Below are 115343 nucleotides of genomic sequence, written 5' to 3' on the forward strand. Positions count from 1 at the left end.
TGCTTTTATCTTGCGGAGAGACTATTTCCTCTGTCGTCTTTACAAGCATGCTGCTTGATAACGGTGTGAAAGCAGCTGCGCTGACAGGGGCTCAGGCTGGCTTTTTAACGAATGATCAGCATACCAATGCAAAAATCATTGAAATGAAACCGGAGCGTTTATTCAGTGTGCTCGCCAATCATGATGCGGTAGTCGTCGCAGGCTTCCAGGGCGCAACTGAAAAGGGTGATACAACAACAATCGGCAGAGGGGGCAGCGATACGTCTGCAGCCGCACTCGGAGCAGCTGTTGATGCGGAATACATCGATATTTTCACCGATGTAGAAGGCGTGATGACTGCTGACCCAAGAGTGGTGGAAAATGCAAAACCGCTTCCTGTTGTGACGTATACAGAAATCTGCAACCTGGCGTATCAGGGGGCCAAGGTCATTCATCCGCGTGCTGTGGAAATCGCAATGCAGGCCAAGGTTCCGATCCGCGTCCGTTCGACTTATTCGAATGATAAAGGTACATTGGTGACATCACATCACTCTTCCAAGGTCGGCAGTGATGTTTTTGAAAGGCTGATTACGGGAATCGCCCATGTCAAAGATGTCACGCAGTTCAAAGTGCCTGCGAAAATCGGCCAGTATAACGTTCAGACTGAAGTGTTCAAGGCTATGGCAAACGCTGGAATCAGTGTCGATTTCTTTAACATTACACCTAGTGAAATCGTCTATACGGTAGCCGGAAATAAAACAGAAACAGCTCAGCGTATTTTAATGGATATGGGCTATGATCCAATGGTGACGAGAAACTGCGCGAAGGTATCGGCGGTCGGCGCGGGCATTATGGGTGTTCCCGGTGTTACGTCCAAAATTGTATCGGCTCTTTCAGAAAAAGAAATTCCGATCCTTCAGTCGGCTGACAGCCATACGACGATATGGGTGCTCGTCCATGAAGCGGATATGGTTCCTGCTGTAAACGCTTTGCATGAAGTGTTTGAACTTTCGAAGTAAATGTGATTGAATCATGATGAGGTGAATAAAATGAATTTCGGAAATGTGTCTACAGCGATGATTACACCCTTTGACAATAAAGGGAACGTAGACTTTCAAAAACTGTCTACACTGATTGATTACTTGTTGAAAAACGGAACGGATTCTTTAGTAGTAGCGGGAACAACTGGAGAATCTCCGACCCTTTCAACTGAAGAAAAAATTGCGCTTTTTGAATATACGGTAAAAGAAGTAAACGGACGGGTGCCCGTTATCGCTGGTACTGGAAGCAACAACACGAAAGATTCCATTAAGCTGACAAAAAAAGCTGAGGAAGCGGGCGTGGACGCTGTTATGCTTGTTACCCCGTATTACAATAAACCTTCTCAAGAAGGAATGTACCAGCATTTTAAAGCAATTGCGGCAGAGACATCTCTTCCGGTTATGCTCTATAATGTTCCTGGCCGTACGGTTGCTTCTCTTGCTCCTGAAACGACGATCCGTTTGGCGGCGGACATTCCGAATGTGGTTGCGATTAAAGAAGCGAGTGGAGACCTAGAAGCGATTACAAAAATTATTGCTGAAACACCGGAAGACTTCTATGTCTATTCAGGGGATGACGCTCTGACGCTTCCTATTCTTTCAGTTGGAGGAAGAGGAGTTGTATCAGTGGCGAGCCATATTGCAGGCTCTGATATGCAGCAAATGATCAAAAATTATACGAATGGGCAAACAGCTAATGCGGCACTGATCCATCAGAAACTGCTGCCGATTATGAAGGAACTGTTTAAAGCGCCTAATCCTGCTCCAGTCAAAACAGCGCTTCAGCTGAGAGGTCTTGATGTCGGTTCTGTGCGTCTGCCTCTAGTCCCGTTAACTGAGGATGAACGTCTGAGCTTAAGCAGCACGATCAGCGAACTGTAAGAAAATTTCATACAGTGAAACAAACGCGGTCATTCTCACATCCAGCTGAGTTTGACCGTTTCTTTTACATATTGGTTTTCCCTAAACCTTCTGCTTTATCTTGTTTTCTAAATTTACTTTCAGTTATAATAGGAACAAGTGATGATGGACGGGTATGAGACTAGGAGGATATAGATTTTGAAAAAGAAAAATACAGAAAACGTTAGAATTATCGCCCTTGGCGGTGTCGGAGAGATTGGGAAGAACCTTTATGTCATTGAAATTGACTCAGACATATTTGTCGTTGATGCCGGCCTTATGCATCCAGAAAACGAAATGCTCGGTATTGATGTAGTGATTCCTGACATATCATATTTGATTGAACGGGCTGACCGCGTCAAGGCAATCTTTTTAACGCACGGGCACGATGAAAATATCGGCGGCGTTTTTTACTTATTAAACAAGCTGTCCGTTCCAGTGTACGGAACAAAACTGACGCTTGCACTGTTAAGAGAGAAATTAAAACAATACGGACATAACCGAAAAACTGATTTAAGAGAAATTCACTCAAAATCTGTCATTACATTTGAATCAACAAAAGTATCGTTCTTTAGAACGATTCACAGCATTCCTGATTCTGTAGGTGTGAGCTTTAAAACATCACTTGGATCTATTGTATGCACGGGAGACTTCAAATTTGACCAAACACCTGCACTTAATCAGACGTGCGACATTGGCGAGATCGCCAAGATCGGTAATAGCGGCGTGCTCGCTCTGCTTTCTGACAGTGCAAATGCAGAACGGCCGGGTTACACCCCTTCGGAAGCGGCTGTCAGCGGAGAAATTTCGGATGCGCTGTATAATTCACAGAACCGGGTGATTATTGCAGTATTCGCATCCAATATTAACCGGATTCAGCAAGTCATTCATGCAGCGGCTCAAAATGGCAGAAAGATTGCCGTAGCCGGAAAAAATCTTCAATCTGTCCTGCAGCTGGCGAGAAAGTTAGGATACATTGAAGCAGATGATGAATTGTTTATTTCTGTACAGGATGTCAAAAAATATCCGAAGCGCGAAGTGGCCATTATTACAGCCGGAAGCCAAGGTGAACCATTAGCTGCTTTGACAAGAATGGCAAACAAAGCTCACAAACAGCTGAACATTGAAGAAGGGGATACGGTGGTCATTGCGTCAACTCCGATTCCCGGGCAGGAACTCATTTACTCTAAAACAGTAGATCTTCTTGCGAGAGCCGGTGCACAAGTCATCTTTGCCCAAAAGCGTGTTCATGTATCAGGCCACGGCTCACAAGAAGAGTTAAAGCTGATGATCAACCTGCTTAAACCAAAATATTTGATTCCTGTAAACGGCGAATACAGAATGCAAAAAGCTCATTCAAAAATCGCTGAAGAAACCGGCATGAAGCGCAGTGACATCTTCTTAATTGAAAAAGGAGACGTCGTTGAATTCCGCGGCCAAAACGTAAAAATTGGGGATAAAGTTCCTTACGGCAATATTTTAATTGATGGTTTAGGTGTCGGTGATATCGGCAATATCGTATTGAGAGACCGCCGCTTGCTTTCACAGGACGGAATTTTAATCGTTGTCATTACACTTGATAAACAAAAGAAACATCTTGTATCAGGACCAGAAATTATCACTCGCGGCTTTGTTTATGTAAGAGAGTCTGAAGGTCTAATCGTACAGGCTACTGAGCTCGTCCGGTCCATCGTGACAGAAGCGACTGAAACATCAAATGTCGAATGGTCAACGCTGAAGCAGGCAATGCGGGATGCTTTGAACCAATTCCTTTATGAAAAAACGAAACGTAAACCGATGATCATCCCAATTATTATGGAAGTATAATGACTGACTAAAGACCGGAGCTGCTCCGGTCTTTATTTTTTGTCCTTCAAGCCGGGATTGAATGAAGTATCTTTGTTCATAATACAAAGAGAAACTCGGAAAGGATGAAAGCGAGATGGATCATCGTATGGAAAACACAGAAGAAGAGCGTCCTGAAAAAAATGATGCGAAGGACAGCATTATGAATAAAATACAGCAGCTTGGTGAAACGACGCTTCCGCAGCTGCCCCAAGATACAAATATTCATTGTCTGACCATTATCGGACAAATTGAAGGCCATGTTCAGCTTCCTCCGCAAAACAAAACAACAAAATATGAACATGTCATCCCGCAGATTGTGGCAATTGAACAAAATCCCAAAATTGAAGGCTTGCTGATCATATTAAATACTGTCGGAGGAGATGTTGAAGCTGGTCTTGCAATAGCGGAAATGCTTGCATCTTTATCGAAACCGACCGTTTCTATCGTGCTTGGCGGGGGGCATTCCATCGGCGTTCCGATTGCTGTATCCTGTGATTACAGCTATATCGCCGAAACAGCAACGATGACGATTCATCCAGTTAGGCTCACCGGGCTGGTCATCGGGGTGCCGCAAACGTTTGAATACCTGGATAAGATGCAAGAAAGAGTTGTTAAATTTGTGACAAGCCATTCCAATATAACCGAAGAGAAATTTAAAGAGCTAATGTTTTCAAAAGGAAACTTAACACGCGATATCGGAACAAATGTAGTCGGTAAGGATGCAGTTAAATACGGATTGATCGATCACGCAGGCGGTGTCGGACAGGCAATCAATAAACTGAATGAGCTCATCGACGAAGCAAGGAAAGAAGAAGGACGGATGATTCAATGATTCTTTATACCGTGATGCCGCAGGAAATTGTGTTTGCAGAACAGAACCAAGAGACAAGCGCACATGAGCAAATTGAATATAAAGGTGTACCGCTTCTAGTCGAAATGAAAGGGAATGAAGCGGAAGTCATTCAAATCATGAGCACCAATCCAATGCATTTTCTGCATCCGGACATTTCACCCGGACAAAAGCTGAAATTAAACGTATAAGAATCCAACCCTTTTTTAAGGGCAAAATATGCTATAATAGGGGAATCCTACAGAAAAAACGCAGCCTGTAAACGGCTGCTTTCTTCATTATGTATGAACTTACATTTTTTAACGCAGTAAGGTGATGAGTGTGGCAAAGAAAAAACGAAAATCAAGAAAAAAACAGGCGAAACAGCTAAATATAAAATACGAGCTCAACGGATTGCTGTGTATAGCCATTTCAATTATCGCAATCTTGCAGCTGGGGGTAGTCGGGCAAACGTTTATCTATTTGTTCCGCTTTTTTGCTGGAGAGTGGTTTATTTTATGCTTGTTAGGTTTATTGGTGTTAGGAGTCTCACTGTTTTGGAAGAAAAAAACCCCAAGCCTTTTAACGAGACGAAAGGCCGGGTTGTACTGTATCATCGCAAGCATATTGCTGCTTTCTCACGTGCAGCTATTTAAAAATTTGACGCACAAAGGGTCTATTGAGTCTGCAAGCGTGGTGCGCAATACGTGGGAATTGTTTTTAATGGACATGAATGGCAGCTCTGCTTCACCTGATTTAGGCGGAGGGATGATCGGTGCGCTGCTGTTTGCGGCTTCACACTTTTTGTTTGCGTCGACTGGTTCTCAGATCATGGCGATTGTCATGATTTTGATCGGAATGATTTTAGTAACAGGACGCTCGCTACAAGAAACGCTAAAAAAGTGGATGAGCCCGATTGGACGTTTTATAAAAGAACAATGGTTAGCATTTATTGATGATATGAAATCCTTCAAATCAAATATGCAGTCATCGAAAAAAACGAAAGCGCCGAGCAAAAAACAAAAACCGGCCCGCAAAAAACAGCAAATGGAACCGGAGCCTCCTAATGAAGAGGGGGATTATGAAACAGTATCGCCTCTTATTCATTCAGAGCCGATTATCTCAAGCTTTTCTGATCGTAATGAAGAGGAAGAGTCTCCAGTTATAGAAAAGCGCGCCGAACCTGTGTCGAAGCCGCTTCAGGACATCCAACCGGAGACAGGTGATCAGGAAACTGTTTCTGCTCCTCCTATGACCTTTACAGAGCTCGAAAATAAGGATTACGAGATGCCGTCACTGGATTTGCTGGCAGATCCGAAGCATACCGGCCAGCAGGCTGATAAAAAGAATATTTATGAAAATGCCAGAAAGCTTGAACGCACATTCCAAAGCTTTGGCGTAAAGGCGAAAGTCACACAGGTTCATCTCGGACCGGCCGTAACAAAATATGAAGTATATCCTGATGTCGGAGTGAAGGTTAGCAAAATTGTCAATTTAAGCGATGATTTAGCGCTTGCGCTTGCTGCGAAGGATATCAGGATCGAAGCGCCTATACCAGGCAAATCAGCAATCGGAATTGAAGTTCCAAACGCAGAAGTGGCAATGGTTTCGCTGAAGGAAGTGCTGGAGTCTAAATTGAATGACAGACCGGATGCGAAGCTGTTAATTGGACTCGGCCGCAATATTTCAGGTGAAGCTGTATTGGCTGAGTTAAACAAGATGCCCCACCTTTTGGTCGCAGGCGCAACCGGTAGCGGGAAAAGTGTCTGTGTCAACGGCATTATTACAAGTATTTTAATGCGCGCGAAACCGCATGAAGTGAAAATGATGATGATCGATCCTAAAATGGTAGAGCTAAATGTCTACAACGGGATTCCGCATTTGCTTGCTCCGGTTGTAACCGATCCGAAAAAAGCGTCGCAGGCTTTGAAAAAGGTTGTCAATGAAATGGAGCGACGGTACGAATTATTTTCTCATACGGGTACACGAAATATTGAAGGATACAATGATTATATAAAACGCGCCAACAATGAAGAAGGAGCGAAACAGCCAGAGCTGCCCTATATTGTTGTCATTGTGGACGAGCTTGCCGATCTCATGATGGTCGCTTCATCTGATGTGGAAGATTCGATTACGAGATTGTCCCAAATGGCGCGGGCTGCTGGCATCCATCTTATTATTGCGACACAGCGGCCATCGGTGGATGTTATCACAGGGGTGATCAAAGCGAACATTCCGTCACGAATCGCGTTCAGCGTATCTTCACAGACGGATTCAAGGACCATTCTTGACATGGGTGGCGCTGAGAAGCTTCTTGGCCGCGGCGATATGCTGTTTTTACCTGTAGGGGCTAATAAACCTGTCCGTGTGCAGGGAGCATTTTTGTCGGATGACGAAGTGGAGAAGGTCGTCGACCATGTGATTACGCAGCAGAAAGCGCAATATCAAGAAGAAATGATTCCTGAGGAGACAACGGAAACTCATTCCGAGGTTACTGATGAACTTTATGATGAAGCTGTTGAATTAATCGTCGGCATGCAGACGGCATCTGTTTCAATGCTGCAAAGAAGATTCAGAATCGGCTATACGAGAGCGGCGCGCCTGATTGACGCAATGGAGGAACGCGGTGTTGTCGGACCGTATGAAGGCAGCAAACCTAGGGAAGTATTATTATCAAAAGAGAAATATGATGAGCTCTCTTCTTAATGAAGGGAGTTCCGCTTTCTATAGTTGTCAATAATAACATTATGTAAACTAATCACCTTTCTATTTATTTTTTCGACAAAACATGATATAGTTGTCCCAATTGTTCAATAATTTTTATCGAAAGTGGTTTACGGAGGGGAAACATGTCTACAAAAGCTGATAATCGGCACTTGTATTTGAAAGTAATTGAACGAATTAAAGAGGATATAAAAAATGGGATCTACACTGAGAAGGAAAAGCTGCCTTCTGAATTTGAGCTTTCCAAAAAGCTTGGTGTCAGCAGAGCAACGCTAAGAGAAGCCTTGCGGATACTGGAAGAAGAGCATGTGATTATCAGAAGGCATGGTGTAGGCACTTTTGTCCATTCTAAGCCGTTATTTCTTTCGGGCATTGAACAGCTGAACAGTGTAACCAAGATGATAGAACAGGCGAATATGACCCCTGGCACGATTTTTCTATCATCACAAGTACTTATGCCGTCTGAAGATGATACGAAGAGATTTCATTTGGCAGAAGGGCAAGAACTTTTTTACCTTGAACGAGTCAGGACAGCTGACGGACAGCCGATTGTATATTGTATAGACAAAATTCCGATGAATATTTTGCCGAATTCTTTTTCTCATCAGCAAGAATCTATGTTTGACCTGCTTGAGAAAAATTCAGGCTCCGTAATCAGCTATGCAGTAACTGATATAGAACCGATCGGCTATCACGATACCATTTCTCCAGTACTTGAATGCGATCCGGAAACAGCCCTTTTGCTGTTAAAACAAACCCATTACGATCAGCACGATAAACCGGTGCTTTATTCTTTAAATTATTTTAGAGCAGATAAATTCAGATTTCATGTTTTGCGTAAACGATTCTAAAAACGGACGCCTGTATGTGTCTGTTTTTTTATTTGCCCTGATTCATGTTTCTTTGTACATACTTTCATTCCGGTTAACGCAATATATAAGGGATGACAAGAAAGTGAATGGGTGAAAATGTTGAGAGAGAAAAATGGAATGAAAAATATTATTGCATTGTCTTCTGTCCCGCTTGTGATGACACTCGGGAACTCCATGCTGATTCCTGTTCTTCCGATGATGGAGAAAAAGCTGTCTGTGACTTCATTTCAAGTATCTTTAATCATTACTGTATATTCAGTAGTAGCAATTATTTGCATTCCGATTGCCGGATATTTGTCGGATCGTTTCGGGAGAAAAAAAATATTGCTTCCATGCCTCCTCATTGCAGGATTGGGGGGAGCCGTAGCTGCTTTTGCCTCGACCTATATGAAAAACCCTTATGCTATGATCTTGGCGGGGCGGGTTCTTCAGGGCATTGGTTCTGCAGGTGCCGCTCCAATTGTCATGCCGTTTATCGGCGACCTGTTTAAAGGAGACGATGAAAAGGTCAGCGCGGGTCTTGGCGATATTGAAACCGCCAACACGTCAGGGAAGGTACTGAGTCCCATACTTGGAGCCTTACTGGCTTCTTGGTATTGGTTTGTACCATTTTGGTTTATTCCGTTTTTCTGTTTGATCAGCTTTTTGCTCGTATTGTTTTTGGTGGCCAAGCCTGAAGAAGATGAAGATGCGCCTGCTGTTTCTGAGTTTATTAAGAGTGTGAAGAAAATCTTTAAACAGGATGGTCGCTGGCTTTATACGGTCTTCATTATCGGGTGTGTCATTATGTTTTTGTTATTTGGCGTATTATTTTATTTATCAGATACGCTGGAGAACAAGTATGCTATTGACGGAGTAGCTAAAGGCGGATTACTGGCAATCCCACTTTTGTTTTTGTCAACCAGTTCTTTTATAGCTGGCAAAAAGATCGGTAAAGATAAAGGCCGAATGAAATTTTGCGTTGTTACAGGAATGATTCTGTTAACCCTTTCGTTTATTGCCTTGTGGTGGAACCACAGTTTTTATTTTTTATTTGTCTTTTTAAGCTTTGGCGGGATTGGGATTGGAATGGCTCTTCCTGCTTTAGATGCATTGATAACCGAAGGGATTGAAAGTGAACAATGCGGAACCATTTCCTCCTTCTACAATAGCATGCGCTTTATAGGAGTAGCTCTCGGTCCACCTGTTTTTGCTGCATTAATGTCTAATGCAAACTGGATTATTTTCATACTCTCGGCGTTTTGCAGCATCGTTTCTTTATTTTTAGTGCTCTTTACTGTAGATGCTAAAAAAAGTGAAGAAGAAGAAAAAAACTTAGGGACGGTCTAGCCAGCCGTCTTTTTTTGCGCTTCCTTGCACAGTTTACAACTGTACCTATACAGCATGCGGAGGTTATTGTTTCCTTATAAATCCTACAGTTGCTATAATTACATGAAAGAGTGTTTCTGCGGATGCTGAAAATTGGTCATAATACATACTAATTAAGAAATGAACGAAGGAGGTTCCATATGTCATATGTTAATGAACTCAAATCAAAGCACGGCGGTTTAACCGCACACATTGTAAAAACAGAAAAATTCAAAACCGTCTCGCTTATTTTTAAGATGCTTGCGCCGCTGACAAAGGATCAAGTCACCAAAAGAGCGCTGCTTCCGCATGTGCTTCTTCGCGGAACGAAAAGCCATCCGAAAACCGCAGAATTGCGTTCATACCTGGATGAGCTGTACGGCACGTCAGTATCGGCTGACCTTACGAAAAAAGGAGAGCGGCACGTCATTACGTTCAGGCTTGAAATCCCGAATGAAAAATATTTAAAAGACCAAACGCCGCTACTTGAGAAAGGGCTCCAGCTTCTTGCAGAAATCGTCTTTTCACCTGCTTTAGAGGGAGACGCTTTTCAGTCACAATATGTGGCTCAAGAAAAACGGACGCTTAAGCAAAGAATCCAAGCCGTCTATGATGATAAAATGCGCTATTCGAATTTAAGGCTGATACAGGAAATGTGCAAAAATGAGCCTTACGCGCTTCATGTCAATGGTGAAATCGACGATGTTGATGACATTACGGCAGAGCAATTATACGAAACATACCAAAGCGCTATCCAAAAAGACCAGCTTGATCTATATGTTGTTGGCGACGTGGACAGTAACCAGGTACAATCGGCAATTGATAAGTATTTCAAAACAGAAGAGCGCACTCTTGGCACGATTGAAAACAATCACGCTGATGAAAAAGTTCAGCCAAAAGAAGTAATTGATGAAGAGGATGTCAAGCAAGGAAAACTGAATATCGGCTACCGCACCAGCATCACTTATACAGATCAGGATTATCCTGCTTTACAAGTGTTTAACGGATTGTTCGGCGGATTCTCTCATTCTAAACTTTTCATTAATGTTCGGGAAAAAGCCAGTCTTGCTTACTACGCGGCTTCCCGTATAGAAAGTTTTAAAGGCTTGTTAATGGTGATGTCAGGCATTGAAGTGAAAAATTTTGAACAGGCGGTTTCGATTATTGCTGAGCAATTCCAGGCAATGAAAAATGGCGATTTCAGTGAGCAGGATATAGCACAGACAAAGGCCGTCATTCGAAATCAAGTGCTGGAAACGATTGATACAGCATACGGTTTATCTGAATTTTTATATCAGCAGGCTGCTGCTCAAGTCGAGATTCCTATCGAAGACTTTCTTGCCAATATTGAGAATGTCACAAAAGAGGATATCATTAAAGCCGGCGAAAAGATTCAGCTTGATACGACTTATTTCTTAAAAGGGACGGAGGGTGCATCTTGATCAAACCAATCGAATATGAACAGCTTCAGGAGACGCTGTATCATGAAAAAATGTCCAACGGCCTTGATGTTTACGTTTTGCCGAAAAAAGGCTTCAACAAGACATATGCGGTCTTTACAACAAAGTACGGCTCGATAGATAACCGGTTTGTCCCTTTAGGTAAAAACGAGATGGTTCACGTGCCGGACGGGATTGCTCACTTTCTTGAGCACAAGCTGTTTGAGAAAGCGGACGGAGACGTTTTTCAAGATTTCAGCAAACAGGGGGCTTCTGCCAATGCGTTTACGTCATTTACAAGAACGGCTTACCTTTTCTCAAGCACATCAAATGTTGAACGCAATTTAGAGACGCTGATCGATTTTGTACAGGACCCATATTTTACTGAAAAAACGGTTGAAAAAGAAAAAGGGATTATCGGGCAGGAGATTAATATGTACGACGATAACCCTGATTGGAGGCTTTACTTCGGGGTCATTGAAAACATGTACAAAGAGCATCCTGTCAGAATTGACATAGCGGGAACAGTGGAAAGCATTTCACATATTACAAAAGACCTTCTTTATGAATGCTATGAAACGTTTTATCACCCGAGTAACATGCTCCTTTTCATTGTCGGACCTGTAGATCCTGAAGCGATTATTACTCAGGTAAGAGAAAACCAGGAGAAAAAGCCGTATACCGATCAGCCGGAGATCAAACGAGAAGAAGTGAAAGAGCAAGAAGCGGTTTTCCGAAAAGAAAAAGAGATCAAAATGAACGTGCAGGGACCGAAATGTCTTGTCGGGCTGAAATCCAAAAAGCCGTTTAAATTAGGCAAAGAGCTCTTAAAGCATGAACTTTCAATGAACTTATTGCTTGAAGCTCTTTTTGGCAAAAGCTCTGCCCAGTATGAATCACTTTATGAAAAAGGATATATTGACGAAACGTTCAGCTTTGACTTTACTGCTGAATATGGGTTTGGTTTTGCGGCGATCGGCGGAGATACGCCTGAGCCTGATCAATTGGCTGAAGACATTTCAAGCATGCTTTTGCGCGCCGGTGAACTGATTACTGCTGAAAAGATTGAACTTGCCAGAAAGAAAAAGATCGGTACATTCTTAAAAGCGCTGAATTCCCCTGAATACATCGCCAATCAATTTACCCGTTATGCGTTCTTGGATATGAGTCTGTTTGACGTTGTAACGGTACTCGAGCAGATTACCCTCGAGGATGTCCAGAACGTAATACAAGAGGAAATTGCTGCAGACAGACTGACTGTCTGCAAGGTTGTTCCTAAATCATAAACAAAACATCCCTCCAGTGTGAGGGGTGTTTTTCTGCAGAAAGAAGGAAAGAGGATGAACAAAACAGCACTAATCACCGGAGCAAGCGGCGGCATTGGCAAAAGCATCAGCGAAACCCTTGCAGCTAGAGGATACGATCTGCTGCTGCATTACAATACAAATCAAAATGCGGCAGCGGAGCTTGCTGAAAAACTAAGTCAGATGTTTGGCGTAAATGCGGAGATATTACAAGCTGATCTGTCCGCGCAAGATGGAGCAGATAAGCTGACAAGTTCAATTGTTCAGCCGATTGATGCGATTGTTTTAAACAGTGGAAGAAGCCATTTTGGGCTGATTACGGATGTAGATAACGCAACAGTCCAGGAAATGGTTCAGCTTCATGTGGCGAGTCCGTATATGCTGACGAGAAACCTTCTGCCAGGCATGATTCGGAATAAATCGGGAGCGATTGTGGCTGTCAGCTCGATTTGGGGAGAGACTGGAGCATCCTGTGAAGTGCTGTACAGCATGGCAAAAGGAGCTCAGCATTCGTTTGTAAAAGGATTGGCTAAGGAGCTGGCGCCAAGCGGGATCAGAGTAAACGCCGTAGCGCCGGGCGCAGTTGATACAAATATGATGAATCAATTTACCCCGGCTGAAAAAGAAGAGATCGCTGATGAGATTCCGATCGGCCGGCTGGCCCGGCCGCAAGAAATTGCGGATGCAACAGCTTTTCTCCTGTCTAAAAAAGCGTCATATATCACCGGCCAAATTCTGTCGGTGAATGGCGGCTGGCACTGCTGATCCGAAAATATTCGGTGTATAGTTTCTTTTGTGAAGGACACAATAATCTTGTAACTTCACATGAAATGGAGGAAACAAGCATGTCAGTATTAGAAAACTGGGATAGCTGGAAAAACTTCCTTGGCGACCGTCTAAACTATGCGCAAGATAAAGGTATGAGCCAGGATACGATTACAGATCTTGCGACAGAAATCGGCAGCTACTTGGCTAATGAAGTGGAATCTAAGAACGAGCAGGAAAAAGTGCTGGCAGATCTTTGGAGTGTAGCATCAAAAGATGAACAGCACGCCATTGCCAATATGATGGTTAAGCTTGTTGAAAATAACAGCACTCACTAGGAAGAGAGGGGATTTTTCCTCTCTTTTTTATGTTTTCCTCATCACAGCAACATTCTTCTTTCTAATTAGAGAAAAATGCTTTATGATAAAGGAAGGTAAAATTTTGCCACAATGAAGGGGGTATATCATTTGGCAAAGCTCGAATGGTATTTTGAATATGAAATTCAAGTGAACCGCCCCGGACTGCTCGGGGATATTTCATCTCTTCTTGGGATGCTTTCTATCAACATCGTAACGATAAACGGCGTCGATCTTTCCAGAAGGGGAATGCTCCTCAGGTGCCGCCATATAGATCAAATTAAACGATTAGAATCAATCTTAAAAACGATGGAAACAATTAAAGTAACGAAGCTTAGAGAACCGAGGCTTCGCGACCGTCTTGCCGTACGCCACGGCCGTTATATTCAACGGGATGCCGATGACAAGAAAACGTTCCGCTTTGAACGGGACGAGCTTGGCTTATTAGTCGATTTTATGGCCGAATTGTTCAAAAAAGAAGGCCATAAATTAATCGGAATCAGAGGTATGCCGCGAGTCGGGAAAACGGAATCGATTGTAGCCTCTAGTGTGTGTGCAAGCAAAAGGTGGCTGTTTGTGTCATCAACCTTGCTGAAGCAGACGATAAGAAGCCAGCTGATTGCCGATGAATACAGCACTGAAAATGTCTTTATCGTTGACGGAATTGTGTCAACACGAAGAGGATCAGAACGCCATCTCCAGCTGGTCCGAGAAATCATGCGGCTGCCTGCAACAAAAGTGGTGGAGCATCCGGACATATTCGTTCAAAATACAGAGTATACACTAGATGACTTTGATTATATTATTGAACTGAGAAATGACCCTGATGAGGTTATTACATATGAACATGCCGAGGAACCCCAAATGTTTGATCAATCCGGGTTTTCAAGCTTTGATTTTTAAAATTGGAAGGTGTTTGTTGTGACTGAACTAGGAATCCGGCTCAAAGAAGCCAGAGAGGAAAAAGCAATGTCATTGGATGATCTCCAAGCGGCAACAAAGATTCAAAAAAGGTATTTAACCGCCTTGGAGGAAGGAAACTATGACATTATTCCGGGGAAGTTTTATGTTCGGGCATTCATCAAGCAATATGCAGAAGCCGTTGGGCTTGATGCGGATCAGCTGTTTGAGGAGCATAAAAAAGATATCCCTAATACGTATCATGATGATGTGTCTGAAAAGATCTCCGGCATGAATCTTCAAAAGGAAATGCCAAAGCCAGCATCTAAGGCGCTCGAGCTGCTGCCAACGATACTTGTTATTCTCGGCGTGATTGTCGTGATTGCCATTGTGTACGCGATCATTCAGTTTGCCAATCACAAAAACAGTGATGATCACAATGCGGCATCAGAAAAAGCAATTACGCAAAGTGAGAGCAAGTACGAAATCCCTAAAGATTCAACGCTGAAAGAGAATCAAAATAACAGCTCTGAAAAAGAGACAGACACTAAAAAAGAAACGAAAGAAAACGAAGATAAGAAAAAAGAAAATGACAGTGATAAGCTGGAGATTAAAGCTGCTGGCACTGAAGGATCGTTAACGACTTATGAAGTGTCCGGCGCTGATAAAATCGAGCTGGAACTGAAGGCATCAGACAGCTCCTGGATTCGAGTGCGCGATGAAAACAGCAGCTCTTTAAAAGAAGGAACGCTGAAAAAAGACGAGACCTATAAAAAAGACATAACTGATCAGAAACAAGTTGATATCCGCACCGGATATGCACCTAATCTGAAAATAAAAATCAACGGTAAGGTTCTTTCATATGAACTTGATCCGAAAAAAGTGATGGCACAAACTATAAAGATTGTAAATAAAAAGGAAGAAAAGTCATCTTAATTACCAGATGACTTTTCTTCACGTCCGAGTATGAAATTGGAGGGGCTTTATGTTTAACTTACCAAATAAAATCACACTAGCTAGAATCGCATTAATCCCAATCTTCATGATTATCATGCTGGCGCCGTTTGACTGGGGCAGGCTCGAAGTTGGAGACGAATCGATCCCGGTCGCACATTTGGCGGGGGCCATTCTATTTATTATTGCATCTACAACAGACTGGGTGGACGGGTATTATGCCCGAAAATTGAATCTCGTAACAAACTTCGGGAAATTTCTTGATCCGCTTGCGGACAAACTGCTGGTATCCGCAGCGTTAATTATCCTTGTTCAATTTGATCTCGCTCCAGCTTGGATGGTCATTGTGATTATCAGCAGGGAGTTTGCCGTGACAGGTTTAAGGCTTGTCTTAGCCGGAACAGGAGAAGTCGTAGCTGCTAACATGCTTGGTAAAATCAAAACCTGGGCACAGATTATTGCGGTATCCGCATTGCTTCTTCATAATCTTCCATTTGAACTTGTGTCATTCCCGTTTGCAGACTTGGCACTGTGGGTAGCCGTCTTCTTTACTGTCGTCTCAGGATGGGAATATTTCTCTAAAAACTGGGAAGCGTTAAAAACATCTAACTAAGAAAGAAGGACTTCGTCATGGAATTTCCAAAAAAAGCAGAAATAATTGCAGTCGGTTCAGAGCTGCTGCTTGGCCAAATCGCCAATACAAATGCTCAATTTATCAGCAAACAGCTCGCTGAAATCGGGGTCAACGTATTTTATCATACAGCGGTCGGAGATAACCCGGAGCGGCTGAAGCAGGTCATCCGCATTGCTGAAGAACGCTCTGACTTCATTATTTTTTCAGGAGGGCTTGGACCCACAAAAGATGATCTGACGAAAGAAACGATTGCAAATACGCTGGGACGTCCGCTTGTGTTAAATGATGAGGCATTCCAATCCATTGAGGACTATTTCAAACGAACAAAACGCACGATGTCACCTAATAACCGAAAACAGGCGCTTGTGATCGAAGGTTCTGACGTGCTGGCGAATCACTTTGGAATGGCCCCGGGAATGCTCACAGAGCATGAATCGCGCTATTATATGCTTCTTCCTGGACCGCCGAGCGAATTGCGTCCAATGTTTGAAAACGAGGCAAAGCCTCTTCTGCTGAAAAAGATGGGTTCAAATGAAAAAATTGTGTCAACCGTTCTTCGCTTTTTCGGTATCGGTGAATCTCAGCTTGAAGCCGATTTGGAAGATATTATTGATGCGCAAACCAATCCGACAATTGCGCCTTTGGCGGCTGATGGAGAGGTGACGCTGCGTCTGACAGCCAAACACGCCGATGAAAAGGAAACAGAGCGTCTGTTAAAAGAAACAGAGGCCGTTATCTTAGAGCGTGTCGGTGAATTTTTCTATGGTTACGATGATACTTCTCTTGTAAAAGAGCTATCTATAGCGTGCAAGGAAAAAGGCATTACAATTTCTGCGGCAGAAAGTTTTACCGGAGGGCTGTTTTCTGAATGGCTGACGGATCATAGCGGTGCCTCAAAATTATTTGCCGGGGGCGTTGTTTGCTATACAAACGCCGTGAAGCAGAATGTGCTTGGTGTCAAGAAGGAAACATTAGATCGTTTTGGGGCGGTCAGCAAGGAGTGCGCATCCGAACTGGCTAAGGGTGTTCAAAAACTCACTGGCTGCGATATCGGCATTAGCTTTACTGGTGTAGCAGGACCTGATGCTCAAGAAGGGCATGAGCCTGGGCATGTGTTTATCGGCATTTCCGCAAATGGTAAAGAAGAGGTTCACGAGTTTCACTTTGCGGGCTCCAGAACGGGGATCAGAAAACGCGGCGCTAAATACGGCTGCCATTTAATCTTAAAGCTTTTAGAGCAAAAATAATATTTTCAGCACATTATCCTCCTAAGAAAACATGATTTCTCTGATACATTATGATATTTTGATAGGAATCACGCCAAGAAAAAATCCGAATATGCGTTCGCTTTTTTCTTGGCAAATCCCTTCAAACAGGGTATAGTATATGTAGTGGTAACATAAAGGAGGAAAAAATAGAATGAGTGATCGTCAGGCAGCCTTAGATATGGCTCTTAAACAAATAGAAAAACAGTTCGGCAAAGGTTCCATTATGAAACTGGGAGAAAAGACAGATACAAGAATTTCTACTGTACCAAGCGGCTCCCTCGCTCTTGATACAGCACTGGGAATTGGCGGATATCCTCGCGGACGGATTATTGAAGTATACGGTCCTGAAAGCTCAGGTAAAACAACTGTGGCGCTTCATGCGATTGCTGAAGTTCAGCAGCAGGGCGGACAAGCCGCGTTTATCGATGCGGAGCATGCGTTAGATCCGGTATACGCGCAAAAGCTCGGTGTTAACATCGAGGAGCTTTTACTGTCTCAGCCTGACACAGGCGAGCAGGCGCTTGAAATTGCGGAAGCATTGGTTCGAAGCGGGGCAGTTGACATTGTCGTTGTCGACTCTGTAGCCGCTCTCGTTCCGAAAGCGGAAATTGAAGGCGACATGGGAGATTCTCATGTCGGTTTACAAGCACGCTTAATGTCTCAAGCGCTTCGTAAGCTTTCAGGGGCCATTAACAAATCGAAGACAATCGCGATTTTCATTAACCAAATTCGTGAAAAAGTCGGCGTTATGTTCGGGAACCCAGAAACAACTCCTGGCGGCCGTGCGTTGAAATTCTACTCTTCCGTGCGTCTTGAAGTGCGCCGTGCTGAACAGCTGAAACAAGGCAACGACGTAATGGGGAACAAAACGAAAATCAAAGTCGTGAAAAACAAGGTGGCTCCGCCGTTCCGTACAGCCGAGGTTGACATTATGTACGGAGAAGGCATTTCAAAAGAAGGCGAAATCATTGATCTAGGAACTGAACTTGATATCGTGCAAAAAAGCGGTTCATGGTACTCTTATGAAGAAGAGCGTCTTGGCCAAGGCCGTGAAAATGCAAAACAATTCCTGAAAGAAAATAAAGATATCATGCTGATGATCCAGGAGCAAATTCGCGAACATTACGGCTTGGATAATAACGGAGTAGTGCAGCAGCAAGCTGAAGAGACACAAGAAGAACTCGAATTTGAAGAATAAAAATAAAATAAGTTTCAAATGATACAAAAGGCTGAGTGAAAAACTCAGCTTTTTTGTATTTTGCAAAAAAATGATAAAAATATTGCTTTTTTTGACAACTTTTTTATGGCTTTATTCGTCTAACAAAACGTGTGCAAAATGGAATTTATTTTGGGAGGAAAAAATGAATGACAAGCCCAACCCGCAGAAGAACTGCGAAACGCAGACGGAGAAAACTAAATAAAAGAGGAAAACTGTTGCTTGGTCTTTTAGCAGTGATGGTTTGCATTACGATTTGGAATGCTCTTCATCGGAATAGTGAAGAAAACGAACCATCTCAAGAAACTGCAGCGGTTTCAAATACCGATCAGAAAAAAGAGGTCAAAAAGAAAACTGCCAAAAAATCAGAGGAACAAATCAAAACAGTGGATCGAAATCAAAAAATCAGCAATTATTTAGAAGAAATCGGTTTCAGTGGAACAGCCATGATTGTCAGAAATGGAGAAATCGTAACAAATAAAGGTTTTGGCTATGCTGACCGTAAACACTACATTCAAAATAATCCATTGACATCTTTTTATGTCGGTTCATCACAAAAAGCGCTGATTGCAACTGCTATTTTGCAGCTAGAGGAAAAGGGGAAACTTCAGACAAGTGATCCGGTAAGTACGTATTTACCTCACTTTCCTAACGGACAAACGATTACTTTGAAGAATCTGCTTACACATACATCGGGGATAAACGGACATATTGAAGGAAACGGCGCCATTACGCCGGACGATTTAATAAAAGACATAGAACTGCAGGGAATCAAACGTCAGCCGGGCGTATGGGACTACAAGGATTCCAACTATTCTGTTCTCGCTTATATTATTGCTGAAGTAAGCGGTGAGTCCTATGAACAGTACATAAAGAATCATATTTTTAAACCTGCGGGAATGACGCATGCAGGCTTTTACAAAACATATGAAAAAGAACCTTATCCTGCTGTCGGGTATAAGATGAAGGGCGGCAAAACAGTTACACCGTATATACCTGATCTATCTCAGCTGTATGGAGCCGGTGATATTTATATGAGCGCTATAGATATGTACAAATTTGACCAAGCGCTGATAGACGGAAAACTGTATTCGCAAAATAGCTATGAAAAGATGTTTACGCCAGGGAGCAGCTCCACATACGGCATGGGATTTTATGTTGCTCCCGGAAGCTATTCAAACCATGGTGTTATGCCGGGCTTCAATATCTTGAACAGCTTTAGCAAATCTGGGCAAACCATTGTTATTTTGTTCTCAAACATTCAAAATAATGCTAAATTGGGCCAAGTGAACAATAAAATATACCAGCTTCTGAATCAAGAATGATTGGCGTTCTTCTTTTGGATGAATTGCATTCGGAACGTGAAAAGACGACTGGCCTGCAAACGTTAAGATGGCAAGCTTGACAAGTATTTCCGACACATTTACAATGAAGTTGTAACATTTGTTTTTTTAACATGATTGTTAAACCATTTAAACTTGACAAGGGCGATGAACACACTCATTCCCTGTGAAGGTTCTGTATGTTGAGAAAACTAGACAATGTACATGCCGACACTTTTTAAGCAACAACCAAGTTCATAGCAAGAGGAGGTGAAAGTATGACCCCAATTATGATGGTTCTCATCTCCATTTTGCTGATTCTACTCGGTTTAGTTGTTGGCTACTTTGTTCGTAAAACCATTGCCGAAGCGAAAATTGCGGGCGCACGCGGTGCAGCCGAGCAAATTCTTGAAGATGCGAAGCGTGATGCTGAAGCACTGAAAAAAGAAGCTCTGCTTGAAGCAAAGGATGAAATCCACAAACTTCGAATAGATGCTGAACAGGAAGTTCGTGAAAGACGAAATGAGCTTCAAAAACAAGAAAACCGTTTACTCCAAAAGGAGGAAAACCTTGATCGCAAACATGAGGGAATTGATAAACGGGAAGCGATGTTGGAGAAGAAAGATCATTCTCTGAATGAACGACAACAACATATTGAAGAGATGGAAAGCAAAGTGGATGAGATGATTCGTATGCAGCAGTCAGAGTTGGAACGAATTTCGAGTCTGACTCGTGATGAAGCAAAACAAATCATTCTTGAGCGGGTTGAAAACGAGCTTTCACATGACATCGCCATCATGACAAAAGAAACTGAAAACCGTGCGAAAGAAGAGGCGGATAAGAAAGCGAAAAACATTCTTTCACTCGCCTTACAGCGCTGCGCAGCGGACCACGTTGCCGAAACAACGGTATCAGTTGTCAATCTTCCAAATGATGAGATGAAAGGACGTATCATCGGACGGGAAGGGCGTAACATTCGTACGCTTGAAACGCTGACAGGAATTGACCTGATTATTGATGATACGCCTGAAGCTGTCATTCTTTCCGGATTTGATCCGATCAGACGTGAGACAGCCAGAATTGCTCTTGATAAACTCGTTCAGGATGGCCGTATTCATCCGGCACGGATTGAAGAAATGGTTGAAAAATCTCGCCGCGAGGTCGATGACTATATTCGTGAGATGGGTGAGCAAACGACATTTGAGGTTGGCGTTCACGGCCTCCACCCAGATCTCATCAAGATCCTCGGCCGCTTAAAGTTCCGTACAAGCTACGGTCAAAATGTGCTTAAGCATTCCATGGAAGTCGCATTCTTGGCCGGTCTAATGGCATCGGAGCTTGGTGAAGACGCAAAGCTTGCTAAACGTGCGGGTCTTCTTCACGACATCGGGAAAGCAATTGACCATGAAGTAGAAGGAAGCCACGTTGAAATCGGGGTAGAGCTTGCGACCAAATATAAAGAGCACCCAGTCGTGATTAACAGTATTGCATCACACCACGGGGATGAGGAGCCGACTTCCATTATCGCTGTGCTGGTAGCTGCAGCAGATGCGCTTTCCGCTGCAAGACCTGGCGCAAGAAGTGAGACGCTCGAGAATTATATTCGAAGACTTGAAAAACTTGAAGAAATTTCTGAGTCCTACGAAGGTGTTGAAAAATCATTTGCCATTCAGGCTGGACGCGAAGTGCGTATTATGGTGAAGCCGGATTCAATTAATGATCTTGAGGCTCATCGACTGGCGCGAGATATCCGCAAGCGAATTGAGGACGAGCTCGATTATCCAGGTCATATTAAGGTGACAGTAATCAGAGAGACTCGAGCCGTAGAGTATGCAAAATAAAGTGATGCGCTAAGCATCACTTTATTTTTTTGACGGCAAGGAATTTTCAAGAAGAAAGGATTTACAAAATGAGAATTTTATTTATCGGAGATGTTGTCGGTTCACCGGGCCGTGACATGGTCAAAGAATATGTACCAAAGCTAAAAACAAAATATAAGCCTCACTTTACCATTATTAATGGTGAAAACGCCGCACATGGAAAAGGCCTGACGGAAAAAATTTATCACAGCTTAATCCAGTCCGGCGCAGATGCAATCACAATGGGGAACCACACATGGGACAAAAAAGAAATATTTGATTTTATAGATGACGTTCCGAACTTGGTTCGCCCGGCAAACTTTCCTGAAGGAACACCGGGGAAAGGGATCACATATGTGAAAGCAAACGGCAAAGAACTAGCAGTCATTAATTTGCAGGGACGTACGTTTTTGCCGCCGCTTGATGACCCGTTTTTAAAAGCGGACGAATTGATCGCAGAAGCTGCGAAAAGAACACCGTACATTTTTATCGACTTTCATGCCGAAGCGACAAGTGAAAAGCTCGCACTTGGCTGGTACACGGATGGGAGGGCGTCGGCTGTAGTAGGAACTCATACACACGTGCAAACAGCGGATAACCGCATTTTGCCGAAGGGAACGGCATATATTACTGATGTGGGAATGACTGGCCCGTATGACGGTATACTGGGGATGGACAGAGAGACGATTATTAAGCGATTCAAAACGAACCTTCCAGTCCGGTTTACTGTCGCTGAAGGAAAAACAACGCTCAGCGGAGTTGTCATTGACATTGACGATCAAACGAAAAAAGCCGTGAAAATTGAGCGTATTTTAATCAACGATGATCACATGTTCTTTGAATAGTTGAACATATGGTTATTTTATAAAAATATTAAAAAGAAAAGCAGGAATATAGCAACTCCTTAGTGAATATAGTAAAAATGGAAGGTAGCCCGCTATTTTTGAAAAGCATTGTGGGGATGGCTTTTTGGATAGCAACATCTAATAATGATTGTTCTAATGAACACTCACTTATCCATTGTAAAACTAAGGGGGAGCAGAAATGGAAATCTTAAAAGTTTCAGCAAAATCGAGTCCAAATTCAGTGGCAGGTGCGCTTGCAGGCGTGTTGAGAGAGCGAGGAGCCGCCGAGATTCAAGCGATCGGAGCGGGTGCATTAAACCAGGCTGTAAAAGCTGTGGCGATTGCCAGGGGATTTGTGGCGCCTAGCGGCGTTGATTTGATTTGTATTCCGGCTTTTACAGATATTCAAATCGATGGGGAAGAAAGAACAGCGATTAAATTAATCGTGGAGCCTCGCTAAAAACAAATAAAGCATTCTCAACCTGTTTGCGTAATGCAAACAGGTTGTTTTTCATTTATTGTGATATTTTCTCCCAATAGTATTTTTAGCACATAAATGAGCGAATATACAAAATCAGAAATGAGCTAAAACGTTTCAAAAAAAATTCCGCTTATTTTTCAAGACAGATACTTTTGTCCTTATGGAGAAGACAGTGCTGTTTACGCTTATTCCATATCATGGTACAATCCGAATATAACAAGAATTTTTCAAGGAGGATTGTACATGCAGAGTGGAAAGATGAAAGCTCTAATGAAAAAGGACGGGGCGTTCGGTGCTGTGCTGACTGAAGTTCCCATTCCTGAGATTGATAAACATGAAGTCCTCATAAAAGTGAAAGCCGCTTCCATATGCGGCACGGATGTCCACATTTATAATTGGGATCAATGGGCACGTCAGAGAATCAAAACACCCTATGTTTTCGGCCATGAGTTCAGCGGCATCGTAGAGGACGTGGGAGAGAATGTCAGCAGTGTAAAAGTGGGAGAGTATGTGTCTGCGGAAACACACATTGTCTGTGGTGAATGTGTCCCTTGCCTAACAGGAAAATCTCATGTGTGTACCAATACTGCTATAATCGGAGTGGACACGGCAGGCTGTTTTGCGGAGTATGTAAAAGTTCCAGCTGATAACATTTGGAGAAATCCCGCTGATATGGACCCGACGATTGCTTCCATTCAAGAGCCTTTAGGAAATGCAGTTCATACCGTACTCGAGAGCCAGCCTGCAGGAGGAACGACTGCAGTCATTGGATGCGGACCGATTGGTCTTATGGCTGTTGCGGTTGCAAAAGCAGCAGGAGCTTCTCAGGTGATAGCGATTGATAAGAATGAATACAGGCTGAGGCTTGCAAAACAAATGGGAGCGACTTGTACTGTTTCTATTGAAAAAGAAGACCCGCTCAAAATTGTAAGCGCTTTAACGAGTGGGGAAGGAGCAGATCTTGTTTGTGAGATGTCGGGTCATCCCTCAGCGATTGCCCAAGGTCTTGCGATGGCTGCGAATGGCGGAAGATTTCATATTCTCAGCTTGCCGGAACATCCGGTGACAATTGATTTGACGAATAAAGTGGTATTTAAAGGGCTTACCATCCAAGGAATCACAGGAAGAAAAATGTTTTCAACATGGCGCCAGGTGTCTCAGTTGATCAGTTCAAACGTGATCGATCTTGAACCTGTTATTACCCATCAGTTTCCGTTAGAGGAGTTTGAAAAAGGTTTCGAACTGATGAGAAGCGGCCAGTGCGGAAAAGTAATTTTAATTCCATAAAGGGGGATAAACATGACGAAGGAATTTGATTTTTTAAAAGCAGAGCTTGATAGTATGAAAGAAAACCATACATGGCAAGACATAAAACAGCTTGAATCTATGCAGGGTCCATCTGTCACAGTGAATCACCAAAAAGTCATTCAGCTATCTTCTAATAATTACCTCGGATTCACTTCACATCCTAGACTCATCAATGCCGCACAGGAGGCCGTTCAGCAGTATGGAGCCGGCACCGGATCAGTGAGAACGATTGCCGGTACATTTACAATGCATCAAGAGCTTGAGAAAAAGCTGGCAGCCTTTAAAAAAACGGAGGCGGCACTTGTATTCCAATCAGGCTTCACAACAAACCAAGGCGTACTTTCAAGTATTCTATCAAAAGAGGACATTGTCATCTCAGATGAATTGAACCATGCCTCTATTATTGACGGAATACGACTGACAAAGGCGGATAAAAAGGTGTATCAGCACGTCAATATGAGTGATTTAGAGCGGGTGCTGAGAAAGTCAATGAATTATCGGATGCGTCTGATTGTGACAGACGGCGTATTTTCCATGGATGGCAACATAGCTCCTCTGCCTGATATTGTAGAGCTCGCTGAGAAATATGACGCATTTGTGATGGTGGATGACGCCCATGCATCCGGAGTACTTGGCGAAAACGGCAGGGGAACGGTGAATCACTTCGGCCTTGACGGCAGAGTTCATATTCAGGTCGGAACATTAAGCAAGGCAATCGGAGTGCTCGGCGGCTACGCTGCAGGTTCAAAGGTGCTGATCGATTATTTGCGCCATAAAGGTCGTCCATTTTTATTCAGCACATCTCATCCGCCGGCTGTCACTGCAGCTTGTATGGAAGCAATTGATGTCTTGCTTGAAGAGCCGGAGCATATGGAGCGCTTGTGGGAGAATACTGCCTATTTTAAAGCAATGCTTGTGAAAATGGGGCTGACTCTCACGAAGAGTGAAACGCCGATTCTTCCTATTTTAATAGGTGATGAAGGTGTGGCAAAGCAATTTTCAGATCAGCTCCTTTCTCACGGTGTTTTTGCCCAAAGTATCGTTTTCCCGACTGTAGCAAAGGGAAAAGCCAGAATTCGCACGATTATAACAGCAGAGCACACCAAAGATGAACTGGATCAGGCGCTTGATGTCATCGAAAAGACGGCAAAGGAGCTCCAGCTATTGTAACAAGAGGAAGAGTTTACTCTTCCTCTTTTGATTCCTTATTGATTATTATTCTCAATGAGTGTACAATGATAGGTTGCCAGTTGTGCAGAGCTTCAATAACCTTTATACTGAAGGGTGGAAGTTTGGTTTGAAAGGAGAAAATATGACATGAATGAAAAACAAAAATTAGAGAGCGGACAAGTTAATCCATCGGACAAAAAATCCGAGAAGGATTACAGCAAGTACTTTGAAGCTGTTTACATTCCGCCTTCTTTAAAAGACGCGAAAAAACGAGGCAAGGAAGCCGTTACTTATCATAATGACTTTAAAATTTCTGAACAATTTAAAGGATTGGGAGACGGAAGAAAGTTCTATATCCGTACGTACGGCTGCCAAATGAATGAACACGATACAGAGGTTATGGCAGGGATCTTTATGGCGCTCGGTTACGAAGCGACAAACTCTGTTGACGATGCCAATGTCATTTTGTTAAATACATGTGCAATCCGTGAAAATGCTGAAAATAAGGTGTTTGGTGAGCTCGGGCACTTAAAAGCACTGAAAAAAAACAATCCCGATCTAATTTTAGGCGTGTGCGGCTGTATGTCCCAAGAGGAATCAGTCGTGAACCGTATTTTGAAAAAACATCCGTTTGTCGATATGATTTTCGGAACGCATAACATTCATCGCCTGCCGGAGCTTTTGTCAGAAGCATACCTTTCAAAAGAAATGGTTGTAGAAGTTTGGTCTAAGGAAGGGGACGTTATTGAAAACCTTCCGAAAGTCCGAAATGGAAAAATTAAGGGCTGGGTCAATATCATGTACGGCTGTGACAAATTCTGTACGTATTGCATTGTGCCTTACACACGTGGAAAAGAAAGAAGCCGCCGCCCTGAGGATATCATTCAGGAAGTGAGAAGGCTTGCAAGTGAAGGCTATAAGGAAATTACTCTGTTAGGCCAAAACGTAAACGCGTATGGAAAAGACTTTGAAGATATGACGTACGGACTTGGTGATTTGATGGATGAACTGAGAAAAATCGATATCCCGAGAATCCGTTTTACAACGAGTCATCCGCGCGACTTTGACGACCGCCTCATTGAAGTGCTGGCAAAAGGCGGAAATCTGCTTGATCACATTCATCTTCCGGTTCAATCAGGAAGCTCAGAAGTTCTGAAGCTGATGGCCCGCAAATATGACAGAGAGCGTTACATGGAGCTGGTGCGAAAAATTAAAGAAGCAATGCCAAACGCTTCATTGACAACGGACATTATCGTCGGATTTCCAAATGAAACGGACGAACAGTTTGAAGAAACGCTTTCTCTATACCGTGAAGTGGAGTTTGACAGCGCCTATACGTTCATTTACTCTCCGCGTGAGGGCACTCCGGCTGCTAAGATGAAAGATAATGTACCGATGCGTGTGAAAAAAGAACGCCTGCAGCGTCTGAACGCGCTGGTGAATGAAATTTCTGCTAAAAAAATGAAGGAATACGAAGGCAAGGTTGTCGAAGTATTAGTTGAAGGTGAAAGCAAAAATAACCCTGATATTCTTGCCGGCTATACTGAAAAAAGCAAGCTTGTCAATTTTAAAGGGCCGAAGGAAGCCATCGGCAAAATCGTCCGCGTGAAAATCCAGCAAGCGAAAACATGGTCGCTTGACGGAGAAATGGTAGGAGAAGCAATCGAGGTGAAATAAGATGACGCTCTACTCAAAAAAAGACATTGTGCAGCAGGCACGAAACCTTGCAAAAATGATTTCTGAAACAGAAGAGGTTGATTTTTTCAAACGGGCTGAAGCGCAAATCAATGAGAATGACAAAGTGTCCACAATCGTTAATCAGATTAAAGCCCTGCAAAAGCAGGCTGTCAATCTGAAGCATTATGAAAAGCATGAAGCGCTCAAACAAGTAGAAGCAAAAATTGACGCGCTGCAAGAAGAGCTTGAAGAGATTCCTGTTATCCAGGAATTCAGAGACTCGCAGATGGAAGTAAATGACCTACTGCAGCTCGTTGCACACACCATTTCCAACCAAGTCACAAATGAAATCATCACATCAACCGGAGGCGACCTGCTGAAAGGGGAAACCGGTTCAAAGGTGAAGCATTCAAATAACAGTTGTTCTCTCTAAACACGGTGCCTTTACAGGCCCGTGTTTTTTTATCATTTGTGCGGTTAAAAATGAACTAAATAATCTATGTACCAAATGTTCAATTGGTTTTTCTGTGCTCAGCCGCGTATAAACTTTATCGCACTTATAAGTAAAGTTTCTAGGCACCCCTGCATACAATGGAACAGAAACTTTGTATTTTTATATTTTATTTATAAAAATGCACACTAGACAAATGCCCAGCATAAGATAACACGAAGAAGAACAAGGAGGCATGCCGGAATGTCTGAATACAGGGAAATTATTACGAAGGCAGTAGTAGCGAAAGGCCGAAAATTCACCCAATGCACCAACACCATCTCGCCTGAGAAAAAACCGAGCAGCATTTTGGGTGGTTGGATTATTAACCACAAGTATGACGCTGAAAAAATTGGAAAAACGGTAGAAATTGAAGGGTATTATGATATAAACGTATGGTACTCTTATGCGGACAACACAAAGACAGAGGTTGTCACAGAACGGGTAAAATATGTAGATGTCATTAAACTCAGATACAGAGACAATAATTACTTAGATGATGAGCATGAAGTGATTGCCAAAGTGCTTCAGCAGCCAAACTGCCTTGAAGTGACCATTTCGCCGAATGGAAATAAAATCGTTGTGCAGGCAGAAAGAGAATTTTTGGCGGAAGTGGTAGGGGAAACAAAGGTAGTTGTTGAGGTCAATCCTGACTGGGAAGAGGATGACGAGGAAGATTGGGAAGATGAGCTTGATGAAGAGCTTGAAGACATCAACCCGGAGTTTTTAGTGGGAGATCCTGAAGAATAAAAAAGGGACTAGGGGAGACAGTACCCCCAAGTCTCTTTTTTATATTGATATATCATTCTTTTATCACTTTTTGTTTATGTTATAATGAAGGTTGGAAAATAGAAACGTTGATACATAGTGAGGGATTAAACAATGGCCGGTTATACGCCTATGATACAGCAATATTTAAAAATAAAGGCAGAGCACCAGGATGCCTTTTTATTTTTTCGCCTGGGTGATTTTTATGAAATGTTTTTTGAGGACGCCAAAAAAGCGTCACAAGAGCTGGAAATTACGTTAACGAGCAGAGACGGCGGTGCGGCTGAAAAAATACCGATGTGCGGTGTGCCGTATCATTCTGCTTCCGCGTATATCGAACAGCTTATTAAAAAAGGATACAAAGTGGCGATCTGTGAACAGACGGAAGATCCGAAAGCCGCAAAGGGCGTTGTGAAAAGAGAAGTAGTTCAGCTGATTACGCCCGGAACTGTAATGGACGGCAAAGGCATCCATGAGTCGGAAAATAATTTTATCGCATCTGTTTCAGCCTGCTCGAACGGATACGGACTTGCGCTGTCTGATTTAACAACGGGAGAAAATTTGGCTGTTTTGATTGAACGGCTTGAAGACGTCATATCAGAAATTTATTCAGTCGGCGCACGGGAAATCGTGGTTTCAGGAAGCTTGGATGCCGATACAGTGGCACAGCTGAGAGAGCGGTGCGGTGCAACGATTTCAATTGAAGACGGAGAAACAGACGAACACGTAACGATCATTGAGCACTTAAATAATGAAGATATAACAAAAACATTTCTGCGCTTATATACGTATTTGAAAAGAACCCAAAAGCGCAGCCTTGATCATCTTCAGCCCGTGCAGGTGTATGAGCTTGAGGAAGCGATGAAAATTGACTTGTACTCAAAGCGTAATCTGGAGCTGACCGAAACGATTCGTTCGAAAAATAAAAAAGGCTCCCTTTTGTGGCTGCTGGATGAAACAAAAACGGCAATGGGAGGCCGGCTACTTAAACAGTGGATTGACCGGCCGCTTATCAGAGTCAATCAAATCGAAGAGCGCCAAGAAATGGTGGAAACATTAATGTCCCATTTCTTTGAACGGGAAGATCTGCGTGAACGTTTAAAAGAAGTATATGACTTAGAACGCCTTGCCGGCCGCGTTGCATTCGGAAATGTCAATGCCCGGGATTTGATTCAGCTGAAGGAATCGTTAAAGCAAGTGCCTGGCATCAAACAGCTGGTTGCTTCACTGGCTCATGACAAGGCCAAGGAACGTGCAAAGCGCATTGACCCTTGCGGGGATGTACTTGAACTGCTGGAAGAAGCGCTGTACGAAAACCCTCCTTTATCGGTAAAAGAAGGGAACCTGATTAAAGATGGTTATAATCAAAAGCTTGATGAATATCGTGATGCAAGCAGAAACGGAAAAGACTGGATTGCCCGCCTGGAACAGCAGGAGCGGGAATACACAGGCATTCGCTCTTTAAAGGTCGGCTTTAATAAAGTTTTCGGTTATTACATTGAAGTGACAAAAGCAAACTTGCATTTGCTTGAGGAAGGGCGTTATGAGCGGAAGCAGACGTTAACCAATGCAGAGCGCTACATTACACCTGAATTAAAAGAAAAAGAAGCGCTCATTTTAGAGGCGGAAAATAACATCTGTGAGCTGGAGTACGAGCTGTTTACCGAGCTGCGCGAGAAAGTGAAGCAGTATATTCCGCGGCTGCAGCAGCTTGCAAAACAGATGAGCGAGCTGGACGCACTGCAATGCTTTGCGACAATCAGTGAAAATCGCCACTACACGAAACCAGAGTTCTCTAAAGATGAAGTCGAAGTGATTGAAGGCAGACACCCGGTTGTTGAAAAAGTCATGGACAGCCAGGAATATGTCCCGAACAACTGTATGATGGGCGATAACAGACAAATGCTTCTCATTACAGGTCCAAACATGTCAGGGAAAAGCACGTATATGAGACAAATCGCGCTCATTTCCATTATGGCGCAAATCGGCTGCTTTGTACCCGCGAAAAAAGCGGTGCTTCCGATTTTTGATCAAATTTTTACGCGAATCGGCGCTGCAGATGATTTGATTTCCGGACAAAGTACATTTATGGTAGAAATGCTTGAAGCGAAAAATGCGATTGTCAATGCGACGAAAAACAGCCTCATTCTGTTTGATGAAATCGGGCGGGGAACGTCCACTTATGACGGCATGGCGCTGGCACAGGCGATTATTGAATATGTTCACGATCATATCGGCGCCAAGACGCTGTTCAGCACACACTATCACGAGCTGACCGTTCTTGAGGACAAGCTGCCCCAGCTGAAAAACGTTCATGTTCGCGCTGAAGAATATAACGGAACGGTTGTCTTTCTTCATCAAATTAAAGAAGGTGCCGCTGATAAAAGCTATGGTATCCATGTAGCTCAGCTTGCCGAACTGCCGGGAGATCTGATTGCGCGCGCTCAAGATATTTTAAAAGAGCTTGAGCATTCAGGAAACAAACCGGAAGTGCCGGTGCAGAAACCTCAGGTGAAAGAAGAGCCGGCACAGCTGTCCTTTTTTGACGAAGCGGAAAAGCCGGCTGAAACACCAAAGCTTTCAAAAAAAGAAAAGCAAGTGATCGATGCTTTCAAATCACTTAATATACTGGATATGACACCGCTTGAAGCGATGAATGAAATGTACAAGCTGCAAAAGAAATTACATTAAAACGGGGTGATGAATGTGGCAAAAGTCATCCAACTGTCAGATGAGCTTTCAAATAAAATAGCGGCGGGCGAGGTTGTGGAACGGCCCGCCTCAGTCGTCAAAGAATTGGTGGAAAATGCGATCGACGCTGACAGCACAGTCATTGAAATCGATATTGAGGAAGCAGGCCTTGCATCCATTCGGGTCTTGGATAACGGCGAAGGAATGGAGAATGAAGATTGCAAGCGAGCTTTCCGCCGCCACGCAACGAGTAAAATAAAAGATGAAAATGATTTATTCAGGGTGAGAACGCTCGGTTTCAGGGGAGAAGCCCTGCCGAGTATCGCGTCAGTCTCTCATCTGGAGATTACAACAAGCACTGGTGAAGGAGCTGGGACGAAGCTCGTCCTCCAAGGAGGAAACATCATTTCCGAATCGCGTTCCTCAAGCAGGAAGGGAACTGAAATTGTCGTTTCCAACCTGTTTTTTAACACACCGGCCCGTTTGAAATATATGAAAACCGTTCATACAGAGCTTGGAAACATTACGGATGTGGTTAACCGTATTGCTCTGGCGCATCCAGAGGTATCGATCCGCCTGCGCCATCATGGGAAAAACCTGCTTCAAACGAACGGAAACGGAGATGTGCGCCATGTACTGGCAGCGATTTACGGCACGGCTGTCGCCAAAAAAATGCTTCCGCTGCATGCGAGCTCCTTGGATTTTGAAGTAAAGGGATATATCGCCCTCCCAGAGATTACACGGGCGTCGAGAAACTATATGTCGTCTGTGGTCAATGGCCGTTACATTAAAAATTTCCCGCTCGTCAAAGCGGTTCATGAAGGCTATCATACGCTTCTGCCGATCGGACGCCATCCGATTACTTTTATAGAAATTACGATGGACCCGATTTTAGTCGATGTCAACGTGCATCCATCGAAGCTTGAGGTCCGGCTCAGCAAGGAAACAGAGCTTCATGACTTAATTCGTGACGGAATTAAAGATGTATTTAAACAGCAGCAGCTGATTCCGAGTGCCCAGCTCCCGAAAAAATCGGCACCTGTTATCAAAAATGAGCAGCAGTTCATAACCTTTGATGAAAAGCCTCCGGAAAAAAAAGTTCCGGAAAAATCGACTGCGCCATCTTATTCACCAATGAAGCTCAGCTCAGTCGTGAAAGAGCCGGTTGATGCGGAGGAAGAATTGCCACCTCTCCAATTTGATGCTCCTCCTATCGTTGATCAGAAACAAATCCTTGAGGTGTCCGATGTTTCAGCGAAAGAGCCAGATACATTTGAGCAGGAATGCCATGAGGGACAGCAGCAGCCAGCGTCTGAGCGGGTTCCGATTATGTACCCGATCGGCCAGATGCACGGGACTTATATATTGGCACAAAACGAAAACGGCCTGTATATTATCGACCAGCACGCCGCCCAAGAACGTATTAAATATGAGTACTTTCGTGAAAAGGTGGGGGAGGTTGAGCCTGAGGTGCAGGATATGATTGTACCGCTGACGTTCCACTACTCCACAAATGAGGCTTTGATTATTGAACAGCACAAACAAGAGCTCGAAAGCGTCGGTGTCTTTTTAGAGTCATTCGGCTCCAACAGTTACATCGTCCGCTGCCACCCGGCCTGGTTTCCAAAGGGAGAAGAAGCAGAGCTTATAGAAGAAATCATTCAGCAGGTGCTCGACTCCAAAAATATAGATATTAAAAAACTCCGCGAGGAAGCGGCGATTATGATGAGCTGCAAAGGCTCCATCAAAGCAAATCGCCACCTCAGAAACGATGAAATCAAAGCGCTTCTCGACGACCTCCGAAGCACATCAGACCCATTTACATGCCCGCACGGCCGCCCGATCATCATACACCATTCCACTTATGAGATGGAAAAGATGTTCAAACGCGTGATGTAGCGGGGGTGGTAGGCATTGATCCATTCTCTGAATGGATCAATGCTTTTTTTTGTACTCCTTCGAGTGTCAGATTATAAGAAACGGTTGTAAACGTGTGAGCAGTGTTAACGCATTATACTTCATGGTTCCTCCGTATAACAAAATATCCATTTACAGGCAATTGGGATTAATGTATATTTTGGGTGAGGAGGTGGAAACATATGGCATGTGGTCCGAAGATCATTATCTTTTTGGATGAACTTGATGATCCAAATGTGAGAATCATTTTAGAATGCAGAATTTAAATTACAACATTGTGTTTTGCTCCCTGTTCGTGTGAACAGGGAGATTTTTTCGTTTATATAACTGGTGATGTCCAAATATAGGGTGTTATGAATTTTCCATATCTGCCATCGGCTTTAAGCTGCTTCTCTATTAGGCTGGTTATCAAAAGCAAGTTCAATGATAGCCATGAAAGCTGATATCACAACAAGCAAGACATCTGGAATATAAATAGACTGCATAAAGTAATCTGCAAAACAGATCGTTATAAGATTGCTGATAAAATACAGTATAAAAGCAAAAAGTGCAGTCTTTTTCAATGAAAGTGATTTTGCCAAAATGATAGAGATAATCTTTGTGAGTGGGTCTATGATTAATCCTACAGCAAAGCAGGCTAAAATAAATAAAGCTAATGTTTGATTGGAAGCGTATGTGATGCCAAGTATGGAGAATAAGCCTTTCATCCCGAAGAAAAAGCCGCCGAAGATGACTGCAAGCGCAATGGCCGCGATAAAAGTGATAGATACAATTCCGATTAATTTTGATCTCAGGTTAAAATCTTTAGAGTGCTCGTTCTGTTCTTTTTGTTTCAAGTATGACACTCCCTTCACCTGCTTACTCATACAAACAGCACCCTTGAATCAGCCCAAAATATCTATAAGTCTATTTTCTAACGAAAATAGTATAGCATATTTTAACAAAACCAAAAAAGGCCCTTTCCACTAGGGAAAGGCCTTTTTCATCATGTTAACTCCTGAGATTCGCCGAAGCTTTCTCTTTTTTTGGCCAAATAAAATAGCTGGCTGTAATGAGAAAGTCAATGCCTATAATGACAGTCCACAGTTTAAGAATGCCGCTCAACGCCTCGGTTCGGGCAGAGTCATTGATAAAATAGATCATCCCTGCCAATAGTCCCGCACCAATTAAGTAGGCCAGCACATGTCTTAGCCAGCCTTTCGCACCGTGCTTGGCATGGTCCATTCCAAAACGTTTCAGCGGTTTTGCGCCTTTTTTTGTCACATAATATTGAAATTTTTCATCTGCCCATTGAATCATTTGTTTTCCATAAGCGATCGATATACCGATGTAAACAGCTGCAATCCCATGGGCTGCGGTCGCTGAGGCTCCGCGGTAAAGGTCCACACCAGTTGCCGCTAACAAGATCAAATCGATAACTGGAGTTAAGGCAAGGAATAGCAGTCCTAATGTATGTCGTTTGAATACGTAGCGTACAGCAAGCCCCAAAACAATGACAACCCAAAACGCAATTTCACAGAAAACAATCATCCATGCGATACCGTTCAATCCATTCCCCTCTTTTCAATACAGTTGTATTATTTAAATAATATGTTACCATCTTTGTTTTTGTAACACAACTGTATTATAAAAATTGCTCTCTCATTTTTTTCTTGTTACAATAAAGCTATGCCAAAACAAATTGACCATGAGAAAAGAAGAAAACAAATTGCAGAAGCAACGTGGCGTGTCATTTTAGAACGAGGGATGGAGGGAGCATCAGCCAGGAACATTGCAAAGGAAGCAGGATTGTCATTAGGTGCGCTGCGCCATTATTTCTCTACACAGGATGAATTGCTTGCTTTTGCAATGAAACTTGTCCAAGAAAAGGTGACGGACCGAATTAAGGACATTGCAGTGAGGGATTTGCTCCCTAAGAAAAAAGTGTTGCAAATTTTGCTTGAAATGGTCCCAACGAATGAAGAAACGATTAGAGAGATGGAGGTTTGGTTTGCTTTTACTGCTTACGCCAGACATAAAAAGGATATGTTTGATGCGAATCATGACGGGATTTTCAGCGGCATGCGGAATCTGATTGCCTATTTAGATGAATCCGATTTACTGAAGCAGAATGCTGATAAAGACATTGAAGCTGAGAGACTTTACGCGCTTGTTGACGGCTTGGCTTTACATGCCATGCTTGACCCTGTGCGCGTGAATAAAGACCGAATCAAGCGGGTCATTATGCAGCATGTAGAGTCAATTTGCGTGGAAGATACACGTGAGACACAAAAACGACATCCTTAAGGCACTAGTGCGAAAAGCGATTCTTGTTGGGCATCGTCCAAAAGAGTCGCTTTTTTATTTTCAAAGAACAAGGATCTCTGAAAAAAATGGAAAACAATCATGCTGTTTGGTAAAGTGGAATGAAAGACGGACTGAGGGGTGAACACTGGTCCATCGTTTAAGAACTTTACATGATAGGGATGGTATAAATGAATCTTACTTACAAGGTGCATCCAATTAAAACAAGGTATCAGGGCTGGACGAATTATTGCTATATCATTGAAGATATTGTAAGCAGATCTGCAATTGTTGTTGATCCCTCATGGGAATTGAGTAAGATAACCACTACACTTTCTGAACTCGAAGCGGAATTAAAGGCAGTCGCATTGACACACTCTCATTATGATCATGTAAATCTGGTAGACCCGCTGACGAAGATGTTTAACGCTCAAGTTTATATGTCAAAAAAAGAAATTGATTATTATCAATTCCGATGCAGGAATTTAATTAGCCTAGATGATCATCAGACAATCAGCATAGGAAACACAAGAGCACAATGCCTTCTCACACCGGGGCATACAGCCGGCGGAATGTGTTATTTGTTTTCTGAGAGTATTTTTACCGGAGATACGGTGTTTACAGAAGGGTGCGGCATATGTGAGGATGATGGCAGCTCTGCGGAAGAGATGTTTGATAGTATTCAAAGAATAAAGTCGGAGGTTTCACCCCATGTACGGGTGTATCCTGGTCACTCATTTGGCAAATTGCCCGGCCATTCGATAAAGGATCTTTATCAGCATAATATTTACTTTCAAATTGATAAGAAAGAATATTTTGTGAAATTTCGCACTCGTAAAAACCAAAAAGGTATTTTTGATTTTAAATAATCCTTCTGAATCTATTATCCTATTTTTCTTCGAATATCTAAATGATTTTTATTTTCGAAAATGATTACATAGATGGGTGTTATTTATTTTGAAAACTCATTTGAAAGAAAATGAAGCGCATTATCATGATATGGCGCCCTATACGTAATCCGGGTCTTTTTTCTTATGTTCTGTTATATCTCCTGATCCTTTATTCCTCAATGGAAAAAAGCAGAAAAACAATCGAGCAAACTGTAGGAAAAATTAACTTGACGGATAATATTTACAGAGGTTACCATCAACATGAACATGCTACTATTTATCCGGTCATCACTATTATAAAGTCATACAGAAGTGAAACACATCTACTAATCGGAAGGGTGGCTTTGAGAGAATGATCACATATGTTTTTCCAGGTCAGGGTTCACAGAAACAGGGAATGGGCAGCGGCCTATTCGATGAATTTAAAGAACTGACGGATCAGGCAGATGAGATCTTAGGATATTCAATCAAACGTCTTTGCCTGGAAAATCCTTATTCCAATTTAAACAAAACGCAATTTACTCAGCCGGCGTTATATGTGGTAAACGCACTAAGCTATCTGAAAAAAATCAAGGATGAAGAAGTTAAACCTGACTTTGTCGCCGGGCACAGCTTGGGTGAATACAATGCGTTATTTGCAGCTGAAGCCTTTGATTTTAAGACAGGTTTACAGCTTGTCAGAAAAAGAGGCGAACTGATGAGTCAGATAAGCAACGGCGGTATGGCAGCTGTTATGGGACTAAATGAAGAGCAGGTTGCAAAGGCTCTGAAAGAATATCATTTACATGATGTTGATATCGCTAATGTGAATGCCCCATATCAAATTGTAATTTCAGGAAAAAAAGATGAGATTGAAAAAGCCGCATCTCTTTTTAAAACGATGACTGAAGTTACAATGGTACTCCCCTTAAACGTAAGCGGCGCGTTTCATTCCAGATACATGAATAAAGCAAAAGAAGAATTCGAGGAATTCCTTCATGCCTTTTATTTTTCGCCTCCGTCTATCCCGGTTATTTCTAATGTGTATGCCAAACCGTATACATACGAATTCATGAAACAGACGCTGGCTGATCAAATTAATCACTCAGTGAAATGGACTGACAGCATAAGATACTTAATGAAAAAAGGCCATATGGAGTTTGAGGAGGTAGGGCCTGGAAATGTTTTAACTGGGTTAATTCATCGCATAAAGAAAGATGCGGAAGCAATGCCCCGCTAAAGCATTTGCCCCTATGGCCGTGTACCTCATCAATCAGGTCTAAACACAGATTTCCTTTCATTTAAGGTATAAAGTTTTAAAGATTCAATCGTTCGATTGACACTGTTTCTAATTGAATAACTTTATATACTGTTACATAAAGAGGCTGATAAATTAAGTTAGACATTTGAACTATGTCAGCCGGTCTGTCAAACCATCGCTCCCACATCTAGATGGTCCATTTTTTAACCTCACCCACCAATCATAGAGTCGATGTTCTTTGCTGATCCTGTTATCATGTTACATCAATTTTGAGATATCAACATACATCTACGATCACATCATAAATGAACCGCATCCAGAGCACCAATAGCAATCCTTCCAAGTTGAATCTCCTTTACTTTTTCACATATGTCTTTTCCATTTATTAATTTCATTTCAATCGCTGCTATGTGCTTTACAACATACATGGAAATAAGAAATCCAATAGCCGTCATAAATATAAAAAAAGAAGGTTATACACATGAATGAACCGCTTGTTTTTATGTTTTCCGGGCAAGGTTCCCAATACTATCACATGGGGAAAGAACTATTTAAGGAAAATACCGTGTTTCGCCAATCTATGCTTGAAATGGATGACATTGCAGCACGGCGAATTGGCACATCCATTGTTGAAGAAATCTACCATCCAGGTAAACGTATGTCAGATCCGTTTGACAGTATTTTTTTTTCCCACCCCGCCATTTTTATGATTGAGTATTCCTTATATAAGGTTTTGGAAGACAGGGGAATCTCTCCTGATTACGTATTGGGATCAAGTCTGGGAGAATTCGCAGCAGCGGCAGTTTCTGGTGTGTCAGACGCAGAGGATATACTGGATTGCATACTTGAACAGGCTATTATCATCCAGAATTCCTGCGATAAAGGAAAAATGGTGGCCATTCTTGACAAACCGCAATTGCTGAATGATCATCCGCAACTGTTTGGAAATAGTGAACTCATTTCTATCAATTATGATTCGCACTTCGTCATTTCTGGTGAAGAAGATCATATAAGGAAGATTATGGAGGATTTAAAGGAGAAGCAGATTCTTTGCCAGCTGCTTCCTGTGTCCTATGCCTTTCATTCTTCGCTTATTGATCCGGCAGAGAGTGCCTATGCAGAATTTTTAAGATCAAAATCTTTTAAAAAACCGTCAATACCGATTGTATCGAGCTTAACGGGAAGCTGCCTTCACGTAATGGACGAGAATTTCTTTTGGAATGCGGTCAGAAAGCCAATGATGTTTCGTGAAGCGATTCGATATTTGGAAAGCCAGCATACATGCAAGTTTATCGATTTAGGGCCATCCGGCACCTTAGCTGCTTTTGTGAAACAGCTGATTCCGGGTGATTCAGCTGACCGTTGCTGCTCAATCATAACACCATTTCATCAGGAGCTGAAAAATCTGAATACGGTTGAGTATTTCCGTACACCAGAAAGGAAGTTTACAAGATGATTACATATGTCTTTCCAGGGCAAGGCTCCCAGCAAAAGGGGATGGGACAAGGGCTATTTGAACAGTATCAGCATTTGACAGATCAAGCAGATCAAATATTGGGCTATTCAATAGAGAAGCTATGTACCGAAAAATCATATCTGGATGTAAATCATACTGAATACACGCAGCCGGCTTTGTATGTTGTTAATGCACTCAGTTACTTGAAGAGAGTGGAGGAGACCGGCAGAAAACCTGATTTTGCGGCAGGACACAGCTTAGGAGAATACAATGCGCTGATGGCAGCCGGTGCATTTGATTTTGAAACCGGATTAAGGCTCGTCAAAAAAAGAGGAGAATTGATGGGACGAATTACAGGGGGCGGAATGGCTGCTGTGATCGGCCTGAGTAAGGAACAAGTTACAGCCGTTTTAGAAGAGCACCGTCTTTATGACATTGATGTGGCAAATGAAAATACGCCCCGGCAAATTGTGATTTCTGGCCCGAAAAACGAGATTGAGAAAGCTCGGGCTGTTTTTGAAAACACCAAGGATGTAAAGCTGTTTCATCCATTAAATGTGAGCGGAGCTTTTCATTCCAGATATATGAATGAAGCCAAACAGGTATTTAAGCAATATATTGACTCATTCCAGTTTGCACCTTTGGCGATCCCGGTTATCTCCAATGTCTACGCAGAGCCATACCATCAAGACAGATTAAAAGATACATTATCTGAACAAATGGACAACACAGTGAAATGGACGGACAGCATTCGTTTTCTGATGGGAAGAGGAGAAATGGAGTTTGAAGAGATTGGGCCTGGAACTGTTTTAACTGGTCTCATTCATCGGATTAAAAATGAAGCTGAACCATTGACATATATACCGAAAAAAAACCCCGCGATCAGTGCGCATCTAAAGGAGCAACGCAATGTTCAAGCTGGGATTACGGCAGAATCTTTAGGAAGTGCTGAATTTAAACAAGATTATCATCTTACATATGCTTATCTTGCAGGGGGAATGTACCGCGGCATTGCTTCGAAAGAAATGGTAGTAAAGCTGTCAAGAGCGGGAATGATGGGGTTCTTTGGCACAGGAGGTCTGAGCCTGAAAGAGGTTGAAGATGCGATCCATGCTATACAAGGTGAATTAGGGAAAGGACAAGCCTATGGCATCAATCTGGTCCACAATATGAAACATACTGAATCAGAAGAAAAAATGATCGATCTTTTATTGAGGAATCAAGTGAGCATTGTGGAGGCTTCAGCATTTTTAAGTGTCACTCCTGCATTAGTAAGGTACCGCGCAAAAGGAGTGAAACGAAATCAAAATGGTGACGTTATATGCTCAAATCGTCTCATAGCAAAAATATCACGGCCGGAAGTTGCAGAATCATTTCTGAGTCCTGCGCCTGAGAATATGCTGCAAAAGCTTTTAGGAGAAAATAAAATCACTATGAACGAAGCTGAGTTGTTGCGGTGCATTCCGATGGCTGACGATATTTGTGTAGAAGCTGATTCAGGCGGTCATACAGATGGCGGTGTAGCATACAGCCTGATGCCGGCGATGACATCTTTAAGAGATGAAATGATGAAAAAATATCAATACCGGAAAAAAATAAGAGTTGGTGCAGCTGGAGGAATTGGAACACCTGAGGCAGCGATGGCGGCTTTTATGCTAGGAGCTGATTTTATTCTAACAGGCTCAATCAATCAATGTACGGTTGAGGCGGCAACAAGTGATAAAGTAAAGGATTTGCTTCAGCAGATGAATGTACAAGATACAGCCTATGCGCCTGCAGGTGATATGTTTGAATCGGGCAGTAAAGTGCAGGTGCTAAAGAAAGGCGTGTTCTTTCCCGCACGGGCAAACAAGTTATATGAACTGTATCAGCGGTATGGGTCTATACGTGAGCTGGATGCAAAGATGCTGGCCCAGCTTGAGGAGAAATACTTTAAACGCAGTATAGAAGACATATATAAAGATATTGCATTGCATTATCCCGCTGCAGACATTGAGAAGGCTGAACAAAATCCGAAGCATAAAATGGCTTTGATTTTTCGATGGTATTTCAGATACAGCTCAAAATTGGCAATCAGCGGAAGCGAACATTCGAAGGTCGATTATCAAATTCACTGCGGTCCCGCGCTGGGAGCCTTTAATCAATGGGTCAAAGGATCGCAATTAGAAAATTGGCGAAACCGCCATGTGGATGAAATCGGGAAAAAATTAATGACAGAAACGGCAGTATTGCTTCATGAACGGATGCAATCGATGTATCAGCCGTCACATGAAACAGACAACATAAAAATAAAAGTTTGAATATTATGAAAATATACCTATAAAAATCATTAAAATAATCCCTTGAAGGAGAGAGCGCATTATGGATAAACAGAGAATCTTTGAAGTACTAATCACCAATATTTGCGAGGTGCTTCCTGAATTAGACGGACACAGATTTGAGCCTGAAGATCAGTTAGTTGAGCTAGGAGCTGACTCTGTAGACAGAGCTGAAATTATCACGATGGTCCTAGAGGATTTATCGTTAAAAATCCCTCGCGTTGAGCTATCCGGGGTGAAAAACATCGGTGAATTAGCTGAGGTGCTTTATGACAAAGTGCAATCTGCCTGAGGTGGTGGTGACCGGTGTAGGCGTTACGGCCTCTATCGGTCAAGGGAAAGAGGACTTTGCTTCCTCGCTGCTGTCCGGCAGACATGCCTTTGATGTCATGAAGCGTTCAGGCAGACAAAAAGACAGCCGGTTTATCGGAGCCGAAATTGCGTCATTGTCTTATCCTGACCGACTCTCTAAAAAAATGTTGCGAAAAGCATCATTCTCCAGCCGCGCTGCATTGGTAACTCTCACAGAGGCTTGGGAGGAGGCTGAATTGGACGATGCAGATTCCTCACGTATCGGACTGGTTGTTGGCGGATCAAATTTTCAACAGAGAGAAAACTTTGAAGTTTATGAAAGGTATCAAGACCGCTCCGGTTTTATTTCTCCGGCGTATGGTCTGTCTTTCATGGACAGCGATCTTTGCGGGATATGTACAGATCAGTTTGGCATCACGGGATTAGCATATACGGTGGGAGGAGCTTCGGCCAGCGGCCAGTTAGCAGTCATTCATGCGATTCAGCAAGTCCTGTCAGGCGAAGTTGATACTTGCATAGCACTTGGTGCTTTAATGGATCTTTCTTATATGGAATGCGAGGCGCTAAGGGCTTTAGGCGCTATGGGGACGGACAAATATGCTGATGAACCTGAAAATGCGTGCCGTCCTTTCGATCAAAACAGAGACGGGTTTATCTATGGAGAATCGTGCGGTGCATTGGTAATAGAACGAAAGGAGACGGCTTTACGAAGAGGTCTAAAACCTTATGCAGCATTGTCTGGCTGGTCAATCAAACTGGACGGAAACCGGAATCCTGATCCTTCATTAGAAGGAGAGATTCATGTCATCCAGAAGGCACTGGAGCGTGCCAGGCTTTTACCAGAAGATATTGATTATATTAATCCTCATGGAACAGGCTCTTTTATTGGAGATGAAATAGAATTAAAGGCGCTCCGTGCATGCCGGCTTTCCCATGCTTATATCAATGCAACAAAATCGATAACCGGACACGGGCTTAGTGCGGCGGGCATCGTAGAGATTATTTCTGTTTTGCTGCAAATGAAAAAATCTGCCCTGCATCCGAGCAGGAATTTGGATCATCCAATCGATGATTCCTTTCATTGGGTAAATGAGAAATCGATTTCATACCGCATCAAAAATGCGCTGAGCTTAAGCATGGGGTTTAGCGGAATGAACACCGCGGTTTGTATACAAAACATTGAGAAATGTGGAGGCGAATCATAAATGGTTTCAGCCGGAATAGAAGCGATGAATGTCTTTGGCGGAACGGCATACCTTGATGTCATGGAGCTGGCCAAATACAGACACTTAGATACTGCGAGATTTGAAAATTTATTAATGAAAGAAAAAGCGGTAGCACTGCCTTATGAAGATCCCGTGACCTTCGGAGTCAATGCAGCTAAGCCGATTATTGATGCTTTATCTGAAGCAGAGAAGGACCGGATTGAATTGCTGATCACTTGCTCTGAATCCGGGATCGACTTTGGGAAATCGTTAAGTACATATATCCATGAATATTTAGGTCTCAACCGCAACTGCCGTTTGTTTGAGGTTAAACAGGCGTGTTATTCAGGGACAGCGGGATTTCAGATGGCGGTGAATTTTATATTATCCCAAACTTCTCCGGGTGCCAAAGCACTGGTTATCGCCAGTGATATTTCACGTTTTTTAATCGCTGAGGGCGGAGACGCTTTAAGCGAAGATTGGTCTTATGCGGAACCGAGCGCCGGAGCGGGAGCGGTGGCCGTTTTAGTTGGCGAAAATCCCGAGGTGTTTCAGATAGATCCCGGAGCAAATGGTTATTACGGCTATGAAGTGATGGACACGTGCCGCCCCATTCCCGACAGTGAAGCGGGAGATTCTGATCTGTCTTTAATGTCATATTTGGATTGCTGCGAACAGACCTTTCTGGAATATCAAAAGCGTGTACCGGGTGCCAATTATCAGGACACGTTTCAATATCTTGCTTACCATACGCCCTTTGGCGGGATGGTGAAAGGCGCGCACCGGACAATGATGCGTAGGGTAGCGAAGGTGAAAACATCCGGGATTGAGACGGATTTTTTAACTCGGGTAAAACCAGGGTTAAACTACTGTCAACGAGTTGGAAATATTATGGGGGCAGCCTTGTTTCTGGCATTGGCCAGCACGATAGACCAAGGGAGGTTTGATTCGCCTAAACGAATTGGCTGTTTTTCCTACGGATCCGGCTGCTGTTCTGAATTCTACAGCGGAATTACAACTCCGCAAGGCCAGGAGCGTCAGCGAACATTTGGTATTGAGAAGCATTTGGATCGCCGGTATCAGCTCTCCATGGAAGAGTATGAGCTATTGTTTAAGGGGAGCGGGATGGTGCGGTTTGGGACGCGCAATGTAAAGCTGGACTTTGAGATGATACCGGGTATCATGCAGTCCACTCAAGAGAAGCCGCGCTTGTTTTTAGAAGAAATTTCTGAGTTTCATCGGAAGTACAGGTGGATCTCGTGACCTATCAAACGATAAAGGTCCGCTTTCAAGCGTCGGTTTGCTATATTACCTTTCACCGTCCTGAAGCGAATAATACGATTAATGACACGCTGATAGAAGAGTGCTTGCAAGTGTTAAATCAATGTGAAACATCAACGGTGACGGTTGTCGTTTTAGAGGGGCTTCCCGAGGTGTTTTGTTTTGGAGCTGATTTTCAAGAAATCTATCAGGAAATGAAAAGGGGCAGAAAACAGGCAAGCTCCCAAGAGCCTCTCTATGATTTGTGGATGAAATTGCAGACCGGCCCTTATGTCACGATTTCGCATGTCAGGGGAAAAGTGAATGCCGGCGGTCTTGGATTTGTATCTGCCACAGATATTGCCATTGCTGATCAGACGGCGTCATTCAGTCTCTCTGAGCTGCTATTCGGCCTGTACCCTGCTTGTGTTTTACCGTTTCTGATCCGCCGTATCGGCCGGCAGAAAGCGCATTATATGACGCTTATGACAAAGCCGATTTCCGTTCAGGAAGCCAGTGAATGGGGGTTAATAGATGCTTTTGATGCTGAAAGTGACGTGCTGCTGAGAAAGCATTTATTGCGTTTGCGGAGGCTGAATAAAAAAGGAATCGCACATTATAAACAGTTTATGAGCTCACTTGATCATCAAGTCAGTCGTGCGAAAGCCACCGCTTTAACTGCAAATCAAAACATGTTTTCTGATCCTCAAAACCAAATGGGAATCATCAGGTATGTTGAAACAGGACAATTCCCATGGGAGGATCAGTAACCGTTTCAATCAGAACCATTAGGAGGACATCATGACGCATTCTGTTGTAGAGCTTATCGAAATTGAATCCGCTATTATTCAGGTAAAGATGCAAGATCGCACTCATAAAAACGCGTTTTCACAAGAACTTACAGATGGTTTAATTCAAGCGTTTGAATACATACGGCAGAATCCCAAATACAAAGCGGTTATTTTGACAGGATATGATAATTATTTTGCTTCAGGAGGAACGCAAGAAGGACTGCTTCGAATTCAACAGGGATTGACCAAGTTCACTGATGACAATCTTTATTCTCTGGCGCTGGATTGTGAGATTCCAGTTATTGCGGCAATGCAGGGCCATGGAATTGGAGGCGGCTTTGTCATGGGGCTCTTTGCTGACATAGTCATTCTGAGCAGGGAAAGCGTGTATACGGCTAATTTTATGAAATACGGATTTACTCCTGGAATGGGCGCTACCTTTATCGTTCCTAAAAAACTGGGTTTCAGCCTGGCCCAGGAAATATTATTGAATGCGGGCAGCTACCGCGGAGCTGATCTTGAAAAAAGAGGGGTTCCCTTTAAGGTGCTGCCCCGTGCAGAAGTGTTAGATTATGCAGTGGAGCTGGCGCAAGAATTGGCGGAAAAGCCGAGAAACTCACTGGTTACACTGAAAGATCATTTGGTTGCTTCGCTTCGCGATCAGCTGCCGCGCGTCATTGAACAGGAATTGGTGATGCATGAGAAAACATTTCATCATGAAGAAGTCAAAAGTAGAATCAAAGGTTTATATGGTAATTAACTGAAAACATATAAAAATTTTGCAGGTGAAATGGAGGCAGCGTGATGAGAAATAATGATAATATCCGCATATTAGCTAATCCTTCTGTCAGTCATGGTGAGCCTTTACATATATCTGAAAAGCAGCCGGCAACAATACCTGAAGTTTTATACAGAACGGCGGCGGAGTTTGGGGATACAAAGGGAATCATTTATTTGCAGCCGGATGGAACTGAGGTTTACCAATCATACAGACGATTATGGGATGATGGACTGCGTATTGCAAAGGGGCTTCGCCAATCAGGCCTGAAAGCAAAACAAAGCGTGATTTTGCAGCTTGGTGACAATTCACAGCTTCTCCCTGCGTTCTGGGGGTGTGTGTTAACAGGGGGTGTTCCGGCTCCATTAGCCGTTCCGCCAACGTATGCTGAATCGAGCAGCGGCACTCAAAAGCTGAAAGACGCATGGACGCTTCTTGACAAGCCAGCGGTGATTACGGACCGGGGGATGCACCAGGAAATGCTCGATTGGGCAAAAGAACAAGGGCTTGAAGGGTTCAGGGCAATTATTGTAGAGGATCTGCTCAGCGCTGAAGCGGACACAGATTGGCATCAATCCAGTCCTGAAGACTTAGCGCTTTTATTGCTGACTTCAGGCAGTACGGGAACGCCCAAAGCAGTTATGCTTAATCATCGTAACATTATGAGCATGGTGAAAGGGATTATTCAAATGCAAGGCTTCACCAGAGAGGATATTACGTTTAACTGGATGCCGTTTGACCATGTCGGAGGGATCGGAATGCTGCATTTGCGGGATGTTTATCTTGGCTGTCAGGAAATTAACGTCTCAAGCGAAACGATCTTAATGGAGCCGTTGAAATGGCTGGATTGGATTGATCATTACCGAGCTTCTGTTACGTGGGCGCCGAATTTTGCGTTTGGTCTGGTTACTGATTTTGCAGAAGAAATAAAAGATAAGAAATGGGATCTGTCTTCAATGCGATACATGCTCAATGGCGGTGAAGCAATGGTAGCCAAGGTAGGGCGTAGAATACTTGAGCTTTTAGAACCACATGGACTGCCTGCTGACGCCATCCGACCTGCCTGGGGAATGTCCGAAACTTCATCGGGCGTTATTTTTTCTCATGAATTTACCCGGGCTGGAACAAGTGATGATGATCATTTTGTTGAAATAGGCTCTCCAATCCCCGGCTTCTCTATGAGAATTGTGAATGACCATAATGAATTGGTTGAAGAGGGTGAGATCGGCCGTTTTCAAGTCTCGGGTCTTTCTGTTACTAGCGGTTATTACCAGCGGCCTGATTTGAATGAGAGTGTGTTTACAGAAGACGGCTGGTTTGAAACCGGAGATCTTGGCTTTTTGCGAAACGGGCGCTTAACCATAACAGGCCGTACGAAAGATGCAATTATCATTAACGGCATTAATTATTACAGTCATGCAATTGAGTCTGCAGTTGAAGAATTACCTGAAATTGAAACTTCTTATACTGCTGCTTGCGCTGTCCGTCTGGGCCAGAATTCAACAGATCAGCTGGCTATCTTCTTTGTTACTTCCGCAAAATTAAATGATGAGCAGATGTCTCAGCTTCTTAGAAACATACAATCCCATGTCTCACAGGTGATCGGAGTCACCCCGGAATATTTGCTGCCTGTACAAAAAGAAGAGATTCCAAAAACGGCTATCGGAAAGATCCAGCGCACCCAGCTAAAAACTTCATTTGAAAATGGAGAGTTCGACCACTTGCTACATAAACCCAATCGGATGAACGATGCAGTCCAGGATGAGGGGATACAGCAAGCAGACCAGGTGAAAAGAGTAAGGGAAGAAATACAGAAGCATCTGCTCACCTGTTTGACTGAGGAGCTGCACGTTTCCCACGATTGGGTGGAGCCAAATGCAAATATCCAAAGTCTTGGTGTGAATTCTATCAAGATGATGAAGCTCATTCGATCGATCGAGAAAAACTATCATATCAAACTAACAGCTAGAGAGATACATCAATATCCTACAATTGAACGCTTAGCCAGCTATCTATCAGAACATGAAGACCTCAGCAGCTTGTCTGCTGACAAAAAGGGCACGGACACATATAAAACCGAACCGGAAAGGAGTCAGGCAACTTTTCAGCCTCTCTCTGAGGTTCAAAAAGGATTATGGACATTGCAAAAAATGTCACCCGAAAAAAGTGCATATCACGTACCTCTCTGTTTTAAATTTTCGTCAGGGCTTCACCATGAAACATTCCAGCAGGCTTTCGGCCTTGTATTGAATCAGCACCCAATCTTAAAGCACGTCATCCAAGAGAAAGACGGAGTGCCATTTCTTAAAAATGAGCCAGCACTTTCAATTGAAATCAAGACAGAAAATATCTCAAGTTTGAAAGAGTCTGATATTCCTGCTTTTCTTAGAAAGAAAGTAAAGGAACCGTATGTAAAGGAAAACAGCCCGTTAGTGCGTGTCATGAGCTTTTCCAGATCTGAACAAGAGCATTTTTTATTAGTTGTCATTCACCATTTGATTTTTGACGGAGTTTCGTCTGTCACATTTATACGCAGTCTGTTTGATACCTATCAGCTTCTTTTAAAAGGACAGCAGCCGGAAAAAGCTGTTTCTCCTGCCATTTATCATGATTTTGCGGCATGGGAGAAAAACATGCTTGCCGGCAAAGACGGTGTGAAGCACCGTACATATTGGCAGAAACAGCTATCGGGAACTTTGCCGAATCTTCAGCTGCCTAATGTCAGCGCAAGTTCAGTCGATTCTCAGTTTAGAGAGGATACATACACCAGGCGGTTGTCCAGCGGCTTCATGAATCAGGTCAGAACGTTTGCGAAAGAGCATTCTGTAAATGTCACGACGGTATTCTTAAGCTGCTATATGATGCTGCTTGGCCGTTACACAGGCCAAAAAGAACAGATCGTCGGCATGCCGGCCATGGTGAGGCCGGAAGAAAGATTTGATGATGCCATTGGACATTTTCTCAATATGCTCCCGATTCGGAGTGAGCTGAACCCGGCAGACACTTTTTCTAGCTTTATATCAAAATTGCAATTAACGATATTGGATGGGCTTGATCATGCAGCATATCCTTTTCCAAAAATGGTGAGGGATCTGAATATTCCTCGCAGTCAAGCAGGTTCACCGGTATTTCAAACCGCTTTTTTCTATCAGAATTTTCTTCAATCCGGAAGCTATCAAAGCTTGCTGAGCCGCTATGCTGACTTCTTTTCTGTCGATTTCGTTGAGTATATTCACCAAGAGGGCGAATACGAATTAGTATTTGAACTGTGGGAAACAGAAGAAAAAATGGAGCTGAACATCAAGTACAATACTGGGCTGTTTGATGCGGCTTCTATATCCGCCATGTTCGACCATTTTGTTTATGTAACAGAGCAGGCGATGTTGAATCCTTCTCAGCCTTTAAAAGAGTATTCTTTATTACCTGAGGCAGAGAAGCAGATGATTCTCAAAACATGGAACGCCACAGGAAAAACGTATCCATATATAACTTTTCATGAGTTGTTTGAGCAGCAGGCGAAAAAGACGCCTGATAGAGCGGCTGTCAGCTATGAAGGTCAAACATTGACGTATCGGGAGCTTGATGAGAAAAGCACACAGCTGGCCATTTATTTGCAGGCGCATGGAGTGGGTCCTGACCGTCTGGCGGGGATCTATGTGGATCGATCGCTGGACATGCTAGTGGGTTTATTAGCGATCCTCAAGGCTGGGGGAGCGTATGTGCCGCTAGACCCGTCCTATCCGGCTGAACGATTAGAATACATGCTTGAGGACAGTGAAGTTTTCATTACACTGACGACATCGGAATTAGTAAATACGTTGAGTTGGAACGGTGTCACAACAGCCCTTTTAGATCAAGATTGGGATGAAATTGCTCAAACAGCCTCTGATCGAAAAGTGCTTACACGCACTGTCACGCCAGAGAACTTGGCATATGTCATTTATACATCCGGCAGCACAGGAAAGCCAAAAGGTGTCATGATACCACATAAAGCTTTGACAAACTTTCTCGTTTCGATGGGGGAAACACCAGGTCTTACGGCAGAGGATAAAATGCTTGCTGTCACAACCTACTGTTTTGATATTGCAGCTCTGGAATTATTTTTGCCTTTAATAAAGGGCGCACACTGCTATATTTGTCAAACGGAGCATACAAAAGACGTTGAAAAACTGAAACGGGACATCCGCGCGATCAAACCGACAGTGATGCAGGCAACCCCCGCTACGTGGAAGATGCTCTTTTATTCAGGCTGGGAAAATGAAGAGAGCGTGAAAATTTTATGCGGTGGCGAAGCATTGCCTGAGACATTAAAACGATATTTCTTAGATACGGGCAGCGAAGCCTGGAATATGTTCGGGCCAACCGAAACAACTATCTGGTCAGCGGTTCAGCGCATTAACGTTGAATGCTCTCATGCCACGATAGGAAGGCCAATCGCCAATACACAAATCTATATTACGGATTCTCAGCTCGCGCCAGTGCCGGCAGGTGTTCCGGGTGAGCTGTGCATTGCAGGAGACGGTGTGGCGAAGGGCTACTACAAAAAGGAAGAATTAACGGATTCGAGATTCATTGACAACCCTTTTGAGCCTGGGTCTAAGCTTTATAGAACGGGAGACATGGCCCGTTGGCTTACGGGAGGGCGAATTGAATATATAGGCCGCATCGATAATCAAGTAAAAATCCGCGGATTCCGTATTGAACTTGGTGATATTGAAAGCAGGCTTAGTGAGCATCCCGGCATTCTGGAATGCGTTGTGGTCGCAGATATGGATAACCTAGCTGCCTATTATACAGCTAAACATGCAAATGCTTCTCTCACAGCGAGAGAGCTGCGTCATTTTGTGAAAAACGCTTTGCCTGCCTATATGGTGCCTTCTTATTTTATTCAGCTTGATCATATGCCGTTAACTCCGAACGGAAAGATAGATAGAAACAGCCTTAAGAATATCGATTTATCAGGGGAGCAGCTAAAGCAAAGGCAGACCTCTCCTAAGAACATTCAGGATACTGTTTTTACCATTTGGCAGGAAGTGCTGAAAACGAGTGACATTGAATGGGATGACGGATTTTTCGATGTGGGCGGGGATTCGCTTCTCGCGGTCACTGTGGCTGATCGTATCAAACATGAACTATCCTGTGAGTTTTCTGTCACAGACCTGTTTGAGTATTCAACGATTAAAAATATCAGCCAGTACATCACTGAACAGCGAATGGGCGATGCAAGTGACCATATGCCGACAGACCCGGCAGCTCATATAGAAGATCAGTCTACCGAGATGAGTGATCTCCCGGACTATTATGACGATAGTGTGGCGATTATTGGCATATCGTGTGAATTTCCAGGGGCAAAAAATCATGATGAATTTTGGGAGAACCTCAGAGACGGCAAGGAAAGCATTGCGTTTTTCAATAAAGAAGAGCTTCAGCGCTTTGGCATTTCAAAGGAGATAGCGGAGAATGCCGACTATGTCCCTGCTAAAGCTTCAATTGATGGGAAAGACAGATTTGATCCAAGCTTCTTTCAAATCTCTCCTAAAGACGCTGAATTTATGGACCCTCAGCTTCGGATGCTGCTGACTCATTCATGGAAAGCAATAGAAGATGCCGGTTATGCTGCGAGGCAGATTCCGCAAACCAGTGTTTTTATGTCGGCAAGCAATAATTCTTATCGCGCGCTGCTGCCGTCAGATACAACAGAGAGCCTGGAGACGCCGGACGGCTATGTTTCGTGGGTGCTTGCACAGAGCGGGACGATTCCGACAATGATTTCTCATAAGCTCGGGCTGAGAGGGCCAAGCTATTTTGTCCATGCCAACTGCTCATCCTCTCTGATTGGATTGCATTCTGCCTATAAGAGCCTCCTGTCGGGTGAATCTGATTATGCTTTAGTTGGCGGTGCAACGCTGCATACCGAGTCAAATATCGGATATGTGCATCAGCCTGGGCTGAACTTTTCGAGTGATGGACATATTAAAGCTTTTGACGCTTCAGCTGACGGAATGATAGGCGGTGAGGGCGTTGCTGTTGTATTGCTGAAAAAAGCAGCTGATGCAGTAAAGGACGGGGATCATATCTATGCCTTGCTGAGAGGCATTGGTGTAAATAACGACGGCGCTGACAAAGTCGGCTTTTATGCTCCAAGCGTTAAAGGCCAGGCTGACGTGGTCCAACAGGTCATGAATCAAACGAAGGTACAGCCTGAATCCATCTGCTATGTAGAAGCACACGGGACCGGAACGAAGCTGGGGGACCCGATCGAGCTGGCGGCTTTAACAAACGTTTACAGGCAATATACAAATAAAACGCAATTTTGCGGCATTGGGTCGGTGAAAACCAATATCGGACATTTAGATACAGCCGCCGGTCTTGCGGGCTGCATTAAGGTTGTGATGAGTCTTTATCATCAAGAGCTTGCACCGAGTGTCAATTATAAGGAGCCGAATCCAAATACAGACTTAGCCAGCTCTCCTTTTTACGTCGTCGATCAAAAGAAAACGTTAAGCCGTGAGATCAAAACGCACAGGGCTGCACTTAGCTCGTTCGGGCTTGGCGGGACAAATACCCATGCCATTTTTGAACAATTCAAAAGGGATTCAGATAAGGGAAAGATAGACGGAACCTGCATCGTCCCGATCTCGGCGAAAAATAAAGAGAGGCTGCAAGAGTATGCAGAAGACATTCTGGCCTATTTAGAAAGAAGAGGGTTTGAGAACAGCCAGCTGCCTGATTTTGCGTATACCCTTCAGGTGGGGCGCGAAGCGATGGAGCATCGCGTTGTCTTTATTGCCGATCATGTAAATGAGTTAAAACAGAGGCTCACAGATTTTATCAATGGAAATACAGCGATTGAAGGCTGTTTTCAAGGAAGTAAGCACAATGCCAGAGAGGTTTCATGGCTGACGGAGGATGAGGACAGCGCTGAACTCATACGTAAGTGGATGGCCAAAGGAAAAGTAAACAAGCTTGCAGAAATGTGGAGCAAGGGAGCGCATATAGATTGGATGCAGCTTTACAAGGGAGAGCGCCCAAACAGAATGAGTCTGCCGACTTATCCATTTGCAAAGGAACGATACTGGCCGTCGCAGGATGACCGCAAACCGGTGGCGCAGATATCCGGAAATCAGACAGGGATCGGCTCTATTCATCCATTGCTTCATCAGAATACATCTGATTTTTCTGAACAGAAATTCAGTTCGGTTTTCACTGGTGACGAATTTTTCCTGAGAGACCATGTGGTAAGAGGAAAGCCTGTGCTTCCTGGTGTTGCGTACCTTGAAATGGCGTACGCGGCTATAAACCAGGCGGCAGGAAGTGAAATTGGCCAAGATGTCAGAATCAGATTGAATCATACAGTCTGGGTTCAGCCTGTTGTGGTTGACAGACATTCAGCTCAAGTGGATATCAGTCTCTTTCCTGAAGAAGATGGAAAAATCACCTTTGACATTTACAGTACACAGGAAGACGGGGACGACCCTGTTATTCATAGTCAAGGCAGTGCGGAGCTGGCATCTGCCGCCGAAACGCCAGTCGCAGATCTCACTGAAATGTCACGCCGTTGCGGCAAAGGAAAGATGTCGCCTGATCAATTTTACGAAGAAGGCAGAAGCAGAGGAATGTTCCATGGTCCGGCCTTTCAAGGAATTAAGAATGTGAATATAGGAAACAGAGAGGTTTTGGCGCAGCTGCAGCTTCCAGAAATCGTTTCTGGAACGAATGAACAGTTTGTGCTGCACCCAAGTATCATGGATTCCGCCTTGCAGACAGCAACAATATGCATCATGCAGGAATTGACGGATCAAAAGCTGATTTTGCCATTTGCGCTTGAGGAGCTTGAAGTGATCAAAGGGTGTTCTTCTTCTATGTGGGCTTATGCCCGCTTAAGTGACAGCGATCACTCCGGAGGGGTTGTTCAGAAAGCGGATATCGATGTCATTGACGAGAGTGGAACCGTATGTGTCAGGATCAAAGGATTTTCAACGAGAGTATTAGAAGGGGAGGTTCATACTTCAAAGCCTTCAACACGGCACGAACGCTTAATGCTTGAACCGGTGTGGGAAAAACAGAATGAAGAACGAGAGGACGAAGATCTTTCGTACACGGAGCATATCATTGTTCTCTTCGAAACTGAACGAAGTGTCACAGACAGCATTGCCTCCCACATGAAAGATGCCCGTGTGATTACTCTAAACGAAGCTGTAGGACATATTGCTGAACGTTATCAATGTTACATGCAGAACATTTTTGAACTCCTGCAAAGCAAGGTCCGTAAGCTTTCTGCAGGCCGTATCATCATTCAAGCGATTGTTCCGCTGGAAAAAGAGAAGCAATTGTTTGCCGGCGTTTCCGGTCTGTTTAAAACAGCAGAAATAGAGTTCAGCAAACTGACTGCTCAGGTCATCGAAATTGAGAAACCTGAAGAGATGATAGACCTTCACCTCAAGCTGAAAGACGACAGCCGGAGACCATTTGACAAACAGATTCGATATGAGGCTGGATACCGTTTTGTGAAAGGCTGGAGGGAAATGGTGCTTCCTTCAGCTGATACGCTTCACATGCCGTGGAGAGACGAGGGTGTTTATCTAATCACAGGCGGAGCAGGAAGCTTAGGCCTTCTGTTTGCAAAGGAAATTGCCAATCGAACTGGCCGGTCTACTATTGTGCTGACGGGACGATCTGTTTTAAGTGAGGATAAGGAAAACGAGCTGGAGGCTCTTCGAAGCATCGGAGCGGAGGTTGTCTATCGAGAGGCTGATGTAAGTGATCAGCATGCGGTTCGTCATCTTTTGGAGGAAATCAAAGAAAGATATGGCACTCTCAATGGAATTATTCACGGTGCAGGCAGCAGTAAAGATCGCTTCATCATTCATAAAACGAATGAAGAGTTTCAAGAAGTGTTGCAGCCAAAAGTGAGCGGGTTGTTACATGTAGACGAATGCAGCAAGGATTTCCCATTGGACTTTTTCATTTTCTTCTCTTCTGTTTCGGGATGTTTAGGAAACGCTGGACAAGCCGATTATGCGGCAGCCAATTCGTTTATGGATGCATTTGCTGAATACCGCCGTTCTCTTGCGGCATCAAAAAAGAGATTCGGCTCCACCATTTCCTTCAATTGGCCGTTATGGGAAGAAGGCGGTATGCAAGTCGGCGCTGAAGATGAAAAGAGAATGCTGAAAACGACGGGAATGGTCCCGATGCCGACAGATAGTGGCTTGAAAGCATTTTATCAAGGGATAGTATCTGATAAGCCGCAAGTTTTTGTGATGGAAGGACAGCTTCAGAAAATGAAGCAAAAACTGCTTTCCGCAGGATCGAAAGCCAAGCGGAACGATCAGAGAAAGGCGGATCAGGATCAAGGACAAACTAGAAAATTGGAAGCAGCCTTAATCCAAATGGTTGGCGCAATTTTGAAAGTAAACACTGACGATATCGATGTCAACACAGAGCTGAGTGAGTACGGATTCGACTCAGTTACATTCACTGTCTTTACAAACAAGATCAACGAAAAATTTCAATTGGAGCTAACACCGACCATATTCTTTGAATATGGCAGCGTCCAAAGCCTGGCTGAATATGTAGTTGCTGCGTATCAGGGCGAATGGAATCAAGATGCTACTGCTAAAGGCAAAGATGAAAGAACAAACTTAGTGCACAGTTTAAGCAGCCTGGAGGCATCATTAAGCAACATGGTCAGTGCAATTTTAAAAGTAAATAGTGAAGATATTGATGTCAATACAGAGCTGAGTGAATACGGATTTGATTCAGTTACATTTACGGTCTTTACAAACAAGATCAACGAAGAATTTCAGTTGGAGCTAACGCCGACCATTTTCTTTGAATATGGAAGCCTCCACAGCCTGGCTGAGTATTTGACCGTTGAACATGGTGACACCCTGGTTCAGGAGCGAGAAAAACCAGAGGGGCAGGAAGAGTTACAGACAAAATCTTCTGAAGCGCCGAAAATCACATCACGTAGAAAGCGCCGCTTTACACAGCCTATTATTGCAAAAGCAGAAAGAAACAAAAAGCAGGCTGCCGATTTTGAGCCGGTTGCAATTGTCGGCATCAGCGGCCGGTTCCCTGGCGCTATGGATATAGACGAATTTTGGAAAAACCTAGAAGAAGGAAAAGACAGCATCACAGAAGTTCCAAAAGATCGATGGGATTGGCGGGAGCATTATGGAAACCCAGACACTGACGGCAATAAAAACGACATCAAATGGGGTGGGTTTATTGATGGTGTCGCAGAGTTTGATCCGTTGTTTTTTGGTATTTCGCCGCGAGAAGCTGATTATGTAGACCCTCAGCAGCGCTTGTTAATGACATACGTGTGGAAGGCATTGGAAGATGCGGGTTGCTCGCCGCAAAGCCTTTCGGGTACAGGGACCGGTATCTTTATCGGTACGGGAAACACCGGTTATAAAGATCTATTCCATAGAGCGAATCTTCCAATTGAAGGCCATGCTGCTACAGGTCATATGATTCCTTCGGTAGGCCCGAATAGAATGAGTTATTTTTTAAATATTCATGGTCCGAGCGAGCCAGTAGAGACGGCTTGTTCCAGTTCTCTTGTAGCCATTCACCGTGCTGTGACTGCGATGCAAAACGGTGATTGTGAGATGGCGATCGCTGGAGGCGTGAATACGATCTTAACCGAGGAGGCGCATATTAGCTACAGCAAGGCGGGGATGCTCAGCACAGACGGCAGGTGTAAAACCTTCTCCGCCGATGCGAATGGCTATGTCAGAGGCGAAGGGGTCGGAATGGTCATGTTGAAAAAGCTGGAAGATGCCGAGCGCGACGGAAATCATATTTACGGCGTTATTCGGGGCACGGCGGAAAATCACGGCGGAAGAGCCAATACCCTGACATCGCCTAATCCGAAAGCACAAGCTGATTTGTTGGTGCGTGCATATCGCCAAGCAGACATAGATCCAAGCACTGTCACATATATCGAAGCACATGGAACAGGGACGGAATTGGGCGATCCGATTGAAATAAATGGGCTGAAAGCCGCGTTTAAGGAACTATCCAATATGAGAGGCGAGAGCCAGCCGGATGTTCCGGATCACCGTTGCGGCATCGGCTCAGTTAAAAGCAATATCGGTCATTTAGAGCTAGCAGCCGGTATTTCCGGTTTGATCAAGGTGCTTTTGCAAATGAAGCATAAAACGTTAGTGAAAAGCCTGCATTGCGAGACGCTTAATCCTTATCTTCAGCTGACTGACAGTCCGTTTTACATCGTTCAGGAAAAACAGGAATGGAAGTCTGTCACAGATCGTGACGGAAACGAGCTTCCGCGCCGTGCCGGAATCAGTTCGTTTGGGATTGGCGGAGTAAACGCGCATATTGTGATTGAAGAATATATGCCAAAAGCCAATTCAGAACACACGGCTACAGAACAGCCAAACGTAATTGTGCTGTCGGCTAAAAATAAAAGCAGGCTGATAGATCGTGCTTCGCAATTGCTTGAGGTGATTCGCAATAAAAAATATACTGATCAGGATTTGCACCGCATCGCTTACACCCTGCAGGTCGGGCGCGAAGAAATGGATGAGCGTCTGGCGTGTGTTGCGGGGACAATGCAGGAGCTTGAAGAGAAACTGCAGGCGTTTGTTGACGGTAAGGAAGAAACAGACGAATTTTTCCGGGGACAGTCTCATCGAAATAAAGAGACCCAGACTATTTTTACAGCAGATGAAGATATGGCGTTGGCACTTGATGCTTGGATCAGAAAAAGAAAATACGCCAAACTTGCTGATTTATGGGTCAAAGGGGTCTCAATCCAGTGGAACACATTATACGGAGAGACCAAACCGCGCCTGATCAGCCTCCCTTCATATCCGTTTGCGAAGGATCACTATTGGGTGCCGGCAAAGGAACATTCAGAAAGAGACAAAAAAGAACTGGTTAATGCGATTGAAGATCGCGCCGCATGCTTTTTGACGAAACAATGGAGTTTGAGTCCAATTGGATCAGCAGTGCCGGGGACAAGAACTGTTGCCATCCTGTGCTGTCAAGAGACAGCAGATTTAGCAGCAGAAGTGTCTTCGTATTTTCCGAATCATCTCTTAATAGATGTGAGCCGGATAGAAAATGATCAGTCAGACATTGATTGGAAAGAGTTTGACGGCCTAGTGGATGTCATCGGATGCGGTTGGGATGATGAGGGCCGGCTGGATTGGATTGAATGGGTGCAAAGACTGGTTGAATTCGGGCATAAAGAGGGGCTCAGGCTGCTTTGTGTGACGAAGGGGCTCGAATCGTTTCAAAACACATCTGTCCGGATGGCTGGCGCCTCACGGGCTGGGTTGTATCGAATGCTCCAATGCGAGTACAGCCATCTTATATCAAGGCATATGGATGCTGAGGAGGTTACTGATCATCGCCGTCTCGCGAAGTTGATCGCTGATGAGTTTTATTCCGATTCTTATGATGCGGAGGTTTGCTACAGGGATGGTTTACGGTATCAAGCTTTTCTAAAAGCTCATCCGGAAACAGGTAAGGCCACGGAACAGAGCGCGGTCTTCCCGAAAGATCATGTACTTCTCATTACAGGCGGCACACGAGGCATCGGACTATTATGCGCCCGTCATTTTGCAGAGTGCTATGGAGTGAAAAAACTGGTGCTGACCGGACGAGAACAGCTTCCTCCGCGAGAGGAGTGGGCTCGTTTTAAGACATCAAACACATCATTGGCAGAGAAAATCCAGGCAGTGCGGGAGCTGGAAGCGAAGGGTGTACAGGTGGAGATGCTGTCGCTGACGTTATCTGATGATGCTCAGGTTGAGCAAACGCTGCAACATATCAAGCGAACATTAGGACCGATTGGCGGTGTCATTCATTGTGCAGGTCTGACGGATATGGATACGCTGGCATTTATCCGAAAAACTTCGGATGATATCCAGCGGGTGCTGGAACCTAAGGTGTCAGGTCTTACAACGTTATATCGCCATGTGTGTAACGAGCCTTTACAGTTTTTTGTCTTATTTTCTTCTGTTTCAGCCATTATTCCGGAGCTTTCGGCGGGACAAGCTGACTATGCGATGGCCAATAGCTATATGGATTATTTTGCAGAAGCACATCAGAAACATGCGCCGATCATCAGTGTTCAGTGGCCGAACTGGAAAGAAACCGGTATGGGTGAAGTGACAAATCAAGCGTATCGGGACAGCGGCTTGTTGAGCATTACGAATTCAGAAGGCTTACGTTTTCTAGATCAAATTGTATCGAAAAAGTTCGGACCGGTTGTTCTCCCTGCAATGGCGAATCAAACAAACTGGGAGCCGGAACTGCTGATGAAGAGGAGGAAACCGCATGAGGGCGGTTTGCAGGAAGCTGCTTTACAGAGCCCGCCAGCCAGAGACATTGAAGAGGCCGATGAAGTTTCCAAATGTGATGGATTATTATCTGAAACACAGTCCTGGCTTATTGATCTGTTTACCGAAGAGCTGAGAATAGATCGTGAAGACTTCGAGATTGACGGGTTGTTTCAGGATTATGGCGTGGATTCGATCATTTTGGCACAGGTGCTCCAGCGTATAAACCGCAAATTAGAGGCAGCGCTCGATCCATCGATTCTATATGAATACCCGACAATTCAAAGGTTCGCAGATTGGCTGATCGGTTCTTATTCCGAAAGGCTGTCCGCTTTATTCGGAGGCAGGATATCGGATGCATCAGCACCTTTGGAGAACAAAATAGAGGCGGAGGCATCTGTTCCTGGGAAGGATCGAGCTCTTACACCTCAGATTCAGGCGCCAGCGATTTTGTCACCGGACTCTCATGCAGAAGGTATTGCCGTTGTCGGACTCTCTTGCCGATTCCCTGGGGCAGAGACATTGGAGTCATATTGGTCGTTACTATCCGAGGGGCGTTCGTCAATCGGCCCGATTCCGGCAGAGCGTTGGGGCTGTAAGACGCCATATTATGCCGGCGTGATTGATGGCGTCAGCTATTTTGATCCTGATTTCTTTTTGCTTCACGAAGAAGACGTAAGGGCGATGGATCCGCAAGCACTGCTCGTGTTGGAAGAGTGTCTGAAGCTCTTGTATCACGCCGGTTATACACCTGAGGAAATAAAGGGCAAGCCCGTCGGTGTTTATATCGGAGGCAGAAGCCAGCACAAACCTGATGAAGACAGCCTTGATCATGCCAAGAATCCGATCGTGACAGTCGGCCAAAATTATTTAGCCGCTAATCTTTCACAATTTTTTGATGTCCGCGGTCCAAGTGTTGTAGTTGACACTGCATGCTCGTCAGCTTTGGTCGGCATGAATATGGCCATTCAGGCGCTGCGTGGCGGAGATATTCAATCCGCCATAGTCGGCGGTGTCAGCTTGCTGAGCTCAGATGCCTCTCACAGGCTGTTTGACCGGCGCGGCATTTTAAGCAAGCATTCATCCTTCCATGTGTTTGATGAGCGTGCTGACGGAGTTGTGTTAGGTGAAGGCGTCGGAATGGTCATGCTAAAAACCGTAAAACAGGCACTGGAAGACGGAGATATCATATATGCTGTCGTCAAAGCGGCCTCGGTCAATAACGACGGAAGAACGGCGGGACCTGCAACACCTAATCTTGAGGCACAAAAGGAAGTCATGAAAGATGCGCTTTTCAAAAGCGGAAAAAAACCAGAGGACATCAGCTACCTTGAGGCAAACGGGTCAGGTTCAATCGTAACCGATCTCCTTGAGCTAAAAGCGATCCAATCAGTGTACCGTTCTGGGCACTCATCGCCTCTTTCTCTTGGCTCAATCAAGCCGAACATCGGGCATCCGCTATGTGCTGAAGGGATCGCCAGCTTCATTAAGGTTGTGCTGATGCTGAAAGAGCGCCGCTTTGTCCCATTTTTATCAGGTGAAAAAGAGATGGCGCATTTCGATCAACAGAAAGCGAACATCACGTTCAGCCGAGCCCTGGAAAAATGGACAGATTCGCAGCCTACTGCGGCTATTAACTGCTTTGCCGATGGGGGGACGAATGCCCATGTCATCGTAGAGGCGTGGGAAAAAGATGAAAAACACGCCATCAAGCGCAGTCCAATATCGCCTCCTCAATTAAAGAAACGAATGCTTTCGCCAGGCGAGCCAAAGCTGGAAGCGGAGACTTCAAAAATGACTGCGGCAAACATATGGGATACTTATGAGGTGGAGGTCTAACGTGAAAAAGATAACGAAACAACTCACATTATCGTTAAAAAATCCGTTTATTTATCACCATGTGGTTTACGGACAAAATGTCCTGCCGGGATTGGCTTATATCGATATAATCTACCAGATATTCAGAGAACACGGTTTCTCCTGCTCAGAGCTTCAGCTGCGGAATTTATCCATCTATCAGCCATTGACGGCGGAACAGGATGCAGTAATTGTTTTGAATATCCAATGCGCGGAGAAAAAAGAAGGACAGTGGCAAATCACAGCCAAGGGAATTGAAAAACGTGATGGGAAAGAAGCTTCAGAAGAAAAGCTCTATATGAAGGCTGACATGCACGCAGACTCCCCAGCCATATTTGAAGAAACACTGGATCTCAGTCAAATCAAAGCATCTGCACAGAACGTTGTTCAGCTTGATGATGTATATGAACAATGCAGACGTCAGGAATTGGTGCACAGCGAATATATGAAAGCAAAAGGCTGCATCTATGAAGAGGAAGACGGCGTCCTTCTTGAGCTTTCTCTCGGTTCGGAGGCCATGCTTCACGCAGAAGGCTTTATGTTTCACCCGACTCTCATAGACGGGAGCGGGGTGGGTGCCAATCATTTGCTCACATCTTTGCTTAAAGGAGAACAGAGGCTGTATTTGCCTCTGTTCTATGAATCCTTTTCCGCTTCTGCACTTTTGCAAACGGATTGCATGACAAGAATTAAGCGCTCCTCCGTCCGGCGGGAAAAAGAGCTGATTTATGTAACACTTGAATTTTTTAATGCGTCGGGAGAAAAAGTGGCTGAGTTGAAAAACTTTACAAGCAAATTGGTGCGAGAAGCGGAGCTGATTAGCGGAAAACATCAAGATGCACAGGAGACACAGATGACAAGAGCGGACACTGCTGAGCGTGATAAACCTGCTGACATGGTATCTTCTCCCGTTAATTCCTATAGTGAGGCTGAACAGTTCGTAAGCCAATTAATCGCAGAGAAAATCAATAAGCCGGTAGAACAAGTTGAAAAACAGGTCGGTTATTACCAAATGGGACTGAATTCATCGGGCTTGCTTGAGGTGGTAGAAACGATCAGTGATAAGATCGGTGAGAGCCTTTCGCCGACTCTTCTGTTTGAGCATACCACCATAGCGGAACTGTCAGCGTTTCTTGCCGAGGAATATGCTGAGCATTTTAGTGCCGCTGGTTCTCTTGGCCAGAATGAAAGAGCACGCGTTTCCGACAGCATAAACGACCATAAGACTGTTGAAGGCTCTCGTCCTGCACCTATTGAGGCAGCAGGCGATATTGCGATTATCGGCTTGGCGGGCAGGTATCCGAAGGCAGCCAATATTCATGAATTTTGGAACAATCTGAAAGAGGGTAAGGACTGCGTTAGTGAGATTCCTGAGTCGCGCTGGGATTGGCAGCGACTTGAAGGAATCACATCTCCTTCGGGTAAGGACATTTCCAAATGGGGAGGATTTATTGATGATCCCGACTGCTTCGATCCCCAATTTTTCAGAATCACGCCAAGAGAAGCGGAGACAATGGACCCTCAAGAGCGGCTGTTTTTAGAAACATGCTGGGAAACGATTGAAGATGCGGGCTATACGCCAAAGACGTTGGCCAAGCCTAAAGGACGAAATAAAAGGCAGCATGTAGGAGTTTTTGCAGGCGTCATGCACAAGGATTATACATTAGTCGGAGCTGAAGAAGCATCAGCAGAAAATGTGTTTCCTCTTTCGCTCAACTATGCGCAAATCGCCAACCGTGTTTCTTACTTTTGTAATTTCCACGGTCCGAGTATGGCTGTCGATACGGTATGTTCATCCTCTTTGACCGCAGTGCACTTGGCGTTGGAAAGCATACGTCACGGTGAGTGCGATGTTGCGTTAGCAGGCGGAGTGAACCTGTCTTTGCACCCGAATAAATATATGACATACGGGGTCTGGGATATGTTTTCCACTGACGGACACTGCCGTACGTTTGGAAAGGATGGAGACGGTTATGTGCCTGCAGAGGGTATAGGCGCGGTTTTATTAAAGCCTTTGCGCCAGGCAGAGGAAGACGGAGATCGCATTTATGCAGTTATTAAAGGAAGTGCTGTGAATCATGTGGGCACTGTAAGCGGCATTTCAGTGCCGAGCCCTGTTTCCCAAGCTGATCTGATTGAGACATGCTTGGAGAAAACGGGAATCGATCCGCGGACGATCAGTTATGTGGAAGCCCATGGAACCGGCACGTCCTTAGGAGATCCGATCGAAATACAGGGATTAGTGAAAGCGTTCCGCCAATATACGCAGGATCGGCAGTTCTGTTCAATCGGTTCTGTAAAGTCAAACATTGGGCACGCCGAATCCGCCGCGGGGATCAGCGGTTTAAGCAAGGTTGCTCTTCAGCTTCACCATCAAAAACTTGTGCCTTCTTTGCATTCGGAAGAACTGAATCCGTACGTTGATTTTGAAAAGTCTCCATTTTATGTACAGCATGAAACAGAAACGTGGAAGCAGCCTGTTATCAAGGAGAATGGGGAAGACGTCCCTTATCCGCGACGGGCGGGGATCAGTTCTTTTGGCGCAACAGGTTCAAACGCACATATTATCCTTGAGGAACATATTCCTCAAGCAGCGGAGCAGGACGTTTCTTTGTCCTCAGATTCTGACATATCCGCAGTTATTCCGCTTTCTGCCCGTAATCAAGAACGTCTCCGTGTATATGCAAAACGTCTCTTGGATTTTCTTCATGATGGGATTCAGATTAGAGATTTGGCGTATACATTGCAGGTAGGCCGTGAACCGATGGAAGAACGGGTTACTTTCTTAGCATCCGGAATTCAAGAATTAAGCGACCAATTGAAGGCTTTTATAGAAGGACGAAAAACCATTCAGCATTGCTGGAAGGGCCGCGTGTCAAGAGGAAGCGAACCATCGCGTCCCGCCGAATCGGTACATAAATTGCTGGAGCAAAGAAAACTCGATCAAATTGCGGAGCAGTGGGCGAACGGATCTGGGGTTGACTGGAAGCTGCTTTACGACGGAAACAAACCAAAGCGGATCAGCCTGCCGACTTACCCATTTGAGAGGGTGCGTTATTGGGTGCCGAAAGCGGAGAAAAAGACTGATCGTTTAAAGGAGGAGCGACACATCCTGCATCCTCTTCTGCATCAAAATGTGTCCGACATATCGGGTGTCCGCTTCCGTTCAGCGTTTACAGGACGTGAATTTTTCTTGAAGGATCATGTCATAAAGGGCGAACACGTTTTACCTGGCGCAGCTTTATTGGAGATGGTTCGGGCAGCTGTGGAAAGGGCAGCTGCGGATCAGTTCCCGACAGGATTCCGGCTCCGGAATATCGTCTGGGTCCGGCCGTTCGCCGTCACAGAACAGCAGAAAGATATAGATGTACGTCTATATCCTGAGGAGAATGGTGAGATTACATTTGAAATCTGCCGGGACCCTGAAAGCGCAGAGGAGTCGCCGATTGTATATGGGCAAGGGAGTGCAGTGCTTTGTGAGGCTGGTGAAAATCCGGTTATCAACATTGAAGAACTGAAGGCAAGCTATAATGGCCGGACGCTGTCACCTTTTGATTGCTACGAGGCTTATACAGAAATGGGTATTCATTATGGTGACAGCCACAGAGCGATCGACAGCCTATATGCCGGCGAAAACGGAGTTCTAGTGAAATTGACGATGCCTCCTGTAATCTCTAATACAGAAGACCATTATATTCTGCATCCGAGCATGATAGATTCGGCATTTCAAGCATCTATCGGTTTGAGGCTGGGAGGAGCTGCGAGTTTAGAAGACAGAAAGGCAATGCTGCCTTTTGCCATACAGGATGTCCAAATCTTCAAAGGCTGCGAGGCATCTATGTGGGCGCGGATCACATATAGCGAGGGCAGTACAGCTGGGGATCGTATGCAGAAGCTTGATATCGATTTATGCAATGAAGAGGGGCAGGTTTGCGTGCGATTGACGGGCTATTCTGCAAGAGTGTTAGAAACAGATCAAGAAGGTCCTTCTGAAGCGACTGACACGCTACTGTTCGAACATATTTGGGAAGAACGTGCTGCAGAGAGGCAAGAGCTCATAGAGTACGACACACATAAAGTCGTTGTCTGTGATGTTGGAGAACAAATGGAAAGCCTCCAAAATCATCTTGACTGTACAGTTCTGCAGCATGATACAGAGACAATTGATGAACGGTTTGAAGGTTATGCCATACAGTTATTTGAAGAAATCAAACAGCTAATGCACTCAAAAACAGGAGGACATACATTCATTCAAGTGGCGGTGCCTGCGTTGGACGAGCCTCAGCTATTAAGCGGCTTAACTGGATTGCTCAAAACGGCTGAACTGGAAAATCCAAAACTGACAGGACAGTTGATCGAAATAGAAACCGGGATGTCAGCTGGTGACCTATTCGAAATATTGGAGGAAAACAGACGCTATCCGCGTGACACGCATATCCGCCACTGGCAAGGGAAGCGATTTGTAAGCAAGTGGAAAGAAGTGTCTGGTGAGCACCTAAGTGCTGACATGCCATGGAAGGATAAAGGCGTGTATCTGATCACAGGCGGTGCGGGCGGTCTTGGATTCATCTTTGCAACTGAAATTGCAAACCAAACGAATGATGCGGTTGTGATCCTGACAGGACGCTCTCCGCTTGATGAAAGGAAGAAGAAGAAGCTTAAAGCCTTACAGAAACTTGGCATCCAAGCGATTTACAGACAAGCTGATCTGGCTGACAAACAAACGGTTGATGCCTTATTAAAAGAAACCCAAAACGTTTATGGAGACTTAGATGGCATCATTCACAGCGCCGGTTTAATAAAAGATAATTTCATTATAAAGAAAAAGAAAGAAGAGGTTCAAACCGTTCTTGCTCCAAAGGTAGCAGGACTGATTCACCTTGACGAAGCAACGAAAGATATTCCGCTCGATTTCTTTATCCTTTTTTCCTCAGGTGCCGGAGCAGTAGGAAGCGCGGGACAGGCTGATTACGCAATGGCCAATGCATTTATGAATGCATTCAGCGAATATCGCAATGGCCAAGCAGAGCTGCACAAGCGTTACGGAAAAACTCTTTCAGTGTGCTGGCCGCTGTGGAAAGACGGGGGCATGCAAATTGATGCGGAAACTGCAAGGATGCTGAAAAGAGAAACAGGCATGGTGGCCATGGAAACAGATCGTGGGATTCAGGCGCTATATCATGGCTGGACGTCAGGGAACCCGCAAGTGTTAGTTGCTTCCGGTGTTACTGATCGGATTCGTGCATTTTTACATGAAACGGGACATGGCAAAGGCCAATCTCACAATATCAAAAAAAGCAGTCTCAATCAGGAGGCAGAAAAAGCAGACATGATCGGGGAAATTGATGAAGAGATACTAAGAGAAAAAGCGGAGAACTATTTTAAACAGGTGCTTTCTTCGGTGATTAAGCTGCCAGCTGGCCAGATTGATGCTGAAGCTCCTCTCGAGGATTACGGGATCGATTCTATCATGATCATGCATGTAACGGGTCAATTAGAAAAAGTATTCGGATCTTTGTCCAAGACGCTGTTCTTTGAATACCAGGATATTCGGTCATTAACCCGGTATTTTATTGATTCCCGCAGAGAAAAACTGCTGGACATCTTGGGATTTGAAACGGGAAAACCTTCTGTTGAAAGAAAATCAGAACCTGAAAAACAAGAAATCCCAGTTATCCCAAGAAAGTCTGGATTTCTTCCTTTGCAAGATAAAGAGCAGAAGCAGGTAAGAGAGAAGGAAACGGAAGAAATTGCGATCATCGGTATCTCAGGTCGCTATCCGCAGGCAGACAACATTGATGAATTATGGGAAAAACTGAGGGACGGGCGAGACTGTATTACGGAAATTCCTGCAGACCGCTGGGATCACAGTCTTTATTATGACGAAGATAAAGACAAGCCTGGAAAAACCTACAGCAAGTGGGGCGGCTTCATGAAGGATGTAGACAAGTTTGACCCGCAGTTTTTCCATATTTCGCCGCGTGAGGCAAAATTAATGGACCCGCAAGAGCGTTTATTTTTGCAGTGCGTGTATGAAACGATGGAAGACGCAGGCTATACAAGAGAGCACCTCGGCCGTAAGCGTGATGCTGAGCTTGGCGGAAGCGTCGGTGTTTACGTCGGTGTCATGTACGAAGAATATCAGCTGTACGGGGCACAAGAGCAGGTGCGGGGAAGGTCTCTGGCTTTAACGGGAAATCCATCATCCATCGCGAACCGGGTATCTTATTATTTTGATTTTCACGGACCGAGTATTGCTTTAGACACCATGTGTTCTTCTTCTTTAACGGCTATCCACTTGGCCTGCCAAAGCCTGCAGCGCGGAGAATGTGAGGCGGCATTCGCGGGCGGCGTGAATGTGTCAATCCATCCAAATAAATATTTGATGCTCGGGCAGAACAAATTTATGTCCAGCAAAGGCCGATGTGAAAGCTTCGGACAGGGCGGAGACGGCTATGTGCCGGGGGAAGGCGTTGGAGCAGTGCTTTTGAAGCCATTGTCTAAAGCAGTTGAAGATGGTGATCACATTTATGGAATCATTAAGGGGACAGCCATCAACCACGGGGGAAAAACAAACGGGTACTCAGTGCCCAATCCGAATGCCCAAGCAGATGTCATCAAAAAGGCGTTTGTGGAAGCGAAGGTTGATCCGCGGACAGTCAGTTACATCGAAGCCCACGGCACGGGAACCTCTCTCGGTGATCCTATTGAAATCACAGGGCTGTCCAAAGTGTTTACGCAAGAAACCGATGACAAACAATTTTGTGCAATAGGGTCAGCCAAATCAAATATCGGGCACTGTGAGAGTGCGGCAGGTATTGCAGGAGTAACGAAGGTATTGCTCCAAATGAAATACAGGCAGCTTGCGCCTTCCCTGCATTCAAACGTGCTGAACCCGAATATTGATTTCCTTAACTCGCCGTTTAAAGTACAGCAAGAGCTAGAAGAGTGGAAGAGGCCGATCATCAGTGTCAATGGCAAAGACATCGAATTACCGAGAATCGCAGGAGTCTCTTCATTTGGTGCCGGGGGTGTGAACGCCCATATTTTAATAGAAGAGTATGCTCCGGAACCTGTGGAGGAACGTTTACCAGCGAGGAAACAGCCGGCTGTCATTGTGCTCTCAGCAAAAAATGAGGAAAGACTTCAGAAACGCGCGGAGCGATTGCTGCATGCCATTCGTGAACAAACATATGTTGAAGCAGATTTACACCGAATTGCCTATACGCTGCAAGTCGGCCGGGAAGCGATGAAAGAACGGCTGGCGTTCGTTGCGGAAACGATGCAAGAGCTTGAAGAAAAGCTGTATGAATGTATCTCCGGAACAGAAAATCGTGAATATGTCTATCGCGGACAAGTAAAGAGCAACAAAGAAGCCATTGCTGCTTTTGCTGCTGATGAGGATATGTCAAAAACAATTGAGGCATGGCTGCAAAAAGGAAAATATGCGAAGGTTTTAGACCTGTGGGTAAGAGGTTTGCGAATCGACTGGAGCACGCTATATCAGGATCAAAAACCGCGGCGCATCAGTTTACCTGCCTATCCTTTCGCAAGAGATCGCTATTGGATAGACGTAAATGCAAAGGCTGAGGAAAAAAGAACGGAGGAGCCATTCGCTCCAGTACAGCCCGTTATTCCGAAGCCGTCTGTAGACAGAGAAGCCAGTGGCAAGCCTGCCAATATTACGTTACAGCCTTTAATGACCAATCAGGATCGTTTAGAGCGTGTTCCATCAGATACAGAAACAGAGACGATCACGGCGGAAGCCTTGTGCGATGAACTGACAGCGGGCTTAGCGGAAGTGCTGTACATGGACCAAAACGAGATTGATCCAGACGAAGCATTCATAGATATCGGTATGGACTCGATTACCGGGCTCGAATGGATAAAAGCAATAAATAAACAGTATGGCACATCACTAAATGTCACAAAGGTATATGATTATCCGACAACACGTGATTTCGCTGTTTACTTAGCACACGAGTTAAGCACACAAGCTGGGGAGAAAAAACAAACGGAGACGTACACGCCGATCAGACAAAAAACAGTGGTACCTGCTGCTAAACCGGCTAATATATCTCTGCAGCCGTTAGAACATCATCAGCCAGTGCAAGAGGAAGCTGAAGAAACGATTCAATATGCAGCGGCAGAAATATCTGCATCAAGACAATATACTGTAGCAATTGAAACGCTGCATGAAAACTTGAGGGAAAGCATAGCAGACGTGTTATACATGGAGCCATACGAGGTGGATATTGACGAAGCGTTCATAGATATCGGAATGGACTCGATTACCGGACTCGAATGGATAAAAGCGGTGAACAAGCAATACGGAACGTCTTTTACGGTAACCAGAGTATATGATTATCCAACGATACGTGATTTTGCCGAAATGCTAAAGTCCGAGCTTGGAACTCATCTTGATAGAAAGATAGAGCATACTGACTCTTTCGAAGCAGCCCAGCAAAAGCCAGCAGCATCATCTCATCCAAAGCCGGCAGAACGGCCACTACAGCCTGTTCAACATCCAATAAAGAAAGAACATGAGAAGAAAACGGTTCCTGTTCTTCAAGACCGCCCGGAGGATGCGATAGCGATTGTCGGGATGTCGGGAAGATACCCGGGCGCTCGTAATGTAAGAGAGTACTGGGATAACCTGGTTCATGCGAGAAATGCCATTCGGGACATTCCAACATCACGGTGGGATGTTGACAAATACTATGATCCTGTCCTCAACAAAAAAGGGAAAGTCTATTGCAAATCAATGGGGATGCTTGATGATATTGAACATTTTGATCCGTTGTTTTTTAATATTCCGCCGTCAGAAGCTGAACTGATGGACCCGCAGCATCGAATCTTTTTGCAGGAAGGCTATAAAGCCTTTGAGGACGCTGGGTACAACGCCCGAACTTTAAATGAGAAAAAATGCGGTGTATATCTCGGCATTATGAGCAATGAATACGGGGTCATGCTGAATCGGCAGTCAAGAGCAAATGCCACCGGAAACAGCTTTGCGATCGCAGCGGCGCGTATTCCGTATTTTCTAAATTTAAAAGGGCCAGCGATTCCTATTGATACCGCATGTTCATCTTCATTGGTCGGCACTCATTTAGCGCGCCAGGCACTTATAAACAAAGAAATTGATATGGCGCTGGTCGGCGGGGTCAGCTTATACCTGACGCCGGAATCTTACATGAGTATGTGTGAGGCCGGCATGCTTTCACCTGATGGACAATGTAAAGCATTTGACAATGGCGCGAATGGTTTTGTGCCCGGCGAGGGTGCGGGTGCGCTGGTATTGAAAAGGCTGAAAGATGCGGAAGCGGACCGTGACCATATTTATGGCATCATCATTGGCTCGGGTATTAATCAGGACGGGAAAACAAACGGAATCACGGCACCGAGTGCGAAAAGCCAAATGGATCTGGAAAGAGACATATATGAAACATACGGCATACATCCTGAGAGTATCAGTTATGTCGAGATGCACGGCACAGGAACAAAACAAGGCGATCCAATTGAATTAGAAGCTCTGTCCACCGTATTTCAAGAAAAAACAGACAAAAAGCAGTTTTGCGCAATCGGTTCCGTCAAAAGCAATATTGGCCATACATCCGCGGCGGCAGGAGTAGCCGGGGTTCAAAAAGTGTTATTGTGCATGAATCATAAAACACTTGTGCCGACATTGAACTTCACGACACCGAATGAGCATTTTGAATTTGAGCATTCTCCTTTATACGTAAATACGGAGCTTAAGCCTTGGGAAACGGCTGATGGAAAACCGCGGAGAGCATGTGTGAGCTCCTTCGGATATAGCGGAACGAATGCCCATATTGTGATAGAGGAATATCAGCCTGAAAAGAGGAACGATCGATTAACAAAGCAGCACCGCTCAGCATTATTTGTACTCTCAGCGAAAAAAGAGAAGCAATTGAAGGCCTATGCGGAAGCAATGAAAGATTTCGTAACTTCCAATGAAGATATCGATCTGGAGGATATGGCATACACACTTCAGACGGGCCGGGAAGCAATGGATTATCGCATGGCGTTTTTGGCGGATTCGAGAGAAATGCTGATCAAAGCTTTAGATGATTATTTGGCTGAAATGCCGAACGGCAGCATATTTGCTGCTCACGTGAAAACGAAGAAGAGCGAAATCAAGCTGTTTGAAACGGATCATGATGCCAAAGCATTGCTGCAAACATGGATAGAGAAAAAAAGGCTGGAGAAAGTAGCAGAGCTATGGGTGAAAGGGCTGCAGATAGATTGGAACAAGCTTTATGGGGAATACACGCCTCGCCGAATCAGCCTGCCTGCTTATCCGTTCGCGGAAGAGTATTACTGGCTGCCAACTCAAGAAGGCGAACCCGAAACCATTGCTACAGCAATGCCTCAATTCGAACTGATGCCAAAGCGCTGCTTTCTGCGTAAACAGTGGCAGCCTTGTCCGATTGAACCGGCAGAAATGACGAATCAAACCGTCGCCATTTTGGCAAATGAGGAGACAATGGCATTAGCGGAAGAGCTTTCGGCGTATTTCTCGACATACCGTATATTTGACAGCCAAGAGCTGGATCGGGTATCTGCTGCTGACTATGAACACGTTGCTGGAGCAATCGATCTGATCGGGTGCGGAACGAGCCATGAGCATTCTATGGGCTGGATAAACTGGCTCCAAAAGCTGATCGAGCAAGGACGTGCAAGCAAGCATCATTTGACGGTCTTGGGTGTAACAAAGGGGCTGGAGGCCTACGCAAATGAGGGTGTTCTTTTGTCTGGTGCTTCACGGGCCGGTTTATACCGCATGCTTCAAAGTGAGTACAGCCATCTTACTTCAAGACATGCAGATATGGAATGCGAAGCCTCTCATGAGGAGCTGGCCAGACTGATTGCAGTTGAATATTATGCCAAGAGCACAGAATCAGAAGTCTGTTATCGAAACGGACAGCGATATCGCGCATATTTGACAGAGCAGCCAGCAGAAGCCGCTCTAAGTCATAAGCAAGTATCGTTTTCAACAGACAAAGTCCTGCTTATTACAGGCGGGACAAGAGGTCTCGGCTTGCTGTGTGCGCGGCATTTTGTGAAAACATACGGCGTTAAGCGGCTGGTCCTTATCGGCCGTGAAGAGCTTCCGCCGCGTGACCAGTGGAATTCGGTAAAAATTTCCTCGCTTGCCGAGAAAATAAAAGCCGTTCAAGAGCTAGAAGACATGGGTGCGCAAGTTCAGGTGCTGTCTCTGGATCTCACAGACAGGGTTGCTGTCGAACAGAGCCTGAAGACAATACACGAAACAATGGGGGCGATTGGCGGAGTCATCCATTGTGCCGGGATGGTGAACAAACAAAACCCGGCTTTTATCAGAAAATCACTAGAAGAGATCGGACAGGTGCTTGAACCGAAAGTCGAAGGTCTGCAAACGTTGTTTGACCTGCTTCAAGATGAACCATTGGCGTTTTTCACCTTGTTTTCATCAGTATCAGCGGCCATCCCTGCACTAGCAGCAGGACAAGCTGATTACGCGATGGCAAATGCTTTTATGGATTATTTTGCGGAGGCTCATCAAGATAAATGTCCCATTGTAAGCATTCAGTGGCCTAACTGGAAGGAGACCGGTTTAGGCGAGGTTCGAAGCAAAGCTTTAGAACAAACTGGATTGATCAGTTTGACAAACGACGAGGGATTACAGCTGCTTGACCAGATTCTATCAGACAGACAGTATGCTGTCGTGCTGCCGGCAGTACCAGATACAAACGTTTGGAAGCCGGATAAGCTGATGCAGCCGTCATTGCCTGTCGAAGCTCTCTCGCATCCTGAGACGAAAGAGCAAACCAGCACTCGCAACCTGTTCCCTGAAACAGTCGACTGGCTCGTAACTCTTTTTTCAGATGAACTGAAAATAGCTGCAGAAGACTTTGAAACGGATGAACCTTTCCAAGAATACGGAATCGACTCGATTATATTGGCCCAGCTGGTACAGCAGATGAACCAACAATTAAATGGAGATATTGATCCGTCAATCTTGTTTGAATACCCGACAATAGAATCCTTTGCACACTGGCTCATTTCGAAATATGACATATCAGCTGTTTTACAGCCATCTGTTCCTGAGAAACAGACACCTCTCAAGCCGCAATCAGCAATGAAACAGAAGCTGGTGCCAGAACAGCGGCCGCAACAGATAAGCCATGAAAAAACGGCACTTCTTGCTGAGGACATCGCTATCATCGGTCTTAGTTGCAGGTTCCCGGGAGCAGAAACCCTAGAGGAATACTGGGATTTAATACGTGATGGACGGTCTGCGATTGCGCCTGTTCCGCCTGAACGATTCGGGAACTCCAGCTCGAATTACGCGGGCCTCATTGATGAAATGAACCGATTTGATCATGATTTCTTCATGATGTCCGAAAGCGATGTCAGAGCGATGGACCCTCAAGCTTTGGCTGTATTGGAGGAAAGCTTGAAGCTATGGTATCACGCGGGTTATACAGAGAAAGAAGTGAAAGGCATGAGGGCTGGTGTTTATATAGGAGGCCGCAGCCAGCACAAGCCTGATCCGGCCAGTCTTTCAAAAGCAAAAAATCCGATAGTCGCTGGTGGACAAAACTATTTAGCGGCTAACATCTCACAATTTTTTGACTTGAAGGGACCGAGTATTGTCCTGGATACCGCTTGTTCCTCTGCACTGGTGGGGCTGAATATGGCCATTCAGGCTCTGCGAAGCGGAGATATTGAGGCAGCGGTTGTAGGCGGCGTCAGTTTGCTTGATGCTGATGCGCATCGAATGTTTCATGAGCGCGGACTTTTATGTGACAAACCGTCATTCCATATTTTTGATAAGCGGGCAGACGGTGTCATTTTAGGAGAAGGCGTGGGCATGGTTCTCGTCAAAACCGTCAACCAAGCGGTTGAAGACGGAGATTCCATATATGCAGTCATTAAAGCCGCTGCGATTAATAATGACGGAAGAACGGCAGGCCCATCATCTCCGAATCTCGAGGCACAAAAGGACGTCATGCTGTCAGCGCTTGAAAAAAGCGGCAAAAAGACTGAAGAGATCAGCTATCTCGAAGCGAACGGATCGGGGTCGGCAGTAACAGATTTACTTGAATTAAAGGCAATCCAGTCCATTTACCGTTCTGAATCAAAGGCTCCGTTAGGGCTGGGATCGGTGAAACCTAACATCGGCCATCCATTATGTGCAGAGGGAATTGCGAGCCTGATTAAAGTAGCTTTAATGCTGAAGCATAGACAATTGGTTCCGTTCCTGTCAGGTAATGAAAATATGCCGTATTTTGATATAGAAAAAACAGATTTGTATTTCAGCAGATCGCAAGCCGAGTGGAAGGAGACAACGCCGGCTGCGGCAATTAATTGTTTTGCAGATGGCGGAACGAACGCCCATCTCATTATAGAAGGTTGGAGAGACTCGGCTGAGCGTCCAATTAGAAGAAAACCTCTGCCTTTGCCGGAATTAAATAGGCAGCCCGTTTTAATCAAACCATCAGCTCAAAACGTGCAGAAAAAAGTGCATTCAGACACAGGGGCTTCTAAAGATATGTTTTGGAAAACTTTCAAATAAGAGAGGAGTGGGAAAATGATAACTGAACAACTGCACATTTCATTAAATAATCCAATCATGTCCAACCACAAGGTATATGGACAAGCGTTATTACCCGGCCTTGCTTATATAGATTTAATCTACCAAGTATTCCAGGAACATGGTTATGCATACCAAGAGCTTGAATTAAAAAACCTAACCATTTTTTACCCTTTGATCGCAGATGAGTCATATGACATTGCCCTGACCATTCACGTGTCTGAAAGAAAGGAAGGGACATGGTCCATCATCATCGACGGACAAAAACAGCATGGAGAATCACTATCTGACAAGAGACAATATGTGACTGCTGACATGCATCGTAAAGAGCAAACCGCTTTTGCCGAATCAATAGACCTTAATCAGTGGAAAAGTACAGCTGACAGGATTCTGAATTTAGATGAAATCTATGAACAATGCCGATCTCAAGAGTTAGTGCATACCGGCATGATGAAGGCGGAAGGACAGATTTATGAAGCCAAAGAGGGGGCTGTAATTGATTTAGCAGTCGGACAGGAAGCATTGCGTCATTCTGATGCTTTTCTGTTTCATCCGACGCTTATTGACGGCAGCGGCATAGGTTCAAGCTGCCTGATCTCAGATCAAACGATGTACCTGCCATTGTATTATGAATCGTTTTCTGCTTCAGAACGATTGCAAAAAGGATGTACAGCACGGATCCTCTCCTCATCTGTGCGCCAAAAGAAAGAACTCACTTATATGACGATTGAATATTTTAATTCAGCAGGACAAAAAGTGGCCGAGCTGAAACAATTTGCAGGCAAGTCTGTACGGAATATGTCAGCCTTTCATTCTGCAAAAGAAATTCAAGAAGAAAGAGCTGCTGTCTCTCAGAACATCAGTCGGGACTATCCCGCATTTGAAATGTATTTGCGTCAGCTGCTTGCTAAGCAGCTTGAAAGGCCGGCAGAACAAATGGATATCCACGCTGGGTACTATGAGCTTGGTCTGGATTCTTCGTCATTGCTTACCGTGGTTCAGGAAATTGGAGATAAGGTTGGGGCGGATCTTGCTCCGACACTGCTGTTTGAATTTACAACAATTGCAGAACTAGCTGCTCATCTTGCTGATCACTATTCAATTGGAGAGGCGGACGATGCTGTCCGCCAATCTCCTTCACCAATTGATGGTGTTACCTCTTCACCAGAGATCGGGGAGGACATAGCCATTATCGGAATGGCGGGACGCTATCCTAAGGCGAAAAATATACAGGAATTTTGGGAACAGCTTAAAGCGGGTACCGACTGCATCACAGAGATTCCAAACTCACGCTGGGAATGGAAAGAAAGCGATGGACTGGATTCACCTGCAGGCAAGCCGCTCTCGAAATGGGGCGGCTTTATCGAGGAGGCTGATTGCTTTGATCCTCAATTTTTCAGAATCTCTCCGCGTGAAGCGGAAATGATGGACCCTCAGGAACGCTTATTTTTAGAGACGTGCTGGGAAGCTATTGAAGATGCGGGTTATACACCAGAGACAATTGCTTCACCGCAGGGAGAAAATAAAAGACAGCATGTCGGTGTGTTTGCCGGCGTTATGCATAAGGACTATTCTCTTATAGGAGCTGAAGCTCTATCAGAACACAATCCATTTCCTTTATCGCTGAATTATGCGCAAATCGCCAACAGGGTCTCTTACTATTGTAATTTCCACGGCCCAAGCATGGCGGTGGACACGGTCTGCTCTTCCTCATTAACTGCGGTTCATCTGGCAATAGAGAGCATCCGGAATGGAGAATGCGAGGCCGCGCTTGCCGGAGGCGTCAATTTGTCACTGCATCCGGCTAAATATATCAGCTATGGCAGTGTAGGGATGCACTCAAGTGACGGCTATTGCCATACTTTCGGCAAAGGCGGGGATGGCTACGTATCTGGAGAAGGTGTCGGCACAGTATTGCTAAAACCGCTGCGAAAAGCTGAACAGGACGGTGACCGAATCTATGCTGTCATCAAAGGCAGTGCGATAAATCATGTAGGAAAAGTAAGCGGAATTACAGTACCGAGCCCGGTAGCTCAAGCTGATGTAATCGAAGCATGTCTAGAAAAAACAGGAATTGATCCGCGCACCATCAGCTATGTTGAAGCCCATGGCACTGGCACCTCATTGGGAGATCCGATTGAAGTACAGGGGTTAGTAAAAGCTTTCAGCCGCAATACGCAGGACAAGCAATTCTGTTCAATCGGTTCTGTGAAATCAAATATTGGCCATGCTGAAGCTGCAGCCGGCATTAGCGGCTTAACGAAGACTGTCCTGCAGCTGCATCATAAAACCTTGGTGCCGTCATTACATTCAGAAGAGCTGAATCCTTATTTGAAGCTTGATCAAACCCCATTTTTTGTCCAGCATGAAACAAAGGAATGGGAGCAGCCATCTTTTACAGAAAACGGGGTGGACGTCACATATCCCCGCCGTGCCGGTTTAAGTTCGTTTGGCGCTTCAGGATCAAATGCGCATCTTATTTTGGAAGAATATATTCCGGCAGAGAGCCATTCAGAGACGATTTTAACGAAAAATGAAGAAATAGTGATACCTTTGTCTGCGAGAAACAAAGATCGTCTGCAGGCTTACGCTCTTAAACTTCTTGATTTTCTTAGCGAGGACGTCAATCTTTTAGCGTTAGCTTATACCATGCAGGCAGGACGGGTTGAAATGGAGGAGCGTGCGGCCTTCATTGTAAAAGACATAAAAGATTTAACGGCTAAACTTCGGGCGTTTGCCAATGGCGAAGAAGAGATCGAGGGCTGCTGGACCGGACGAGCCAAGGAGAATCAGGAGGCGGCTGGGCTAGCATCGGTAAATGCGCTGAATAACAATTTGATAAGAGACAGTGAAATGATGGAAATGGCGAAAGCATGGGTTCAAGGAAAGCGGGTCACCTGGGACGACCTATACGGCGATCGCAAGCCGCTTAAGATCAGTGTTCCGACCTATCCGTTTGCAAGGGAGCGCTACTGGATCTCGGTTCCTGAAATGAAAACCAGCACTGTGAATCATATCTTACATCCGCTGGTGCACCGCAATACATCAGACTTTACTGAGCAGCGCTTTAGCTCTGTATTTACAGGCACGGAATTTTTCCTGTCAGATCATGTTGTACAGGGACAGAAAATTTTGCCGGGCGTTGCCTATTTAGAAATGGCAAGGGAAGCAGCGGAAAAAGCTGCAGGCGATCTGGACGGCGAACAAAGAGTGGTGTCGCTTAAAGACATTGTGTGGGTGCGTCCTATCACGATAGAAAGTGAACCAAAAGAAATACATATTGGCCTTTTTCCTGAGGATAACGGGGACATTTCCTTTGATATTTATAGCAGCTCTGAACATAAAGAAGAAGCCCTGACGATACACTGCCAAGGTCGCGCTGTCATTTCAGATGAAGCGGAGACTTCCATTTTAAACCTTTCATCAATACAGACAGAATGCAGCCTGGACACAGTGACGTCAGAACAATGCTATGCAGCGTTTCGAAAGATTGGGCTTGACTATGGCGAGGGCTATCAAGGGATTGAAAAAGTCTATGTCGGCAAAGATCAATTGCTTGCAAAAATCTCGTTACCCGCTTTTCTAAAAAACGACAAGCAGCATTTTGCGCTCCACCCGAGTTTGATGGATTCCGCGTTCCATGCCACAGTCGGTTTTATCGTTAGCTCAGTCAATGCCGCTGGACAAGCTCAGACGCTGTCTCTTCCATTTGCGTTACAGGAGGTTGATATTTTCAGCCCATGTCCAGAGAAGATATGGTCTTATATTCGATACAGTTCAGACAGTAAAGCGGAGAACAAAGTCAGAAAGTATGACATTGATTTATGTGATGAGAACGGACGTGTTTGTGTGCGAATGAAGGGTGCCTCGATGCGGGCACTTGATGGAGAGCAGCATTCAAAGCCGCAACTATTAACTGATTCTCAGCTGACCGGGCATACGGTGATGATCCCCGTCTGGGAACCAGTCTCTCTAGAAGCGGAGGATAATGCTTCGTTTGCTGGTAAAAGAGCTGTTTTATGCGGAGCTGCTGAAGCTGATCGGACTTTCATAAAGCATCATTATCCGCAAATTTCCTTTGTCGATATCCGCCCTGCAGATGACATTGAGGCAATAGCGGACAAACTGCAAGCGTACGGAAGCATTGACCATGTATTGTGGATTGCCCCGTCACACCGGGGAAGTATAGGTAGTGATGGACAAGAAGAAGCTGTTCTTCACTTATTTAAGCTTGTGAAAGCATGCCTGCAATTAGGCTATGGCGAGAAACAACTTGAATGGTCTCTTGTGACCGTCCAAGCGCAGCCGGTTACGCAACATGAGGCAGTACAACCCGCTCATGCAAGCATTCATGGGCTTGCCGGCACAATGGCAAAGGAATATCCACACTGGAAAATCCGTCTTCTCGATCTTGAAAAAGGCTGCACATGGCCGGTAAATCACATGTTTGCGCTCCCAGCTGACCGCCTTGGCCATGCTTGGGCCTATCGTAATCAGCAATGGCATCAGCAGCAATTGATCCCATATCGGTCCTCACTGTCAGGCGACACGCTATATCGGAAAGGCGGAGTCTATGTGGTCATCGGAGGAGCCGGGTATATCGGAGAGGCGTGGAGTGAGTACATGATCCGCCGCTACCAGGCGCAAATCGTTTGGATTGGGCGAAGTCAACTTAATGCTGCCATCCAGTCAAAAATAGACCGACTTTCGGCGCTTGGCCCTGAGCCTTTCTACATTGCAGCCGATGCAGCCGATAAGCATTCACTGCAGCAGGCTTATGAACAAGTGAAAAAACGTCATCCTCATATTCACGGGATTGTTCACTCTGCGATGGTTTTATTTGAGCAAAGCCTGGAAAAAATGAAGCCGGAAGAATTCACCGCTGGACTGGCGGCGAAGATCGATGTCAGTATTCGGATGGCCCAAGTGTTCCGCCAGGAGAATGTAGATTTTGTTTTATTCTTCTCTTCGCTTGTAGCCCATATCAAAAATGTGAAGCAAAGCCATTATGCCTCTGGCTGTACATTTGCAGATGCTTTTGCTCACCAGCTTTCTCAGAGCTGGGCATGCCCTGTAAAAGTCATGAACTGGGGATATTGGGGGAATAGTGAAGCGGCTGAGGATGAACATTATGTACAGCTCATGAATCAAATCGGCTTAGGTTTAATTGAGCCCGCGGAGGCTATGAAGGCGCTGGAAGCACTGCTTTCTGGGCCAGTCAGCCAAACAGCTTTCATTCATACGACAAAGCCTGTAGCAGTCGAAGGCGTGAATCAGAATGAATTCATCACTCTTTATCCAGAGCAACCTTCAGCAGATGCAGAGAGCCTGATGGAGCGTCTGCCGACTACGGGACGATTTCAAAGAGTGACACATGAAGAGCTTGATGATCTTCTTTACAGGCTGTTGTTAGGACAGCTGCAAACAGCCGAGCTGTTTGATGGTTATACATTATCGGTTGAACGTCTTCAACAATATAAGACTCGTGAATTTTATGGAAAATGGATTCGGCAAAGCAGCGAATTTCTCTTGCAGCATGGCTATCTTAAGAAAGTTGGAGATTCATTGGTGAGGAAGGACCAAGCAGAGGATATCGAGCTGCTTTGGCTAGAATGGAACGCGAAAAAAGAAAAGTGGCTTAAAGACAGCGAGACAAAGGCGATGGTTGTATTAGCAGAGGCCATGCTGCAAGCATTACCGGATATTTTGACAGGGAAAGTCCCTGCAACAGATATCATGTTCCCGCATTCCTCGATGGAACTGGTGGAAGGCATTTATAAGCATAACCAAGTGGCAGACTATTTTAATAAAGTGCTTGCCGATACATTATTAGCTTATCTGGATGAACGTCTGAAGCACGACCCTGAGGCATCGATTCGCATTATGGAAATAGGCGCAGGCACAGGCGGCACGAGTGCCGGAATCTTTGAAAAACTGAAACCATATCAAAAGCACATCAATGAATATTGCTATACAGATCTGTCTAAAGCATTTTTGCTGCATGCAGAAAAGGAATATGGGGCGGAAAATCCGTACCTGACATATCAGCTTTTTGATGTGGAAAAACCGATTGATCAGCAGGAATTTGAAGCGGGAGGCTATGATGTCGTCATTGCCGCTAATGTCCTTCACGCAACAAAAAATATCCGTCAAACACTGCGGCATACAAAAGCGGTAATGAAAAACAACGGAATGCTGCTGCTGAATGAAATGGCGGGAAACAGCCTGTTCCCTCACATCACCTTTGGTCTTTTGGAAGGCTGGTGGCTGTATGAAGATCCTGCAGTGCGGATTCCCGGCTGTCCAGGCTTACATCCTGACAGCTGGAAAGCGGCACTTGAAAGCGAAGGCTTTGAATCTGTCTTTTTCCCGGCCGAGGCGGCACATGATCTGAGTCACCAAATCGTCGCAGCCTCAAGCAACGGGCTGGTTCGACGTATGATGAAAAATGTGATCTTGCCGGAGAAGGTTGTTTCACAAGCGTCTAATCAGGAGCCAGCCTACATTCATACCATAGATTCAGAGGAAGCTGGACAATCGAAACATGCTCTCCTAAGAGAAAAAAGCACAGAATATATGAAAAAACTAATCGGGGAAACGTTGAAAATTCCTGCAGGAAAGATTGAGTCATCTGAACCTCTTGAAAAGTACGGTATTGATTCTATCGTTGTTGTCCAGCTGACGAATACATTGCGTAAAGAATTTGACCATGTAAGCAGCACTTTATTTTTCGAGTACCAGACCATTGACGCATTAGTGGAGCATTTCATCAAAACAAAAACAGAAGCTCTGATGAAATTAACAGGTCTTGACCGTCAAGTTCAACAACATACACCGGCCGAAAGCAGAACCCAATCTTCACAGAAACCTGATCAGGCCGCTAAAAGAACACGGCGCTTTCGCAAGCTTGGCTTCAGCGGGGAGAAAGAAACACCGACAAACACTCTTGCAAGCCGTGACGTTGCCGTTATCGGCATTTCTGGACGCTATCCTCAGGCGGAAACAGCAGAAGACTTTTGGAACAACCTAAAAGAAGGAAGAAATTGTATTGAGGAAATTCCGAAAGATCGCTGGGATTGGAAAGCTTATTACGATAAAGAAAAAGGAAAAGAAGGATCAATTTATACGAAATGGGGCGGATTTATCAAGGATATGGACAAGTTTGACCCATTATTCTTTCAGATTTCTCCGCTTGAGGCAGAAAGAATGGACCCTCAGGAGCGATTATTTCTGCAAACCGCTTATGCAAGTATTGAAGACGCGGGATACACGCCTGACTCGCTCTGTTCAAGCAGAAAAATCGGCGTCTTTGCCGGAGTCATGAACAAAAATTATCCGACTGGCTACGGCTATTGGTCTATCGCCAACAGAATATCCTATTTACTGAATTTCCAAGGCCCGAGTCTTGCAGTCGATACAGCCTGCTCATCCTCCCTGACAGCGATTCATTTAGCGCTGGAAAGCATCTATAGCGGATCGAGTGATTGTGCCATTGCCGGCGGTGTCAATTTAGTTGTCGACCCGGTTCACTATCAGAATTTATCTGTCATGAATATGCTCTCTGCTAGTGATACATGTAAATCATTCGGCGATGATGCAGATGGATTTGTCGACGGTGAAGGCGTAGGCGCCATTGTGTTAAAGCCGCTGCAGCAAGCAATAGCGGACGGTGACCATATTTACGGTGTGATAAAGGCAAGTGCCATTAATAGCGGAGGAAAAACAAATGGATACACGGTTCCAAATCCTCATGCACAGGCACAGGTGATTAAAGAAGCAATTGAGCGCGCCGACATTCCTGCCCGAACCATCAGTTATTTAGAGGCGCATGGAACAGGCACTGCATTAGGAGATCCGATTGAGATAGCGGGGTTAACAAAAGCATTCGAGAAAGATACGCAGGAGAAACAGTTTTGTGCGATCGGCTCCAGCAAATCAAATATCGGCCATTGTGAAAGTGCAGCCGGAATTGCAGGGCTGACAAAAATACTTTTTCAGTTTAAATATGGCCAAATTGCGCCATCATTGCATGCTCAGCGGTTGAATCCGAACATCGAGTTCAGCCATACGCCATTTGTCGTTCAGCAGCAACTTGGTGAATGGAAACGCCCGGTGATTGGCGGGCAAGAGGTGCCTAGGCGCGCTGGCTTGAGCAGTTTTGGCGCCGGAGGGTCCAATGCCCATATCATCCTGGAAGAATATATTCCAAGAACGGGGGCGCAAACGCCGAAAGACCATCCTCCAGCGCTGATTGTGCTGTCGGCCAAAAACATGGAACGTTTGCAAGAAAAAGCGGAACAGCTGCTTACAGCCATCAAACAAAAAAGGTACTGCGAAACAGACCTGATCAGGATCGCCTATACCTTGCAAACAGGCCGTGAAGCAATGGAGGAACGGCTGGCCTTTATAGCGGAATCACTAGAGGATCTTGAGAGAAAGCTGAACGATTTTATCGAAAACAAAGCAGACAGCCTGTATCTGGATCGCATCGATGATAACAAAAAAGCGTTAGCAGTCTTATCAGCGGATGAGGATACGGAAAAAATCATAGAAGCATGGATGAGCAAAGGGAAATACACGAAACTGCTGGATCTTTGGGTGAAAGGCTTGTCTTTCGACTGGGGCATGCTGTACGGCACCCAAACGCCTGTCCGGATCAGTCTTCCGGCATATCCATTTGCAAAAGAACGTTACTGGGCACCAGGCGCGGCAAAGGCCCCGGTGTCTATAGAACAGGATCATGATCAGCAAACAGAAGAACCTTTCAAGGTTATGACGTTTCAAGAAGTGTGGAAAGAAGAGCCGGCGACTCTCACATCGAAACGTATCAAAACGCTCATCTGTTTTCTGACTGAAAGAGAAAAGCAAAACGCATTTGCTTCAGCCCTGAAAAACGTTGATCAAGACACCAAGGTCATTTTTATATCACAGGGCGAAGTGTACAGCAAACAGTCTGAATATAGCTACCAGATTGTGCGGCAAGAACCCGTTACTTTTGAAAAGGCCTTCCAGAGCATTAAAGAAGAACTTGGAGAGCCAGATGCAATCCTCTATATGTGGCCTATGGAAGACAAGCGCTGTATAAAGGACCATTCCTGTATTGTTTACCTATTACAAGGTATGTCCGCAGCAAAGCTTCATCCTTCACGGCTGCTGCTGGCAGGATGTTTTGAAGATAGTCTTGACCGAAGTTATCTGGAATCATGGATTGGCTTCGAACGTTCACTCGGGCTTGTCCTTCCGCACACAAAAGTGACTGGAATCTTTCAGCCCGCGGAACAAGGATCGATGGATGATTGGACACGTAAAGTCTGGGCAGAATTACAGGCTTCAACTGAACAAACGGTTTTGTATCAGAATCTGAAACGATATGTAAATCACATTGAACAGACAACGATACAACCGGACAACAGCAAATTGAAGTCTGGCGGTACTTACCTGATTACAGGCGGTGTAGGAGGGCTTGGTTATTTATTTGCCAAGCATTTGGCCAAAAACTATGCCGCAAACCTGATTTTGACAGGGAGGTCGCCTTTTAATGATGAGAAGCAAAAGCAAATAAAAGAATTAAAGGATCTAGGCGGCGAAGCGATGTATGCAGAAGCAGATGTGTCTGATCCTATCGCAATGGGAGACTGCGTAAAAAGAGGGAAAGACCGATTCGGTGCCATCAACGGTGTTATTCATGCAGCCGGAATCGAGAGCGACTCTGCTATTTTTGACAAAAAGATCGAAAGCTTCCAGCGCATCATTGAACCGAAAATCAACGGCACGATAGCGCTTGATGAATGGCTTAAAAATGAAGACCTTGATTTTATGTGTTATTTTTCTTCTTCTTCTGCGGTTTTAGGGGATTTTGGATGTTGTGATTATGCGATTGGCAATAGGTTTCAGATGGCTTACGCACAATACAGAAATGAGCTGCATAACGGTAAAACGTTTGTCATCAACTGGCCTGTGTGGAAGGATGGCGGAATGAAGATCGGTGATGAGGAAACAACGGATATGTACCTGAAATCAAGCGGCCAACGCTTCCTAGAAGCCGAGGAAGGTATCCGTATGTTTGAGCACATCCTAGCTCAGCAGGATGCTCAGCATCTCGTGATAGCCGGTCAGCCCAGCCGTGTCAGCAGATTTTTAGGAATGACTGAACCAGCTATTCCAGAACCGGCCACTCAAGCCCCTCTAGCACAAGAAAACAAGGATGAGGTAAAAACACTAAGCATTGAAAAGCGTTTAGAACACGACTTGAAAGAGCATATTCACACATTGCTTAAGATTTCAAAGGACAAGCTGAATTTGAACAAAAATTGGGCCGACTTCGGATTTGATTCGATCTATTTGGCTAAATTCTCGAACGTGTTATCAAAGCATTTCAACATCGAAGTGACACCGGCTTTATTTTTCGGCTATTCAACTTTACAAGAATTGATCAGCTTTTTCTTAACCGATCATAAAGAGCTGATTGAAGCATTTTACCGGGATGATGCATCAGAGGCGCAAAAGCCCCCTGAAGCTTATGCAGTAATTCCTGTAGCTTTAGAACCAGAAGCCAGTAAAAAAAGCATTCGGCAGGTTCACGATGAGCCTATTGCCATTATCGGCATGAGCGGCAGGTTCCCTCAAGCTGATTCGGTCCATGAGCTGTGGGATAATCTGAAAAACGGTAAATCGTGTATCTCTGACATTCCGGGCGAACGCCGGGACTGGGGGAGAGCTAACAGAGATCCAGAAAAAGCAGTGCCAAGGTGGGGTGCATTTTTGAAGGACATAGACCGGTTTGATCCGCTGTTTTTTCAAATATCGCCTAAAGAAGCCGAAAGCATGGACCCGCGTCAGCGCATTTTTCTAGAGGAAGCATGGCACACGTTTGAAGACGCCGGCTATATGGGAGATCGGATAAAAGGAAAATCCTGCGGTGTTTATGTAGGTGTGGAAGAAGGGGAATATGCGCATCTAACCGGAGATACGGATTACATTAACGGAACACAAAACGCCACATTGTCTGCGAGAATCGCATACGCATTGGATTTAAAAGGGCCTAATATGGCTTTGACAGCAGCATGTTCATCTGGACTGGTGGCGATTCACCAGGCATGTTCAGCTCTGCGTCAGGGGGATTGTGAAATGGCTTTAGCGGGCGGCGTCAGCTTGAATATTTCTCACATGTCTTTTGAGGCGCTGACAAGGGCCGAAATGCTGTCTCCGAACGGACAATGCAAAGTGTTTGACCAGGATGCCAATGGTCTTGTGCCAGGTGAAGCGGTGGCTGCTGTTCTCTTGAAACCATTATCAAAGGCAATTGAAGATAAAGATCATATTTATGGCTGCATCAAGGCCAGCGGCGTGAATTACGATGGCAAAACCAACGGCATTACTGCGCCAAATCCTTTTAGCCAGGCAGAATTGATCGAAAACATTTATGAAAAAAATGAAATCAATCCGCTCGATATTCAATATGTGATGGCGCACAGTACCGGCTCGAATCTTGGTGATCCGCTTGAGGTCCAAGCGTTAACGAGCGTGTTCAGCAAATATACGAAGCAGAAGCAATTCTGTATGATCAGCTCAATTAAACCTTTAATCGGACATACATTTGCAGCGTCAGGAACGGTTGCTTTAATCAGTATGCTGATGGCTATGAAAAACCAGATCATTCCGGCCACTCATCACTGTGAATCGGAAAACCCGTATATTCCGTTTAAAGAAAGCCCATTTGTGCTTTGCAAAGAAAACCGTTCGTGGATCAAGAAAAATCAGAAGCCGAGGATGGGAACGATCAGCACGACTGGAATCAGCGGCACCAATGCACATGCAGTCATTGAAGAATACATTCCGGATGATCAGCCGTCCACACAGCGGCATCAAGGGTCACCGCAGATCTTTGTGATTTCAGCCCAAAATGACGATCGGCTTCAGGATGCTGCCTGCCGCATGATTGCGTATCTGGAGCAGAATCATAACCTTTCTTTACCTGATGTGGCATATACGCTTCAGGTTGGGAGAAAAGCCATGGAAGCAAGGCTCGCGATCGTTGCAAACAATCAGGAGCAATTGGTGCGAAAATTGAAGGAATATGTGGAAGCAATGAAGAATGGTGGGGTATCAGGCCAACAGAGATCCCTTTATACAGGATATACAGAAGGGATTTTAGAAGAACAAGATGAAGCAGTTCTGCAAGCTCTCGCAAAAGAAAGAAATTTGGAAAACATCGCGGAATGCTGGGTGAAAGGATATCAGATTCCTTGGGAACTCCTTCATGATGGCGATGACGTTCGGATGGTTTCTTTACCTGGTTATCCATTTGCAAGGGAACGGTATTGGATTTCGTCAGGCACTCAGCAATCAGAGGCCGTTAAACAGCATTCACAAGATATGAAAACAGAGATTGACGAGCCGAATGGCAAAACCCATATTCAAAAGATCATTGTTCAATTTTTAGCACGAGAATTGGGCATATCTGAGGATCGAATCAATTTCAAAAGAAACTTCCTGGATTATGGGATGGATTCAATTCTTGGCCGAAAATTGATGCGGCATATCGAAAAAACCACGCAGCTGAAGATGGCCGGCCGGGAAATCCTTGAATGTCAGACAGTCCAAGCTCTATCTGACCATTTGGCCTTAAAAGCGGAAAAACAAAATCATAGCGCAGCAGCACATCACATAAAGGGCACGTATACAGACGAGCAAATCATTGGATTGATGCAAGAGGTGGCGCTAGGGAAATTGGATTTTAAGAGTGTGCAAAACATCATAGAAGGGAGTAAATCGTATGAATCATAAAGAAATTCTCGATGCCTTCAGATCAGGAGAATTAACCATTTCTGAGGTGGAAGAACATCTTAAAGGCATGAAGCGGCAGTTGAAAAGCCCGCTTTCAGAAGGGCAAAAAGGGCTGTGGATGCTTCAAAAAATGTCTCCTGGGATGAGTGCATATAACATTCCTTTATGCTTTCGCTTCAGCAAACCAATACATGCAGAGACGTTCAAGAAAGCCCTTCTGTTTGTACAGAGACAATATCCGGTCTTAGCCAGTGTGATTCAAGAAGAAAATGGCATTCCATTTCAATCGGTTCAGTTATCAAAGGATCTTTATTTTGTGGAAGAGGATATATCAGCAATGAAATCAGCAGATATTATGCCTTTTCTAAAAGAAAAAGCAAAAGAACCTTTCCAGTTGGAAGCTGGTCCGTTATGGCGCACACACCTTTTTCATCGGTTAGAAGAATGCATTGTTCTTATAACAATTCACCATATCATATTTGATGGTGTGTCGATGCTGACATTGATATCGGCGCTATTCGAAGCGTATCAACAATTGCTGAATGGGATTGAACCCTTGCAGCAGCCATCAACAGCTGATTATTACGATTTTGTCGATTGGGAAAATCGAATGCTGACTGGCAGAGAAGGGGAAGAGCATCTCGCTTACTGGAAAGAACAGTTGTCTGGGAGTCTGCCAGTTCTTGATTTGCCTGCTGACCGTCCGCGGTCTTCAGCACGAAAATTTAAGGGGCAAGCTTATAAAAGCTTGCTCCCTCATCACCTGAGAAATCAAATTAAATCGTTTGCCCGCACCAATCATGTGAATGAATCGGTTGTGTTTCTCTCCATTTACAAAGTGCTGCTGCATCATTATACAAAACAAAAGGATATCATTGTTGGCGTTCCGACAATGGGTCGGCAAGAAGACAGATTTGAAACCCTAATCGGTTATTTTATCAATATGATGGCTGTTCGGAGCAAGAATATCGGATCTCAGCCATTAACAGCATTTATTCGGGAACTGCAGCTGACAGTGGCTGTCGGCCTGGATCATGCGGCGTTTCCGTTCCCTGCATTGGTAAGAGAGCTGAATGTAGACCGCTCGGCCGCGGATTCTCCGGTTTTTCAAACAGCTTTTCTGTACCAAAACTTTTTTCAGGCAACAGGCTTGCAAAAAGTGCTTGAACCGTATCAAACGCTTGGCATCGAATATATTGAAGACATTCGGCAAGAGGGTGAATTTGAGCTGGCGCTCGAAATATATGAGCAAGAAAATGAAACAGTGCTTCATCTTCTGTACAACCCTGATTTGTACGAACTGTCCTCCATTGAAAGCATGATGGAGAACTATATGAAGCTCGCGCAGCACATGATGGAGGACCCGTCTTTGCCGCTTGAAGCCTACTCTTTGCAATTAAATCAAGAACAAACTAGTTTGCTGGAACAATGGAATGCGACAGGGACAAACATCGCAAATGACAAGTGTATACATGAGGTGTTTGAGGAAAAAGCGAAACAAACCCCCGATGCGGTTGCTGTGATGTTTGAAGACAGATCACTTACATATAAAGAAGTAGATGAAAAAAGCACATCTGTGGCAGTCTACCTTCAACATCAGGGTGTTAGACCTGAACAGCCCGTTGGCATTTGTGCAGAGCGTTCGTTTGATATGATCATCGGAATTTTAGGAATACTGAAAGCTGGCGGAGCGTATGTGCCGTTAGATCCAAGTTTTCCGCAAGAACGATTAAAGTACATGCTCAAAGACAGTCAGGCATCCATTGTCCTCACCCAACCTAACGTTCATGATAGGATCAGCGGATTAACTGGCAGCCATGTAAAAGCGATCAATATCGAGTTAGCTTGCCGAAACGGTTATACAGACCAGCAAAGCAGCGGTTTAAAGCGGGAAGTAAAACCGGAACACCTCGCTTATATTATTTATACATCGGGAAGCACCGGAGAGCCTAAAGGGGTTATGGTAGAGCATCGGAGCATTATGAATACCCTGAATTTTCTTGAATCTCACTATCCTGTAACGGCTGAGGATGCATATTTATTGAAGACGAACTATGTGTTTGATGTATCGATCTCAGAATTATTCGGATGGTTTATTGGAGATGGCCGTCTAGTGATTCTTCCGCCTAATGGGGAGAAATCACCGCAGCTTTGCATGGATTATATTGAAACATATAAAGTGACTCACATTAATTTTGTGCCGGCCATGCTGCATGTTTTTTTAGAAATGGCGAAAGACAACAAGCGATTCACAGAGGACGGTCCGCTGAAGTATATGATGGTTGCAGGTGAAGCCTTCCCTAAAGTATTAGTGAAAAAGGCGGTATCGCTCTTTACAAACTGCCGTGTTGAAAATATATACGGACCGACGGAAGCCTCCATTTACGCTGCGTATTTCGGATGCGGAAAAGGAGATATCGCAAGTCACCATACACCGATTGGAAAGCCTGTTTCCAACACGAAAATTTATATTGTGGACCAGCATTTGAAGCCTGTCCCGATCGGAAAGCCAGGTGAGCTTTGCATCGCTGGAGCCGGCTTAGCAAGAGGCTACTTTAAAAAGCCGGGGCTTACGGCTGAAAAATTTATTGATAATCCCTTTGAATCAGGGACGAAGCTATATAAATCGGGTGATTCAGCAAGGTGGCTTCCTGACGGCAACATAGAATACTTGGGACGGATTGACAGCCAAGTCAAAATACGCGGTTTTCGCGTCGAGCTGGGCGCAATAGAAACAAAGCTGGGTGAATTTCCGGGCATTTTAGATCAGGCGGTAGTGGTGAAGCAGCTTGAGGGCCATCAACAGCTCGCTGCTTATTATACAGAGGAAAGCGGACATGCCTCTGCCAATCCAAAAGATTTGCGCCTTCATCTAAAATCGAGTCTGCCCGAATATATGATACCTTCACACTTTATCCGCTTAGATGAGCTTCCATTATCGCCCAGCGGAAAAGTGAACCGTAAAGAATTAGAAAAACGCGAGATCGTGTTCAACAGAAGGAAACCAAATCACTTGCAATTAACGGAAATAGAGGATCAGGTGCTGCGCATTTGGGAGGAAACGCTCAAGGTCAGCGGATTTGGGCCGGAAGACGGATTTTTCGATGCGGGCGGCGATTCGCTTCTGGCTGTAGCTGTGGCTGAACGAATCAAAAAAGAATTCGATTGTGAGTTTCATGTTACTGAGCTGTTTGAGTATTCCACGATCCGTGCAATCAGTGAATACATTTTGGAGATGAAAAACTCAGATCTAGCCGGGACACAAAATGAAGATGATCATGATGACAAAAAAGATGGAAAATACCCGAAACAGAAGATTCCCCCTTATTTTGACGACAGTGTTGCGATTGTGGGGATATCTTGCCAGTTCCCGGGTGCGAAAAATCATCATGACTTCTGGAACCACATCAAAGAAGGCAAAGAAAGCATACGATTCTTTTCTGAAGAAGAGCTTCGCGCAAATGGAGTTCCCGAAGAATTGATACAGCATCCTGACTATGTGCCTGTGCAATCTGTGATCGAAGGGAAAGACTTATTCGATCCCGGTTTCTTTCAAATCTCGCCAAAAGATGCTGAGTATATGGACCCTCAGCTTCGCCTCTTATTGCTGCACTCCTGGAAAGCGATTGAAGATGCAGGATATGTGGCTAAGGAGATTCCGGCAACAAGTGTATATATGTCTGCAAGCAGCAATTCATATAGAACGTTATTGCCGAAGGAGACAACAGAAGGACATGAATCACCGGATGGCTATGTCTCTTGGGTTTTAGCCCAAAGCGGAACCATTCCCACAATGATCTCACATAAGCTCGGATTAAAAGGGCCAAGCTATTTTGTTCATTCTAACTGTTCTTCATCACTAGTCGGTTTATATCAAGCATACAAAAGCCTGACATCGGGCGAATCACAATATGCGCTTGTCGGAGGCGCAACATTGCACGCACAATCAGCGATCGGCTACGTGCACCAAAACGGGTTGAATTTTTCAAGCGACGGGCATGTGAAGGCGTTCGATGCTTCGGCGGACGGAATGGCCGGAGGTGAAGGCGTAGCAGTCATCCTGCTGAAAAAAGCTGTGGATGCCGTAAAAGACGGAGACCATATTTATGCCATTATGCGCGGAATAGGCATCAATAATGATGGGGCAGAGAAGGCAGGCTTCTATGCGCCAAGTGTAAAAGGCCAAACAGAAGTGATACAGCATGTATTGGATACAACCAAGATCCATCCTGAAACGGTCAGTTATATTGAAGCGCACGGGACGGGAACGAAATTAGGCGATCCTATTGAAATGTCTGCTCTAAATAAAGTGTACAAGCAATACACCGACAAAACACAATTTTGCGGAATTGGTTCAGTGAAAACGAATATCGGCCATTTGGATACAGCTGCGGGGTTAGCCGGATGTATTAAAGTTGCGATGAGTTTATACCATAATGAACTTGCACCGACCATCAACTGTACGGAGCCGAATCCGGATATAAAGTTTGAAAGCTCTCCTTTTTATGTTGTCCGTGAACGAAAATCGTTAGAGAAACACGCAGGTGTCCATCGGGCGGCTCTGAGCTCATTCGGCCTTGGCGGAACTAACGCCCATGCAATATTTGAGCAATATGAAAACATTTCTGATGCAGGTGCCGAAAACGAAGGCAATCAGCCTTACATCATTCCTATATCAGCAAAAAATAGTGAACGGCTCCAAGTATACGCGAAGGAAATGCTGTCCTATATCAGTCAAGACGAGCAAAGGCATTTCTCTTTAAGAGATATTGCATATACCTTCCAAGTCGGCCGTGAAGCAATGGATAACAGGATCGTTTTTATAGTGAACGATCTGGAAGAGTGGAAACATCAGCTGGAAGCTTTTGTGACTGGAAAGCCGCTCGCAGAAGGCTGTATTCAAGGAGAAAAAACGAGAATGACATCCGCTGAACAGCTGCTTGGAAATGCTGAAGCAGATGATATGGCTTCATCGCGGATATCAAAAGAAGAATTGAGAAAGCTTGCCGAGATGTGGGCAAATGGCTTTCACGTTGAATGGCGCAGGCTCTATCCAAATATAAAGCCACGCCGCATCAGCTTGCCGACATACCCTTTTGCCGAAGAACGATACTGGCCTGAAAGCAGCACCGGCGCTATCACAACAATTGAACCATCTCGTTTGCATCCTTTGGTGCACCATAATACATCGGTTCTGTCAGAGCAGCGTTTCAGCTCCATTTTCACAGGACAAGAGTATTTTATTGCCGAGCATATCATTAAAGGCATGGCGATTTTGCCGGCGGCGGTCACGCTTGAAATGGCAAGAGCCGCTATAGAACAAGGAATTGGCGGATTGGAGGATCATGAAACTGGAATCAGGCTGAAAAATGTCGTGTGGGTTCGCCCGGTTGTAGCAGGAAGTGAGCCGGTTCAGGTAAATATCGGACTTTACGATGAAGATGGCGGACATATTGCTTATCGGATGTATGGTGATCCGGAATCCGCTGATGCAGAACCAGTTGTATATAACCAAGGTAAAGCGGAATTGATTCAGTTAAAGCGAGAAAAAGCACTGGATCTTTCTAAGATCAAGAAACAATGTGATCAAAGCAAAATGGATGCTGCCTCGTTTTATGAAGGGATGATCGGCGCCGATTACGGTCCAGGTTACAAGAGTGTAGAGGCCGTATATAAAGGCGACGGCCAGCTGCTTGCCAAATTATCACTGCCAGAATCTGTTGCACATACGTTGGGCGATTATGTTCTTCATCCAAGTGTAATGGACGGGGCGTTACAGGCGGCTGAATATTTGCAAAATGTCGTCAGAGCGGAACTTTCAGACACTGAAGACTTTAAGGCAGCACTGCCATTTGCACTGGAGGAACTTGAGGTTTTTCGTCAGTGCGTTTCTGACATGTGGGTTTATGTTCAATTCAACTCGAAAAACAAACCAGGAGATTTGATACAGAAAGTCGATATTCACCTATGTGATGAGCATGGCATGATCTGTGTGCGGCTGAAAGGATTTTCGACGAGAGTGATGGAGGCAGATATACAAACCGAACCATCAAAAATCAACGCTGAAACTTTATTGCTTCAGCCCGTTTGGCAAGAACAAAAGGCTGCTAACAGCTTAGCTGCAAAAAAATATGCAGAGCATCTCGTATTCCTATGTGAATATGATCATGAGACGAGAAAACAAATTGAAGCAGCCATCGAGGATGTCCATGTATACAGCCTGGAAGCAAGGCCTTCTTCAGTAGATGGGCGTTTCCATTCTTATACAGAACAAGTGTTTAAAAAGGTACAAGAGATCATTCGTACGAAACCGAAAGACGGCATTCTCGTTCAGATCGTGACCTCTGCCGAGGGAGAACAGCAATTGTTTTCAGGGTTGACAGGACTGCTGAAAACAGCTTGTCAGGAAAATGCCAAACTAACCGGCCAAATGATTGAAGTCAGCAGTGAAGAAAGTGGAGAAAGCATTGCTGGCAAACTGTTAGAAAATCAAATGAGCAGCGATTCATATGTCAAATATCAAAACGGGACACGGTATATTGCTGATTGGCGTGAAATCAAACAGGCAAAAGGAGACGGCAGCAAACCGTGGAAAGACAATGGCGTTTATCTCATTTCAGGAGGTGCCGGCGGACTAGGTCATATTTTTGCAAAGGAAATTGCGGAACAAACGAAAAATGCGACAGTCATTCTGGCGGGCCGCTCACCTCTTAGCGAAAGCAAAAGCAAAAAGCTGAAAGAGCTTCATAGCAAGGGGGCTGACATCACCTACCGGCAAACAGATGTTACCAATAAAATTGAAGTCTATCAGCTCATTGACGACATTCAAAAAAGATATGGCCGTCTGAACGGTATTCTTCATAGTGCCGGAATCATCAAGGACAGCTACCTGGTTAATAAACAGGCAAAAGATCTGCACGATGTACTGGCGCCTAAAGTAAAAGGGCTTGTTTATCTAGACGAAGCGAGTAAGGATTTGCCTTTAGACTTCTTTATTCTCTTTTCATCTCTTTCAGGAAGTTTAGGGAGCATTGGTCAGTCTGACTATGCGGCAGCCAATGTATTTATGGATATGTATGCAGGCTATCGAAATAGGCTTGCCGACCTCAGCCAGCGGCATGGGCAGACGCTTTCTGTAAACTGGCCTTTATGGAGAGATGGAGGCATGCAGGTCGATCAAGAAACTGAGAAAAGGCTTGTGCAACTTGCCGGTATTGTTCCTATGAGGGCGGAAAAAGGAATTCAGGCATTATATCAAGCACTTCATTCAGAGGCAAACCAAGTAATGGTGATCGAAGGCGATGTGCAGAAAATAAAACAAAACATGCTGGCCAAAAACGCCTCAGCACCTATGGAAAAGAAGGAAGCAGAACACATGACTGAACAAATAAATAGCATTGATGCAGACAGTTTGCTGGATAAAGTAAAGGCGATGTTAAAGCGAGAGATCGCCAAGCTGTTAAAGGTCAAGCTTGAAACGATTGACGATCATGCAGAGATGACGGTGTATGGTTTTGATTCTATCTCCATGACTGAATTCACCAACCATATCAATCGCGCCTATCAGTTAGAGCTGACGCCAACCGTATTTTTTGACCACCCGACGATTCATGCGTTTGGCAAGCATTTGTCAGAAGAATATCAATCGGTATTTGCGAAGACATTTGCTGTGCGCGCTGTATCGGCTCAGCTTCAGCCTGCTGCGAAACAGGAACAAGCCGTGCGTGCCAAAGCTAAAAGACGCAGAAAGCAGCAAGTCATGCTGCCAAACGCCATACAGAGTGATGCTGGGCCTGAGCCAATTGCCATTGTGGGCATAAGCGGGATTTTCCCTATGGCGAAAGACGTTGAGGCGTACTGGAACATCTTAAAAGAGGGCAAAGACTGCATGACGGAAATCCCGAAAGATCGCTGGGATTGGCGTGAATATGAAGGTGATCCGGCGAAGGAAGTCAATAAAACGAACGTGAAATGGGGCGGTTTTATTGACGGTATTGCAGATTTTGATCCATTATTCTTTGGCATTTCCCCGCGTGAAGCTGAACAAATGGAACCTCAGCAGCGCTTACTGCTGACTTACGCCTGGAAAGCGATCGAAGATGCAGGATATTCGGCGAAAAGGTTGTCAGGCACAAAAACCGGCGTCTTCATCGGAACGGGAAATACAGGATACAGCTCTCTTCTATCTAAAGCGAACTCGGCAATAGAAGGATCAGCGGCAGCCAATACGAGCCCATCGGTCGGTCCGAACCGGGTCAGTTATTTCCTTAATCTGCATGGGCCGAGCGAACCGGTTGATACAGCGTGCTCAAGTTCACTAGTGGCGATCCACCATGCCATCTCTTCAATTGAGGAAGGCACTTGTGACATGGCATTAGCCGGCGGTGTAAATACGATTATCCTTCCTGAGGTGTATATCAGCTTTGATAAGGCGGGAGCACTGAGCAAAGAAGGAAAATGCAAGACGTTTTCAAATCAAGCCGATGGTTTTGCACATGGGGAAGGTGCCGGCATACTGTTCCTGAAAAAATTAAAAGCGGCTGAAGAAGCGGGAGACCATATTTACGGAGTCATAAAAGGCAGTGCAATCAATCACGGCGGCCGTGCAGCCTCTTTAACGACTCCCAATCCGAAGGCGCAGGCAGATGTTATTCAGTCGGCATATCAAAAAGCGGGAATCGACCCGAAAACCGTGACCTACATTGAAGCCCACGGAACCGGAACGGAGCTTGGAGACCCGGTTGAAATTAACGGTTTGAAATCAGCTTTTAAAGCATTGGGTGTAAATGAAGGAGACACATCAGCCAATCCTTACTGCGGATTAGGGTCTGTAAAGACAAACATCGGCCACTTATCGCTGGCAGCCGGTGCAGCAGGAGTTATTAAAATATTATTGCAGCTTAAGCATAAAACCTTAGTGAAAAGTCTGCATTGCGAAAACGTGAATCCATACATTCAGCTGAAAAACAGTCCGTTCTATATCGTACGGGAAACGGAAGAATGGAAAGCGCTGAAAAATGAACAGGGAGAAGAGCTTCCTCGACGGGCAGGTGTCAGTTCATTTGGAATCGGCGGAGTAAACGCCCACGTGATTATCGAGGAATATATTCCGGAAGCATCCGATGAGAATATACCATCCATCGCGCCGGAACATCCGGGTATCTTCGTTTTATCGGCTAAAAATGAAGCGCGGCTAAAAGAACATGCACAGCAGCTGGCAGATGCGCTTGATAAGCAAACATATAGTGACGTAAATCTCGCCCGAATCGCTTATACACTGCAAGCCGGACGGGATGCGATGGAAGAACGTCTCGGGATTATTTCCGGTTCCATTGAGGATTTACAGAAAAAGTTAAAAGACTTTGCAGCGGAGAAAAGCGGTGTGGAGGATGTATTTAAAGGCAGGATTGATAAAGGCACACTCCAAATGCTGACAGAGGACGAAGAGATTCAAGAAGCCGTCGAGAAATGGATGGAACGGGGAAAGTATGCAAAATTGCTTGAATTATGGGTAAAAGGGCTTGATGTAGACTGGACGAAATTGTATGGCGAGAATCTGCCAAAGCGCATCAGCTTGCCGACGTATCCTTTCGCAAAAGACCGTTATTGGATCTCTGATCATATTGAAAAAAGCGGCAGCATTGATGCAAATCAAGCAGCCTCCCGCCTTGGCGGAGCCGTGCTGCATCCATTAATGCATCAAAACACATCCAATCTCTCGGAACAAAGGTTTAGCTCTATTTATACGGGAGAAGAGTTTTTCCTTGCTGATCATGTTGTGAAAGGCCAACGGATTTTGCCGGGAGTGGCTCATCTTGAATTGGCGCGGGCAGCTGTTGAGCAGGCCGCAGAGGTACAAGGTGTACCGCGCATCATGAAGCTAAAGAATGCGGTGTGGGTGCGGCCTATTGTTGTAGAGGATCAGCCGCAGCAAGTACACATTAGGCTTTTACCGGGAGAAAATGGTGAGATCTCTTATGAAATCTATGGTCATTCAGACGTTACTGGCGAACAGTCAATCGTCTACAGTCAAGGCAGCGCGGTATTGAATCCTGCTGAAAATTTGCCGGCGGTTGATTTGCAATCTCTGCGGGAGCAGTGTCAGGAAAGTCATTTCAGCGTAAACGAAGTATACGACACCTATCGAATGATTGGATTTGAATATGGTCCTGCTTATCGCGGAGTGAAAAAAATCTATACAGCTGAACAATTTGTTTTGGCAAAATTGTCATTGCATCCGTCAGCTGCAGATACGCTCAGCCAATACAAAATGCACCCTGGGCTGATGGATTCTGCTTTGCAGGCGTCAAGCATTTTGACAGGCGCCGGGGATAACCAGCTGACACTGCCTTTTGCGGTCCAGGAGCTTGAAGTCTTCGGAGCATGTTCGTCAGAAATGTGGGTATACGCAAGATACAGCCAAGGCAGCAAGGCAACTGATAAGGTGCAAAAGCGCGATATGGATATTTTAGATGAGAGCGGCAATGTTTGCGTACGGATGAAAGGATTATCTTTCAGAGCAGCAGAAGGCGGCTCTGGATCGGCGGAATCTGATCAAACGCTGGCAACCCTGATGTTTGAAGAAAAATGGGTGCCCAAGGATTTTAAAAAAGAAAGTCCTGAGCCTCATTACGAACGGCACATTGTCATGCTTTGCGACATGAATGGCCTCTCAAAAGATCGCATTGAATCAAGAATGACAGGAGCGGAATGCATCGTTTTGGAGTCATTCCGCGAAGGACTTGCAGAGAGGTTCCAAGATTATGCCGAACAAGCGCTTGAGACGGTCCAGGGTCTTCTCAAAAGCAGACCTCAGGGCAATGTTCTGATCCAGCTGCTTACCTCTGCACAAAGAAAGCAGTACTCATTCTCAGGGCTATCGGCGCTCCTTAAAACCGCCGGCCTGGAGAATAAAAAACTAATCGGCCAGACGATTGAAATCGATTCACATGAAAATGTTGAAAGTGTAATAGAAAAACTGAAAGAGAATAAAAGGCACACAGAAGATCAGCACATCAAATATGAAAAAGGCAAACGGTACATCAATGATCTGGATGAAATGCAAATAGATGATCGGGAAATAAGCATGCCGTGGAGAGATAAAGGTGTATACCTCATCACGGGCGGCGCAGGAGGACTTGGGTTTATTTTTGCAAAAGAGATTGCTCGCCAAGCCGAACAGCCTGTGCTCATTCTGACAGGCAGATCCGCGTTGAATGCGGATCAGCAGGCGGAGCTTAACGAACTTCAGCAATTAGGGGCTCGCGCAGAATACAGGCAGGTTGACGTGACACAAACGGAAGCAGCCTCCGAGCTTATCACAAGCATTACGTCTGATTACGAAGACTTGAATGGTGTCATTCACAGCGCTGGGCTGATTAAAGATAACTATCTTATGAGCAAAACCAATGAAGAGCTGACACAAGTTCTCGCTCCTAAGGTGAAAGGGCTTGTGAATGTGGATGAGGCAACCGAGCATCTTGCGTTAGATTTCTTTATCCTCTTTTCTTCAATATCAAGTGTTGCCGGCAGCGCGGGACAGGCCGATTATGCAATGGCTAATGCATTTATGGACAGTTATGCTGCTTATCGGAATGCGCTTGTAACCGCCATGTACAGGCACGGACAAACGTTGTCAATCAATTGGCCGCTCTGGAAAGAAGGCGGCATGCGCGCGAATAAAGAAATTGAAAACATGACGTTGAAAAACACAGGTGTGACTCCAATGCGGACCGAGACCGGCATTCAAGCGCTGTATAAAGGTTTGGCATTTGGCAAAGATCAAGTCATCGTCATGGAAGGATTCAAAGACATGATGAGGGAAAAGCTGACTCAAAAGCCGTCTTCTGATGATGTACCAATGAAAACAGTGCAAGTACGGGTGACATCTGAAGCAAGAATGGATCAAGGGAATATGTTTGACCACATTCAAGAAGTTTTAAAGCAAACAATCTCTCAATTGCTCAAAATCAAACCTGAAGAGATTGACCCGGACATGGAGTTTAATCAATATGGATTTGATTCGATTACGTTAACTGAATTCGCAAATACACTGAATGAGAAGTGCAAGCTGGATCTTACGCCTACGGTCTTCTTTGAGCACGCAACTGTTTATGCATTTGCAGGGTATCTGTCAGAAGAATATCCAAATGCTTTTACAGCTCAAACGCCTGCCAAAGCTGAGGTGCTGATGCAGCCTGTCGAACAGAATATAAAAAATATGACGTTTTCGACTGAAAACCGCTTTGTAAAACCTTCGGTAACACCAATGCAAAAGGAAGCTGATCACAAGCCTGAGCCTATTGCGATTGTGGGGATGAGCGGCGTTTTCCCAAAGGCAAAAGACGTTGAGGAATATTGGAAGAACCTGTCATCGGGCGCAGATTGTATTACAGAGGTTCCAAAAGACCGCTGGGATTGGCAGGAGTATTACGGAGACCCTCTGAAAGAAGCGAATAAAACAAACGTCAAATGGGGCGGTTTTATTGATGAAGTTGCTGACTTTGATCCATTGTTCTTCGGCATATCTCCGCTGGAGGCTGAGCAGATGGAGCCTCAGCAGCGCCTGTTAATGACCTATGCGTGGAAGGCGGTAGAAGAAGCGGGACACTCAGCGAGAAGCCTGGCAGGAACCAAAACGGGCATCTTCATCGGGACAGGAAACACAGGGTACAGTTCACTTCTGTCAAATGTAGACATCGAAGGCTCAGCGGCTGCGAATATGAGTCCTTCTGCAGGACCGAATAGAGTCAGTTATTTCCTGAACATTCATGGGCCGAGTGAACCGATCGACACTGCGTGCTCAAGCTCTTTGGTCGCCATTCATCATGCGGTTTGCGCCATTGAAAATGGAAACTGTGAAATGGCGATTGCGGGAGGGGTCAACACGGTCGTAACTCCGCAAGGCCATATCGCCTATGATAAAGCCGGGGCGCTGAGCAAAGAAGGAAGATGCAAAACATTTTCTGACAAAGCCGATGGATTCGCAGTCAGTGAAGGTGCCGGCATTCTCTTTCTGAAAAAGCTGACAGCGGCTGAACGAGACGGTGATCATATTTACGGTGTCATTAAAGGAAGTGCGGTAAACCACGGTGGCCGCGCAAATTCTCTAACGACTCCTAATCCGAAAGCTCAGGCGGATGTCGTAAAAACAGCATATGAAAAAGCGGGAATTGATCCAAGAACCGTAACTTATATTGAAGCGCATGGGACTGGAACAGAGCTGGGCGATCCAGTAGAAATCAACGGCTTAAAAGCGGCATTTAAAGAGCTGTATGAAAAAACGGGGGACCCGGCTGTTCATGGCAGCCATTGCGGACTTGGGTCAGCGAAAACAAACATCGGTCACTTATCACTGGCGGCCGGTGTGGCTGGTGTCATTAAAGTGTTATTGCAGCTCAAGCATAAAACGCTTGTCAAAAGTCTGTACAGTGAAACTGTTAATCCGTATATCAGACTGGATGACAGCCCGTTTTATATTGTGCAGGAATCGAGAGAGTGGCAGGCGCTTCGGGATGAAGCCGGCCGAGAGCTGCCGCGCCGCGCAGGTATCAGTTCGTTCGGGATAGGCGGCGTCAATGCCCACGTGGTCATTGAGGAATATATTCCGAAAGAAACAACCCATCCTGCAACAGCACCAGCCGTGACAGCACAGCACCCGGGCATCTTTATTTTGTCGGCAAAGGATGAAGATCGTCTGAAAGACCAAGCCCGGCAATTAGCAGACTTTATCAGCAAGCGATCTATCACTGCTCGTGACCTCACTGATATTGCTTATACACTCCAAGAGGGGCGTGATGCAATGGAGGAGAGATTAGGGATCATCGCTGTCTCGACTGGGGACTTGCTGGAAAAACTGAACCTCTTTATAGAAGGGGGCACCAATGCGAAGTACATGTACAGAGGCAGAGCAGAAAAAGGTATCGCACAAACATTGAGATCAGATGACGAAGTACAGAAAACGCTCAACAATAGCTGGGAGCCTCACATATATGAAAGACTGCTTGATTTATGGGTAAAAGGCATGGAAATAGGCTGGAGTAAACTGTATGACGGCAAACAGCCGAAACGCATCAGCCTCCCTACCTATCCATTTGCGAAAGAACGCTACTGGATAACGGATACGAAAGAGGAGGCAGCCGCCCATCAAACAGCTTTAAAAACAGTCGAATCAGCAGCTTTGCATCCATTGATACATGTCAACACATCTGATTTGTCAGAGCAGCGTTTCAGCTCGGCCTTTACAGGTGCTGAGTTCTTTTTCGCCGATCATAAGGTGAAGGGAAAACCGGTTATGCCGGGCGTGGCATATCTTGAGATGGTTCATGCTGCCGTTACAAGAGCAGTGAGAAGAACCGAAGATCAACAATCTGTTATTCACATCAAAAATGTTGTGTGGGTGCAGCCGATTGTGGCGGATGGCCAGCCTGTTCAAGTGGATATCAGTCTAAATCCCCAGCAGGACGGCGAGATTGCTTTTAACGTCTATACAGAGGCTGCACACAATGATCGAAAGATACATTGTCAAGGCAGTGCTTCAATCCGTGGGGCAGGAGACATTCCAGTCCAGGATATCAGCGCGCTTCAAGACCAATGCAGTTTAAGCACACTCTCACACGACCAGTGTTATGAATTGTTTAAGGCGATCGGCATTGACTACGGACCTGGTTTTCAAGGGATAGATCGGCTTTACATCGGCCGCAATCAAGCCTTGGCAGAGCTTTCTCTGCCTGCTGGTGTAACTCACACACTGAATGAATTCGTTCTTCATCCAAGTATGGCCGACTCTGCTTTACAAGCGTCGATCGGGCTAAAGCTGAATTCCGGTGACGAGCAGCTTTCTCTGCCTTTTGCGCTGCAAGAGCTAGAAATATTCAGCCCGTGTACAAATAAAATGTGGGTGTCTGTGACATCTCGTCCTAATGAGGACAAAATACAGAGACTGGATATTGATTTGTGTGATGAACAAGGCCGAGTGTGTGTAAGAATCAAGGGGATTACCTCAAGGCTGCTGGAAGAAGGCATACAACCGCCAGACGGGCCGACATCACTAGGAAACTCCAAAGCAACTCTTAACGGAGCGCTTCTTATGGCGCCGATATGGGATCGAGTGCAGCTGGAGAAGAGGAGCATTTCGCCTGCTGATGAGCGTGTTGTCATCCTCGGAGGGGATGACAACAGCAGAAAAGCTGTTCAAAGGGAGTTTCCGTTTGCCAAGGAGCTGTACATTGAGCCGAACGCATCAATTCATAGAATTACAGGCCAGCTTGAAGCACTCGGATCGTTTGACCACATCGTGTGGATGTCTCCTTCTCGTGTGACAGAGTGCGAAGTCGGCGATGAAATGATTGAAGCCCAAGATCAAGGCGTCATTCAAATGTATAGGCTCATTAAGGCAATGCTTTCTTTAGGCTATGGACAGAAGGAGATAAGCTGGACGATCGTGACGGTGAACACACAATATGTTGATCAGCATGATATTGTCGACCCGGTCGATGCCGGGGTGCACGGCCTGATCGGTTCAATGTCAAAAGAATATCCAAATTGGCAGACAAAGCTGATCGATGTTAAAAAATACGAAGCCCTGCCGTTATCTCAACTCCTTTCCTTGCCTGCCGATCAAGAAGGGAATACGTGGGCCTATCGAAACAAGATTTGGCATAAGCTTCGTCTAATTCCAGTACACAACAATCAACCGGTGCACACGAAGTATAAGCACGGAGGTGTTTATGTTGTCATAGGCGGAGCTGGCGGTATTGGTGAGGCGTGGAGTGAATATATGATCAGAACATATCAGGCGCAGATCGTTTGGATTGGCAGAAGGAAAAAGGATGCAGCCATTCAAAGCAAGCTGGACAGATTTGCACGTCTAGGGCGAGCCCCGTATTACATTCAAGCAGATGCGGCTAACCGAGAGGAATTAGAACGCGCGTATGAAACAATGAAACAAACACATCGTGAAATCAACGGCATCATCCATTCTGCAATTGTCTTACAAGACCGAAGCCTGATGAATATGAGTGAGGAATGTTTCAGAAACGTTCTTGCTGCAAAGGTTGATGTAAGCGTGCGAATGGCTCAAGTTTTCCGGCATGAACCACTGGATTTTGTTTTGTTTTTCTCTTCCGTACAATCGTTTGCAAGAGCTTCCGGACAAAGCAATTACGCTGCGGGTTGCAGTTTTAAGGATGCTTTTGCACAGCGGCTTTCTCAAGTATGGCCTTGTACAGTAGCCGTGATGAATTGGAGTTATTGGGGAAGCATTGGTGTTGTTTCATCACCGGATTACCAAAAGAGAATGGCTCAGGCAGGCATAGGCTCAATTGAAGCCCCTGAAGCAATGGAAGCTTTGGAATTGCTGCTCGGGGGACCGCTGAAGCAGCTAGTAATGATGAAAATGGCAAACGAAACGAATGATGAAGCGGAACAGACAGAAGAAACGATTGAAGTGTACCCGGAAACTCACGGCTCCGCCATTCAAAAGCTGCGAAGCTATCACCCGGGTGACAACACAAAGATTCAACAACTGTTATAGGAGGGGAAACGCCAATGCTGAACACAGAAGACATTCTCTGTAAAATGCTTTTCGCACAATTACAGTCCATAGGGTTTTTCACAGAAAGTAAATCCCAGCCGGTATTGGAGAATTTCTATGGCAGATGGTTTGAAGAAAGCCAATCGATTTTAGAACGGCATCAATTTCTCAAGCGAACGGAGAACGGACATGTTCCAACACGCTCAATAGGCACCATGAGCGAGCTGTGGAAAGAATGGAATGAACAAAAATTTGACCTGCTTCAAGACAATAATATGAAAGCCATGGTGACATTGGTGGAGACAGCACTTAAAGCCTTGCCGGAGATTCTGACCGGCAAGGCGTCAGCCACCGATATCCTGTTTCCGAATTCATCTATGGATTTAGTAGAAGGGGTCTATAAAAACAATCAAGTCGCAGACTATTTTAATGATGTTCTTGCAGATACGTTAACAGCCTATCTGCAAGAACGTCTGAAGCAAGAGCCTGAGGCGAAGATTCGAATATTAGAAATCGGAGCCGGGACCGGCGGGACAAGCGCGGCTGTTTTTCAAAAATTGAAAGCATGGCAGACACATATAAAAGAATATTGTTATACAGATCTGTCTAAAGCTTTTTTAATGCATGCAGAAAATAAGTATGGTCCTGACAATCCATATTTGACATATAAACGATTTAATGTCGAGGAGCCGGCGTCTGAACAGCATATTGATGCGGGAGGCTACGACGCGGTCATCGCGGCAAATGTGCTTCATGCCACAAAAAATATCCGGCAGACATTGCGAAATGCAAAAGCAGTTTTGAAAAAAAACGGGCTGCTCCTTTTAAATGAAATAAGTAATCATAATATATATTCGCATTTGACGTTCGGCCTTTTAGAGGGCTGGTGGCTGTATGAGGATCCTGATCTCCGCATACCGGGCTGCCCGGGCCTGTATCCAGACACTTGGAAAATGGTGCTTGAGAGTGAAGGATTTCGCTATGTTTCCTTTATGGCTGAACAATCGCATCAACTCGGCCAGCAGATCATTGCCGCTGAAAGTAACGGAGTCGTCCGTCAAAAGAAGAGAACGGAGGCAGAAGAAGATCCAAGCCATATACAAATGAATGCTGAAATCGATCATTCACAGGAAAGCGATTCTCTCATCGAACAAACGGCACAATTTGTGAAGCATACGCTGGCAAAATCAATCAAACTATCACCAGAACGTATTCACGAAGATACGACATTTGAGAAGTATGGAATTGATTCGATTTTGCAGGTGAATTTCATTCGTGAATTAGAAAAAGTGACGGGAGAGCTTCCAAAAACCATTTTATTTGAACATAACAACACAAAAGAACTCGTCGAATATTTAGTAAAGGGGCATGAAAATAAGCTTCGGACAGCATTGTTAAAGGAAAAAACGAAGCCTGCAAAAAATGAAGCTCCACTTCAAACAGAGCGTACAGATCCTAATAAGCCATTTACTTTTCATACACGCCGCTTTGTTACAGAGCAGGAAGTCACGGAAACTCAGCTAGCAAATACCGAACCACTAAAAATAGAAAAGACAAGTAATTTGCAAGGAACACATTTTAATGATTCTAGTACAGAAGATATCGCAATAATCGGGGTAAGCGGGCGCTATCCGATGTCTAACAGTTTAGAAGAGCTTTGGGGGCATTTAATCGCCGGAGACAATTGTATTACAGAGGCACCGGAATCCAGATGGCGCACATCTTTATTGAAAACATTATCAAAAGATCCAAAAAAGCCGGCAAATAAGAAACGCTATGGCGGATTTTTACAAGATATAGAGGCATTTGACCATCAGCTTTTTGAGGTGGAGCAAAACCGGGTGATGGAAATGACACCGGAACTCCGTTTATGTTTAGAAACCGTCTGGGAAACGTTTGAGGACGGCGGCTATACGCGAACCCGGCTGGATAAATTGCGGGATGATGACGGAGTAGGTGTTTTTATAGGGAATATGTATAACCAGTATTTTTGGAATATCCCATCTTTAGAGCAGGCAGTCCTCAGCTCAAATGGGGGAGACTGGCACATTGCAAATCGCGTTTCCCACTTTTTTAACCTGACCGGACCGAGTATCGCTGTCAGCTCAGCATGCTCTAGTTCATTAAACGCCATACATCTTGCGTGTGAAAGCCTGAAATTGAAAAACTGCTCAATGGCGATTGCTGGAGGTGTCAATTTAACACTCGATCTCTCTAAATATGATTCTTTGGAGCGTGCCAATCTGCTGGGAAGCGGCAATCAAAGCAAAAGTTTTGGCACCGGAAACGGGCTTATTCCCGGGGAAGGCGTCGGAGCTGTCCTGTTAAAACCACTTTCGAAGGCGATGGAAGATCAGGATCATATTTACGCTGTGATCAAAAGCAGTTTTGCTAACCATAGCGGCGGAAGACAGATGTATACAGCTCCGGACCCGAAGCAGCAAGCAAAGTTAATTGTCAAGTCGATTCAGCAGTCGGGCATTGATCCAGAGACTATCGGCTATATTGAATCGGCGGCAAATGGTTCGGCGCTGGGCGATCCTATTGAAGTAATTGCCTTAACAAACGCGTTTCAACAATATACAAACAAGAAACAGTTTTGTGCGATAGGCTCTGTCAAATCCAATCTGGGGCATTTAGAGGCGGCTTCCGGTATTTCTCAGCTGACAAAAGTGCTGCTGCAGATGAAGAAAGGGACGCTGGTGCCGACAATTAACGCGATGCCTGTCAATCCAAATATTAAGCTGGAACACACGGCTTTCTATCTTCAGGAACAAACAGAGCCATGGCATCGCTTGAATGATCCTGAAACTGGAAAACAATTGCCGCGCAGAAGCATGATCAATTCCTTCGGAGCGGGGGGAGCCTATGCCAATCTTATTATAGAAGAATATATGGAGACGGCCCCTGAGAAAGAACATATCGCTCCCCGCCAGCAGGAATTCACTGCCGTTTTTTCAGCCAAAACAAAATGGAGCCTGCTTAGCTATCTAGAAAATATGCAATTGTTTTTAGAGAAGGAAGCTTCTCTGGATATTGAACCCGTTGTACAGGCTTTACACAGGAGAAACCATAATTTAGAGCATAGGACTGCATTTACAGTGGCATCGACTCAAGAGCTGATCGAAAAACTAAAGGTGTTCCGAACATCAAGAGAAAGCTCACTCCAGCAAGGCATCTATACATCATTCGATTTACAGCCATGTGCGGAATCAGCATCTAGGGATAGAGAAATAAACGCAGCAGAGCAATGGGCACAAGGGGCATTGATTGCTTTTAAAGAAGCTGATATAGGGAACCGAACAGGCTGGGTTCATCTGCCTCACTATGCATTTGACCATAATACATCATTTCATTTCGATGTATCGTCTATCAATGAGAAATCGTCAGATGTTGAAGACAATATCAATCAGCCGGTCATTCAAGATCAATTCACTTATGATGAGCCTTACGTTCAAGGACACGTCTTCAACAATGAACGGGTGCTTGTCGGTGCCACATATGGCAGTCTGGCCATTGAAGCATTTTTTAACCTGTTCCCTGAGGAAAACAGCGGCCGTATCAGCAAATTAAGTTATATCAGTCCAATTGTCATCAAACAAGGCGAGACCATTGAACTTCAGGCAAAGCCGCTGCAAAAAGATCAAGTCATAGAACTGCAAATCATGTATCGCGAGCCGTCCTCTGGTTTGTGGAAGCCTGCCGCAATCGGACAATGCGGAATCGGTTCTTTTGAGCCCAAAAAAGTCAATATCGAGAACGTTAAGCATTCATTAACTAAGCTTCATCACATCGATCAGATGTATAAAACCGGAAACGGTCCTGAATGGGGAGAGTTATTTAAGACAATTACTCATCTCTACAGAGATCACAAGTCTATACTGGCAAAAATTCGCCTGCCCCAAAGCGGGCTGGCAAACGGGCACCATTACACTGTAAGCCCATTGATGACAAACAGCGCGTACTTGGCTATCCTCAGTTTCTTAGAGCAGTTTGACATGACAGGCGGCTTCCTGCCGTTTGGAATCAATGATATCCAGTTTACAAAGCAAACGATAAAAGGGGATTGCTGGCTTTTGATTACATTGGTTAAGAATACAGGTGACATGTTGCTGTTTGATGTAGATGTGATCAATGAGTCGTCAGAAACAGTGCTGCACTACTCGGGCTACTCGCTTAAACAGCTTCGTATTTCGAATCAAAGAGGAAATCAAAATAAGGCCATCAAAGCCAGCAATCTGAAAGCTCGTATCAGAAGCTATGTAACAGATAAACTGGCAGTAAACATGGCCGATCCGTCAAAATTGTCAATTGCAAAAGCGCATATCATGGATTTTGGAATTGATTCTTCTCAATTGGTTGCACTGACAAGGGAGATGGAAGCAGAGACAAAGATCGAATTAAATCCGACTCTGTTTTTTGAATATCCGACTATTCAAGAGTTAATCGACTTTTTTGCGGACAAACATGAAGCATCTTTTGCTCAGCTGTTTGGTGAAGCTCATCAGCAGGAAGAACGCCCAGCTCAAATCGAAAACCAAATGAAACAGATTCCGGCATACGAGACGAACACGGATAAAACAATCGAACACGCGGCAGACGGCATAGCCATTATCGGCATGTCGGGACAGTTTCCGAAAGCAAACAGCGTAACGGAATTTTGGGATAACCTTATTCAAGGAAAGAACTGTGTCTCTGAAGTGCCGAAAGAACGCTGGGACTGGCGCAAATATGCCGCAGCCGATAAGGAAGGGCAATCAAGCCTTCAATGGGGCGGTTTTATAGAAGGAATAGGTGAGTTTGATCCCCTGTTTTTTGGCATATCGCCTAAAGAAGCGGCGAATATGGACCCACAGGAGTTTCTGCTCTTGATACATGCATGGAAGGCGATGGAAGATGCAGGCTTAACAGGGCAGGTTTTATCCAGCCGCCCGACAGGAGTATTTGTCGCAGCCGGCAATACGGATACAGCTGTGGTTCCTTCCCTAATTCCAAACCGTATATCCTATGCACTTGATGTAAAAGGGCCAAGTGAATATTATGAAGCTGCCTGTTCCTCAGCTCTAGTGGCTTTGCACAGAGCTATACAATCCATTCGAAACGGCGAATGTGAGCAAGCCATTGTCGGGGCTGTGAATTTGCTGCTTTCACCAAAAGGCTTTATTGGCTTCGACTCAATGGGCTATTTGAGTGAGAAAGGGCAGGCCAAATCCTTTCAAGCAGATGCAAATGGCTTTGTCAGAAGTGAAGGAGCAGGAGTTCTCATCATTAAACCATTGCAAAAAGCCATTGAAGATTCTGATCATATTTATTCGGTTATTAAAGGTTCAGGTGTATCGCATGGCGGCAGGGGAATGTCACTTCACGCGCCAAATCCGGCCGGCATGAAGGATGCAATGCTGAAGGCTTATCAAGGAGCGCAAATTGATCCCAAAACGGTGACCTATATAGAAGCGCATGGGATCGCCTCTCCATTGGCAGACGCGATAGAAATAGAGGCGTTAAAGTCAGGCTGCAGTCAGCTCGAATTGGAACTTCCACAGGAAGTACGGGAGGAAGCGCCATGTTATATCAGCAGCTTAAAGCCGAGCATCGGACACGGTGAACTCGTCTCAGGCATGGCTGCTCTTATGAAGGTCAGCATGGCGATGAAGCATCAAACAATACCAGGCATATCCGGATTTTCGTCTTTGAATGACCAGGTGTCATTAAAGGGCACCCGTTTCCGAGTGACTGCCGAGAATCAGCAATGGAGGGATTTAAGTGACGATGCAGGCAAAAAAATTCCGCGCAGAGCGAGTATCAACAGCTATAGCTTTGGAGGCGTAAATGCGCACGTCATTTTAGAAGAATATATTCCTTTACCAAAACCACCGGTTAGTATGAGTGAGAATGGTGCCCACATTGTAGTTCTTTCTGCAAAGAATCAAGACAGGCTAAAAGCAATTGCTCAACAGCAGCTTGACTATGTGAATAAACAACAAGAACTGTCATTACAAGATTATGCTTATACACTTCAAACCGGCCGAGAGGAAATGGAAGACCGCCTGGCGCTCGTCGTCCGCAGTAAAGAAGAACTGGTAATCGGCTTGCAAGCCTGCTTAGCAGAAAAAGGCGATAAGCTGAAGAGTTCTGTACCTGTCTTTAGCGGAAATGCAGAAAATGGCTCGTCAGATCTCGAAGCCTTGCTGGATGGTCCATTAAGAGAAATGGTGATCGAGACTTTGTTGTCTGAAAACAACCTTGAAAAGATCGCGTTTTGCTGGACAAAAGGGGTGCAAATCCCATGGGAAAAGCTTTATCAAGGAAAAGGTGCCCGCAGAATACCGTTGCCAACCTATCCATTTGAAAAGAGAAGCTGCTGGAACGGCTTTCAAGCAGTAGAGAATACGCCTTCTGTTTCACAGGATGAGCGTATCAACAACAGCAGCGATCATCACATATTAGCAAATGTACTAGGGATGGCTCCGGATGAACTGCAGTTTCATAAGCCATTGCAGCAGTATGGATTTGATTCAATTTCTTGCATACAGTTATTACAGCAATTGCAATCAAAGGTGGACCCTCTCATTGTCTTGACGGAGCTTCAAGCATGCCATACTGTTCAGGACATGATGGACTTGATCGCAAAGAAACAGGAGGATACATCCTTACAAAATGATCAAGCTCGCACGTTTCCGGAATTAATACCGTTAAATGACGGCAAGCGGGGGCGCCCTGTCTTTTGGTTCCATGGCGGAGTAGGAGGAGTTGAAATCTATCAGCAATTTGCACAAAAGAGCCAGCGCCCTTTTTACGGCATTCAAGCCAGAGGATTCATGACTGATTCTGCTCCTTTGCACGGAATTGAACAAATGGCTTCCTATTATATAGAGATCATTCGATCCATACAGCCTGAAGGTCCTTATGATGTAGGCGGATATTCCTTAGGCGGGATGATTGCATATGAAGTCACTCGCCAGCTGCAAAGCCAAGGCCTTGCTGTCAAAAGCATGGTGATGATTGACTCCCCATATCGTTCTGAGACAAAAGAGAATGAGGCATCTATGAAAACGTCAATGCTGCAAACAATTAATACGATGCTGGCATCGATTGCGAAACGGGAAAAGCTTACGGATGTTCTCATCAGCCGTGAAGAGGTGGACATAAGCTTAGAGGATGAAGAATTCCTGTCTGAGTTGATTGACTTGGCAAAAGAACGAGGGCTAAACAAACCAGATAAGCAAATACGTGCGCAGGCTCAGCAAATGATGAAAACACAGCGCGCCTATGATTTGGAGTCGTACACTGTTAAGTCTCTCCCTGATCCTGAGACGGTAAAATGTTATTATTTCCGCAACAAAAGCAGGTCTTTCTTTGGTGATTTAGACACTTATTTCACTTTATCAAATGAAAAAGAACCGTTTGATCAAGCTGCCTATTGGGAGGAATGGGAGCGGCAAATTCCCCATTTCCACCTGGTGGATGTCGATTCAAGCAACCACTTCATGATATTAACCGAACCGAAAGCGTCAACAGCCATGTTAGAATTTTGCGAAAAGCTCTATTCAAACAGGGGAGTAGTGAATGCGAATTTCCTTAAGGCTTTCCGAAAGAAACATGAAGCGAGGGAAGAAAAAGAAACAGATGAATTGGTGAAGCGTTGAGAAAACATAAACGCCCCCTCTTTTAAAAGGGGGCGTTTTGAATGTTATTTTGAAAGTGAAACAGGGAGACTTTCTAATCCTCTTAAAAAGACATTTTTTCTCCATTGAATGTCATCAGGTGCAACCGCAAGTTCAATATCAGGAAATCTCTTCAGAAGGGCGTTAAATGCAATGTGGCCTTCCAGCCTGGCAAGAGGCGCTCCTAAGCAGAAATGAATGCCAAAACCGAAAGAAATATGTCTGTTAGGCGACCGATTTATATTTAATATTTCGGGGTTCTCAAAAAAATTCGGGTCGCGATTGGCCGATCCAATGCCTATAAAAATCATGTCTCCTCTTTTGATCGAATGCCCCTTATATCTAAAGTCTTCAATGGCCCACCGATTTGCCATCATAACGACAGGTGAGGTGTATCGCAGCAATTCTTCAACCGCTGTAGCGATCATTTCAGGCTGCTGCTTGAGCTTCTCACATTCCTTCATGTGCTGCAGCAATGCGAGGGTGCCTGAGCCGAGTAAGTTAACAGTTGTTTCAAGGCCGGCTACAACGAGCAAGAACAGCATCGAATAGAGCTCTTTTTCGCTTAACTTGCTGCCGTTTTCCTCAGCATGCACAAGTTTGCTGATTAAATCGTCTTTTGGCTTTATTCTTCTGTCATGGATCAGCTTGGCGATATAATCTTTAAATTCACGAAGAGCCTGATTTGTCAGCTCTCTATTACCTTCAGAGGTATCAACCATCGCATTGGTCCAGATTTGAAACTGTGACCGATCTTCTTTTGGGATTCCCATCAATTCAGATATAACAATAAAAGGCAAAGGGGAAGCGAAGGATTTCATGATATCCGCTTTATTTTCTTTTTCCATTTCATCTAAAAGCTGTTCAGCAATTTGTTCAATGCTGCAGCGCAGATTTTCAATGGTTCGGGGAGTAAATGCTTGATGAACAAGTGATCTCAGGCGGGTATGGTCAGGTGTGTCTTTTGCCAGCATATGATCGGATACAAAATCGATATCTTCACTAACGTTGAGCATTTTGATTTGTTCTTGGTTCATCACATTTTTTACGTCTCTTGTAATTCGATTGTCTTTTAAAAAGGCCATACAATCATCGTATCGGGTAATTAACCAGGCCGGATATGTGGCTCCGAACCGTTTTAATTCAAATCGGTGAATGGGCTCTTCCTCTCTAAATCGTCCTAAAACTGAAAAAGGATTGTGATGAAACTCTTTACCATGCGGATGAAACATCAATTTTTCCATTTGCATTCTCCTCGCCTAATAGGGTAAATAGATGAATCAAATTGCTGAACTAGTTTACAAAAAACAGAATGATTTGAAATGTAATCCTGTCTCTAAAACTATATATCTATTTTAGGAGTCATTCAATAGGGTGAAGAACGAAAAAAGTGAAAAAACGGCTCGATATAAAGCAGCGCCTTTGAACGAAAGCTCAAAGGCGCTACGCTGTATTATTTTGATGAAAGTGGCTTTCAGCTGGGCTGGATATCAATTGTATATACTGCACGATCTGTTACGACCTTCAATCCTTCGTTTTCTTGGTGAATATGAATGTCACCTAATAAAGGAATCTCATAGGCATTTTGCGGAAGCGGTACGTTTCCGTCCTCAGTGAATGTTGTTCCTTCGCCTTCTAAAACGAGCTCTTCTTTTGCAACATAATCATCAGGATGATTCGTACTGCGTATAGCCACTTTTTGAAGGTGGAGAACAATCTGATCCAAGTCTGATATCTCTTCATCATGGGTCAATTCACCTTTTCTAATATCAAGCGTCTGGCCGACTTTTGATTCCAGCCATTGAGAAAGCTGTGTATTCGTGTGTGCCATCAATATTCCTCCTTTTGATCTACACGATACTATTCCCAATTGCTGCATCTTTTACACGGAAAAGAGCCGCCTCACTCTTTATGTATGAAACAATTCGCTGTTGAGAGCCTTGATATAGCGTACGGCAGAACGCTGGACCGCTTCGCCGGCATTTTCTTTGACAACTTTAGAAAAAGCATTGTAAAGCCGGTTGAATTGAAGCGGTTTTACTTTGGCTGCTATTTCTTCAACTTTGGAGGCGGGAAGGGGAATGAGATTTGGGTAGCTGTACATAAAGCTGACCCAGTTTCGGTCCGCCGCAACCGTAATGAACCCTCCGGTCAATAGACAGCCTTTCCCTTCATTGCCCTTGCTCCAATGCAAAACAGCACCGCCTTTAAAATGTCCGCCCAGTCGGTAAAGGTCCAGTCCCGGCTTTACGTTGAGCGTTTCCCCTGACCAGAAGTGAATGTGATTGCTTGGCCTTGTCACCCATTCTTTATCATCCTCATGGATATAGATCGGCGCCTGAAACGCTTCAGCCCACTCAACTTGAGTAGAGTAATAATGTGGATGAGACAAGGCGATGGCTTGAATACCGCCTAATTCGTTGATTTGGTCAATTGTCTTTTGGTCAAGATATGTCATGCAATCCCACAGCACATTGAAGCCCTTATGCTGGATAAGATGGGCTGTTTGTCCAATCGCAAACTCTGGTTCAGTTTTGATGCTGTAAAGATGCTCTTCTTCCTTTTGGAGGATGTTTTGAAGGTTTCCTTTCTCACGCATGTCTTCAAGAGTTGTCCAAGTTTGTCCATCGGGATGAATATACTGCCTTTCATCCTCGCAAATCAGACACGAGTTGGGCGGATCTACAGTCTGTGCATGTTGCACACCGCATGTATTGCAGATATAATATGGCACTTTCTTCACTTCCTTCATCTATTTTCCATTATTTTACCTTATGATTATGAATATTCAAACGAAAAAACCGGCAGTTCTGCTGAGAGAGAATTGCCGGCTTTTTGGTGCTTTTTATTGGCCGGGGACGGAATTTTCTGCGTTGACAGCGCCCGTTCCGTAGATATTCGGATCTTCATCTTTCCATTTGTCCGTGCCGTTTTTCAAAAGCTCTTTTACTTCATCGGGGGTAAGATCCGGGTTTTGCTGAAGAATTAAAGCTGCGATTCCTGCGCAAATCGGTGTTGCCATCGAGGTTCCTGACATTGTAAAGTACTGAGACCCTACACGGCTTGACTTTTGGAGCTTATCAATATAAGAATTCGGAGAGCGAAGGGAAATAATATTAACACCCGGCGCTAAAATATCAGGCTTTTCTTTCCCATATACTGTCGGGCCGCGGCTTGAGAAGGAAGCGACAGTATCATCATCGCTGCTTGCAGTATTGTTATCGTCAAGCGCACCTACTGTAATCACCTTTTCGCTCACGCCTGGGCTTGCAATGGTCTGCGAATCAGGGCCTGAGTTTCCGGCAGCGACACAGACGACAATCCCTGCGTTCCACGCTTCTTCAACCGCTCTGACTAACGGATCTTCCTGTTCATGATCATATCTAAGGGCATCGCCCCCGAGCGACATGCTAATAATATCAATCGGTTCATCGGGGTTGTCCTCATTGTATTGAATACACCACTCAACACCCTCTATAATATCTGCTAACGTTCCTGAACCCTGTTTGTTTAATACCTTTACGCCGATGAGATTGGCTTCCGGTGCAGGTCCGCGGTATTGACCGGAAGAGGATGCACCGCTGCTTGCGACATCACCTGCACAGTGTGTGCCATGACCATTATCATCGTACGGCTCTGTTTTTTGATTGACCATGTCCGCGAATCCGATAATTCTGCCTTCTAGATCAGGATGCGGGTAGATTCCTGTATCGACAACAGCGACAGTAACACCTTTTCCTGTCAGGGTTTGCCCGTTTCTGACGACTTCCTTCGCATGGCTTGCTTCGGTTGCCGTGTCTAAAAGCGCTTTGACTTCGCGGTTTAAATACACTTTACGGATATTGCTGCATTCAGAGAGAAGGGAATGTAATGCTGAAGGAGTAACCTCCGCGCTGCAGCAATTGATTTTGTTGAAGCGGCTTTTTAGCTTGCTGCGTTTTTCTTTTTGCAGCACCTCTCCAGCCATTTGAAAGCCGGTCTCGTGACAGCCTTCCTCAAATTCGATAATGACTGACATTTTTTTTCTGTTTTGCAATTTGGTTTCGAAAAATTTATGCAAGAAGCAAGGAGTCCATTTGAAGGGCTTGTAAAGCTGCAATACGGTTTCCCGTAACGGCCAATCTAGCTTGTGAGCATTTGCTCTCAC

Annotated in this window: 50 protein-coding genes (2 of these 50 cut by a window edge); 44 read left to right on the forward strand and 6 right to left on the reverse strand. The window is 44.8% G+C overall.

The genetic code is table 11. The annotated features are described in order from the left end of the window. From dapG to mutL, 28 genes are all read left to right on the forward strand, one after another. Positions 1-998 carry the 3' portion of an aspartate kinase gene (gene dapG / locus QF06_RS07430; protein ID WP_015483233.1) on the forward strand. The gene continues 217 nt to the left of window position 1, outside the view, so only the last 998 of its 1215 coding nucleotides appear in the window; its start codon lies off the left edge, out of view; the stop codon is at positions 996-998. Between the two features lie 30 nt (positions 999-1028). Next, a complete protein-coding gene (gene dapA, locus QF06_RS07435) occupies positions 1029-1901 on the forward strand; it encodes a 4-hydroxy-tetrahydrodipicolinate synthase (protein ID WP_014476832.1) in 873 nt (290 codons plus the stop codon). A gap of 177 nt (positions 1902-2078) precedes the next feature. Next, positions 2079-3746: a ribonuclease J2 gene (gene rnjB, locus QF06_RS07440; protein WP_003231875.1), complete on the forward strand. Its 1668-nt coding sequence runs from the start codon at positions 2079-2081 to the stop codon at positions 3744-3746. Positions 3747-3861: 115 nt separating this feature from the next. Continuing rightward, positions 3862-4599 carry a translocation-enhancing protein TepA gene (gene tepA / locus QF06_RS07445; protein ID WP_003245712.1) on the forward strand — a complete coding sequence of 246 codons (738 nt, stop codon included), beginning with the start codon at positions 3862-3864 and terminating at the stop codon, positions 4597-4599. Beyond that, a complete protein-coding gene (gene tepJ / locus QF06_RS07450) occupies positions 4596-4808 on the forward strand; it encodes a YlzJ-like family protein (RefSeq protein WP_003231871.1) in 213 nt (70 codons plus the stop codon). The genes tepA and tepJ overlap by 4 nt, the downstream gene beginning before the upstream one ends. A gap of 130 nt (positions 4809-4938) precedes the next feature. After that, a complete protein-coding gene (gene spoIIIE, locus QF06_RS07455) occupies positions 4939-7302 on the forward strand; it encodes a DNA translocase SpoIIIE (RefSeq protein ID WP_041850823.1) in 2364 nt (787 codons plus the stop codon). Between the two features lie 143 nt (positions 7303-7445). Continuing rightward, positions 7446-8171 (forward strand): GntR family transcriptional regulator, encoded by a 726-nt coding sequence (locus tag QF06_RS07460; RefSeq protein ID WP_003245732.1) that lies wholly within the window; start codon positions 7446-7448, stop codon positions 8169-8171. A gap of 138 nt (positions 8172-8309) precedes the next feature. After that, positions 8310-9521, forward strand: coding sequence for a bacillibactin exporter BcbE (gene bcbE, locus QF06_RS07465; protein WP_031600514.1), 1212 nt, complete (start codon positions 8310-8312; stop codon positions 9519-9521). Positions 9522-9700: 179 nt separating this feature from the next. Beyond that, positions 9701-10981 carry an EF-P 5-aminopentanol modification-associated protein YfmF gene (yfmF, locus tag QF06_RS07470; protein WP_043940116.1) on the forward strand — a complete coding sequence of 427 codons (1281 nt, stop codon included), beginning with the start codon at positions 9701-9703 and terminating at the stop codon, positions 10979-10981. Beyond that, a complete protein-coding gene (gene yfmH, locus QF06_RS07475; RefSeq protein ID WP_043940117.1) occupies positions 10978-12264 on the forward strand; it encodes an EF-P 5-aminopentanol modification-associated protein YfmH in 1287 nt (428 codons plus the stop codon). Before yfmF ends, yfmH begins: the two co-directional genes overlap by 4 nt. Before the next feature lie 54 nt (positions 12265-12318). Next, positions 12319-13047, forward strand: a complete 729-nt coding sequence (ymfI, locus tag QF06_RS07480; protein WP_043940118.1) for an elongation factor P 5-aminopentanone reductase — start codon at positions 12319-12321, stop codon at positions 13045-13047. Between the two features lie 80 nt (positions 13048-13127). Then, the gene (locus QF06_RS07485) at positions 13128-13385 is read left to right on the forward strand and encodes a DUF3243 domain-containing protein (RefSeq protein WP_003245199.1); all 258 of its coding nucleotides are present in this window, start codon (positions 13128-13130) and stop codon (positions 13383-13385) included. 129 nt (positions 13386-13514) lie between these two features. Next, positions 13515-14306, forward strand: coding sequence for a DUF3388 domain-containing protein (locus QF06_RS07490; protein WP_003220998.1), 792 nt, complete (start codon positions 13515-13517; stop codon positions 14304-14306). Positions 14307-14324: 18 nt separating this feature from the next. Further along, positions 14325-15239, forward strand: coding sequence for a cell shape determination protein RodZ (gene rodZ / locus QF06_RS07495; RefSeq protein ID WP_021479276.1), 915 nt, complete (start codon positions 14325-14327; stop codon positions 15237-15239). A gap of 49 nt (positions 15240-15288) precedes the next feature. Then, a complete protein-coding gene (pgsA, locus tag QF06_RS07500; protein WP_003244753.1) occupies positions 15289-15870 on the forward strand; it encodes a CDP-diacylglycerol--glycerol-3-phosphate 3-phosphatidyltransferase in 582 nt (193 codons plus the stop codon). A gap of 17 nt (positions 15871-15887) precedes the next feature. Beyond that, positions 15888-17138, forward strand: a complete 1251-nt coding sequence (locus QF06_RS07505; protein ID WP_043940119.1) for a competence/damage-inducible protein A — start codon at positions 15888-15890, stop codon at positions 17136-17138. Positions 17139-17310: 172 nt separating this feature from the next. Beyond that, positions 17311-18357, forward strand: coding sequence for a recombinase RecA (gene recA / locus QF06_RS07510; protein ID WP_003245789.1), 1047 nt, complete (start codon positions 17311-17313; stop codon positions 18355-18357). A gap of 167 nt (positions 18358-18524) precedes the next feature. Next, positions 18525-19700, forward strand: a complete 1176-nt coding sequence (locus QF06_RS07515; protein ID WP_032725712.1) for a serine hydrolase domain-containing protein — start codon at positions 18525-18527, stop codon at positions 19698-19700. A gap of 275 nt (positions 19701-19975) precedes the next feature. Next, positions 19976-21538: a ribonuclease Y gene (rny, locus tag QF06_RS07520; RefSeq protein WP_003221010.1), complete on the forward strand. Its 1563-nt coding sequence runs from the start codon at positions 19976-19978 to the stop codon at positions 21536-21538. 68 nt (positions 21539-21606) lie between these two features. Next, positions 21607-22401, forward strand: a complete 795-nt coding sequence (ymdB, locus tag QF06_RS07525) for a 2',3'-cyclic-nucleotide 2'-phosphodiesterase (RefSeq protein WP_003245138.1) — start codon at positions 21607-21609, stop codon at positions 22399-22401. A 199-nt stretch (positions 22402-22600) separates the two neighbouring features. Further along, positions 22601-22861 carry a stage V sporulation protein SpoVS gene (gene spoVS, locus QF06_RS07530; RefSeq protein ID WP_003154135.1) on the forward strand — a complete coding sequence of 87 codons (261 nt, stop codon included), beginning with the start codon at positions 22601-22603 and terminating at the stop codon, positions 22859-22861. A 264-nt stretch (positions 22862-23125) separates the two neighbouring features. Continuing rightward, positions 23126-24169 (forward strand): L-threonine 3-dehydrogenase, encoded by a 1044-nt coding sequence (gene tdh, locus QF06_RS07535; RefSeq protein WP_015715902.1) that lies wholly within the window; start codon positions 23126-23128, stop codon positions 24167-24169. 12 nt (positions 24170-24181) lie between these two features. Then, positions 24182-25360: a glycine C-acetyltransferase gene (locus QF06_RS07540; RefSeq protein ID WP_015715903.1), complete on the forward strand. Its 1179-nt coding sequence runs from the start codon at positions 24182-24184 to the stop codon at positions 25358-25360. A 147-nt stretch (positions 25361-25507) separates the two neighbouring features. Further along, the gene (miaB, locus tag QF06_RS07545) at positions 25508-27037 is read left to right on the forward strand and encodes a tRNA (N6-isopentenyl adenosine(37)-C2)-methylthiotransferase MiaB (RefSeq protein ID WP_014664026.1); all 1530 of its coding nucleotides are present in this window, start codon (positions 25508-25510) and stop codon (positions 27035-27037) included. A gap of 1 nt (position 27038) precedes the next feature. Beyond that, positions 27039-27470, forward strand: a complete 432-nt coding sequence (ricA, locus tag QF06_RS07550; protein WP_003231834.1) for a regulatory iron-sulfur-containing complex subunit RicA — start codon at positions 27039-27041, stop codon at positions 27468-27470. Positions 27471-27731: 261 nt separating this feature from the next. Continuing rightward, positions 27732-28277, forward strand: a complete 546-nt coding sequence (gene cotE / locus QF06_RS07555; protein ID WP_003231833.1) for an outer spore coat protein CotE — start codon at positions 27732-27734, stop codon at positions 28275-28277. 132 nt (positions 28278-28409) lie between these two features. Further along, complete coding sequence (gene mutS, locus QF06_RS07560; protein WP_003244841.1) at positions 28410-30986, forward strand: DNA mismatch repair protein MutS; 2577 nt, start codon at positions 28410-28412, stop codon at positions 30984-30986. Between the two features lie 15 nt (positions 30987-31001). Further along, positions 31002-32885, forward strand: a complete 1884-nt coding sequence (mutL, locus tag QF06_RS07565; protein ID WP_041850821.1) for a DNA mismatch repair endonuclease MutL — start codon at positions 31002-31004, stop codon at positions 32883-32885. A gap of 398 nt (positions 32886-33283) precedes the next feature. Here the strand turns inward: mutL and QF06_RS07570 are convergent, their stop codons facing one another. Then, positions 33284-33739 (reverse strand): regulatory YrvL family protein, encoded by a 456-nt coding sequence (locus QF06_RS07570; protein ID WP_080332606.1) that lies wholly within the window; start codon positions 33737-33739, stop codon positions 33284-33286. 154 nt (positions 33740-33893) lie between these two features. Beyond that, on the reverse strand, positions 33894-34451 hold the full coding sequence (locus QF06_RS07575) for a hypothetical protein (RefSeq protein WP_038428985.1): 558 nt from the start codon (positions 34449-34451) through the stop codon (positions 33894-33896). Positions 34452-34571: 120 nt separating this feature from the next. Between QF06_RS07575 and QF06_RS07580 the strand changes: the two genes are divergently transcribed. The 16 genes from QF06_RS07580 (at position 34572) to QF06_RS07655 (ending at position 111178) form a co-directional block, all read left to right on the forward strand. Then, positions 34572-35189 (forward strand): TetR/AcrR family transcriptional regulator, encoded by a 618-nt coding sequence (locus tag QF06_RS07580; RefSeq protein ID WP_021479267.1) that lies wholly within the window; start codon positions 34572-34574, stop codon positions 35187-35189. 188 nt (positions 35190-35377) lie between these two features. Beyond that, positions 35378-36055: an MBL fold metallo-hydrolase gene (locus QF06_RS07585; RefSeq protein ID WP_029726478.1), complete on the forward strand. Its 678-nt coding sequence runs from the start codon at positions 35378-35380 to the stop codon at positions 36053-36055. A 110-nt stretch (positions 36056-36165) separates the two neighbouring features. Continuing rightward, complete coding sequence (locus QF06_RS07590) at positions 36166-36432, forward strand: hypothetical protein (protein ID WP_120363368.1); 267 nt, start codon at positions 36166-36168, stop codon at positions 36430-36432. Next, a complete protein-coding gene (fabD, locus tag QF06_RS07595; protein WP_015715909.1) occupies positions 36429-37295 on the forward strand; it encodes an ACP S-malonyltransferase in 867 nt (288 codons plus the stop codon). Before QF06_RS07590 ends, fabD (QF06_RS07595) begins: the two co-directional genes overlap by 4 nt. Before the next feature lie 502 nt (positions 37296-37797). Next, positions 37798-38772: an acyltransferase domain-containing protein gene (locus tag QF06_RS07600; protein ID WP_015715911.1), complete on the forward strand. Its 975-nt coding sequence runs from the start codon at positions 37798-37800 to the stop codon at positions 38770-38772. After that, a complete protein-coding gene (fabD, locus tag QF06_RS07605) occupies positions 38769-41072 on the forward strand; it encodes an ACP S-malonyltransferase (RefSeq protein ID WP_041850819.1) in 2304 nt (767 codons plus the stop codon). Before QF06_RS07600 ends, fabD (QF06_RS07605) begins: the two co-directional genes overlap by 4 nt. 61 nt (positions 41073-41133) lie before the next feature. Continuing rightward, positions 41134-41382: an acyl carrier protein gene (locus QF06_RS07610; protein ID WP_038828279.1), complete on the forward strand. Its 249-nt coding sequence runs from the start codon at positions 41134-41136 to the stop codon at positions 41380-41382. After that, positions 41360-42607, forward strand: coding sequence for a polyketide biosynthesis malonyl-ACP decarboxylase PksF (pksF, locus tag QF06_RS07615; RefSeq protein WP_043940120.1), 1248 nt, complete (start codon positions 41360-41362; stop codon positions 42605-42607). Before QF06_RS07610 ends, pksF begins: the two co-directional genes overlap by 23 nt. Continuing rightward, positions 42608-43870 carry a polyketide biosynthesis 3-hydroxy-3-methylglutaryl-ACP synthase PksG gene (gene pksG, locus QF06_RS07620; protein WP_032725729.1) on the forward strand — a complete coding sequence of 421 codons (1263 nt, stop codon included), beginning with the start codon at positions 42608-42610 and terminating at the stop codon, positions 43868-43870. Continuing rightward, on the forward strand, positions 43858-44637 hold the full coding sequence (locus QF06_RS07625; RefSeq protein ID WP_072692616.1) for an enoyl-CoA hydratase/isomerase: 780 nt from the start codon (positions 43858-43860) through the stop codon (positions 44635-44637). Before pksG ends, QF06_RS07625 begins: the two co-directional genes overlap by 13 nt. Positions 44638-44668: 31 nt before the next feature. Next, positions 44669-45418 carry a polyketide synthase gene (locus QF06_RS07630; protein ID WP_041850818.1) on the forward strand — a complete coding sequence of 250 codons (750 nt, stop codon included), beginning with the start codon at positions 44669-44671 and terminating at the stop codon, positions 45416-45418. A 44-nt stretch (positions 45419-45462) separates the two neighbouring features. After that, on the forward strand, positions 45463-60594 hold the full coding sequence (gene pksJ, locus QF06_RS07635; RefSeq protein WP_043940121.1) for a polyketide synthase PksJ: 15132 nt from the start codon (positions 45463-45465) through the stop codon (positions 60592-60594). After that, positions 60578-74194 carry a polyketide synthase PksL gene (gene pksL / locus QF06_RS07640; protein WP_080015524.1) on the forward strand — a complete coding sequence of 4539 codons (13617 nt, stop codon included), beginning with the start codon at positions 60578-60580 and terminating at the stop codon, positions 74192-74194. Before pksJ ends, pksL begins: the two co-directional genes overlap by 17 nt. Before the next feature lie 15 nt (positions 74195-74209). Then, a complete protein-coding gene (gene pksM / locus QF06_RS07645; RefSeq protein WP_003245093.1) occupies positions 74210-86998 on the forward strand; it encodes a polyketide synthase PksM in 12789 nt (4262 codons plus the stop codon). 67 nt (positions 86999-87065) lie between these two features. Then, the gene (locus QF06_RS07650) at positions 87066-103532 is read left to right on the forward strand and encodes a non-ribosomal peptide synthetase (RefSeq protein WP_082044615.1); all 16467 of its coding nucleotides are present in this window, start codon (positions 87066-87068) and stop codon (positions 103530-103532) included. A 14-nt stretch (positions 103533-103546) separates the two neighbouring features. Next, entirely contained in the window at positions 103547-111178 is a 7632-nt protein-coding gene (locus tag QF06_RS07655) for a beta-ketoacyl synthase N-terminal-like domain-containing protein (RefSeq protein WP_041850813.1), read from the forward strand. Between the two features lie 44 nt (positions 111179-111222). On the opposite strand, the gene QF06_RS07660 is transcribed toward QF06_RS07655, so the two are convergent. The 4 genes from QF06_RS07660 to aprX form a co-directional block, all read right to left on the reverse strand. After that, positions 111223-112440 carry a cytochrome P450 family protein gene (locus QF06_RS07660; RefSeq protein WP_041850812.1) on the reverse strand — a complete coding sequence of 406 codons (1218 nt, stop codon included), beginning with the start codon at positions 112438-112440 and terminating at the stop codon, positions 111223-111225. Positions 112441-112670: 230 nt separating this feature from the next. Beyond that, positions 112671-113027, reverse strand: coding sequence for a protein YmzB (locus QF06_RS07665; protein WP_041850811.1), 357 nt, complete (start codon positions 113025-113027; stop codon positions 112671-112673). A 78-nt stretch (positions 113028-113105) separates the two neighbouring features. Beyond that, a complete protein-coding gene (locus QF06_RS07670) occupies positions 113106-113930 on the reverse strand; it encodes an MBL fold metallo-hydrolase (RefSeq protein WP_080332585.1) in 825 nt (274 codons plus the stop codon). A 111-nt stretch (positions 113931-114041) separates the two neighbouring features. Further along, positions 114042-115343, reverse strand: partial view of a serine protease AprX gene (gene aprX / locus QF06_RS07675; RefSeq protein WP_041850809.1) — the 3' portion only. It continues 27 nt past the right edge of the window; only the last 1302 of its 1329 coding nucleotides appear in the window; its start codon lies off the right edge, out of view; it ends in the stop codon at positions 114042-114044.

Source organism: Bacillus sp. YP1, assembly GCF_000877815.1.
GTDB classification, from domain to species: Bacteria; Bacillota; Bacilli; order Bacillales; family Bacillaceae; genus Bacillus; species Bacillus subtilis.

Excerpts from the sequence above, each read along its gene's own strand:
- QF06_RS07665 (WP_041850811.1), bottom strand. The coding sequence starts at position 113,027 with ATGGCACACACGAATACACAGCTTTCTCAATGGCTGGAATCAAAAGTC.
- QF06_RS07650 (WP_082044615.1), top strand. The coding sequence starts at position 87,066 with ATGAAGCGGCAGTTGAAAAGCCCGCTTTCAGAAGGGCAAAAAGGGCTG.
- QF06_RS07580 (WP_021479267.1), top strand. The coding sequence starts at position 34,572 with ATGCCAAAACAAATTGACCATGAGAAAAGAAGAAAACAAATTGCAGAA.
- QF06_RS07485 (WP_003245199.1), top strand. The coding sequence starts at position 13,128 with ATGTCAGTATTAGAAAACTGGGATAGCTGGAAAAACTTCCTTGGCGAC.
- dapA (WP_014476832.1), top strand. The coding sequence starts at position 1,029 with ATGAATTTCGGAAATGTGTCTACAGCGATGATTACACCCTTTGACAAT.
- QF06_RS07590 (WP_120363368.1), top strand. The coding sequence starts at position 36,166 with ATGAAGCGCATTATCATGATATGGCGCCCTATACGTAATCCGGGTCTT.
- pksL (WP_080015524.1), top strand. The coding sequence starts at position 60,578 with ATGAGGTGGAGGTCTAACGTGAAAAAGATAACGAAACAACTCACATTA.
- ymdB (WP_003245138.1), top strand. The coding sequence starts at position 21,607 with ATGAGAATTTTATTTATCGGAGATGTTGTCGGTTCACCGGGCCGTGAC.
- pksG (WP_032725729.1), top strand. The coding sequence starts at position 42,608 with ATGGTTTCAGCCGGAATAGAAGCGATGAATGTCTTTGGCGGAACGGCA.
- tdh (WP_015715902.1), top strand. The coding sequence starts at position 23,126 with ATGCAGAGTGGAAAGATGAAAGCTCTAATGAAAAAGGACGGGGCGTTC.
- mutS (WP_003244841.1), top strand. The coding sequence starts at position 28,410 with ATGGCCGGTTATACGCCTATGATACAGCAATATTTAAAAATAAAGGCA.
- pgsA (WP_003244753.1), top strand. The coding sequence starts at position 15,289 with ATGTTTAACTTACCAAATAAAATCACACTAGCTAGAATCGCATTAATC.
- QF06_RS07515 (WP_032725712.1), top strand. The coding sequence starts at position 18,525 with ATGACAAGCCCAACCCGCAGAAGAACTGCGAAACGCAGACGGAGAAAA.
- pksM (WP_003245093.1), top strand. The coding sequence starts at position 74,210 with ATGATAACTGAACAACTGCACATTTCATTAAATAATCCAATCATGTCC.
- tepA (WP_003245712.1), top strand. The coding sequence starts at position 3,862 with ATGGATCATCGTATGGAAAACACAGAAGAAGAGCGTCCTGAAAAAAAT.
- QF06_RS07610 (WP_038828279.1), top strand. The coding sequence starts at position 41,134 with ATGGATAAACAGAGAATCTTTGAAGTACTAATCACCAATATTTGCGAG.
- pksF (WP_043940120.1), top strand. The coding sequence starts at position 41,360 with ATGACAAAGTGCAATCTGCCTGAGGTGGTGGTGACCGGTGTAGGCGTT.
- bcbE (WP_031600514.1), top strand. The coding sequence starts at position 8,310 with ATGAAAAATATTATTGCATTGTCTTCTGTCCCGCTTGTGATGACACTC.
- QF06_RS07660 (WP_041850812.1), bottom strand. The coding sequence starts at position 112,440 with ATGGAAAAATTGATGTTTCATCCGCATGGTAAAGAGTTTCATCACAAT.
- ricA (WP_003231834.1), top strand. The coding sequence starts at position 27,039 with ATGACGCTCTACTCAAAAAAAGACATTGTGCAGCAGGCACGAAACCTT.
- QF06_RS07460 (WP_003245732.1), top strand. The coding sequence starts at position 7,446 with ATGTCTACAAAAGCTGATAATCGGCACTTGTATTTGAAAGTAATTGAA.
- fabD (WP_041850819.1), top strand. The coding sequence starts at position 38,769 with ATGATTACATATGTCTTTCCAGGGCAAGGCTCCCAGCAAAAGGGGATG.
- QF06_RS07600 (WP_015715911.1), top strand. The coding sequence starts at position 37,798 with ATGAATGAACCGCTTGTTTTTATGTTTTCCGGGCAAGGTTCCCAATAC.
- rny (WP_003221010.1), top strand. The coding sequence starts at position 19,976 with ATGACCCCAATTATGATGGTTCTCATCTCCATTTTGCTGATTCTACTC.
- pksJ (WP_043940121.1), top strand. The coding sequence starts at position 45,463 with ATGAGAAATAATGATAATATCCGCATATTAGCTAATCCTTCTGTCAGT.
- QF06_RS07585 (WP_029726478.1), top strand. The coding sequence starts at position 35,378 with ATGAATCTTACTTACAAGGTGCATCCAATTAAAACAAGGTATCAGGGC.
- tepJ (WP_003231871.1), top strand. The coding sequence starts at position 4,596 with ATGATTCTTTATACCGTGATGCCGCAGGAAATTGTGTTTGCAGAACAG.
- QF06_RS07630 (WP_041850818.1), top strand. The coding sequence starts at position 44,669 with ATGACGCATTCTGTTGTAGAGCTTATCGAAATTGAATCCGCTATTATT.
- yfmF (WP_043940116.1), top strand. The coding sequence starts at position 9,701 with ATGTCATATGTTAATGAACTCAAATCAAAGCACGGCGGTTTAACCGCA.
- fabD (WP_015715909.1), top strand. The coding sequence starts at position 36,429 with ATGATCACATATGTTTTTCCAGGTCAGGGTTCACAGAAACAGGGAATG.
- spoVS (WP_003154135.1), top strand. The coding sequence starts at position 22,601 with ATGGAAATCTTAAAAGTTTCAGCAAAATCGAGTCCAAATTCAGTGGCA.
- ymfI (WP_043940118.1), top strand. The coding sequence starts at position 12,319 with ATGAACAAAACAGCACTAATCACCGGAGCAAGCGGCGGCATTGGCAAA.
- QF06_RS07655 (WP_041850813.1), top strand. The coding sequence starts at position 103,547 with ATGCTGAACACAGAAGACATTCTCTGTAAAATGCTTTTCGCACAATTA.
- miaB (WP_014664026.1), top strand. The coding sequence starts at position 25,508 with ATGAATGAAAAACAAAAATTAGAGAGCGGACAAGTTAATCCATCGGAC.
- QF06_RS07505 (WP_043940119.1), top strand. The coding sequence starts at position 15,888 with ATGGAATTTCCAAAAAAAGCAGAAATAATTGCAGTCGGTTCAGAGCTG.
- QF06_RS07540 (WP_015715903.1), top strand. The coding sequence starts at position 24,182 with ATGACGAAGGAATTTGATTTTTTAAAAGCAGAGCTTGATAGTATGAAA.
- cotE (WP_003231833.1), top strand. The coding sequence starts at position 27,732 with ATGTCTGAATACAGGGAAATTATTACGAAGGCAGTAGTAGCGAAAGGC.
- recA (WP_003245789.1), top strand. The coding sequence starts at position 17,311 with ATGAGTGATCGTCAGGCAGCCTTAGATATGGCTCTTAAACAAATAGAA.